Below are 113,820 nucleotides of genomic sequence, written 5' to 3'. Positions count from 1 at the left end.
CGAGGTGCTGAAGCACGTCCACCGCCTGTGGGGATTTGACGTTCTTCTGGAGCAGCAAAACGCCGATGGTAGCGTTGAGCTGCTGGAACGCACGCCACCGCGGCCCAATCCGCTGTAGCGCGTAAAAAAGCAAAACGCCCGGTGACAGCACCGGGCGTTGTTTATTCGTGGGCGGGGTCTAGCGCATATTAATCGCCAGGTCACCCGGCAAATTCTTCTGCATACGATGCCAAATCTCCCCGCTGTCATGCCCGTAGCGGCGAACGATTTCATAAACCTGTTCATGAAGCCCTTCTTCACATACTTTCGCCAGCTGATGATAGAAGCCGAGCGCCAGGCTACGCGCTTCCGGGTTGGCAAAATAGTGACGACCTATGCGGGTGTACAGACCTTTCATCCCGTTGAGGATCAGGCCGTAGATGGGGTTACCTGAAGCAAAGGCCAGACCGCGGAAGATATTATAATCCAGCTCGGCAAACGCATCGGCGTGGTCTTCAATTTCACGCGCGCTCGCCAGAACCTCCAGCGCCTTATCCGGGTGCTGACGGAAAGCGGTGCGGATAAAAATAGTCGAAATATTGGTACGCACGGACAGCAGATTATCAATCAGCTGCGGAACGCTGTCGTGATCGAGACGCGCGAGGGTTTCGAGAATATTCAGACCTGACGTTTCCCAGAAGTTGTTCACCCTGGTAGGCTTACCGTGCTGAATAGTTAACCAGCCATCGCGGGCCAGACGCTGCAACACTTCACGTAAGGTTGTACGGGTAACACCAATCAGTTCAGAAAGTTCACGTTCAGCGGGAAGAATTGAACCAGGAGGGAAGCGGTTATTCCAGATACTTTCAATGATGTACTCTTCAGCGAAACCCGCAGGGCTTTGCGCCTTAATGACCATAATAAGATTTCCATTACACAGCGTTGCTATTCGACTCATCATACCAGAGCGACCATAAGGCAGATAGCGCCAGAAAGTAATTAAAAAGGGATCGCCGTTTCATTTTCAACTTTTCATTTCACACTTTCTGTGGCTAAAGAACGTGATGCGAAGAAAGTTGCGTCTCGTTTTGCGCAACTGGTAATCTTGCGTATAGTTACGCATAAAATCATGTTTCAGAATTTGACGGAGAAAGGATGTCTGTCGTGGAAATGTCGTATGGCCGCGCCCTGTGGCGCAACTTTCTTGGTCAGTCCCCGGACTGGTACAAACTCACTCTCATCATTTTCTTGATCGTTAATCCGCTGGTCTTTTATCTTCATCCGTTTATTGCCGGATGGCTGCTGGTTATCGAATTTATCTTCACCCTGGCGATGGCGCTTAAATGTTATCCGCTGCTGCCGGGCGGCCTGCTGGCTATTGAAGCGGTATTTATCGGTATGACCACGCCCGGGCATATTCGCGAAGAAGTGGCCAGTAATCTTGAAGTCCTGCTGCTGCTGATGTTTATGGTGGCGGGTATCTACTTCATGAAGCAGCTGCTGCTGTTCATCTTCACCCGTTTGCTGCTCGGCATTCGCAGCAAGATGCTGCTGTCGCTGGCGTTTTGCATCGCGTCCGCTTTCCTCTCCGCCTTCCTCGACGCGTTGACCGTTGTCGCCGTCGTGATCAGCGTAGCCGTTGGCTTCTACGGTATTTATCACAAAGCCGCTTCGGCGCGGCCGGACGATGACAACATGCTCGACGACAGCCATATCGAGCAGCACTATCGCGATGTTCTGGAGCAGTTTCGCGGCTTCTTGCGCAGCCTGATGATGCACGCCGGGGTCGGCACCGCGCTCGGCGGCGTAATGACGATGGTCGGCGAGCCGCAGAACCTGATTATCGCCAAAGCCGCGGGCTGGCACTTCGGTGAATTCTTCATGCGCATGCTGCCGGTAAGCTTACCGGTGCTGGTATGCGGCCTGCTCACCTGCCTGCTGCTGGAGAAATTCCGCCTGTTTGGCTACGGCGAACCGCTGCCGCCAACGGTGCGCAAAGTGCTGCAGGAGTTTGACGATCGTAGCCGTCAGAGCCGCAGCCGCCAGGATCGCCTGCGCCTTATCGCCCAGGGGATTATCGGCGTCTGGCTGATCGTCGCGCTGGCGCTGCATCTGGCGGAAGTCGGCCTGATTGGCCTGTCGGTCATCGTTCTGGCAACGACTTTTTCCGGCGTCACCGACGAACACGCCATCGGCAAAGCGTTTACCGAAGCGCTGCCGTTTACCGCGCTGCTGACGGTCTTTTTTGCCGTCGTGGCGGTGATCATCGATCAGCACCTGTTTGCCCCGGTGATCGAATTTGTTCTCCAGGCCTCGCCGCACGCCCAGCTGTCGCTGTTCTATCTGTTTAACGGCCTGCTATCATCGATTTCGGATAACGTCTTCGTCGGCACCGTGTACATCAACGAAGTGAAGACGGCCCTGGAGCATGGGACGATCGGCCTGCCGCAGTTTGAGCTGCTGGCGGTGGCCATTAATACCGGTACTAACCTGCCATCCGTCGCCACGCCGAACGGTCAGGCCGCGTTTCTGTTCCTGCTCACCTCCGCGCTGGCCCCGCTGATTCGCCTCTCCTATGGCCGTATGGTGTGGATGGCGCTGCCGTATACTCTCGTCCTGACCCTGGTGGGCCTGGCGTGCGTCGAGTTTACCTTGATGCCAGCGACCCAGTGGATGCTGGAGCAGGGTTGGCTGGTGACGCCTCAGCTGCTGAAATAAAAAGCAATGCCCGGATCAAAAATCCGGGTATTCCATATTCGCTTACGTAATATTTTCAGACTAGCTGCTGGCGTCGCATCGGTTTTCGTTTACACTGCCATGATTTAGCATGTTCCAGGGAAATGATTATGTTGCGATATTTAAACCAGTGCTCAAGGGGACGCGGTGCCTGGCTCCTGATGGCGCTTACCGCGTTTGTTCTTGAATTGGTTGCTTTGTGGTTCCAGCACGTCATGCTGCTGCAACCCTGCGTACTCTGTATTTACGAACGCTGCGCGCTTTTTGGCATTATGGGTGCCGGTATTGTCGGCGCCATTGCGCCAAAATCGCCTCTGCGCTATGTGGCGATTATTATCTGGCTCTACAGCGCCCTGCGCGGACTGCAGCTGGCATGGGAACACACCATGATTCAGCTTCACCCATCCCCCTTCCAGACCTGCGATTTCGCCGCTCGTTTCCCCACGTGGCTGCCGCTGGATAAATGGCTGCCTCAGGTATTTGTCGCCACCGGTGACTGCTCCGTACGCCAGTGGGAATTCCTGACGCTGGAAATGCCGCAGTGGCTGGTCGGGATCTTCGCCGCCTATCTGGTTGTCGGCGCGCTGGTGCTTATCGCACAGCCGTTTAAACCTAAAAAGCGCGATCTGTTTGGCCGCTAAGAACGATTGCTGATAAAGCGCTCCTCCGGGAGCGTTTTTTTTGCCTGCACGTTGACGTCGGTCACATAAAGTTGCATATTAAATGCAACTTATCGATGTTAACTAAGGAGCACATGATGTCTCATTTGCGTATTCCCGCTAGCTGGAAGGTAAAACGCTCCACCCCATTCTTTACCAAACAGAACGTCCCTGCCGCTCTGCTGACGCACCACAACACCGCTGCGGGTGTTTTCGGCCAGCTTTGCGTGATGGAAGGTACGGTAACCTATTATGGTTTCGCCGACGAACAGGCGACAGAGCCTGAAGCAAAGGTCGTTATCAACGCCGGACAGTTCGCGACCAGCCCGCCGCAGTACTGGCACCGCATTGAGCTTAGCGACGACGCGCAGTTCAATATTAACTTTTGGGTTGCAGATGACGCCGACGGTGAAAGCGGGCTATTTCACGCGAAGAAAGGCTAACTGAGCGCCTACTGCGCCCAGTCTGGTTTGTTCAGGATATGATCCTGCCAGTCAACCACCGTGGATTCTTTCACAGCAATATGGCGAACCGAGATGCGTTCGCCATGCATCGCCGCCTTCGAACCGGTTAACAGCGGGTGCCAGTGCGGCAGCGGTTGACCTTCCGCCAGCAGACGATAGGCGCAGGTCGGCGGCAGCCATTCAAACGTAGGCAGGTTGTCGCGGGTGAGCTTAATGCAGTCCGGTTCATATTCGAAACGGCGCTCATAGTTACGGCACTGGCAGGTTTTGATATTAAGCTGACGGCAGGCGACGTTGGTGAAGTAGATTTCGTCGGTATCCTCATCCATCAGCTTATGCAGGCAGCACTGTCCGCAGCCGTCGCAAAGTGATTCCCACTCCGCATCGCTCATTTCATCCAGTGTTTTGTGTTGCCAGAAAGGTTGTTCGCTCATTGGGATGTCCGTCATTGCAGTTCAGGGTGCACCTTATAACCAGTCTGGCACGCCGATGCAAGTTTTGCCGCCCGGAGAAGGCGGCAAGCGGTCGTTACAGCACGCGGGTGATCAGCGAAAACCCGTTAAAACCGACTTCCAGCTCGTCGCCGCTGGAGAGCGGCCCCACGCCTTCCGGGGTGCCGGTCAGCACCACATCTCCAGCTTTCAGAGTGAAGAAGCGCGACATATAGGCGATCAGCGGCACAATTTTATGAATCATGTCGGCCGTCGTGCCCTGCTGGCGCACCTCGCCGTTTACCTTCAGGCTCAGCGGCGTATTCTGCGCGTCGCCGTGAAATTCGCCGGCGGGAATAAACCCCGAAATCGGGCAGGAGTTATCAAAGCCTTTCGCCTTTTCCCACGGCTGCCCGGCTTTTTTCATTTTGCCCTGCAGATCGCGCAGAGTGAGGTCCAGCGCCACGCCATAGCCGGCGATGGCTTTGTGCACATGATCGTCCGTCGCCTGACGCAGCGTGCCGCCAATCAGCACCGCCAGCTCAACCTCGTGGTGCACCGACCCCAGCCCCTCAGGAAGCACCAACGGCTGGCGGATGTCGCATAGCGCCGTCTCAGGTTTAATAAACAGCACCGGCTCTTCCGGCGTCGCACTGCCCATCTCCTTGATGTGTTTTGCGTAGTTGCTGCCCACGCACACCACTTTGCTTACCGGATAATCCAGTAGCGCACCCTGCCAGTTATGATGTTGGTACATTGTTTTCCCTCTGTGGGTTAATCAGATTTATTCCCCTGTTCCGCCAGGTGTTTCTTGAGTAAATTTTCAGACGGAGGAGGGAGCTGAAGGTAATAGCCCTGATCGGCCAGCGCCTGTTTCACTTTATCCAAATCGGCGTGGATGAGTTTTTTTCGCCCATCGAGCGGTAAAATCATTGCCAGTTTGGGCGTACCGAAGCTATACATTAATTCGTCAGGAACGCGGGAGAAATCGTCCTTTTTTTCGACATATAAATAGGTTTGCTCACGTTTAGTACTTCGATAGATCACACAAAACATAGTTTTACTCGGAATTAGACCTGTGGTCACTTGCCTCTATATATGAGTGACTATAACATGCCTTTTAGTCTTCGGAATATCACCGCACTTCAGCGAGTGATAAACAGCAAATTGAGTAAGGCCAGGATGTCAAATACGCCAATCGAACTTAAGGGCAGTAGCTTCACCTTATCTGTGATTCATTTGCACGATGCAAATCCCGAGGTTATTCGTCAGGCGTTAGAAGACAAAATCGCCCAGGCTCCCGCCTTTTTACGTCATGCCCCCGTGGTGGTGAATATCAGCAGCATTGAAGATGACGTCGACTGGCGCCCTCTTCATGAGGCTATCGCGGCCACCGGTCTGCGTATTATGGGCGTAAGCGGATGTAAACTTCCTCGGCTGAAAACCGAAATTGACCGCGCCGGGATCCCTTTATTAACCGAAGGGAAAGAAAAAATTACCCGTCAGGCCGCGCCAGAACCCGTTGCCCCGCCGCCAGCTGTTAATCAGATCACAAAAACGCGCTTGATCGATCAGCCGGTACGTTCCGGTCAGCGTATTTATGCGCCACACTGTGATCTAATTGTTACAAACCATGTGAGTGCCGGGGCTGAACTTATTGCCGATGGTAATATCCATGTATATGGCATGATGCGGGGACGTGCGCTTGCCGGCGCCGGCGGCGACAGAGACGCCCAAATATTTTGCAGCAACCTCTCGGCGGAACTGGTTTCCATCGCCGGGGAATACTGGCTGAGTGATAACATTCCGGCCGAATTTTATGGCAAAGCGGCCCGTCTACGTTTAGACGACAGCGCTTTGACGATTCAATCGTTGAATTAATCCCTTTTTAACAAGGAATTTCTATGGCACGCATTATTGTTGTGACTTCGGGTAAAGGAGGCGTTGGCAAGACCACCTCCAGCGCGGCCATCGCTACTGGTTTGGCCCAGAAGGGAAAGAAAACGGTCGTTATCGACTTCGACATCGGCCTGCGTAACCTCGATCTAATCATGGGCTGTGAACGCCGGGTCGTTTATGACTTCGTCAACGTCATCCAGGGCGATGCCACGTTGAACCAGGCGCTGATTAAAGACAAGCGCACGGAGAACCTCTACATCCTTCCGGCCTCCCAGACGCGTGACAAAGACGCCCTGACCCGCGAAGGCGTAGACAAAGTTCTCGAAGAACTGAAAAAAATGGATTTTGATTTTATCGTCTGTGACTCCCCTGCAGGCATCGAAACCGGTGCGCTGATGGCGCTGTACTTCGCTGATGAAGCCATCATCACCACCAACCCGGAAGTCTCCTCCGTTCGCGACTCCGACCGTATCCTTGGCATCCTGGCCTCCAAATCCCGCCGCGCGGAAAGGGGCGAAGATCCGATTAAAGAGCATCTGCTGCTGACGCGCTATAACCCAGGCCGCGTGAACAAAGGTGACATGCTGAGCATGGAAGACGTGCTGGAAATTCTGCGCATCAATCTGGTGGGCGTGATTCCGGAAGATCAGTCCGTGCTGCGCGCGTCTAACCAGGGCGAACCGGTTATTCTGGATGACGCCTCGGATGCGGGTAAAGCCTATGCCGATACCGTTGAACGTCTGCTCGGAGAAGAACGCCCTTTCCGCTTCGTAGAAGAAGAGAAGAAAGGTTTCCTCAAACGCCTGTTCGGAGGATAAATTATGGCATTACTCGACTTTTTTCTCTCGCGGAAAAAGAACACGGCCAACATTGCGAAAGAGCGCCTGCAAATTATCGTCGCGGAGCGCCGCCGCGGCGACGCTGAACCGCACTATCTTCCGCAGCTGCGCAAAGACATTCTCGAAGTGATTTGCAAGTATGTGCAAATCGACCCGGAAATGGTCAGCGTACAGCTGGAGCAGAGGGACGGTGATATTTCGATTCTGGAGCTGAACGTGACCCTGCCGGAAACTGAAGAGTCGAAGTCCTGAGCCTGAAGGTATAAAAAAACCGGCAACGCTGCGCGAAGCCGGTTTTTCACTATGCCGTTCGGCGCTAGCGCGGGTAGTCGCTCAATAGCGCATTCAGGCGATCGGCCATCAATTCTCCGCGCCAGCCGGAAACCAGTTCAGGCTGCCCGTTGCCGTTTTTAAGCCCCCAGTGCCAGTTCAGCAGCTGGTTAATCTGTCTTCTTGAGGCCAGCAGCTCCGCGCTGACGCCCTTCTCGGCGCTCACGGTCTGCACAAGCGCTTTGATATCCTTAAACAGCTTGCGATAGCCCGGCATGTCGATCAGGTTCTGCAGCGGCTCTGGCAGCGCCTCTTCCGGCAGCGCCTGCGCTTTCTCGACGAGGCCAATCAGCGTCTTGCCGTGGAAACGAATTTCGCTGCCCGAAAGTCCGAGGCTGTCAAGCTCCCCGAGGCTGGTGGGCATATAGCGCGCCACGTTCCACAAATGCTCTTCCCGAATCACAAAGTTGACGGCCAGGTCGCGCTCGCGCGCTTTGCGCAGACGCCACTCCGCCAGCAGCTGCAGGCAGCCCAGCTGACGAGTACGCAGCTGCCAGGCATTACCGATATCGCGCCACGCCTCTGCGGGATCCTGAATCTCCTGACGCCGCTGCTGCATCAGCTGACATTCATCCAGGGCGGCGGAGAGCCAGCCTGCGCTGTCTGTTTCAGCCATCAGCTTTCCGGCAATCGGCAGCAGGTACCAGACGTCGGCCGCGGCATAAATGCACTGGCGTTCGGTCAGCGGGCGCGCCAGCCAGTCGGTGCGGGACTCGCTCTTGTCCAGCGCCACGCCGGTAAACTCTTCCACCATCGACGCAAAGCCCCACGACATCGGGCGGCCGCAAAAAGCGGCGAGAATTTGCGTGTCGATCAGCGGCTGCGGCATCAAATGAAAAGCATTGAGGAATACTTCCAGATCTTCACTGCCGGCGTGCAGAAATTTGGTCACATCTTTATTCAGCAGCAGTTCACGCATCGGTTCCCAGTCGGTGATGACCAGCGGGTCAATCAGCGAAACCTGGCTGCCGTCGAACAGCTGGAGCAGACCGAGCTGCGGGTAGTAGGTACGAGTACGGACAAATTCCGTATCCAGCGCGATGGCGGAAACCGCGCTTGCCGCGTCGCAGACGGCGCGAAGGCCATCGTTGGTGGTGATCATCTGATAGTTCAAATCATACTCTCTTAACTTGCGCCCATAAAAAACGCCGGCTTAGCCGGCGTCTGGCGATTCACTCTTAGCTCAGGCTTTATTGTCTACTTTAGCACGGGCTTCGTCACGCAGTTCTCGACGTAAAATTTTCCCGACGTTGGATTTCGGCAGCTCATCGCGAAACTCCACCAGCTTCGGCACCTTGTAGCCGGTTAGCTGGCGACGGCAGAAAGCGATCAGCATCTCTTCCGTCAGCGCCGGATCTTTCTTGACCACGAAAATCTTCACCGCTTCACCGCTGCTGCCGGACGGCACGCCGACCGCGGCCACTTCCTGAACCCCGGCGTGCTGCATCACCACATCTTCGATTTCATTCGGATAGACGTTGAAGCCCGAGACAAGAATCATATCTTTTTTGCGATCGACGATACGCAGGAAGCCCTCTTCATCCATCACCGCGATATCGCCGGTATGCAGCCAGCCGTCCTTGATAATTTCAGCGGTCGCGTCCGGACGCTGCCAGTAGCCCAGCATCACCTGCGGCCCTTTCACGCACAGCTCCCCCGGTTCTCCCGGCGCGACTTCATTATCGTCATCATCCACCAGCTTCGCTTCGGTGGAGGGCACCGGCAGGCCGATACTGCCACTGTGATAGTCGATATCGTGCGGATTGACACTCACCAGCGGCGCGCACTCCGTCAGGCCATAGCCTTCCAGCAGATATTGCCCGGTCAGCTTAACCCAGCGCTCCGCCACCACCTGCTGTACCGGCATTCCGCCGCCGGCGGAGAGATGCAGTGAAGAGAAATCGAGCTGCTGAAACTCTTTGTTATTGAGCAGCGCGTTAAACAGGGTGTTGACCCCGGTCATCGCGGTGAAGGGATATTTCGCCAGCTCTTTGACCAGGCCTGGAATATCGCGCGGATTGGTGATCAGCAGGTTCTGCCCGCCCAGCTCTATAAACAGCAGACAGTTCATGGTCAGGGCAAAAATGTGGTACAGCGGTAGCGCGGTAACAACCAGCTCTTTACCGCGGTGCAGCAGCGGCCCGTAGGTGCCGTTGACCTGCTCAAGGTTCGCCAGCATATTACGATGGGTCAGCATCGCCCCCTTCGCCACGCCGGTGGTCCCGCCGGTGTACTGGAGAAAAGCGAGATCCTGAGAGACGATTTCCGGCTTAATGTACTGCATACGGTAGCCGTGCTGCAGCGCGCTGCGAAACGAGATGGCGTCCGGCAGATGATATTTTGGCACCAGCCGTTTGATGTACTTCACCACAAAGTTAACCAGCGTCCCTTTCGCCGTGGAAAGCTGATCGCCCATGCGGGTTAAGATCACGTGCTTGACCTGGGTTTTATCAACCACCTTTTCAAGGGTATGGGCGAAGTTGGAAACGATCACAATGGCGGCGGCGCCGCTGTCGTTGAGCTGGTGCTCCAGTTCGCGCGGGGTGTAAAGCGGATTAACGTTTACCACGATCATGCCGGCGCGCAGAATACCAAACAGCGCCACCGGATACTGCAGCAGGTTAGGCATCATCAGGGCGACGCGGTCGCCTTTTTGCAGGCCTAGCCCTTCCTGTAGATAAGCGGCGAACGCCCGACTGCGCTCCTCCAGCTTACGGTAGGTCATCACCTCGCCCATATTGATAAAGGCCGGCTGATCGGCATAGCGGCGGACGGCGTGTTCAAACAGTTCAACCAGGGATTGATAGCGGTCAGGGTTTATCTCCGCAGGAACGTCCGCGGGATAACGGTTTAGCCAAACCTTTTTCACTGCATCACCTCTGAAATAGTTATTCGTCGTCATCACAGCCCCTGATAAACAAACATTTTGTTAACATTATATTAACTCAGCGTACCAGTTTATTAATTAGCCGTTGTACAGGTTGCGAAGCGCGTCACTATTTATTTTTCTTATTTGACTGAAAACGAAGAAACAGCGGACCAGCCGCTGTTTCTTTTTGCTTACAAAGACTACAAAATCATTCGGTTACAACGTTTCTGACTTCGGCAGGACCGGGGTTGTACCAGCCCCAGCCGCCGTACCCGTAGCCCCACGGACGCGGGCCGAACATCCACGGGTCCATCATCGGCTGCGGCGGCATGACCACCTGCTGGACTACGTTCCAGCGTTTGTAGCCGGTGGCGTTCATCAGCATGAATTTATACGGCGTATTGCCCACTTTACCGTCGACGACGCCGACGATCGGGCCAACCACGGTAACCAGCTGTCCGCGAAAATCCACCGGGTCGATAAAGCCGTTCACGTCGGCAAAAATACGCCCGCGCGACGCTTCGCCCAGCTCCGGACGCGCGGCGTCGTCAAGCTGAACGGTGGCTATTTCCAGGCGGGTTTTACCCTGCTGATTCTGCACGCTGACGACCTTACCGCCAAAACGCGCCTCCTGGCCGACATACAGCTGCGGCGCGTTCATCACGCGGACTAAATCCTGCTGCGGCGTCGGGGTGGTGCCCTTAATGGCATCCGGCACCGAAGCGCACCCGCTCAGCGCAGCAACGACTGCTGCCGCGACTAACCTACGCACTACCCTTTTTTGACCCGCCATGACGCGACTCCTTCCTTCTTCTCAGACATATAGTTACTGAGATTCACTCGCGGCCAGGAAGTTTCTTCCACGCCACTTCATTACGTAAATAAACTGGCTCAGCGTGTTCGACGGCCACGGTTTTTCCCGCCGTAAACAGGTGGCAGGCCAGCGGCAGCATATCCTGCGCTTCAGGCAGCTGAATGTCGCCATCGACGAGCGTTAAACCGCAGTCGCGAGCCATATCCGGCCACGCCTGCCAGCCGGTGCCCACGGTGGCCCACTCGCCTTCCAGCCGCTGAAGCCGCTCGCGAACCGCTTCCGGCTTCAGCACCGCCTCGCTCTCTTCGCCGTGCCAGACGCCCTGCTCATCGCGCTGATATTCCGCCCAGTAGACTTCGCCCATCCTGGCGTCGATGGCCGCCAGCACGCGGGTGGCGCCGTTTTTCCGCCACGCGCCCTGCGCCATGGTTGCCAGCGTAGATACGCCGATCATCGGCAGCCCGGCCCCCAGCGCCAGCCCCTGCGCGATACCGATGCCGATACGCACGCCGGTGAAGCTCCCCGGCCCGCGGCCAAAGGCCAGCGCATCAAGCTCGGTCAATAGCGTTCCGCTTTCATTGAGGACATCCTGCACCAGGGGCAGGATACGTTGGGTATGTTCACGGGGGCAGATTTCAAAATGAGCACTGAGGGTGCCATCATTCCACAGCGCCGCGGAGCAGGCCTCCGTGGCGGTATCGATAGCTAAAATTCGCATGGGTTGTCGCGCTCTCGCTCTAGCAGATTGACAAAATGGCGCGCAGCTTACCACATTTTGCGCCGGATTACCTCGCCGGCGGCACCGCAAGAAAACGCACCGCCCGGCGGATATCGCGCGTGCGCGGCGCAGGCGGAAGGCTAGCGAGGAAGACCGCGCCGTAGGGACGCATCACCAGACGGTTGTCGCAGATAACCAGTACCCCGCGATCGTCGATGTCGCGAATCAGGCGCCCCACCCCCTGTTTAAGGGTAATCACCGCGTCCGGTAGCTGGACCTCGTCAAAAGGATCGCCGCCGCGCAGGCGACAATCTTCCATCCGCGCTTTGAGTAGCGGATCGTCCGGCGAGGTGAACGGCAGTTTGTCGATAATCACCAGCGAAAGCGCATCGCCGCGCACGTCCACCCCTTCCCAGAAGCTGCTGGTCGCCACCAGCAGCGCATTCCCGGCGCTGACGAACTGCTGCAAAAGCTGACCTTTGCTGGTTTCTCCCTGCAGGAGCACCGGCAGCGTCATGGTGGCGCGGAACTGTTCCGCCAGATCGCGCATCATGGCGTGCGAGGTGCAGAGCATAAAGCAGCGCCCGTCGTTGGCCTCAATCAGCGGTTTGAGCATCGCCGCCAGATGGCGCGCCGCGCCGGGCTGGTTCGGCAAAGGTAAATTGCGGGGTACGCACAGCAGCGCCTGATGGGCATAATCAAAGGGGCTGGGCAGCAGCAGCGTTTGCGCTTCGCCAATCCCCAGGCGATCGGTAAAGTGGTGCAAATCGTCATTGACCGAGAGCGTCGCCGAGGTAAAAATCCAGCTCCCCGATTTTTGCGCCATCACCTCTTTAAACTTATCCGCTACCGTCAGCGGAGTCAGCGCCAGAGTAAAATTACGCGAAGTGCACTCATACCAGTAGCTAAAGCCGGGCTGGTTGGTCTCTTTGAGCCGCTTCAGGCGGCCGCGGTAGACGGTGGCCCGCTCAAAGGCGGCGTCGAGCAGCGCCGAGCGCCCCAGCGACAGCTTTGCCACGTCGTAACAGAGTTCGAGCGCATCATCAAGCAGCAGCAGCGCGCGCTGAATGTTGTTATCCGCCAGCAGCTCGCGCAGGTTGCCGCGATAGCCGGGTTCCCCCAGCTGCAGGCGAAAATCCTGCGCGCTCTGGGCCAGTCGGTCGGCGCACTTCTGCAGCTGCTGGGTGTCTTTGAGTTCGGTGCGATAAGCAATGGTGATATCTTTCGCCAGGTCCAGCAGCTGGCGGCTGGAGAGCGACTGGCCGAAGTACTGGCTGGCGATATCCGGTAGCTGATGCGCTTCGTCGAAGATCATCACTTCCGCTTCGGGAATCAGTTCGGCAAAGCCGCTCTCTTTGACCACCATATCGGCGAGGAACAGATGGTGGTTGACGACGACCACGTCAGCATCCATCGCCTTTTTCCGCGCCTTCACCACAAAACAGTCTTTATATAACGGGCAGTCGCTGCCGAGGCAGTTATCGTTGGTACTGGTGACCAGCGGCCAGGCCTGGGAATCTTCGGCCACGCTAACGCAGGTGCTGATATCGCCATCGACGGTCTGGTTAGACCACGAACGCAGCAGAATGACATCGCTGAGGGTTTGCACCGGCAGGTCGCCGCCGGCGAGCGCCTGCTGTTCCAGCCGCTCCAGGCACAGGTAGTTCGAACGCCCTTTCAGCAGGGCCAGCTTACCGGTGTACTTCAGCGCTTTAGCGACAGTGGGTAAATCCCGACTGTAGAGCTGATCCTGTAGCGCTTTCGAGCCGGTGGAGATAATGACTTTCTTATTGGCGCGGAGCGCAGGCGCCAGGTAGGCGTAGGTTTTCCCGGTCCCGGTCCCCGCCTCAACCACCAGCGGACGGGTTTCTTCAATCGCGCTGGCGACGGCGAAAGCCATCTGACGCTGCGGCTCGCGTGGTTTAAATCCCGCAATCGCGCTGGCCAGCTGGCCGTCTGCTGCAAAATCGTCGATCACATTACCCCCTGGTTATTTGGACAGTGATTATGTCAGGGTGGAGTCGTTTTCGCCAGTGCGGGTAGTGACGCAGGTGAAACATTATGGCAGTCTTGCCGCAGCTTAATGAACCGGAACAAAGAGGAAATAAACATGACCATTACGCGTATTGATGCCGAAGCCCGCTGGTCTGATGTGGTGATTCACAACCAGACGCTGTACTACACCGGCGTGCCGTCCAACCTTGATGCCGATGCCTGCGCGCAAACCGCCGATACCCTGGCGCAGATTGACGCCGTGCTGGAGAAACAGGGCAGCAGCAAGTCGCGTATTCTTGATGCGACGATTTTTCTTGCCGACGGCGCAGACTTTGCGGCGATGAACCAGGCCTGGGATGCGTGGGTCGTCGCCGGTCATGCCCCGGTGCGCTGTACGGTGCAGGCGAAGCTGATGAATCCGAAGTACAAAGTCGAGATTAAAATCATCGCCGCCGTGTAAGACAGCCGTGGCCCCGTAGCCCGGGCACGCGCAGCGCCGCCCGGGAAGAAGCCGCGCCAAAGCCGTTATCCGGCGCATTCCCCGGATAGCGGCGTAAACGCCTTATCCGGCTACATAGCAGCCAGGCAGATCGGGCACAGCGCCGTCGGGAGGCAAGAAGCATTGTTCTATCAGCCCGGACACCACATCAGCTGTTCCTTCAGCTGCAGCGTCTCCTGCGGCACACATTTCAGCGCTTCACGATAGCTGGCAGATTGTTTTGCATAGCCCCGCACAGACTGCAGCAGCACGCGCAGCGCGCTATCCCACACGATTCCCTGCAGGTCGCTGTAGGGCCAGAGATCCGGTTCCCGGATAAACGGCACCAGGTAATCAATCCCCTGCTTCACGCCTCGCCCATCGCGGATGGCGTTCCAGCGATCGAACTCAACGTGTTCAGCGTAGCGGTTGAGCAGCAGATGCGCCTCCAGGTTAAACAGCGAGTAGTGGAACGGAATGGTACGTTCCAGCTCCATCGTCTGCCTGCCGTCCTGGTCAATCTGCGCCGCCATCCGCTGGGTGATCCCCTGCTCGATGATCCGCGCCGCCAGCCCTTTATCGCCATAAAATAGCGCGTTAACCGTCCGCTGAGCGTCGTACCAGGTGCCGTGGTTGTTGTGCCAGACGTACTCAGAGTGGCCGATGTCGCTGTAGTACATCCAGTGGTTAAAGTCGCGGAACCACTGGTGCAGGCCGATGATATCGTCGGTATCAAGCACGCTCGCCGCGTTAATCAAACCGATGGTGTCCACCACCATCCACATTAAGCGGGTATCGATAAGCCCGGTACCGCGACCGGAAACAATCCCCGGGATCGCCTGGCCATAGTTCAGATGCGGGTTCATCCGCGTTTCCGCATCAAGGAACCAGCAGCGGATCTGCGCAGCCGCCGCCTGCGCGTACTGGCGCTGACCGGTGAAGTACCACGCCAGCCCGAGGGTCAGGCACCGTTCGCACATGCGGATAATGCGCGAGGTATCCGTGTCGTTGTTCTCACACTGCGGATTAATATGCCCGTCGCGGCGAATATAGGGCAGCCCGTTGGGCCGCCGCGGGTTTGGCCACCAGTAGGTCCCCAGGCTGTAGTAATCGTGCGCGTCGCCGCTCGCCGGGCGCAGCTTTTTATGTACCACGCTTTCCGGCGCTTCCCGACGCAGGATATCCGCCTCCGATACCAGCTTGCTTAGCGCCAGCTGCAGCGGCGAGAAGGGCTGCTTCAGGCCCGCCCGGGCGTTTTCCAGGCAGGTTTCGTCAAGGGTGTACAGCTTCATCGCCACCTTAATTTCCCTCCCGGCAGGCTATGCGCTGGCCGCTTTGCGCATCGAACAGGTGCACGCCGGCGAGCTTAGGCTGCAGCCAGATCTTATCGCCCTCTTTTACGGCCAGACGCTGTTTGAACACCGATGTAAACGCCCCGCCGCCGGTATCGCAGAAGAGCTGCATATCCGAGCCGGTGTTCTCCACCGCCGTCACCTTCGCCGCCAGCGCATCGTCCCGCGCTTCATGAACCACGTTGACCTGTTCGGGGCGAATGGCGTACACCACCTGCTGGCCGTCGGTGACCCGTAAACCGGCGGGCAAAGCCAACAGGGAGCCATCTTTCAGACGCAGGCTGGTGGCGCTACCGTTCAAGACCACGACGCCCGGCAGCTGGTTAATCTCCGGCGAGCCGATAAACCCGGCGACAAACAGATTCGCCGGCCGGTCGTACAGTTCCAGCGGGGTCCCCGCCTGCTCTATTCGCCCGTCGCGCAGCACCACAATCATCTGCCCCATAGTCATAGCTTCAATCTGATCGTGGGTGACGTATACCGAGGTGGTTTTCAGCCGACGATGCAGTTCGCGGATCTCACCGCGTACCTGGGTTCGCAGCTTGGCGTCAAGGTTGGAGAGCGGTTCATCGAACAAGAACACCTGCGGCTTACGCACGATCGCCCGCCCCATCGCCACGCGCTGGCGCTGGCCGCCGGAGAGATCTTTGGGCAGGCGCTCCAGCAGCGGCTCCAGCCCCAGTAGCGCCGCCGCTTCATTCACCTTCTGGCTGATTTCCGCTTTCGGCAGCTTAGCCATCTTCAGGGCAAAGCCCATATTTTCACGCACCGTCATCTGGGGGTAGAGCGCATAGCTCTGGAATACCATCGCAATGTCGCGCAGCTTCGGCTCCACCTCGGTAACGTTACGCTCGTTGATATGCACTTCGCCGCCGGAGATCTCCTCCAGCCCGGCAATCATGCGCAGCAGCGTGGATTTGCCGCAGCCGCTGGGCCCGACGAGAACGCAGAACTCGCCGTCCGGAATCGTCAGCGACACATCTTTAATGACGTGGGCATCCCCGTATGATTTGCGCACGCTATTTAATACAACCGATCCCATCGTTAACCCCTTATCCTTTGACCGCGCCGGACATAATCCCGCGATTGAAATGTTTTTGCAGACCCAGATAGACGATGATGCTGGGCAGCATCGCCAGCAGCGTAATGGCGATAAAAATGTTCGGCGTGATGCTCTCATCGGTACGCAGCGTGCCGAGGATCACCGGAATGGTATTCAGGCTGTCCTGGTTGACCACAATCAGCGGCAGCAGGTACTGGTCCCAAATCATAATAAAGCCGAAGGTCACCACCGTGCCGAGCGCCGGTTTTACCAGCGGCAGAATGACGTGGAAGAAAATCTGCCATTCGTTGGCGCCGTCAATCCGCGCCGCCTCCTCCAGCTCTTTCGGTATCGCTGACATAAATTCGGTCAGGACAAAGATGGAGAACGCCCAGCCGACGACCGGTAAAATCATTCCGAGATAGCTGTTGTAGAGCGAGGCGTCGATCAGCGGCAGCCGCCAGTTGATAATCATGTACAGCGGAATGGCGATGACCTCTTCCGGCAGCATCATGGTGGACAAAATCACCAGGCTCACCAGCGCTACGCCGCGAAACTTCTTCCGCGCCAGGGCGTACGCCGCCAGCGCGCTGACCGACACCTGCAGAACGGTGCCGAAGAACACCACCAGAATGGAGTTCAGCAGATACTGCCAGACGCCGATATCCATCCACGCGAAGATGAAGTTTTCCAACGAGAACTGATGCGGCCAGGCCAGCAGCTCGCCCGGCTTCACAGGCGCGCCGCTGAATGCCGTGGCGACGATGCCCCAGAACGGCCCGACAAAGACAATCAGCAGCAGCGCGTAGATGCACCAGCGCCCTGCTGTATCCCAACGTTTGCTTAACATCGCGGCTCCTTAGTAACGGGCGATACGTTTTTTCAGCGTCAAATGACAGATGGTTAAGATTACGGTGAAGGTAAACAGCAGGAACGACACCGCCGAAGCGTAGCCATAGTCAAACTGCTCAAAGCCCAGCTTGTAGATGTGGGTCATGACCATTTCCGTGGCGTTAGAAGGTCCCCCGCCGGTGGTGGCGTACACCTCGGCAAACACGCGGAAACCGCGAATGAAGGAGAGCATCAATACCACCGAGAGCGCCGGGATCATGCCGGGCAGCGTGACGTAGCGCAGGCGGTTCCACCAACTGGCGCCGTCGACGTTCGCCGCATCGTATAAATCGCGGCTGATTCCCGCCAGGCCGGCAATAAAGATCACCATGTTGTAGGGCACCGCTTTCCAGATATGCAGCAGCATGATGACGCCCAGCGCCTGATCGGAGCTGGCAAGAAAGCCCTGGTCGGCGACGCCAAACCAGCTGAGGATGTGGTTAACCACGCCGTTGGGCGTCGGGTTAAACAAAATGCGCCACATTTCGGCGACAATCGCCGCGCTGGTAACCGCCGGTAAAAAGATGGCGGTTCGAATAAAGCGCAGATGGCGCGCCGGGCCTTCCAGCAGCATGGCGAGGAAAAACGCCAGGATAGCCGCGGCGAACATCGTTACCACCACGTAAAGCAGGGTATTCACCACCGCCGCGTGCAGCTCTGCGTCGGCAAAAGCGCGGGTGAAGTTATCGAGCCCCACCCACTCGTTGGGCTGATTAAAGTTAACCTTGTAAAAGCTCATCACCAGACCCTGAATCATCGGGATAAACTTAAACCAGCTAAAAATAATCAGCGCAGGCGCTAAAAACAGCCACGGGATCAGCGCCCGCTTACGCTTTGCGCTCAGCCATCCGGTCGAGTCAGGCGAAGCGGCCTGCTTTATCGGCGAGGACTTCGTCTCATGCAGCGTCATAACCTATGTCCTCAGTTAGCCAGCACATTTTGTTTTTTCAGCTCAGCGTTCACCTTGCCGTCGAGCGTCCTCAGCTCGCCGGGAATATCGCTGCCGCAGTCGGCAAAAATCCGGTTAAAACCGTCGGCGGCCACCTGACGCACCGGCGTCCAGTTGGGAATTTGCGGCACGTAGCGTCCCTGTTCATTGTAAAGTCTGGCGAAAGTTTCCCAGCGCGCGTCCTGATACACGGCTTTGACGTCGACGTTCTTATTCACCGGCAGACGCACTACCGGAATATGCTGGCTGCCTTTACCCATGCCGATCTCCTGGCCTTCCGCAGAGATCATAAATTCGATAAATTTTCGCGCGGCCTCTTTCTGTATGCTGCTCTTCATCATAAAGACCGTGGTGCCCTCGGCGAGGGTGGCTTCGCCTTTCGGCCCCGCCACCGGGATCACTTCGAAGTTGTCTTTACCGGGGTCTTTATCGAACAGCGCGATATGGTACGGCCCGCTGAAGAACATGCCGCTTTGCCCGGAGCGGAAGGAGGGAATAACGTCGGCGGTGGTGGCGTTAATCGCGCCCGGCTGGGTGACTTTGTCGCACATCATGGTGCGCATAAAGGTCATCGCCTGAGCCACTTCCGGCGTATTGAGCGAAGCGCTGAATTTTCCGTTCTCTTCTTTAACGAAATCACCACCCGCCTGCCAGATAAAGCTGCTCATAAACCAGCTGGCGTAGCCGCGCGTCGTGGAAGCGGGAACGATAAAGCCGTAGGTATCATTTTTGCCGTTACCATCGGGATCCTGAGTGGTGAAGGCTTTCGCCAGCGTCTGGATATCATCCCAGCTCTTAGGCTGCGGCAGCCCCAGTTTTTCACGCCAGTCTTTACGCACGAAGAGCGCGAAAGTTTGCGCCGAGGTCGGCACGCCGTAGTACTTACCGTCGATATAGCGGGTACTCTTCCATGCCGTCTGGAATAGCTGGTCGCCGCCCGCGATCGTCTGCGGGTCAATTTCTTCGGCAATACCCAGCTGGATGAACTGCCCCAGCGACGCCGCATCGTTAAAAATCAAATCGGGTAAGGCGTTGCCCGCCGTGGCGCGCGCCAGCCGCTGTTCAAAGTCGGTGGTGGCGTTGAAATACGCGATTTTGATACCGGTTTTTTCTTCAAATTTTTCCGCCTCCTGTTTGTAGATATTCTTCGAGTCATTGCTGGCGCGGATCCAGACGTTGAGAGTGGTGGTGGCGTAACTTTGACTAACGCCGAGCCCGAGTGCGGTGAGAAGTAACAGTGAACGTAATTTACAGGCAGACATGATGGCATATCCTTTATTGTAGGGCACAAAGGTAATTAAATTCTCAATTAATACACGAAAAAGAATTTGAATATCGCTCAGGCGTTAATACAGCTGGCGCAAGAATTATTTCCATTCATTAGATAGAAATGTATTTCCCAATACAACCGTATAAAAAAGAAATTGCGTTTCAAAAACAAGAAAATTGAGACAGATCACACACGGAAGTGACAAAAAAAGTGACAAAAAATAAATAATCATAAAAATCAATTGATTATAATTTTACTGATTTTGTTAAAAGATTCAAAAAACAGAGAAAAACGGCAAAAAACGTGATGTACGCTGCATTAAAAGCGTCATTATTTATCCAAAACGTTAAACTTGAAGGACATCACAAAAAAAATCACTTTGTCTTTTACACTGCTCGCCATCGAATATTTAAATATATTGTTTTTAATTACACCGCCTGTTTCACGCGTTCTTTAAATACGCGTCAGGTATAATTCTGTTGTTATCTTTTCTCATATTTGCAGAAGGGTTATCACGATGAACTCAATACCCCGCCGAGGTTTGTTAGGCATTGCGCTGTTTTGTTCCGGCTTGAGCGCCGCCTCGTATGCCGCCGAGCCATATACGCTAGACGGAAAGGATTTAGCCTTTAGCCGGCAGCAGATCGCCGCGAAAGATCCGCTATTTGTTCAGGCGCAAGCGGCGCTGCTAAAAAAAGCCGATCTGGCGCTCAATCATCCGCTGTTCTCGGTGATGGATAAAACGCTGGTCGCCGCCAGCGGCAATAAGCACGACTACTACAGCTTTCCGCCTTACTGGTGGCCGAATCCCGATACCAAAGACGGGCTTCCTTATATTCGCAAAGATGGGCAAACCAACCCTGACGCCAATAGCGACGCCACCGATAAGAACCGGCTGGTGAAGATGAGTAACGACGTGTCAACGCTGGCGCTGGCGTGGTACTTCTCTCACGACGAACGCTACGCGCAAAAGGCGGCGGCGCAGTTAAAGACCTGGTTCCTCGATCCCAAAACGCGCATGACCCCCAACCTGCAGCATGCCCAGGCCATTCCCGGCATCAATACCGGACGCGGTATCGGCATTATTGATAGCCGCGCGCTGGTTGACGTCGTTGACGCCATCGCCCTGCTGCAATCCTCCGATGCGCTGAGCGAAAACGACGTTAGCGCATTGAAGCAGTGGTTTGGTGACTATTATCACTGGATGACCACCAGCCAGAACGGCTTTGAAGAAGAGAACTGGCATAACAATCACGGCAGCTATTTCGATATGCAGGCCGCCGCCTTCGCCCTGTTCAGTGGGAAAACCGACGAGGCGAAAAAGCGCCTGTACATCACCCAGCTGCGGCGTATTGCGGGACAATTTGATATTGAAGGCCGCCAGATGGCCGAACTGGAGCGCACGCGCCCGTGGCACTACAGCAATTTTAACCTTGAAGCCTACAACCGCCTGGGAAGGCTCGGCGAGAAGGCGGGCGTCGATATCTGGAACTTCACCCTCGACGACCATAGCCTGCGCAAAGGCTATCAATACATCGCCGGGTTTATTAACAGCGATACGCCGTGGCCCTGGAAGGACCTGGATAAAATGGATGACAAGAAAGCGCTGCGCAATATCGCCACCGCCGCGCACGCCTGGCCGGAAGATCCGCTGTTCCGTGACAAAGCGCAGTGGCTGCGGGCGAAATACCCCGACGATATCACTACGCTCATCGCCCCGCTTTCCGCATCGTCAGAGGTCAGGGATAACCGCTAATGAAACAATTCTCCGGGCTCTGGCCCGACATTGTCGGACGTGCAGCCGCGAATAGCGGACTGCTTGAACGGCTGGTGAAGGATGCTCAGCCGGTATTAGATGCAGCGGTTCGCATTCCGCAGTCAGGGATCGCCAGCTGGAATCTCTACTACTTTTGTCCGCGCCACGGCGTGCGCCTGGCGTGGCGGGCGGATACGCCCCACCAGCATGCCTGCCCGGTCGATGGGGAAATATTTAGCGGTGAACCGTGGGATGGCGCATGGTGGCGCGAGATGAATGGCCGTAACGCCAGCGCCTGTCAGCAGCTTGGCCTGTTATGGCGGCTGACCGGCGAAACGGCGTATCGCGATAAAGTTCGCACGCTGCTGATGGGCTACGCGGATGTCTATCCCGGCTATGAGATCCACGGCGATATTCCCAACAACGGACCGGGCAAGATGAACGCCCAGACGCTGTGCGAAGCCAACTGCATTCTGGAAATGGCGCTGGGTTATGACTTCATTCGCGACAGCCTGGCGCCCGGCGAGCAGCGGCACATCAGTGAAAACCTGCTGCGCTGCGCTGCAGCGTTTTTGCGCGACCATCGTAGCCCGCAGATCCACAACCATGAGGTTAAAATCAGCGCGGCGCTTGGCGTACTGGGTTTCATCCTCGAAGAGGAGACGCTGCTGGAGTTTGCCGTGAACCAGCCGTACGGCCTGCGCTGGCAGCTGGAAAATGGCCTGCTGGCGGAGGGGCTATGGTTTGAAGGCTCCGTTCACTATCACTACTACGCGCTGCAGGGCTTTCTGGCGTTTGAGAAGCTGGCGCGCGGCACCCGCTGGAGCCTGCTGGACGGCCCGTGGTATCAGGCGATGCTGACGTTCCCGCTGTCGCTGCTGCTGCCGGACGGCACCTTCCCGCGGCTTAATGACTGCCTCGCCGGGCAGGAGAAGCTCAACCATCGGGATCTTTACGAGTTCGCCTGGTTTATCTGGCGTGACCCGCAGTACGCCGCGGTGCTGCAGTTTACCGAAACGACGCCCGACGAGCGTGAAACCTTACTGTGGCGCGAACCCCCCCTGCCGGAAACGCCCCTGCCGCTGATCCCGCAGCAGTCGCTGTTTGCGCCCGGCGCCGGCCTGACGTTATGGCGGCGACCGCAGCAGGCGCTGCTGATTAAGCACAGCCCCTGGGGCGGCGAGCACGACCATTACGACAGGCTGGGGCTGATGCTCTGGCATCGCGACGGCTGGCTGCTCACGGATATGGGCACCACCGGCTACGGTGCGAAAATGCACTATGACTATTACAAAAACAGCGCCACCCACAATACGCTTTCGGTCAATCAGACCAACCAGCCTCCGGCCAATCCGCAGGTGCTAGGCTGGCATATGGATAGCGACTCTCTGTGGCTGGATAGCGAGGTTGACTGGGGGAAGCCGCCGCCGGAGCTCAACAGCCATAGCCGGGTCGAGTGGGACGCGGCGGCCTGGCGAGGCGTACGCTTTCGCCGTCGCCTGCTGTGGCTTGAAGAGGTACTGATCGATCTCTCTACCGTGGAAAATCCGCATCGCCAGCAGCTTGACTGGACCCTGCACCTGGCGGCGCGGGCGCTGGACCAGAGCGGTACGCCGCAGCCTTTTTCGCTCAGCGGACCGCTGCGGCACATGGCCAATGCCACCATGACCCCGCTGAACGGCTGCCAGCCGCGCCACTTTGCGCGCGACAAAGACACCGTTGCGCTCTGGCTTTCCGGCGATGGTGAACTCTGGCAAGGGCTGGCGCCCGATAACCCGGCGATTCGCGATCTCAGCTATCTGGTGATGCGCAATCACCTGCCGCAGGCACGTTTCGTCTGCCTGTGGGATTTCGCTAACCGCGCGCCGCTGACGGAGGTGAATGTGCATCATACGCCAGCCGGTACGCACATTACCTTCTGGCGCGGCGATCGCGTAACGCACGTGACGCTGTACGACGATCCCGGGAAACGACCTGATGCGATCCTTCCGCTCCCGGAAAGCGGCATATGATCGCAACGGGGGATTTATTCGTCTTCATCCTCAAAGCGCGCCACAATCCGATCCCCGGTATGCGAGGCGCGCAGTTCATCCGCCACTAAAGCAATCGCCTGGCCGCTGCTCATGCCCTGCGACATCAGCTCCTGAATTCGTTCCACTGCTTTTTGCTGCTGCTCGTGGCTCAGCGAAGGTAAACCTGCAAACATGACTGACTCCTGCTACATTGTGGGGCGTAATTATTTCACGCCGTCCGCGCGTATACCAGCGGACGGTAACGATCAGGATTGAAGAAGACGATGTTGTCCCCCGCAATGATTTCCCTGCCCTGGCGCCCGGATGCCGCTGAATACTATTTTAGCCCGTTAAGTTCCCAGCCCTGGGCGATGCTGCTGCATTCCGGTTTTGCCGAACATGCGCATAACCGTTTTGACATCATTGTCGCCCAGCCGCGCGCCACGCTGGTGACTCACGGTCAACTAACCACCCTACGCGAAGGGGAAACCGTCTCAACCTCCGCCGCCGATCCGCTTACGCTGGTGCATCAGCAGCTGGCGCACTGTAACCTGCAGCCGCAGCCTCATCCGCATCTGCCGTTTCTCGGCGGCGCGCTGGGACTGTTCGGCTACGATTTGGGTCGTCGTTTTGAACATCTGCCGGCGCGGGCCGACGCGGATATCGAACTGCCGGATATGGCGGTAGGTATTTATGACTGGGCGTTAATCGTCGATCATCAGCGCCGGGAGGTATCGTTATTCAGCTATGACGATCCGCAGGCGCGCCTGGCGTGGCTGGAAGCACAGACTGCGCCTGTCGCTGCAACCTTTACCCTGACCTCAGCGTGGCGCGCTAATATGAGCCGCGAAGAGTATGGCGAGAAGTTCCGCCAGATTCAGGCTTATCTGCACAGCGGCGACTGCTATCAGGTCAACCTGGCGCAGCGGTTTACGGCGAGCTATCGCGGGGATGAGTGGCAGGCCTTCCGTCAGCTTAACCGCGCCAATCGCGCGCCGTTCAGCGCCTTTATTCGCCTGGATGAAGGGGCCGTATTAAGCCTGTCGCCCGAGCGTTTTATTCAGCTCCGGCAAGGCGAAATTCAGACCCGGCCCATTAAGGGGACATTACCCAGGCTGACCGACCCTGAGCAGGACGCGCTGCAGGCGCAAAAGCTGGCGAACTCGCCAAAAGACCGCGCCGAAAATCTGATGATCGTCGATTTAATGCGTAACGATATTGGCCGGGTTGCGGTACCCGGTAGCGTTCGCGTTCCTGAGCTGTTTGTGGTGGAACCCTTCCCCGCCGTGCATCATCTGGTGAGCACCGTCACCGCCAGGCTGCCCGCTCATCTGCACGCCGCCGACCTGCTGCGCGCGGCCTTTCCCGGCGGCTCAATCACCGGCGCGCCGAAGGTCAGAGCGATGGAGATCATCGATGAACTGGAACCGCAGCGGCGCAACGCGTGGTGCGGCAGCATCGGCTATCTCAGCTTCTGCGGCAACATGGATACCAGTATCACTATCCGTACGCTGACGGCCTGGCAGGGACACCTCTACTGCTCCGCCGGCGGCGGAATTGTGGCCGATAGCGAACAGGCAGCGGAATATCAGGAAACTTTTGATAAAGTTAATCGTATCCTGCATCAACTGGAGAGCTAGAACATGGCGGACAGCGCCCTCGAACTTGACGATTTCCTCTCGCGTTTTCAGCTTCTGCGTCCGCAGCCCACGCGCCACGCGCTCAACCAGCGCCAGGCCGCGGTGCTGGTACCGATAGTTCGCCGCCCGCAGCCGGGGCTGCTGCTGACCCAGCGTTCGCCGCTGATGCGCAAGCATGCGGGTCAGGTGGCCTTCCCCGGCGGCGCGGTAGATAACAGCGATGCAACGCTAATCGCCGCCGCGCTGCGTGAAGCGCAGGAAGAGGTGGCGATCCCGCCGGAGTCGGTTGAGGTGATTGGCGTTCTGCCGCCGGTCGATAGCGTGACCGGCTTTCAGGTTACTCCGGTGGTAGGGATTATCCCACCCAATTTGCACTATCACGCCAGCCAGGATGAAGTGGCCGCGGTCTTCGAAATGCCGCTGGCCGAAGCGCTGCGCCTGGGGCGCTACCATCCGCTGGATATCCATCGCCGCGGCAATTCGCATCGCGTCTGGCTCTCCTGGTACCAGCATTATTTTGTCTGGGGAATGACCGCCGGCATTATTCGCGAGCTGGCGCTACAGATAGGCGCCCGTCCTTAGCTATCCTCAAACTGAGACGGCGTTCTCAGCATTAGTAAATCCGCGGTTATCTATTAGTTTAATTCATGTGAATAGATAAGCCGATGACCCGGTTCCCTCTTACACTATGCGCAGTGATTACATCGTTGTCGCACCCGCGACAACCCTGTCAGGAGTGTTAGCGTGATTAGTATATTCGACATGTTCAAGGTGGGGATCGGCCCCTCATCTTCCCATACTGTAGGGCCGATGAAGGCCGGTAAACAGTTCGTCGATGACCTGGTCGAAAAGGGATTGCTTAATGAAGTGACGCGCGTGGCGGTTGACGTCTACGGCTCACTGTCATTAACCGGCAAAGGCCACCATACGGATATCGCCATTATTATGGGACTGGCGGGCAATCAGCCCGATACGGTCGATATTGACGCGATACCGGCATTTATCCGCGACGTTGAAACGCGCGGTCGCCTGCTGCTGGCCCAGGGGCAGCATGAGGTCGATTTCCCGCAGAATGACGGCATGCGTTTTCGCAGCGACAACCTGCCGCTGCATGAAAACGGCATGACCATTCATGCCTGGGCTGGCGAGAAAGAAATCTACAGCAAAACCTATTACTCCATCGGCGGCGGTTTTATCGTCGATGAAGAGCATTTCGGCAAAGAGAGCGCCAGCGAACTCGCCGTACCCTATCCGTTTAAATCCGCTCAGGAAATGCTGGGCTACTGTAAAGAGACCGGCATGTCGCTCTCCGGCATGGTGATGCAGAATGAGCTGGCGCTGCACAGCAAAAAAGAGATTGAAGACTATTTTGCCAATATCTGGCAGACCATGCGCGCCTGTATCGATCGCGGAATGAATACCGAAGGCGTTCTGCCCGGCCCGCTGCGCGTGCCTCGTCGCGCCTCGGCGCTGCGGCGGATGCTGGTTGCCAGCGATAAACTCTCCCACGATCCGATGAACGTGGTGGACTGGGTCAACATGTTCGCGCTGGCGGTCAACGAAGAAAACGCCGCCGGTGGCCGCGTGGTGACGGCACCGACGAACGGCGCCTGCGGCATCGTACCGGCGGTGCTGGCTTACTACGACCACTTTATCGAGTCCGTCAGCCCGGATATCTATATTCGTTACTTCCTGGCGTCAGGGGCTATCGGCACGCTGTATAAAATGAACGCGTCCATTTCCGGCGCGGAGGTGGGCTGTCAGGGCGAAGTGGGCGTGGCCTGCTCGATGGCCGCTGCGGGCCTGGCGGAAATCCTTGGCGCCAGCCCCGAGCAGGTCTGCGTGGCGGCGGAAATCGGCATGGAGCACAACCTCGGCCTCACCTGCGACCCGGTGGCCGGCCAGGTACAGGTGCCGTGCATCGAACGTAACGCCATTGCCTCCGTCAAAGCGATCAACGCCAGCCGGATGGCCATGCGCCGCACCAGCGAGCCGCGCGTCTCGCTCGATAAAGTCATTGAGACCATGTACGAGACCGGTAAAGACATGAACGCCAAATACCGGGAAACCTCGCGCGGCGGCCTGGCGATTAAAGTTCAGTGCGACTAATCCGTGTCCTACAGAATGCGCCCCCGGGCGCATTCTTCTTTTTCCACGCTATATTATTATCTGCGCCCACTACACTTGCTCTATAACGGCTGTTACTCTCATTAACACTTTTAGCCGACAGGGCGTCGCGCATGCAGACTGCACAAAAAGTTATCACAACCTACCGCAGGAAACGTATCCTGGTTTGCTTGCTGGTCGCGCTACTGACCCTGACGACAACATTAGTGATACGATTTATTTCGCAGCGTAGCTTAAATCAGCAGCGCGTCCAGCTCAGCACCAATAAAATGGTGGCCGCAATGGATAATATTCTGCGGCCCCTGGCGGCCCAGCACGCCACGCTGCTGCAACTTGTGAACCAGCCCTGTCAGGACGTCCACCTCACGTTACGTAAGCTGGCAGCATCGCTGCAAACGGTACGTTCCATCGCGCTGGTCCAGTCTGACCTGCTCTATTGCTCGAGTATTTTTGGCCAACGAAATATTCCGGTTCACCAGTTACAGCCGGCGCTCCCCGCCAACCACGCCCTGCTTACCTTCAGCTACGACGCATCGCTGCTTAAAGGGACGCCGGTACTTATCCAGTGGTATCCCGCTTCGCTTAGCGGCGCCGACGGCGTGCTGCTGGTGATCAATATCGAGCTGCTGGGCGAGTTAATTTTTAACGCAAAATCGCCATTAATTACCGGAATTGGCCTCAGCGTTGGCGATAAAAGCTTTATTAGCGGTTCCGGGCTGATTAAACAGGAATCCTTGCCTGGCGAGCAAATCATCTACCGCCAGTCGTCGACGCAGTTTCCCTTCACCATTAACGTCAGCGGGCCGGGCGCCTCAGCGGTCGCCCTCAATGAGCTACCGGGCGAACTGCCGCTGGCGCTGATAATCAGCCTGTTAATGACCGGCATCGCCTGGCTGGCGACCGCGGGAAGAATGAGCTTTTCCCGGGAAATTAATCTCGGTATTGCCGCCCACGAGTTCACGCTTTGGTGCCAGCCCCTGCAGGACCTGCGCACCCGTCAGTGCTGCGGCGTGGAAATACTGCTGCGGTGGAATAATCCACGCAGAGGCGCTATCTCGCCGGAGGTGTTTATCCCCATAGCCGAAGGCTATAATCTGATCGTTCCCCTCACCCGCTATGTCATCTCCCAGACGGCCCACAAATTAGCCCTTTTTCCGCAGGACAAACATTTTCACATCAGCATCAACGTCGCCGCCCGCCATTTCGCCAACGGCGAACTGCTGCGCGATCTGCATCACTACTGGTTCAGCGCCCATCCGGTACAGCAGCTGGTGGTTGAGCTCACCGAACGCGACGTACTCCAGGATGGCGATCACCATATGGCCGAACATCTCCATTTTAAGGGAGTAAAGCTGGCCATCGACGATTTCGGCACCGGCAACAGCTCCCTTTCCTGGCTGGAAAAGCTGCGTCCTGACGTATTGAAGATCGATAAATCCTTCACCAGCGCAATTGGAATTGATAGCGTCAACGCAACGGTGACCGACATGATCATTGCTCTCGCCCACCGGCTGAAGATTGTGACGGTCGCGGAAGGGGTAGAGACCCGGGATCAGGAAGAGTATCTGCGCGGCAACGGCGTCGATTTATTGCAGGGATTTTACTACGCCCGGCCGATGCCGGTAGAGGACTTTCCGCAGTGGCTGGCGGCGGAAAAGCATCGGGAGCTGAACGCTTAAAAATGCCCGGCGGCCCGAGGGCCGACGGGCATCAACCGTTACTCTTCTTCGTCGTTATACTGTCGCAGCTTGACGACCCGTACCAGATCGACGCGATAGTCGTTGGCTTCAACAATCGTGAACTGCAAAGGTGACAGTTCAAGCACGTCGCCCGGACGCGGAATATGGCCGTTGACGGCAATCACCAGGCCGGCAACCGTGGCAATATCTTCGTCCTCATCGACCAGATCGTCTACCCCCAACGCCTGCTGCAACGCATGCACGTCGGTTGAACCTTTCACCAGCCAGCCGTCGCCGTCGATGACAATTTCCGGCGTTTCGTCAGCGTCCGGGAACTCGCCGGCAATCGCCTCCAGTACGTCCAGCGGCGTAACCAGCCCCTGTACGACGCCAAACTCGTTAGTCACGATGACAAAGCTACCGCGGGCGCGGCGCAGCACGCCCAGCAGATTGATCGGGTCCAAAGTTTCCGGGACCACAATCGCCGGCGAGGCGGAAGCCAGAGCGGCAACGTTGTCACCCGCTTCCAGCGCCACCAGCATCTCTTTCGCCCGCACGATACCGATGATTTCATCCAGCTCGCCGCGGCAGACCGGGAACAGGCTGTGCGGTGAAGAGAGCAGCTGACGGCGAATTTCCTCTTCGCTTTGCTCGGCGTTTACCCAGCTAATTTCCCCGCGCGGGGTCATAATGCTGCGCAACGAACGCTGGGCCAGGGTCAGCACGCCGTTAATCATGTAGCGCTCTTCTTCCGCAAACGCGCCTTCGGGGATCGGCACGACCGACGCGCTATCGCTATCATGCGCCGCGGTGCTTTGCTTACGCCCGCCCATCAGACGGAGGATCGCATCGGCAGTGCGCGCGCGCAGAGGCAGGGTCGATTGATGACGAATAAAGTTACGGCGCGCAATCTGGTTAAAGAACTCGATGGTTATCGAGAAGCCAATCGCGGCGTACAGGTAACCTTTCGGTATATGGAAACCAAAACCTTCAGCCACCAGGCTCAGGCCGATCATCAGCAGGAAGCTCAGACAGAGCACTACCACCGTCGGATGCTGGTTGACAAAATTAGTCAACGGCTTCGAAGCCAGCAGCATCACCGCCATCGCGATCACCACCGCCGCCATCATCACCGGCAGGTGGTTAACCATCCCGACCGCGGTAATCACGGCGTCCAGCGAGAACACGGCATCCAGCACCACGATTTGTAGTACCACCACCCAGAAGCTGGCATAGCCTTTACCATGACCGGAGTCATGCTGGCGGTTCTCCAGCCGTTCATGCAGTTCGGTGGTCGCCTTAAACAGCAGGAATATCCCCCCGAGCAGCATGATCAGGTCGCGTCCTGAAAACGAGAAATCGGCAACGCTGAAAAGCGGTTTCGTCAGGGTCACCATCCACGAAATAACCGACAGCAGACCCAGGCGCATAAACAGCGCCAGCGAGAGGCCGATCAGGCGCGCCTTGTCCCGCTGCTTTGGCGGCAGCTTGTCGGCAAGGATGGCGATAAACACCAGGTTGTCGATACCCAGTACGATTTCAAGGACGACAAGCGTCAGCAAACCGGCCCAAATAGAGGGATCCATTAAGAATTCCATGAGCAGCTCCAGTTAACGGCAGGCGTAGTCATCGCTGTGTCATGCACAGACGAGACACTTGTTGCTGGTGAAAAGACGTAGCAGGTGGCGGCGGCAAACGCGTGCCGGAAGGTGAAAAGACGTCGGTGACGGTCCATATAGCGGGCTATGCCCTATACTCCTGAGTAATTAAACGGAACGTAAACATAGCAAAATATAGAGCATAATTGGAAAAAATTTACCTGTCTTTGCAATAGCTAAGAGTATTTTTTGCGCTGCAAAATAATTACCAACAGATGCATAATTAGCGGAGCTTCATCACATTAATTATTTTTTCACTGTCTAAAATAATTCGCTGTAGTAATTACTTTATATCTTACACCCTTACTGAATCGATTTTGTTCGCAAGAGTGATTCAGGATGTATCAGAACAGATGATGCATTCACGATTATAAAGGAGGTAGCAAGTGACGATTGCTATTGTAATAGGCACACATGGTTGGGCTGCAGAACAGCTGTTAAAAACGGCAGAAATGCTGCTGGGCGAACAGGAAAACGTTGGCTGGATTGATTTCGTCCCTGGCGAAAACGCGGAAACGTTAATCGAAAAGTACAACGCTCAGCTGGCAAAGCTGGATACAGCAAAAGGCGTGTTATTTCTCGTCGATACATGGGGAGGCAGCCCGTTTAACGCGGCCAGCCGCATTGTCGTCGATAAAGAACATTATGAAGTCATCGCGGGCGTTAATATTCCGATGCTGGTCGAAACGCTGATGGCGCGTGACGACAACCCGTCGTTCGATGAGCTGGTTGCCCTGGCGGTAGAAACCGGTCGCGAAGGCGTTAAGGCGCTGAAAGCGAAGCCGGTGGAAAAGGCCGCCCCTGCTCCGGTTCAGGCGGCTGCCCCGAAAGCGGCTGCGCCATTGAAGCCAATGGGTCCAAACGACTACATGGTTATCGGGCTTGCGCGTATCGATGACCGTTTAATCCACGGCCAGGTCGCCACTCGCTGGACTAAAGAAACCAACGTTTCCCGCATTATCGTCGTCAGCGACGAAGTTGCGGCGGATACCGTACGTAAAACGCTGCTGACTCAGGTTGCTCCTCCGGGCGTTACCGCCCACGTTGTAGACGTCGCGAAAATGATCCGCGTCTATAACAACCCTAAATACGCAGGCGAGCGCATTATGCTGCTGTTCACTAACCCAACGGACGTTGAACGCGTGGTTGAAGGCGGTGTGAAAATCACCAGCGTCAACATCGGCGGCATGGCTTTCCGCCAGGGTAAAACGCAGGTGAACAACGCCATTTCGGTCGATGAGAAAGATATCGAAGCGTTCAAAAAGCTGAATGCCCGCGGTATCGAACTGGAGGCCCGCAAAGTTTCCACCGACCAGAAACTGAAAATGATGGATCTGATCGCCAAGGTGAAATAAGTCACCCCGCGGATCGCAACGCAATTTTCAACTTAAGACTTAATCAACAGGAGAAGTACAATGGAGATTACCTTTCTTCAGATTGTGCTGGTGTTCATCGTCGCGTGTATTGCGGGTATGGAGTCGGTACTTGATGAATTTCAGTTCCACCGTCCTCTGGTGGCCTGTACGCTGATTGGCGCCGTTCTCGGGGATATGAAAACCGGTATTATTATCGGTGGTACCCTGGAAATGATCGCCCTGGGCTGGATGAACATCGGTGCGGCCGTTGCGCCGGATGCCGCCCTTGCTTCCATCATCTCTACCGTTCTGGTTATCGCCGGCCATCAAAGCATCGGTGCCGGTATCGCGCTGGCAATCCCGCTGGCCGCGGCAGGCCAGGTTCTGACCATTATCGTTCGTACCATCACCGTTGCCTTCCAGCACGCGGCGGATAAGGCCGCGGAGAATGGAAACCTGACGGCCATATCCTGGCTGCACGTTTCATCGCTGTTCCTGCAGGCCATGCGTATCGCTATCCCTGCCGTTATCGTGGCGATTTCCGTCGGTACCAGCGAAGTACAGGGTATGCTGAACGCCATTCCAGAAGTGGTTACCGGCGGTCTGAACATCGCGGGCGGCATGATCGTGGTCGTCGGTTACGCGATGGTCATCAATATGATGCGCGCAGGCTACCTGATGCCGTTCTTCTACCTGGGCTTTGTTACCGCCGCGTTCACCGATTTCAACCTGGTTGCTCTGGGTGTAATTGGTACCGTGATGGCGGTGCTCTACATCCAGCTGAGCCCGAAATACAACCGCGTAGCGGGTGCGCCTGTGCAGGCTGCTGGTAATAACGATCTCGACAACGAACTGGACTAACAGGTGAGCGAAATGGTTGATATGACTAAAAATACCACCGAGAAAAAACTGACTCAGAGTGATATTCGTGGCGTGTTCATTCGTTCTAACCTGTTCCAGGGTTCATGGAACTTCGAACGTATGCAGGCGCTGGGCTTCTGCTTCTCCATGGTGCCGGCTATTCGTCGCCTGTATCCGGAGAACAACGATGCGCGTAAACAGGCGATTAAGCGTCACCTTGAGTTCTTTAACACCCATCCCTACGTTGCGGCGCCGGTTCTCGGCGTAACGCTGGCGATGGAAGAGCAGCGTGCTAACGGCGCAGAGATCGACGATGGTGCTATCAACGGTATCAAAGTTGGTCTGATGGGCCCGCTGGCCGGCGTGGGCGACCCTATCTTCTGGGGTACCGTTCGTCCGGTGTTCGCCGCGCTGGGCGCAGGTATCGCCATGAGCGGCAGTCTGCTCGGGCCTCTGCTGTTCTTTATCCTGTTTAACGCGGTGCGTCTGCTGACCCGTTATTACGGCGTAGCGTACGGTTACCGTAAAGGTATCGATATCGTTAAAGATATGGGCGGCGGCTTCCTGCAGAAACTGACCGAGGGGGCGTCAATTCTCGGCCTGTTTGTCATGGGGGCATTGGTTAACAAGTGGACGCACGTGAACATCCCGCTGGTGGTTTCCACCATCACCGGTCAGGATGGCCAGACGCGCGTGACCACCGTGCAGACTATCCTTGACCAGCTGATGCCGGGCCTGGTGCCGCTGCTGCTGACCTTCGCCTGTATGTGGCTGCTGCGCAAGAAAGTTAACGCCCTGTGGATCATCGTTGGCTTCTTCGTCATCGGTATCGCGGGCTACGCTGTCGGCCTGCTGGGCCAGTAATCTACACGCTGTGCGCCGGGGGCTTGCCCCCGGCTTTTTTATTTGGAGGATGGATGACAATCACGGACCTGGTGTTAATCCTGTTTATTCTCGTTCTGCTCGCGTTTGCGATTTACGATCAGTTCATCATGCCGCGCCGCAATGGCCCCGTTTTGCTGGCTATCCCCCTGCTCCGCCGCAATCGCGTCGATGGCATTATCTTCGTCGGCCTCATTGCTATCCTGATTTATAACAATATTGCCAGCCAGGGCGAACTTATCACCACCTGGCTATTATCTGCCCTGGCCTTGATGGGGTTATATCTTTTCTGGATCCGTTCACCCAAAATCATCTTCAAAAAAGAAGGCTTTTTTTTCGCCAATATCTGGATCGAATATAAGCGTATTAAAGAGATGAATTTATCGGAAGATGGCGTGCTGGTCATGCAATTAGAGCAGCGTCGCCTGCTAATTCGCGTACAAAATATCGACGACCTGGAAAAAATATACAAACTTCTCATTTCAACTCAATGAGTTACAAATATAGCCTGCGCTATATTTTGTCATTCCCCGGCGAATGGAATATAGCCGCGGCTATATTCCATTCGTTTAATTCGCCGATATTTATTAACGAATTATTCACTTCTAAATTTAAATGAAAATCGTTATCATTTGGTTAGCAAAATAACCTGACTCCGTTATTGTTTTATATTCTAAAATTATGTTAAGGTTGCGCCCGTCGTTGGGGAGTAGCCAATTTTCTGCCTGCCAGAAAATGTACGTGTCAACATACTCGTTGCAAAACGTGGCACGTACGGGTTGAAGAAGAACGTCTTCAATCAGGCGAGACCATAGACGCATTGCTGCTGTACGCGGCGCCTCATCTTCAGGATGGGCCGCGTATTTTTACTGGGGGCGGCGATGTGTCATATGGATTATCCCCGGTCAGGACGCTCTCATGAATGTATCCGCTACAATTCTTCTTGCCTTCGGCATGTCCATGGACGCCTTCGCGGCCTCTATTGGCAAAGGCGCCACTCTCCATAAACCTAAATTTTCTGAAGCCCTGCGCACGGGTCTTATCTTTGGCGCTATCGAAACGCTCACGCCGCTGGTCGGTTGGGGAATGGGGATGCTTGCCAGCCAGTTCGTTCTCGAGTGGAACCACTGGATTGCCTTTGTGCTGCTGGTGTTTCTCGGCGGTCGAATGGTTATCGAAGGGTTTCGCGGCGGCAACGACGACTGCGAAACTCCGCGACGCCACGGTTTCTGGCTGCTGGTGACCACCGCATTCGCTACCAGCCTTGACGCCATGGCCGTCGGCGTTGGCCTGGCGTTTCTGCAGGTCAACATTATCGCCACCGCGCTGGCTATCGGCTGCGCCACGCTGATAATGTCGACGCTCGGTATGATGGTGGGACGTTTTATCGGCCCGCTGCTCGGCAAACGGGCGGAAATCCTCGGCGGTATCGTGCTGATTGGCATCGGCGCCCAGATCCTCTGGAGCCATTTCGCCGGCTGATCCTCAGGCGTCGCGCTGCCAGCAGTGAATGGCAAAATCGGTCTGGCAGTCAAATCCCACCTGTTGACGCAGCGCTTCCCGAACCGGCGGCTTAGCCCGCCACGCAAACGGCGTCATTTGCAGTAAAGCTTCCGCCTCGCTGCCGTTAAGCTGCATCGGATAGGCCAGCTGCTGCTGGTGACGTAGCGTAAACCCTGCCATCTCTTCCGCGTTTTGCTCGTGCAAACGCACTTCGTCGTATATCAACCCTTTCAGCTCCATCAGGTGACGAGGCCCCGGCGTCGCGGTGATGACCCAGCCGCCGGGGCGGACAACGCGCGCCAGCTCAACGGCATTGCAGGGGGCGTAAATACGTACTATCGCATCCAGGCTTGCATCCTCAAACGGTAAACGCTGGCTGGAGGCGACGCAAAAGTTGACCTGCGGGTACCGTTTTGCCGCCGCGCGGATAGCGGATTTCGACACGTCCAGACCCCAGCTGCGGCTGGCGATGGCGGCAAAAGCGTGCGTGTAGTAGCCTTCCCCGCAGCCGATGTCCAGTAAATCGGTCGGAGCGAAAGTGTGCAGATAAGCGCAGATCGCGTCGCGAAGCGGCTGATAATGACCCGCATCGAGAAACGCCCGCCGGGCCTGCATCATTTCAGCGCTGTCGCCCGGATCGCGGGAACGCTTAAACTGCACCGGCAGTAAATTGACGTACCCTTCCTTCGCCAGATCGAACTGATGCCGCTGCGGGCAGATAAAGCTATTATCGCGGCGCTCAAGCGGCGCGTGGCAAAGTGGGCAACTGTAAGACATGGCAACTCCGGTGTGCTGAAAGGGCGAAAGTGTAGCGCTATTCGCCCCTCCAGGCCACCGTTACAGCGCAGGCGGCAGCACGCCGTCATGATGCATGACGATCAGGTTTTCAGAACCCTGCGGCATCCCATCTGGCATCACGTTTTCCAGGCGCAGGACATCGCCCATGATCTGGCTGAATACCGGCGCCGACACTGCTCCACCGTAATACGAACCGTTGCTGGGGTCGTTCATCACCACTACCAGCGCAAATTTTGGGTTACTGGCGGGCGCCACCCCTGCGGTGTAGGCCACGTATTTGTCGATATATTTCCCGTCAGGGCCAATTTTCTTGGCGGTACCGGTTTTTACCGCCACCCGATAGTCGCGCACCGCCGCTTTGGTGCCCCCGCCGCCCGGCAAAGCAACGCTCTCCATCATATGTTCGACTTCATGCACAATCTGCTCCGGCATCACTCGGGTGCCCATGACCGGCGGATCGATACGCGTGATCGATAGCGGACGCTCAATACCGTAGCTGCCGATAGTTGCGTAAACGTGCGCCAGCTGAAGCGGCGTAACCATCAGGCCGTAACCGAAGGCGAATGTCGCCCGGTCCAGCTGTCCCCAGTAGCGACGCTGCGGCATCAGCCCGGCGCTTTCACCGGTTAATCCCAGACCGGTAGAGTCGCCGAAACCGAACGCTTTATAGGTATCGATAAGATGTTGAATCGGCATGGCCAGCGACAAATGTGAAACGCCGGTATCGCTGGATTTTTGCAGAATGCCGGTGAGGGACAGCTCAGGGTAGTAACCGACGTCGCGAATACGATGACCGTCGAGGGTAAACGGATGGGTATCCACCACGCTATCCGGCTGAACAATGCCCTGCTGGAGCGCGGTCATCAGCACCAGCGGCTTAACCGTCGACCCCGGCTCGAAAGTATCGCTAATCGCGCGATTGCGGAAATCATCCAGCTTCGCGTCATCGCGATTGTTAGGGTTGAAATCGGGGTAGCTGGCCATCGACAGGATTTCCCCGGTATCAATTTTAATTAATACCGCCGCCCCTGATTCCGCTTTGTTCCAGCGCACGGCGTTATCCAGCGCGTCCTCGGTCACCGTTTGCAGACGCTCATCGATACTGAGCTGCAAATTGTGGGCCGGGACCGCCGGGACTTCGGTGATATTTTCGATGACGTTGCCGTGCCGGTCTTTGCGCACCAGACGGCGCCCGGGCTGACCGGTTAGCTGGGCATTAAAGCTTTTCTCTACCCCCTCGATCCCCTGATTATCGATATTGGTAAAGCCCAGCAGATTAGCCGCAACGTGCCCCGCGGGATAAAAACGACGCGACTCATCGCGCAGATTAATCCCCGGCAGGTGCAGCTTGTCGATCCACTCCGCCTGCTCCGGGTTTATCTGGCGCGCCAGATAGAGAAAACGCGCATGAGGATGCGCCTGCACGCGATGGGCAAGCTCGCTAAGGTTGAGGTGTAAAGCTTGCGCCATCGCCTGCCAGCGCGGGCCATACCCGACGCCGCCTTTTGCGAGAGTTGTTTGCGGATCGATCCAGATGGCGCTCACCGGCACGCTAACCGCCAGCGGGCGGCCCTCGCGATCGCTAATCATGCCGCGCTGCACGTCGATAGGCTCTTCGCGCAAGGAGCGCATATCTTCTTGTTTAACCAAATTGTCGGGAGAGACAATTTGCAGCCAGCCTACCCGGGCCAGCAGCAGACCCATACAGCAAAGAATGGCCACGCATAACAACCCAAACCGTAAAGGGGTAAAGTTAGCGGCTGACTTAAGTTTGTTCTTTTGCACCTTAGCTCCATCATTATTTTGCAACCACCTGATTTAACAGATATATACAAAACAGGTTGCTAAACAGTGCTAATAAGGATGTTGTTTTGCAACAAAGCGCAACAGAGGGAGGAAAAATGACATGATTTGCAATAAAGACTAAAAAGCCCCGCGGCTGCGAGGCTTTCTTACAAGATTCAGTGGTCTAAATCAGATAGCAGTTACGTTAACTGCAGCTGGACCTTTCTGGCCGTCCTGAATTTCGAACTCAACGTTCTGGCCTTCAGCCAGAGTTTTGAAGCCGTTACCCTGGATAGCGGAGAAGTGTACGAACACATCTTTGCTGCCATCAGCCGGAGTAATGAAGCCAAAACCTTTAGACTCGTTGAACCACTTAACTTGACCTTTAATCTTTGCCATTTGCAAAATTCCTTAGACTGTTTTCTTCGCCCGTGGGGCACTTACATAGATAAAACTGACACATGACTGCATGAGGCACTAATATAAGGTTCGGCAGAGAAGCGGTATTCAACGACAACGTGTTTACTCAGGACTTCTTTACTGAAAATGCCACACATAAACAGAACTGTACCTCGTTTAACCCGAAAGGTGTTATCACATACTACGTAAATAATGGCAAGCCATTTTTAGACGGCTCTCGATCGCTCGCACAAATTATAAGGGAATCATTTGATCACCTGCACATTTATGCGACTTTGCTTCCTCTGGCTTATCCTTCTCCCTCCGCGCTGGCGCCGCTGAGACGGCCCCCTGCCTGGGAGTTTATCCGCCATTGCTCAATGACTTCAGCTTGCCGGGCCCCGCGTAGAGCCAAACTGCCAATTTTAGGGGGAGTCAGAAATCATTGCATAAAGATGCATTTAAAAGCTCATATCGATAGTTGAAAAATTGCTTTACCGGCCCATGGCATAATATCGAAGCGCGTTAATTGAAGTACTTAAAATATTGTCTATACTTCACCGCAATAATGAACGCCTGATGACAGTCGGGTCTTTCCTGTTCTTTTATTTGATGAATTAAACAAACTAATTAAAGAGAGCATAAACGCGCCGCCTCCGCTTGCCGGTGGGCAGGTTTACGGTCGGAAGAGAATTTATCGATAAGGATACGTTATACACCGGGGGAGATACAGGCGCACACCGTCACGATGTACACCTGACAATCAGATTAGCGCTCTGCGACCAGACGAATGAAGTCGTCGTCGCCTTTCCCCTTCTCGGCGATGGAAGGTTCTGCGGCACTCTCCTTCTCTGGCTCATTGGCCTCGCAGAGACGGCGCAGCAGCGCGTTTTGCCGCTTTTGCTGATCCAGCAGCGCCTGCAGCAGCGCTATCTGCTCATTAGCGCGCGAGCTGGCGCGATTAACAAAAAACCATAACAACAGGCCGACAAGCAACAGCACAACTGAAAGCGCCACGGATGCCAGGCTTACAATCCCAGGATTTAGTAACTCACTCATTTCACCACCTCAAAGAGAAGGCGTTTATTCTACCACCCGCGCGGCAGAAGAAAATCAGTCATATTAAAAATGTCTTACCAGGGAATAAATTTATTGATAGTGCAGATGCCGCTGAAGAACTGTACATCCTGATCGCACATTACGTTAAGCATCTGAGTCCATAGCAGTAAACAACCTGCGATGATGACTATCAGCAAAACCCAGCGTAATTTTTTCACTCCACACTCCGCATCAGTACCAGATGTCGCCAGGATAACATGACCTTCTTAAACCGCGGCTAACTGTAATACGAAAGGCAAGTTTAGGAATCATAGACTTGTTTCAAACGATGTTCATGCCAGAATGGACGCAAGGATAATACAAATAATGAGGCAACAATGCGATTGATCATTCGTACCATTGTGGTGCTGGCTATCTTGTGGATTGGCGTATTATTAAGCGGCTACGGCGTATTAATGGGCAGCAGTGAGAATGCCGGGGGGCTGGGATTGCAGTGTAAATATCTCACGGCTCGCGGCATCAGTACCGCACAATATGTTCATTCCAGCAGCGGTATTATCGGCATTACCGATTGCCCTATCCTGCGAAAAAGCGCCACGGTAGTCGATAACGGCTAGTCACGATCGGGCTACAGACGCTGTAGCCCGATTTACGCACAAGGTCAGAACGGATAATCGTTGTAGCCCATCTGTTCTGAAATTTTACGCGCCGCCGTGTGCAGCATCGCCACGTACTCGTTCAGGCGCTCCTCCGAGAAACGCAGCGTCGGGAAAGAGATACTCAGGCCCGCGATAACCACGCCGAAGCGGTCGAAAACCGGAACCCCGATGCAGCGCAGCCCCTCTTCCTGCTCTTCGTTATCTTCGCCATACCCCTGCTCGCGGACCTTATCGAGAACCGCCAGCAGCGCTTCGGTGCTGGTGATAGTTCTGTCGGTGCTGCGTTTGTACTCCACCCCTTCCAGAATCTGCTCAACCTCGGCACGATCGCGCCAGGCCAGCAGCACTTTACCGATCGCGGTGCTGTACAGCGGGTTACGACGCCCGATGCGCGAATACATGCGCAAATTGTACATTGAGTCGATTTTGTGGATGTAAACAATACTGTCTTCATCCAGGGCGCCCAGGTGGACGGTCTCTTTCGTCAGGCGTGAAAGCTCGCGCATCTGAATATCAGCGCTGCGCACCAAATCAACGTTCTGCAAAGCCCGCGCGCCAAGTTCGAAGAGTTTCAGGGTCAGAGAATATTTCTCGGATTCGCCTTCCTGAGCTACGTATCCCAGCGATTTCATGGTCTGCAAAAAGCGATAAACGGTGCTTTTTGACATCATGACGCGCTGGGACAGTTCGGTAATGCCAATTTCACGCTCTTCGCCAAGCGCCTGCAGAATGCCAAAAACCTTCAATACCGAAGAGACAGAATCTGGCTGTTTATCCAAATCTGCAACTGCCATTTATCACCTCATCGCAACTGTTTTATAAAAATTAGAACCGGTTTTTATTATAAATTCGCATCCCGCTACCCGCAATCGTTCTTCTGCCGATTCGTTACAAATCTGCGACATGCCGCTGAATAATCAATGCTAAAATTATTAACCAGTTAATAGTTCCCGATAAGATACAGACTTCACATGGATAAAAACATCTCCGATGGGCTGCCTTTACCGCAGCGTTACGGCGCCATTCTGACCATTGTATTAGGCCTGGCGATGGCGGTGCTGGACGGCGCTATCGCCAACGTCGCCCTGCCGACCATCGCCAGCGATTTAAACGCATCCCCGGCCTCTTCAATCTGGATAGTTAATGCCTACCAAATCGCTATCGTTATCGCGCTGCTGCCGCTCTCTTTCCTCGGTGATATGGTCGGCTACCGGCGTATTTATAAAATCGGCCTGGTGCTTTTTACCTTCACCTCACTGGCCTGCGCGCTCTCCAGAAGCCTCGAAATGCTGACCCTGGCGCGCGTGGCGCAGGGGCTCGGCGGCGCGGCGCTGATGAGCGTGAACACCGCGCTGATTCGCCTGATTTATCCTCAGCGCTTTCTCGGCCGCGGGATGGGGATCAACTCTTTCGTGGTGGCCGTCTCCTCCGCGGCGGGGCCGACCATCGCCGCCGCGATTCTCTCAATGGCTTCATGGCAATGGCTGTTTCTGATTAACGTTCCGCTGGGGATTATTTCACTGCTTCTCGCGATGCGCTATCTGCCAGCTAACACCGGCCGCAGCAAGGTTACCCGCTTCGACCTGCCGAGCGCCATCATGAATGCCCTCACTTTTGGCTTACTGATTACCGCCCTCGGCGGGTTCGCTCAGGGCCAGTCAGGCGCGCTGGTTGCGGCGGAGGTTATGGCCATGCTGGTTGTCGGGTTCTTTTTTGTCCGCCGCCAGCTCAAAATGCCGGTCCCCCTGCTGCCGGTTGACCTGCTGCGCATTCCGCTATTCTCTCTGTCAATTTGTACGTCGATATGCTCTTTTTGCGCCCAGATGCTGGCGATGGTTTCGCTGCCGTTCTTCCTGCAGTCAATGATGGGGCGTAGCGAAGTGGAAACCGGTCTGCTCCTGACGCCGTGGCCGCTGGCCACTATGGTGATGGCGCCGCTGGCGGGATATTTGATTGAGAAAGTTCACGCCGGGCTGCTGGGCGCGATGGGTCTAATCATCATGGCCTGCGGCCTGTTCGGCCTGGCTTTACTGCCCTCCGCGCCGTCGGACCTGGATATTATCTGGCGAATGGCGCTCTGCGGCGCGGGCTTTGGTCTGTTCCAGTCCCCCAACAATCACACCATCGTCTCGTCAGCGCCGGCTCATCGCAGCGGCGGCGCAAGCGGCATGCTGGGGACCGCGCGCCTGCTTGGACAGAGCACTGGCGCCGCGCTGGTGGCGCTGCTGTTTAACCTGCTGGGCGATAGCGGAACCCACACCGCCCTTTTGCTGGCCGGAACGTTTGCCGTCGTCGCGGCCGCCGTCAGCGGGCTACGCGTCACGCAGCCGCGCGTCAGGCTGTAACGCAAAACCGGCATAAAAAAATCCGCAGCCCGAAGGTTGCGGATTTTTGTTTTCAGGGCCAGACGCGACGGTTATTTCAGGTATTCGCCGCTGCGCAGGGCTTCAATACGTTTATCCAGCGGCGGGTGAGTCATAAACAACTCGCTCATGGATTTCGCTTTGCCGTTAATGCAGAACGCCATCATGCTGCTGGCCTCCTGCGGCTCATAGCTGGTTTTCAGACGCTGCAGCGCGGCGATCATTTTCTCACGCCCTACCAGCTTCGCTGAACCGGCGTCCGCATGGAACTCGCGGTAGCGGGAGAACCACATGGTGATGATGCTGGCCAGAATACCAAATACCAGCTCCAGCACCGTGGCTACCGCAAAGTAGATCAGCGGGTTGCCGTTGCTGCTTTCACCTTCATCGCGGTTGCCGCCGAGGAAGCCCGCCGCAATCTGCGCGATAACGCGCGAGATAAAGATAACGAAGGTGTTCACTACCCCCTGGATCAGCGTCATGGTGACCATATCACCGTTGGCGATGTGGCTAATCTCATGGGCGATAACCGCTTCCGCTTCATCACGGCTCATGTTCTGCAGCAGCCCGGTACTGACCGCCACCAGCGACGCATCGCGGCGCGCGCCGGTCGCGAAGGCGTTAATATCCGGCGCATGGTAGATAGCGACCTGCGGCATAGCGATGCCCGCCTGGCGCGCCTGCTGCGCGACGGTATTCATCAGCCAGCGCTCGGTTTCGTTACGCGGCTGCTCAATGACTTCCCCACCCACCGATTTCAGCGCCATCCATTTCGACATCAGCAGCGAAACGATTGAGCCGCCGAAACCAAACAACAGGGCCATGATCAGCAGCCCGGTCATGCTGCTTGACTGAATTCCCGTCAGGCTCAGCACCAGCCCGAACACCACCATCACTGCCAGGTTGGTCAGCAGGAAAAGCGCGATTCGCATCATAATTTTCTTTTAACCTCGATTTAACAAAACGCACTATGCGATTACCCACATGGTATGGGTAGAACGCCAATTTTCAACCATCAGGCCCCGCTAAGTCACGAGAAAGACACAACTTTACATTTTGTAGCATATTGCTGACGCTGGGCAAAAGCGTTGACATTTTGTTGAAATCAGGCAATGAACGTTGGGAAAGGCGAGAAAGAAAACGGGCACAACTTAGTGTGCCCGTTGGGGGATTATTTACTGGCCGGAGGCTCGACCGCTGGCCGATCCTTTTCCTCATGGGCCAGGTCGAGCGCAATATGAACCGTTTCATCAAGATACGGGTCAGGCTCCTGGTAATCCTTCGGCAGATCTTCCAGTTTTTTCAGTAGCGGCTTGCCTTCGCGTTTCAGGCGATCGTTAACGCGGGCCAGACGAATTGCATCATCTTCTTCATTCTCCTTTTCACGCTGCGCGTAATTCAGGGAGACGATGTTGCGTTTGTCTTTCATCGCGTTATAGCGAGCAATGTCCTTCATGATGTACTGGAACTCAGGATCCTTGGCGATACGGGCATCGTGGCGCTTCAGCAGCTCGGGTCCGAACGGCGTCAGGTCACCATACTTCACGAAAGTTGCCGCATTGACGCTATCCCACGGCAGCGCGTTATCTTCATACTGCTCGCCGGTTTCACGCTCTTCGGTTCCGGTCGGCATCATGATGTCCGGCGTCACACCCTTGCGCTGAGTACTCCCGCCGTTAATACGGTAGAATTTCTGGATGGTGTACTGTACGGACCCCAGCGCCGGCCAGTCAGGGCGCAGCATCTGATCGTAAATGCGGTTCAGCGAACGATACTGCTGGACGGTCCCCTTGCCAAAGGTCGGCTCACCGACGATCAGCGCTCGGCCATAGTCCTGCATCGCGGCGGCGAAAATTTCAGAAGCCGAGGCGCTGAAACGGTCGACCAGCACCACCAGCGGGCCTTTGTAGTACACCACGCCGTCGGTATCGCTGTCTTCACGCACCTTACCGTTATTATCGCGAACCTGGACAACCGGGCCGGATGGAATAAACAGGCCAGAAAGCGAAACCGCTTCGGTCAGCGCCCCGCCGCCGTTGCTGCGCAGATCGATAACGATGCTGCTAACGTTCTGTTTCTCCAGTTTCTGCAGCTGAACCTTGACGTCGTCCGTCAGGCCAACATAGAAACCCGGAATATCCAGCACGCCAACCTTCTCTTTGCCGACGGTTTTGACTGACATCTTAACCGCGCGGTCTTCAAGACGAATGCGTTCGCGCGTGAGGGTCACAATCCGCGTTTTCGCGCCTTTACCCGCCGGGAGAATTTCCAGACGAACCTTGCTGCCCTTGGGACCTTTAATCAGCGCCACGACATCATCAAGACGCCAGCCGATGACATCAACCATGCCTTTACCCGGCTGCCCAACGCCAACGATACGGTCGCCCACGCTGATGGATTTACTCTTCGCCGCAGGACCACCGGCCACCAGTGAGTTGATCACCGTGTAGTCGTCATCCATCTGCAGTACCGCGCCGATACCTTCGAGAGACAGGCTCATTTCGGTGTTGAACTGTTCGGTATTGCGCGGAGAGAGATAGTTCGTATGCGGGTCGATTTCACGCGCAAAGGCGGTCATCGCCAGCGAGAAAACGTCTTCACTATTGGTTTGCGCCAGACGGCGAATGGCAAACTTGTAGCGACGGGTTAGGGTCTCGCGAATCTCTTTATCATCTTTGCCAGCCAGCTTGAGGCTGAGCTGATCAAACTTCACCTTGGCGTCCCACAGCGCATTCAGCTCGGCCTCATCTTTCGGCCAGGGAGACTTGCTGCGGTCAAGGTTGAAGTTGTCATTGCCGGTAAAGTCCATCGGACGTTCCAGCACTTTCAATGCATATTGATAACGCTCAAATCGACGCTTCTGCGCCAGGTTATACAGGTCGTAAAAAACGTCCAGCTTCCCGCTGCGCAGCTCATCGCCGATTTGATTCTTTTTCGCGGCAAACTGGGCCACGTCGCTGGCTAACAGCACGTTATGGCTGTAGTCGAGCAGGTTCAGGTAGCGATCGAAAATTTTTGCCGAAAAGGCATTATCAAGATCGAACTGCCGGTAGTGAGAGCGGGTAAAGCGCGATGTGACGCGCTCGCTCACCGTCGCGTGCTGCGGCTCTTCTTTCAGCACGGGGATTTGATCGACCCGGGTGATATCGTCCACGGCGAACGACTGGCCTGCGATTACCAGCAGGCCCGCCAACGCGGTGAGCTTAAAGAATTTGTTCATGCCTGGCCCGGCCTCCGTTTCAGAACACCAGGTGTTCTGCGCGTACAATCATTGACATACCAGAAGTCAGCTGTACACGAACGCCATCTTTGGTGATTTCCAGGACGGTGGCGTCCATTGCATTATTGCCTGCTTTCACCTTCAGTGCCTGGCCAACGGTCAATACAGACACATCTGATACAGGGGTATGACGCTCTTCGCGCGGCGCTTTGGCTGCTGCTGCCGGGCGAGGTTTACGCTGCTCAGCGCCGTCTTTACGACGCGCCTGAGGCTGAGGACGCGGTTTACGCTCGCGACGTGCCCCCTCTTCCGGCTGGCCTGCTGCGGCAGCGGCTTCGCGTTTTTTGGCCTGCTGCGCTTCGCGCTGCGCCTGGACGCGGGCTTTTGCTTCTTCAAGCTGCTGACGGGCATGAGCAACGTGCTGCTCTTCCAGTTCGCCGCACGGGTTGCCGTCAAGGTCAACGCGGACTGCGCCAGGCTTAACGCCGTACAGGTAGCGCCAGCTCGAAGTATAAAGACGCAAAGCAGCGCGAAGTTGGGTTTTGCTGAGATTCATCTCTCCGCCAACGCGCTCAACGAGATCCTGAAAAATACCGACTTTCAGGGGGCGAGCTTCGCCTTCAGCGCTAAAACACTGAGGGAAACGTTCGGCCAGAAACGCAATGACTTCTTTACTGCTATTCAACTTAGGTTGATTTTCCATGAAATTTCCTGATTACAACGGACGTAGCCAACAAGCCGCAGGCATGAACAGGCGTCATTATAATGACGTCATCGGTAAATGCTACGTTATCCGTTGATTATCCTGCGACGCGGGTGAATATTTTTTGATAATCAGTCGCAGAAATGAGTTTTTCCAGATGCGCGACCAGTTCTGCCAGTCCCTGCTCATCTTCAGCGGTGAAGCGGGAATGCGCCGTGCTATCGATATCCAGGACGCCGATAGTTTGATTGTTCACCCGTAACGGGAAGACAATTTCCGAATTACTGGCGGCGTCACAGGCGATGTGCCCATCAAACGCGTGAACATCCTCTACCCGCTGCACGCGATTCTGCGCGACGGCAGTCCCGCATACGCCGCGTCCGACCGGAATCCGCACGCAGGCCAGCTTGCCCTGGAACGGGCCAAGAACCAGCGTGTCACCTTCCAGAAGATAGAAGCCGGCCCAGTTCACGTCGGTCAGCCGCTCGAACAGCAGCGCGCTGGTATTTGAAATCATCGCCAGAAAACTGGTTTCGCCTGCCATTAACGCCTGAAAATCGCGGTTCAAATCCGCGTAGAATTCTGATTTGTTCATTATTTGGTCGCTTAGTTGTCTTACTACCTTACACTTACAGCCTAATAAAATAAGCTTTAAATGCATTCATGCTCAAGATGAATTCATTCCTGAGTTAAGATAGAGAGATACACTCATTTCTGTAAGCTATAAATGCCACTAAAAACACCCAGGATTACGCCAGCAAAAAAAATGATCGTCTACTCGGTCAGCGCCCCCGTTGAGCACGCTCACTATCAGCGCTGTCCGCAGTGCGACCTGCTGTTTCGTTTACCGGTCCTTAAAAAGAATCAAAGCGCCTGGTGTCCCCGCTGCAACGCCAAAGTGCGCGATGGCCGCGACTGGTCGCTTACCCGGCTGGGCAGCATGGCAATCGCGATGCTGCTGCTGATGCCTTTTGCCTGGAGCGAACCGCTGCTGCGTTTGCATCTGCTGGGCGTGCGTATCGACGCTAACGTCCTTCAGGGCATCTGGCAAATGACCGGCCAGGGCGATCCGCTCACGGCGGCGATGGTGCTATTTTGCGCGGTCGTGGCGCCGGTGCTGCTGGTGGTCTCAATCGCCTATCTGTGGCTGGGCAACGTGCTGGGCATGAATCTGCGCCCGATACTGCTGATGCTGGAGCGGCTCAAAGAGTGGGTGATGCTGGATATTTACCTGGTCGGCATCGGCGTCGCCTCCATTAAGGTGCAGGATTACGCCTTCCTGCAGCCGGGCATCGGGCTTATCGCCTATATCTCCCTCACCCTGCTCAGTATCCTGACGCTTATCCATATGAACGTGGAGGAGCTCTGGGAGCGTTTTTACCCCCAGCGCCCGGCGCTGCGGCCGGATGAAAACCTGCAGGTTTGCCTCGGCTGCCATTATACCGGCCATCGCGATTCGCGCGGCCGCTGCCGTCGCTGCCACACTCCCCTGCGCCACAGACGCCGCCAGAGCCTGCAAAAGAGCTGGGCTGCGCTGATTGCGTCAATGGTTTTCCTGCTGCCTGCCAACCTGCTGCCGATCTCGATTATCTACGTCAACGGCGCACGTCAGGATGACACCATCCTTTCCGGCATTATGTCGCTGGCCAGCAGCAACGTCGCTATCGCCGGCGTCGTGTTCATCGCCAGTATTCTGGTCCCATTCACCAAAGTAATTGTATTGTTTACGCTGCTGGTCAGCATACAATTCAAGTGTGAACAGGGGTTACGTACCCGCATCCTGCTACTGCGGCTGATTACCTGGATCGGCCGCTGGTCTATGTTGGATCTTTTTGTCATCGCATTAACCATGTCGCTGATCAACCGCGATCAGCTCCTCGCGTTTACGATGGGGCCCGCCGCGGTCTATTTTGGCGCCGCGGTAATATTAACTATCCTTGCTGTTGAATGGCTGGACAGCCGCTTACTTTGGGACGCACATGAGTCAGGAAACGCCCGCTTCGCCGACTGAAGCCAAAATTAAAACTAAACGCCGTATCTCGCCATTTTGGCTGCTGCCGGTCATCGCGCTGCTGATTGCCGGCTGGCTGATATGGACCAGCTACCAGGATCGCGGTACGACGATCGTTATCGACTTCCAGTCCGCTAACGGTATCGTCCCTGGCCGCACGCCTATCCGCTATCAGGGGGTAGAAGTCGGTACGGTGGAGAACATCTCGCTGAGTAAAGATCTGAGCAAAATTGAGGTTTCCGCCAGCGTCAAGGGCGATATGAAAGATGCGCTGCGCAAGGAGACGCAGTTCTGGCTGGTAACGCCGAAGGCTTCTCTCGCCGGCGTGTCCGGCCTGGATGCGCTGGTGGGCGGTAACTATATCGGCATGATGCCCGGCCAGGGCGAGCCCGAGGATCACTTTGTCGCCCTCGATACCCAGCCGAAGTACCACATCAACAACGGCGAGCTGATGATTCATCTCAAGTCAGCGGACTTGGGTTCGTTAACCAGCGGCTCGCTGGTCTATTTCCGCAAAATTCCGGTCGGCCGGGTATATGACTACGCCATTAATCCGAACAATCAGGGCGTCACCATTGATGTGCTGATCGAGCGGCGTTTCACCAACCTGGTGAAAAAAGAGAGCCGTTTCTGGAACGTATCCGGCGTGAAGGCGGACGTCAGCCTGAGCGGAGCGAAAGTCCAGCTGGACAGCCTCTCGGCGCTGGTGAACGGCGCTATCGCCTTTGATTCCCCGGATGATTCTCCACAGGCTCAGCAAAACACGGACTATCACTTATACGAAGACCTGGCGCACAGCCAGCGCGGCGTGGTGGTTAAACTGGATCTCCCGGATGGCGCAGGCTTAAAAGCGGGCTCTACGCCGCTGATGTACCAGGGCCTGGAGGTCGGCCAGCTCAGTAAGCTGAATCTCAATGGCGACGGGAAAGTGACCGGCGAAATGACCGTCGACCCGAGCGTCGTCAGCCTGCTGCGCGAGAAGACGCTGATTCAGATGAAGAAGCCAAAAATCTCGCTGGATAACCCCAGCGTCAGCGCCCTGCTAACCGGCACCACCTTCGAGCTGGTCCCCGGCGAGGGTGAACCCCGTAACCAGTTTGCGGTGCTGCCTGCCGATAAATCCATTCTGGAAGAGCCGGATGTCGCGACCGTCACGCTCACCGCGCCGGAAAGCTACGGCATCGACGCCGGGCAGCCGCTGATTCTGCACGGCGTGCAGATTGGCCAGGTTCTGGAGCGCAAGCTGAACGCCGATGGCGTCACGTTCCAGGTGGCGGTGATGCCGGAGTACCGTTCTCTGGTACGCGGCGATAGCAAATTCGTGGTCAACAGCCGCATCGACGTTAAAGTCGGCATCGATGGCGTGGAGTTCCTCGGGGCCAGCGCCAGCGAATGGGTCAGCGGCGGGATCCGCATTATCCCGGGCGACAAAGGGGCGATGCAAAGCCGCTATCCGCTGTACGCGAACCAGGAAAAGGCGCTGGAAAACAGCATGAGCGATCTGCCGACCACCACGCTTACGCTCTCAGCCGAGACGCTGCCGGACGTGCAGGCAGGCTCCGTGGTGCTGTACCGTAAATTTGCGGTCGGGGAAATCATCACCGTGCAGCCGCGCAAGAACGCCTTTGAGATCAATATCCATATCAAGCCGGAATATCGCCATCTGCTGACCAGCAACAGCGTGTTCTGGGCCGAGGGCGGCGCGAAAGTGCAGCTTAACGGTAGCGGCCTGACGGTGCAGGCATCCCCGCTCTCCCGCGCGCTGAAGGGCGCGATTAGCTTTGATAACCTCAGCGGCGCCAGCGCCAGCGCGCGGATCGATAACAAACGCGTACTGTATGCGTCAGAAACCGCCGCCCGCGCGGTGGGTGGGCAGATAACCCTGCACGCCTTCGACGCCGGTAAAATCGCCGAAGGGATGCCAATTCGCTACCTGGGGATTGATATTGGCCAGATCCAGTCGCTGAATTTAATTACCGCGAAAAACGAAGTGCAGGCGAAAGCGGTTCTCTACCCGGAATACGTCAATACCTTTGCCCGCGCCGGGACGCGTTTCTCGGTAATTACGCCGCAGATATCCGCGGCGGGCGTTGAACATCTGGATACCCTTTTCCAGGCCTATATCAACGTCGAGCCGGGACGCGGTGCGCCGCGCCGTGATTTCGAAATACAGGAAACCACGATCAGCGATTCACGTTATATCGACGGCCTGAGCATTATCGTCGAAGTACCGGAAGCGGGTTCGCTGGGTATCGGCACGCCGGTGCTGTTCCGCGGGCTCGAAGTCGGCACGGTGACCGGTCTGATGCTCGGTTCGATGTCGGATCGCGTGATGGTACAGCTGCGTATCAGCAAGCGTTATCAGTATCTGGTGCGCAACAACTCGGTGTTCTGGCTGGCTTCCGGCTATAGCCTCGACTTTGGCCTGATTGGCGGGGTGGTGAAAACCGGTACCTTTAATCAGTTCATTCGCGGCGGCATCGCGTTTGCGACGCCTCCGGGTACGCCGCTGGCGCCGAAAGCGCAGGATGGCAAACACTTCCTGCTGCTGGAGAGCGAACCGAAAGAGTGGCGCGAATGGGGCACCGCCCTGCCGCGCTAAGCATAACAGGCTCCGGTGTCCGCCGCCGGAGCCTTTATGGTAAACTACGCCCCCTTTTTTTCGTTGTGGTGCGCTCCCCGTGGCTCAAAACGCTGTCTATCTTCCTGAAGAATTCCTCGCTCAAATGCGTGCGGCAATGCCGACGCATCTCTCTTTTGACGACTTTATCGCCGCCTGCCAGCGCCCGCTGCGGCGAAGCATTCGCGTCAATACGCTGAAAATCACGGTGGCTGATTTTTTGCAGCTGGTCGCCCCCTACCGCTGGCAGCTCACGCCGGTTCCGTGGTGCGAAGAGGGTTTCTGGATCGAGCGTGAAGATGAAGACGACCTGCCGCTGGGCAGCACGGCCGAGCACCTTAGCGGGCTGTTTTACATCCAGGAAGCCAGCTCCATGCTGCCGGTTGCCGCGCTGTTTGCCGACGGCCAGATGCCGAAGCGGGTGATGGACGTCGCCGCCGCGCCGGGTTCTAAAACCACGCAAATCGCCGCCCGCATGGGTAATGAAGGCGGCATTCTGGCCAATGAATATTCCGCCAGCCGGGTTAAAGTCCTGCACGCCAACATCAGCCGCTGTGGAATCAGCAACGTGGCGCTGACCCATTTCGATGGTCGGGTATTCGGCGCCGCGCTGCCGGAATGCTTTGACGCGATCCTGCTCGACGCCCCCTGCTCCGGCGAAGGGGTAGTACGTAAAGATCCCGATGCGCTGAAAAACTGGTCGCCGGAAAGCAACGCGGAAATTGCGGTGACCCAGCGCGAGCTGATTGACAGCGCGTTTCACGCCCTTCGCCCCGGCGGGACGCTGGTTTACTCCACCTGTACCCTGAATCGGCAAGAAAACGAAGAGGTGGTCAACGGGCTGCTGGCGCGCTATCCGCAGGCGGTAGAAGTCGTGCCGCTCGGCTCACTGTTCCCGCAGGCCAGCGAAGCCCTCACCGAGGAGGGCTTCCTGCACGTCTTCCCGCAGATTTTTGACTGCGAAGGGTTCTTCGTCGCCCGTTTACGTAAAACCGCGGCCATCGACCCGCTCCCGGCGCCGGGTTATAAAGTGGGGAAATTCCCCTTCACGCCGCTTAAAACCCGCGAATCCGCCGCCGTAATTGCTGCCGCCGCCGCCGTCGGTTTGCAGTGGACCGCCGACCATACGCTCTGGCAGCGCGATAAAGAAATCTGGTTATTCCCACAGGCGCTCGAAGCGTTATTCGGCAAAGTGCGCTTTTCCCGCATCGGCATCCGGCTCGCCGAAACCCATAACAAAGGCTACCGCTGGCAGCACGAAGCGGTGATTGCGCTTGCCGCGCCGGCCGCTCCCCTGGCGCTGACGGAGGCCGAAGCGGAAGAGTGGTATCGCGGTCGCGATATCTATCCTGAAACGCTCCCGCAGAAGGATGATGCGATTGTCACCTATCAGGGCGCGCCGATCGGGCTGGCGAAAAAAGTCGGGTCGCGTTTAAAAAATAGCTATCCCCGCGAACTGGTGCGTGACGGTAAGCTTTTTAGCAAAAAAGCGTGATGGCGCGTCGAAAAACAGCATTTTTTCACTGGCGCTTTACGCCCGTTTGTCTACGCTGAAAAATGGCGGCCTTAACTGGTCGTACCACAACTCAGCAGACAAACGGGGTGAATTTATGGCCAAAACTAACGTACGTATCGGCGCGTTTGAGATAGACGACGCCGAACTGCACGGCGAACAGCAGGGAGAGCGAACGTTAAGCATCCCCTGCAAATCCGATCCGGATTTATGCATGCAGCTTGATGCATGGGACGCGGACACCAGCGTACCCGCCATACTTGATGGTGAACATTCCGTCCTCTACCGTAAGCACTACGATCGCCAGTCCGATGCCTGGGTCATGCGCCTCGCCTGACTCAATTGAACCCGTCGCCTGAGACGGGTTATTTATTTCCCCGCTTCTCCGTCATCTCCTACACTTAACGCTATGTTTTTCAGGATATGAGGCTCGGATGTTTGCCTTAGTGCTGTTTATTTGTTACCTGGACGGCGGCTGTGAAGATATCGTTGTCGATGTTTACGATAACGAGCGGCAGTGCACAACGGCCATGGACGATCAGCGGATACGCCACGGCGGCTGCTTTCCGGTAGAAGATTTTATCGATAGTTTCTGGCTTCCCGCCCGAGAATACAGCGATTTTTAGCCTGCCAGCTGTAGCGCCACCAGGGTTAGCTCTCCACCAAACACGGCCCCCGTATCGATATAGTGCTGGTTATCGCTGTCGTAGCGTCGTTTCAGCGGCGTATGGCCGAACCAGAAATGGTCTGCGCCGGCAATCGCGCCGTGACGCCCGGCGAGGTGGTCAGTAAGACGCTGCCGACGCCACAGCACCTGGTGCTCATCGACAGCGCGCTGCCAGCGATAAACCGCGGCGGGGTAATCAGCGTGGGCAATCACGTGCACCTGCTCACCGCTGTGGAGTTCAATAATCAACGGCAGTCGGCGGCAGCGGGCAATAAGCGCCGTAAGGCGTTGCTTTTGGCTCGCCGCACGCTGCGTATACCAGTCGCCTCCGTTCATCTCCCAGAGCCTCATATCGCCGTCGGCAAGCGCCTCCAGCGCCATCTGTTCATGGTTTCCACGCACCGCGTAAACCCAGCGATAGCGCAGTAAATCCAGACACTCCGCGCTTTGTGGCCCTCGATCGATCAGATCGCCCACCGAAAGAAGCAGATCCTGGTAAGGGTCAAACTTGCGCTCACGAAGGGCCGCCATCAGGCGTGCGAAACAGCCGTGCAGGTCGCCCACCAGCCAGATATTACGCCAGTCGCAACCGTAAATACGCTGATACATATTTCGTCCTCCTCGCATAATTATAGGAAAACCCGCGGCTTCACCGCCCGTAAATTGGCACCTCAATCGATTTTAAACGAAAGCCAAATATAGTCCGGCCGGGCATTAAGCTCCCCACGATATATCCATAGAATAGAGGCTAAATAACACCGAGGTATTCATCGTGACGGATAACAGCCTGCATTCAGCCAGCGTAGTTGAGCGACGCCCAAATCTCATTGCCGATCTGGTGATGGGCCGGATCACCCCCGCCCCCATCTGGCAACAACGTCATTACCGGCTTAAGTTTTTACTGCGCACGGCATTATTTTATGCGCCAACGCGCAGCATGCTGGAGAGCCTGTCGGCGCGTGCGGATTTCAATCAGCTGCTCGCCGCTCAGGTGACGCTGCCGGGCAAAGTCCATCGCCAGTATTTAATCCGCGGGTTAAACGCCAGCCAGCGCGCCCAGGCCATTATCAGCCACTATCAGTTCGTTGATTCCCTGGGCGCCTCGCGCCTCGCCGGGGCCATGACCGCAGCTAAAGATGTGCCGCTGCTTGAGCTGACAGGCAAAGACGACAGCCGGTTTACGCTCTCCGCTTCCTCGGCGGGCAAAGCCGAACGCGAGGGCGAAACGACGCTGTGGCTGCGCGATAGCGATGAGATTGTGCTTGCCAGCGCGACCTTTAGCGTCACCCGCCAGCAGGAGCAATGGCAGTTGACTATCGGCGGCCTGCAGGGGCCGCGCAGCACCGTTCCGCACGAAGTGATTAAACGGGCGACCCGCGCCTGTTACGGCCTGTTCCCGAAACGCCTGCTGATGGAATTTATCTGGTTAATGGCGGCGCGTTGCAACATTCATCACATTTACGGGGTCAGCGACAGCGGCCACGTCTTCCGCGCGCTGCGCTATCGGCTGAGTAAAGGGCGCCATTTTCACGCCAGCTATAATGAGTTCTGGCACTCTATCGATGGGGTCGCCGACGGCGCCTGGCGCTGGCGTCTGCCGCTGCAGCTGGAAAGAAAGACGCTTGAGAGCATCGCCAGTAAGAAACGCGCCGAATATCGTCGCCGCTTCCAGCTGCTGGATGATATGGCCGCTCAGATGGCGATACTCATGGATTAGCTCTCCCGCCGCTTCGCCAACGCCGTTTAGCACAACGGCGTTTGCATCTTCAACGGCGCTTTAGTTACTATCATAACTTCGTTGTACTCCTTGCGGACGGCTAGTGAAGTTATGAGCAAAACAGAATTACTCCTGCTGGCTATCCTGTTGATTATTTTGACCGCTGCTCTGTGGTTTATTTTTAGCGGACAAATATGGTTTCTGGTGAGCTTTCTGGAAACATGGCTGTACCCCTCTTTTGTGGCGCCAGAATAAATCGTTGTCCATTATTTTCACGCCGCCGTTCGCCCCCTTTGCCTCCCTGACAATAACCCATAGCGCGGTCAGAAGAATAACCGCCAAAAAAGTGAAAAACCGTCTCTTATCTATTATTTCATTTGTCATACAAATGTGTATACTGGGTCACTTCCGATGTTGGCCCGTAAAGTTCACCTGCACTATGGGCCTGATTTTGTGCAGGTGTTTTCTCCTCGCCCTTGCTCAACGGCGCCTCCAGTGTCTATACCCGCCTTTTTGTCCAGATTTTTTGTTGCAAACTTTGCGCCAGATTGTGATTTAAGAAAAAATCGCCCTATTTTCACGCCCCTTCAAAACACAATTAAAAAACATAACACCAACAATTAATTAACAAAAAGAGTTTGCATCCACATAAAAGGCATAAACACAGAACAATAATCCAATAAAAAACACATAACCAGCCATAAATACAAAATTACACATATCTTGCAGGAGTAGTTATACGTTAACCAACAAAACCGCGGCACTTAATCGGTGACCAACGTCTATCGCTACATTGTTGTTTTTCTTCAGCGGCTTTCCACTAAGAGGTTCTCTATGAACGTCACAACGATCTCGCGCAGTCTCCTGGGCGGCTTACTGAGCGCCATAGTCATTCTTCAACCGGCTTCTGCAGCGGGAACCTTAAGCGGCCAGATTGGCGTCCAGGTGACGCTCGGCAGCGGATGCAGCGTATCGAATGTCCGCAATGGCGAAAACAACCGCTGGGGCAACATTAATTTCGGCTCCTATGGCGATTTAGCCAACTCCATTGATGCGGAGATCACCGGCAGCGGCGGCGGAAACGCCCTAACCGTGACCTGCACCGAGGATCTTGCCTCGACCCTGACGCTTGACGGCGGCCAGTCTGGCGATGCTGCGCTGCGCTATATGAAAAACGCCGGTGGCACCCAGCAGATTGCCTATCGGCTCTATTCGGATGCCGCCCGCAATAACGAAATCCTGCCTGGCGGCACGATACCTATCATTGGCACAGGGAATCCACAGGCGATTCCTGTTTTTGCCCGCATTCGCCCCGAAGACCAGAGCGTCAACGCGCCGACAGCCGATGTGTATGACGACATTGTCACCGCGACCTTAGCCTGGTAACCGCATAAGGAAAATGGGCTTCATGCTTCGACCAGAGTGGCTTACATTACTTCTGCTTTTTACCTCGGGCGCCCATGCCGCCGTTGCCCAAAAGACGTTCAAAGTCTCCGCGCAGATAACCGCAGGCTGCGCGCTGGGCGCCGGGGACGGCTCCCAAACGACGGACTTCGGCACGCTGAATTTTGGCACCCTGTCATCGCTTTACAGCAACGTGGATGTCGCGAGTACCGCCGGCGCAGGTTCCATCATCGTGACCTGCACGCCCGGCACCGCTATTTCAATCGCCCTCGACTATGGCGTCAACGGCGGCTCAGCCACTCAGCGCTACATGTCGAACGGCAACAGCAGCACGCTGGCGTACCAGCTTTATCAGGACGCCAACCGCGCTAACGTTTGGGGCAGCAGTACGCTGGCCCTGAGCGTCGCATCCTTTCCGAGCACCACGCAAACCTACACGGTTTATGGCCGCCTTTTTGCCACGAATGGCTTCCCGGCGGTGGGCTCCTATACCGACACGGTCACCGTCACGCTGACCTATTAGATAATTCACAGGTTAACTATGATTCGCTGTAGATTTGCGCCGTTTATATTCGCTTTATTGCTTCCCTCATCCGTGCTGGCCGCCAGCTCCGTTCTGGTATGGCCGATATTTCAAACGATCGAAAGCCACGAAACAGGGTCTGAACTGTGGCTGGAGAATCGCGGCAGCGCGCCGGTTAATTTGCAGCTGCGCGTGTTTGCCTGGGATCAAAAAGCGTCAGCGGACGTCTACGCCGATCAGCGGGATGTTGTCGCCAGCCCGCCTTTTACCACGGTAGCGCCGGGGCAGCGCCAGCTGGTGCGGCTCATGCGCGTCGCCCCCATCGCAAACGGCAAAGAGCACTCCTATCGCATTGTTATCGATGAGATCCCTGCCGCGCAACCCGCGGCGCAGACGGAACAGAACGCCGCCGGGCTGAAAATGCGCATGCGCTATGTCCTGCCGCTGTTTACCTATGGGCAGGGCGTTACGCCGCTAAAGAACGCGGGTTCAGTCGAACCGGTAAGGGCCACGCTGCGCTGGTCGCTCTCGCAGCAAAATAACCGCCAGACGCTGTGCATCGAAAACAGAGGCAATCAGCACGCGCGCCTCAGCGCGGTTTACTGGGCGAACGCGAACGGTAAGGGGCGCATTCCCCAGGCTAATGGTCTTCTCGGCTACGTTCTGGCGCAGAAAAAGAGCTGTTTCCCGAGCGCCGGAAACGCTTCCGTGCCGTCAGGAATGCATCTGTTCGCGAAATTAACGGATAACGGTCAGGCGGTGGAAATTCCGGCGAATCGTTAAAAATGAGAGATCTGAAAAGGACGGCGTCCGGGGGGCTGCTGGCGATGGCGTCGGTAACGGCCTGCGCCGCGACCTATGATTCCCTGCCTGCGCCTGCGGCATCCTACGGCGAAAAGCAGGAGTACGAGCTGTACCTCAGCGTATCGGTCAACGGCAATATTCTTGCCGGCGCCGTTCCGGTAAAGGTCAACGCTGGCCACTACTGGATCGCGGCCAGCGTGTTGCAGCAAGCGCATATTCCCCTGCAAACCGGCGACGCGCTGGTTGATGTGACGACGCTCCCCTCGGTGAAAGTGGAATATGACCAGCCGGGTCAGATCCTCAAGCTCCAGGTTCCGGACAAATGGCTCCCCGAGCAGCACATCGGGGGGACCACGGAACAACCTGGCCAGACCGCGATAAGCAGCCCAGGAATTTTATTTAACTACGACGCTTACAGCCTCTTTTCATCCGGCGGTTCGCAAACCACCAGCACCTTCACCGAAACGCGCCTTTTCGGCCCGCCGGGCGTCCTTTCCAATAACGCCGTGATTCGGCAAAACTGGTCTTCGACGGGCTACGAGCAGCAGGGCTATATGCGCTACGACACCCTGTGGAAGTACAGCGATAGCGACCAAATGATTAGCTACCAGGCCGGGGACGTGGTCAGTAACGCCCTGACGTGGAGCAGTTCCGTGCGCATGGGGGGGCTACGCCTGAGCCGCAACTTCAGCGTTCGCCCGGATCTGGTGACATATCCGCTGCTTAACTTATCCGGCAGCGCGGCGGTTCCTTCGAGCGTCGATCTGTTTATCAACGGCTATAAGAGCAGCTCTGCGCAAATCAATGGCGGCCCCTATACGCTGACCAACGTTCCCTGGATCAGCGGCGCCGGCGAAGCCACCGTAGTGACCACCGACGCTCTGGGTCGCCAGGTCTCCACCAGCATCCCTTTTTATGTCTCCAATACCCTGCTGCGGGAAGGACTGAGCGATTTTGATTTCACCCTCGGCGCCCTGCGCAACAACTACGGTATCAGGAGTGCCGATTATGGCGCCGGCGCGGTAAGCGCTATTTATCGCTACGGATTCAACAACTGGCTCACGCTTTCTACGCATACCGAAGACCGCGAAGGGTTAACCAATGCCGGCATTGGCAGCGATATCGGCGTGGGGAATCTGGGCACCCTCAGCCTGTCGGGCAGCGCCAGCCGTGGCGAGGGAGACGGAAACCAGTTCACCTCGGGTTACTCTTACTATGGCAGTAGCTGGGGAGTGAGCTATCAACATATCCGCCGCAGCGCCAGCTACGACAACCTCAGCACCTATGGGTCTACCGCCACGCTCAGCCGTCAGTCAGACCAGGCCACGCTGAGCCTGAGTCCGTGGGGACGAACCCTCGGTTCTTTTAGCATTGGCTACTTTGATATCAAAGCCGAGGATAATTCGCGCACCCGGCTGCTGAACCTCTCCTGGAGCCGCGGCCTGTGGCTCAGCAGCAGCCTCAGCCTGAGCGTCAACCGCGATCTGCAGGAAGGTAGCTACGCCAGCATGCTGCAGGTCATCATCCCTTTCGATTCGCAAACCTCCGTCCAGCTAAGCGGCCAGCGCGCCAGCGCCGGACAATGGGGAGAAAATATCAGCGTCAGCCGCTCTGCTCCGGCAGAAGGCGGGCTGGGCTGGAACCTCGCCCATTCGATCGGCGGCGATAACTATAGTCAGGCGGATCTGACCTGGATCAACCGCGTGTCAACGCTGAGCGGAGGCTACTACGGGTCGCGCGACGATCGTCACAGCTGGTTTGAGGCCGCGGGCTCGGTGGTGCTGATGGATAACAGTCTGTTTTTCGCCCGGCAAATTAACGACGCCTTTATCGTCGTCTCCACCGGCAACTACCCGAATATTGCGGTGAATTATGAAAATCGCAAAGTCGGCGTGACCGATAAAAATGGTCATCTGCTGATCCCGTGGGCGACGGCGTGGTATCCGGGGAAAGTCACCCTCGATACGCTACCGCTGCCAACGGACACCGAAGCTCTGACGGTGGAGAAACGCATCGCCGTGCGCGAAGGCAGCGGAGCGCTGGTCGATTTCCCGGTGAACCGCGTGCGCTCGGCAACCCTCGTCTTCGTCGATGCCAGGGGGCAACCGCTGCCGGTCGGTACGCCGGTCGAGGAGGTTAACAGCAAGCAGCGCGGCCTGGTGGGCTATGACGGCGTGGTCTGGTTCTCGCACCTTGGACGCCACAACGAAGTCAAAATAAACGCCGGAGAGCTTCGTTGCAGCATTCAGTTCGAACTTCCGTCCTCAACGCCGGTTCCGCAGCGGATAGGTCCGGTCAGCTGCCCCTCTTAACAGCGGAGATAACGTTGAAAAGTATTATCCTCGTATTCGCGATGCTCTTAGCGCTCGGGCAAGCCAGCACCGCGCTGGCCGCCTGCAGCATCAAAACCAGTGCGCCAGCGATCGGCCCGGTGGATTCCTTTGCGCTCAACAGCGCGCCTCAGGGCGTGATGGCCGGCGCGGGGTTTTACTGCACCCCGGAACTGGTGGCGCTCAACTCAACCAATACGTTAAGCGCCACTCTGGCGTCGGCCAACAAGAGCAACGGCGTTCCGCGGCTGCTTAATGGCGCGGGCGATGCCATCCCTTATAGCGTCTGTTCTGACGCCTCGTGCTCGCCGGCCTATCAGGACGGCGGCGTGATTAGCTGGTCCAGAACAACGCTGCTCGAACTGCTGGGTTTATTTAACTCAGGCGATGGCACCATGCCGCTCTACTTCAGAACCACGCCGGGAGCCAACGTCCCCGCCGGTACCTATACCGATGTGTTAACCATCACCTGGGTGTACCGATTCTGCTACGTCGGGCTCGATCTGCTGGGCATTAAGATATGTATTCCGAATAACGGAACCCTGACCTCTACGGTCAACGTGTCGGTGAAGGTGACCAATGTTTGCTATATCGACAGCGCGCCGGACGTCGAATTTGCCTCTGCCGCTCTTCCGTCCGGTTTTAGCCACTACAGCGGCCAGCTTGCCATCCGCTGCACTAAAAACGCGGCCTACACCGTCAACCTCGCCAGCACTAACGCCAGCGTCGGCGACTGGCGGCAGATGAGCCAGCCCATTGCGAACCAACCAACCGCCTGGCTGCAGTATCAGTTTTACCAGCCCAACGGCAGCGCCTGGACGGAAAGCAACAATCTCAGCGTAACCGGCTCCGGCGCCGCGCAGTCCGCGAACTACACCCTCAAGATTAACCCGACCCAGAGCAACCAGCCTGCGGGAACCTACAGCGATACCGTACTGGTGACCGTGAGCTACTAAAACGTTAGCAGACGATTTTTTGTAAAAGAAATGTTTAGGAAATTATTGTTGTGGTATAAGAAAAAAGCCCCGAAAAAAGCGACTGGGGTTTTGCAATGGAATCTGCGGTTTGTGAAAAACAGATAAAAAGAGACCGAACACGATTCCTGTATTCGGTCCAGGGAAATGGCTCTTGGGAGAGAGCCGTGCGCTAAAAGTTGGCATTAATGCAGGCTAAGTCGCCTTGCCTTATAAGAATAGTTTACCGTGTCAGGTTTTCCAGTCCGCGACAAAAGTGGACGAATAATTCGTATCAAAATTGCTGATGCCAACAAAAAACCGCCACGCCCGGTATCGGGGGATGGCGGTTTTTTTCATGTAAATACAGCGGGATGCAGGCGGCGCTCAGCAGAGCTTCTGCGCGCGCTCAATAAAGGGCGCCAGGCTCATTTTTTGTCCCGGCTGCTGCGGATCGTCAATCTGGATCACAGAAATCGGCTGCGCGTTGGTTTTACCGTCTTTCATCTGCTGTTCGGCGATGTCGTTTAGCGGGTACTGCACCAGGGTACTGGGATTAATGGCGAACAGCGCGTTGCCCGGACGGCAGGTCAGCATCACCTCTTCACGGTTAAACGCCCAGCTCTCCTTACCCACCTCAAAGCGGCTTACGGTAATCACCTGCGGTGCCGCCAGCGCAGCGCCAGAACTTGCCAGTAACAACATTGTCAGAACGATTTTTTTCATGATTTAACCAGTTTATTCAGAAAGGTTCCCAGGTGGCAAACAGGCTGACGGCAAACAGCGCCAGCGCCCCCAGCGCAATTTCTATCTGCGTGGTGCGCACGATGAGCTGCTCCGCTCGCGTTCCGCCTGCCGACATGCGTGGCACCAGAACATACCGGTTCACCAGCGCAATTGCCACCATTGCCGCCACCAGCGCACATTTGAACAACAGCATACGCCCCCAGGGTGAGGCGCTGATAAGTCCGCCCTGGATCAGCAGCGCATTTACCACGCCGCTGGCGATGGCGCCGGCAACCGCCAGATGCCCGTAGCGCGAAAAACGCATCATGGTGCAGATAGCCGCCTGCCGCCAGCGACCGTGCGCCAGGCGAAGACAGTAGATAAACGGCAGCAGACCGCCAAACCAGCTGGCCACGCAAAACAGATGAAGCGCATGGTTGGTTCGCTGCACTATCCCCAGCCAGCCATCGTTCATTGCGGCATGCCCGACGCCGGCCAGCAGCAGCAGCTGAGCGCAAAACAGCACCAGCAGCAAACGTCCCGGTCGCCGGGGCTTCAGCCAGACCACCGCCAGCGCCACAAAGGCGAGTAAAATTTGCCATACCCACACGCCGCCAAACTGCGTCCCGGCCACCGCCTGCCAGATAGCCAGCTGCCAGACGTCCGGCCAGCCGTTGCCCATCAAGCCGCCCTGCGCCATCAGCATCAGCAGCGCCGACAGCGCGCTTGCTGATAATAAATAGCGCATCAGCGGATAGAAGCGCTGCATCATCAAACGACGTAGGGCCACCGGCGCCCACCATGCGCCGTAGAGGACGCAGCCGAAAGCGACAATCAGCGAAATGAAATGGATAAAGCGTAAGCTGACATAGACTCCACTCAGCATTGGCTTACTTCACGGTAAAGGTGTATTGCCCTTTCGTCTTGTGGCCATCTACGGAGACCACGTGCCAGTTAACGGTATATTCGCCCGGCGTCAACGCCTGCTCAACCGGTACCGTCAGCTGAGCCTTATTGCTGTCGCTGCGGACGGGTTTACCGAGGGTGATGGTCTTCTGCTGCGGCCCGGTGAGGGTTACGCCGCTAAACTGCGTTTCGATGCCTTCGGAGAAGTTCAGCGTCAGCGCCTGCGGTGAAGCGTTCACCACGGTATTGGCCGCCGGAAGCTGTTGTTGGAGATGGGCGTGGGCCGATGCGCCTGCTGCGGTCAGGCAACCGGCGAGAAACAGAGACAGACGCAGCGCGCGTCCGGCGATGATTGGCATAGTTGTCATTCCTTTTTGTTATGTATGTAGCACAGAGAATAACCCTGTATAATGGCGCAGTCGAGCTAAGCGTCTGAGACTTGCCTTTTTGCCGCGTGCTTAGTACTTTTTGCGGCGTTATCAGAGGAGAAACCGATGGAAAAGAACCTGGCTAAACTATCCCAGGAGGAGATGGACAAAGTGAATGTCGATCTCGCCGCGGCGGGCGTCGCGTTTAAAGAACGCTACAATATGCCGGTGGTGGCTGATTTAGTCGAAAGAGAACAGCCCGAGCATCTGCGCGGCTGGTTTCGCGAACGTCTGATCGCCCATCGACTGGCCTCCGTTTCGCTCTCTCGCCTGCCCTATGAACCGAAACAGAAATAATTCCCGTCCCCTGCGGACATCCACGTTGGCAAGACCCGCGCATTCTATTACGCTGGTTTCTTTGGCCTGGAGCGAGCCATGCTGCGCGTAATCGATACAGAAACCTGCGGATTGCAGGGAGGCATTGTTGAAATCGCCTCGGTAGATATTGTCGACGGACACATCACCAATCCCATGAGCCACCTGGTTCGCCCCGACCGGCCTATCAGCCCGCAGGCGATGGCGATTCACCATATCACCGAAGAGATGGTCGCCGATAAGCCGTGGATCGAGGAGATTGTGCCGCTGTATATGGGCAGTCCGTGGTATGTCGCCCATAACGCCAGCTTTGACCGCCGGGTGTTGCCGGAAATGCAGGGCGAGTGGATCTGCACGATGAAGCTGGCGCGCCGCCTGTGGCCAGGCATCAAGTACAGCAATATGGGGCTGTATAAATCGCGCAAGCTCAGCGTCGCGACGCCACCGGGACTGCATCATCACCGGGCGCTGTACGATTGCTATATCACCGCGGCCCTGCTGCTCGATATCATCAACACCTCCGGCTGGACGCCTGAGGAGATGGCGACCATTACCGGCCGCCCGGCGCTGCTCTCCACCTTTACCTTCGGCAAATACCGCGGCAAGCCGGTCTCGGAAGTGGCGGAAAACGATCCTGGCTATTTACGCTGGCTGTTTAATAACCTGGATCGCATGAGCCCCGAGCTGCGCCTGACGCTGAAGCACTATCTCGGGGAGTAATCGGCGCTATACCTCCGCCTGGCCCGGCAGCGTCCCCTGCGCCAGGCCAATCAGAAACGCATACTCCAGCGCCACGCCTTCATAGCTTTTGAAGCGGCCGGATTTACCGCCGTGGCCGGAATCCATATCGGTACACAGCAGCAGCAGGTTATCGTCGGTTTTCAGCTCGCGCAGTTTTGCCACCCATTTTGCCGGCTCCCAGTATTGTACCTGCGAATCATGCAGGCCCGTGGTGACCAGCAAATGCGGATACGCCTGAGCCTGCACGCCGTCGTACGGGCTGTAGCTTTTCATATAGCGGTAATAGGCTTCATCCTGCGGATTCCCCCACTCTTCAAACTCGCCGGTGGTCAGCGGAATCGACTCATCGAGCATGGTGGTGAGGACATCGACAAAGGGAACCTGGGCCACCACGCCGTGGAAGAGCTCCGGCCGCTGGTTCACCGCGACGCCCATCAGCATACCGCCGGCGCTGCCGCCCATGCCGTAGCAAAAACGCGGATCGCCGTAGCCCTGCGCCAGCAGCGCATCGCAGACGTCGAGATAATCGTTGAAGGTATTTTTCTTGCACAAAAACTTACCGTCTTCGTACCACTGCTGTCCCAGCTCGCCGCCGCCGCGAATATGGGCGATAGCGAACACAAAGCCGCGGTCGAGCAGGCTCAGGCGGCTGGCGCTGAAATCCGCATCCATGCTTGCGCCATAGGAGCCGTAGCCGTACACCAGCAGAGGGCTGGCACCTTTGCGGAAATGTTCGTGACGGTAGACCAGCGAGACCGGGACTTCGACGCCGTCGCGGGCGTTGATCCACAGATGCTCGCTGCGGTAGTGGCTGGCATCGAACCCTTTGACTTCCTGCTGTTTCAGCACCCGCCGCTCGCCGGTATTCATATCCAGCTCAAACAGCGTATCCGGCGTCGTCATAGAGGAGTAGCCGTAGCGCAGGCGGGCGGTTTCCGGCTCCGGATTATAGGCAAGCCAGGTCACATAGGCCGGATCGTCAAAGGCAATGCCCTGGGACTCTCTTGTCTTACGATTGATCTGACGCAGGCTGGTCAGCCCGCGCTGGCGCTCTTCCACAACCAGCCAGTCGGTAAACAGGGTAAATCCTTCCAGCATGACTTCGTGACGCGGCGCGATCAGGGTCTCCCACTGCTGCTCATCGCGCAGGGTAGTGCGATAAAGGCCGAAGTTCTTACCCTCACGGTTAGAGCGCAGATAGAAAGCGTGCTGATAGTGATCGAGGCTATATTCATGATCTTTACGCCGCGGTAGAAAACAGACCGGCTCGGCGTCGGTCATTTCCGCATTGAGCAGCAGCACTTCGCTGGTGGTCGCGCTGGCCAGATAGATCACCACAAACTGCTGGGAAGTCGTTTTGTGCACGCTGACGTAAAAAGTATCGTCCTGCTCTTCATACACCAGAACATCCGCACTGGCCGGCGTCCCCAGACGGTGGCGCCAGACCTGATACGGCAGCAGCGTGGTGGGATGTTTGCGCACGTACCACAGGGTCTGCGAATCGTTACTCCAGGCAAAAGCAGGCGAGACGTTCTCCAGCACTTCCGCAAATTGCCGGTCGTCGTTTAAGGGAAAGAAGCGCAGGCTATACTGGCGTCGGGAGAGATAGTCTTCCGCCACCGCCATCAGGCTGTTGTCGGGCGAAACGCCTAATCCGCCGAGGGTATAGAATTCGCTGCCGGCCGCACGCTGGTTGCCGTCAAGCAGGACGTCCCATTCATCCCACTCCTCTTTGACTACGGGCTGGCGTTGATAAATCGCGTACTCGCAGCCCGGCTCGTAGACCTGACGGTAGCGATAGCCATTTTTGCTGTAGGGGGCTGACACTTCGCGCTGCGGAATACGGTCGATAATCTCCTTGAGTACCCTGTCCTGCAGGCTACTTTGCGAAGACATCACTTTTTTGCCGTACTCATTTTCCTGGCGCAGATAATCCAGCACTTCCGCCTGCGAGCGATCGTCATCGCGCAGCCAGTAGTAATTATCGATTCGCGTGTCGCCATGTAATGTCATGGCATGGGGGATCCGTTTCGCTTTTGGTGGCATCTGCTTATTCTTCTGCGGCTTGTATTGAGTACTAAAATTTTCAGGCTGCTTCAAAGCAGCCTGAAGGGTGACGTGACTACACAATATATAAGGGTGGCAAAAGTCGCCAGCGATGCAAGCGAAACGTGCGGATTTAGAGCGTTACGGCCTGTTTTTGCGCCTGAATATCCCGTTCGATATCTTCACGCACTTCCTGCGGGAGCTTCAGCGCTTCGCCGAGGGCGTTCAGATAGCTGCGTTCCATAAAGTGGTCAATATCAATGACCGCGCAGCTGATATAGTAAACTTCAAGCGCCTCTTGCTCGCTGCTGATACCCTGCGCCAGGCTCTGCGGGTCGAGGGGCTGCGCCAGCGCCCGGTCAATTAACACCCGGGCCTGGACGTCGACGTTTGCCGCACGCAGCTGCTCTTCGATATTTGCCCGCTCGCGTTCGTCAATATGTCCATCGCTTTTGGCGGCGAAGACCAGCGCCATAATCAGCCGTTCGCTGCGGGCGTCGAGTTCGGCCGGTGCGGGAGATGGCGCCTGTGCGGGCGCGACATCAGCCGATGCCTGCTGCGCGCTGGCGCGCATCTTCTGCTGATATTTATTCCATAAAACGCTGCCCGCAACCGCGCCGCCGCCGACCAGCAGCGCGCCGGTGCCGTATTTGGCCAACAGCTTGCGCGATGATTTGCTGGCGACCAGCAGCCCGGCCAGCCCGCCAAGCGCGCCCGGCAGGAGTAAATTTTTGCCGCTTGATTGATCGTCAGATGAAGAAGACCGCCCCTGCTGACCCAGCAGAGACTGCAGTTGATTAAGCCAGTTAGCCATACATTTCCTCGTTGCGCGATAAGCGATACCACCAGCCTAAACGACGCGACGTCAGGAAACGTTATCGGCAGCTAAAGATGAGCAAATGTCGCGCCGGGAAGCGCGGGAGCCTGCCGCCAGAACCGCTGGCGGCGGCAGCGTAGCTCAGGCCGCTTTCGCTTTGCGCGGCTTCGCCGGCGCCGGGGCTTCAGATTCGACGACGTCGTCGGTCTTGTCGCCCTCTTCTGCTTCTGCGCGATCGGCTGGCGCCTCGGCGGCCACCTCGGCTTCCGGCAGCTTACCGGAGCGCAAAATATGGTTGAGGGTGTCTTTACGTTCGGCCAGCCACATCGCCATGCTATCGCGCTGCTCTTCATCGAGCGTTAGCGGGCATTCAACCAGCCAGTCGTTCAGTACTTCCGCCAGATCGAGCATTTTGTCATAAGCATCGGCCTCTTTTTTGCTGGCAAAAGACATTTTTTCCTCACCTTCGCGAATCACTACATATTTAATTTCAACCGCCATGATGCAGCCTCTCAGTACTGTATTTTTATACAGTATATCAAATTTCTTCCCCGAACTCAAATGACGCGCATAAAGACATGCGCAAACGTTTTCGTTTATAATGCGGCGCATGTTTTTTTACTGCGGAAGAGAGTTATGACTGTATTAGGTACGGCGCTGCGCCCTGCGGCAACAAAGGTAATGTTGTTAGGTTCCGGCGAACTGGGTAAAGAAGTGGCCATTGAATGCCAGCGCCTGGGAATTGAGACCATCGCCGTCGATCGTTACCCTGACGCTCCGGCCATGCAGGTCGCACACCGTTCGCACGTCATCAATATGCTGCACGGCGAAACGCTGCAGGCGCTGATTGAGCAGGAAAAGCCTGACTTTATCGTGCCGGAAATCGAGGCCATCGCCACCGATACACTGGTCGCGCTGGAGCAGGCCGGGCAGAAAGTCGTCCCCACCGCGCGCGCGGCAAAGCTCACCATGAATCGCGAAGGGATCCGCCGCCTGGCCGCTGAAGAGCTGAAGCTGCCGACCTCCGCCTACCGTTTTGCCGACAGCGAACCCGCCTTCCGCGAAGCCGTCGCCGGGATAGGCCTGCCGTGCATCGTCAAGCCGGTAATGAGCTCATCGGGTAAAGGCCAGAGCTTTATTCGTTCCAGCGAACAGCTGGCTGACGCCTGGCAGTATGCGCAGCAGGGCGGCCGCGCCGGAGCCGGACGCGTTATCGTTGAAGGCGTGGTGAATTTTGATTTCGAGATTACCCTTCTCACCGTCAGCGCCGCGGATGGCGTACACTTCTGCGCGCCGGTCGGTCATCGCCAGGAAGATGGCGACTATCGTGAATCCTGGCAGCCGCAGCAGATGAGCGCGCTGGCGCTGGAACGCGCGCAGGAAATCGCCCGTCAAGTGGTGCTGGCGCTGGGCGGCTACGGCCTGTTCGGCGTCGAACTGTTCGTCTGCGGTGATGAGGTGATTTTTAGCGAAGTCTCGCCGCGCCCGCACGACACCGGTATGGTCACGCTGATTTCACAGGACTTATCCGAGTTCGCCCTGCACGTTCGCGCCTTCCTCGGCCTGCCGATTGGCGCGATTCGCCAGTACGGCCCGGCGGCCTCGGCGGTGATCCTGCCGCAGCTAACCAGCCAGAACGTCACTTTCAGCAATATTCAGGCCGCGGTCGGCGCGGGGCTGCAGCTGCGTCTGTTCGGCAAGCCGGAAATTGACGGTTCGCGTCGTCTGGGCGTGACGCTGGCGATAGCCGATAACGTTGAGGAAGCGGTTGCGCGCGCCAAAGCGGCGGCGTCAGCGGTCGTGGTCGCAGGATAAAAAAAAGCCCGGTCGCAGACCGGGCCTCTGGTGAGTGCGCGAAGATTACTTCGCGCCTTCTACCGCCTCACGAGCCAGTTTGGTGATACGGTCGTAATCACCGGCTTCCAGCGCATCCGCCGGCACCAGCCAGGAGCCGCCGATGCACAGTACGCTGTTCAGCGCCAGATAGTCGCGATAGTTCGCCGGAGAGATGCCGCCAGTCGGGCAGAAGCGAATGTGCGCGAACGGGCCGCCAATCGCCTGCAGCGCTTTCACGCCGCCGTTTGCTTCTGCCGGGAAGAATTTGAACTCTTTCAGGCCATACTGCATACCCAGCATCAGCTCGGATACGGTGCTGATCCCCGGGATCAGCGGAATGGTGCCTTCGCCGGTCGCCGCTTTCAGCAGGGATTCGGTCAGGCCAGGGCTGATAGCAAACTGCGCGCCCGCTTCGGTCACTTCTTTCAGCTGCTCAACGTTAGTGACGGTACCGGCACCGACAATCGCTTCCGGGACTTCTTTGGCGATCGCGCGGATAGCATCCATCGCGCACTCGGTACGCAGGGTCACTTCCAGTACGCGTACGCCGCCTGCAACCAGCGCTTTCGCCATTGGCACAGCGTGTTCCAGCTTTTTCACCACGATTACCGGTACTACCGGACCGGAGGTGAGGATTGCTTCTGCAGTTGTTTTCCAGTTTTTCATCAGATTTTCTCTCGCCAGATCTATAAATCGAATCGTCTTAAAAATTGATGCAGGTTGCGCCCTGTTCTGCTCCGGAGAGTTTCTCACGCAGCGCACCGAACATTTCCCGGCCGGTTCCCACGCGCGAACCGCTCAGGTCAGGAATATGCGCCTGACGCGCGGCCAGCTCTGCGTCATCGACCAGCAGCGTTAGCTCGCCCGTCTGGCCGTTGACGCGGATGATATCGCCATCGCGTACCTTCGCCAGCAGGCCCCCATCGTACGCTTCGGGCGTCACGTGGATCGCCGATGGCACTTTGCCTGATGCGCCGGAGAGACGACCATCGGTTACCAGCGCAATTTTGAAACGGCGGTCCAATAATACACCAAGTGGCGGCATAAGTTTATGTAATTCTGGCATGCCGTTCGCTTTTGGCCCCTGATGACGGACGACAACCACGCAATCTTTGTCGAGCAGCCCCGCTTCAAAGGCGGGCAGTACGTCATGCTGGCTCTCGAAAACCACCGCAGGAGCTTCAATAATCTGGTTTTCAACCGGCACGGCGGAGGTTTTCATGACCGCGCGTCCGAGGTTACCGCTCAGCACTTTGGTGCCGCCGTGGCGAGAGAACGGTTTGTCAAACGTGGCGATAACCTGTTCGTCCAGCGGCGCGGTCGCCCCTTCGCGCCAGTCAAGTTCGCCGTTATTAAGCCAGGGCTCCATGGTGTAGCGAGAGAGGCCGAAGCCGGCCACGGTGTGAACATCTTCATGCAGCAGGCCGCCTTTCATCAGCTCGCGCACCAGCACCGGCACGCCGCCAGCCGCCTGGAAGTGGTTAATATCCGCCGGGCCGTTCGGGTAGAGGCGCGCCAGCAGCGGCACCACGTCAGAGAGATCGGAGAAATCATCCCAGTTAATGATAATCCCTGCCGCCCGCGCCATAGCCACCAGGTGCATGGTGTGGTTGGTAGAGCCGCCGGTTGCCAGCAGCGCGACAATCCCGTTGACCACCACTTTTTCATCAAACATTTTGCCCAGCGGCATCCACTCGTTACCGTTGCCGGTCAGGCGGGTCACCTGGCGGGCGGCGGCGGCGGTCAGCGCTTCGCGCAGCGGCGCATCCGGATGCACGAATGACGATCCGGGCAGCTGCATCCCCATAAACTCAACCACCATCTGGTTGGTATTGGCGGTACCGTAGAAGGTACAGGTGCCAGGCGCATGGTAAGACGCGGCTTCGGACTCCAGCAGCGCCATACGATCCACTTTGCCTTCCGCATAGAGCTGACGAATGCGTACTTTTTCTTTATTCGCCAGGCCGCTGGCCATCGGCCCGGAAGGGATAAAGATGGACGGCAGGTGGCCGAACGACAGCGCAGCCATCGCCAGGCCGGGGACAATTTTATCGCAGACGCCGAGGTAGAGCGCGCCGTCAAACATGTTGTGCGACAGGCCAATCGCGGCGGACATGGCAATCACTTCGCGGCTGAGCAGCGACAGCTCCATCCCGTCCTGCCCCTGCGTCACGCCATCGCACATCGCCGGAACGCCGCCGGCGACCTGGCCTACCGCGTTCGCAGAGTGCAGCGCTTTGCGGATAATGTCCGGATAGCGCTCATAGGGCTGGTGGGCGGACAGCATATCGTTGTAGGAGGTAATGATGGCGATGTTATTGCGCAGCATGCTTTTCAGCGAGGCTTTGTCATCCGCCTGGCAGGCGGCAAAGCCGTGGGCCAGGTTACCGCATGCCAGCTGGGCGCGATGAACGGTGTCGGTTTTGGCCTGGTTAATCCGGGCGAGGTAGGCTTCGCGGGTATCGCGCGAGCGTTCGATGATGCGATTTGTTACCCGTAACATTTCAGAATTCATAAAGGCTCCTCAAATTTCATCTGTCCGGCCGCAGCGCTTTAGCGGTACTTTTAGGGGCTTAGGGCACCAGTACTGGGGCTCAGGGGCAAAATATCTGCAGGCAGTGTAATAAAAAAAGCCCCGGGGGTGAATCCTCCGGGGCTTAAAAGATTAAAAATTACGCGACTTGCTGCGTCAGATCATGTTACCGGTAAAATAACCCTGACGGAGGAGCTGGCGATTACTCAAACTCGTTCCACGAACGACCATCGCGGGTGATCATCGCCACGGAGGCAACCGGCCCCCAGGTACCCGCCTGATACGGTTTCGGCGAATCGCGATCGGCAGCCCAGGCTTCAGTGATGGAGTCGACCCACTTCCACGCCTCTTCCACTTCATCACGACGGACGAACAGCGCCTGGATACCGCGCATCGTTTCCAGCAGCAGGCGCTCGTAGGCATCCGCCAGGTGGGTTTGATTAAAGGTTTCCGAGTAGCTCAGATCCAGCTTGGTGATCTGCAGGTTATGCTTGTGGTCAAGTCCGGGAACTTTGTTCAGCACCTGGATATCCACCCCTTCATCCGGCTGCAGACGAATGGTCAGCTTATTCTGCGGCAGCTCTTGCCAGGTCTCTTTGAACAGGTTCAGTTCCGGCGTTTTGAAGTAAACCACGACTTCGGAACACTTGGTCGGCAGACGTTTACCGGTACGCAGGTAGAACGGTACGCCCGCCCAGCGCCAGTTGTCGATATCCACGCGGATCGCCACGAAGGTTTCTGTATGGCTGGACTTGTTGGCCCCCTCTTCCTCGAGGTAGCCCGGCACTTTTTTGCCCTGGGCAAAACCGGCGGTGTACTGGCCGCGCACCGTTTTTTCACGCACGTTGGTGCGGTCAATGCGGCGCAGCGATTTCAGCACCTTCACTTTTTCATCGCGGATGCTATCGGCAGTCAAGTCTGACGGCGGGGACATGGCAATCATGCACAGAATTTGCAGCAGGTGGTTCTGGATCATGTCGCGCATCTGCCCGGCCTGATCGAAGTAGCCCCAGCGGCCCTCAATACCCACCTCTTCCGCCACGGTGATCTCGACGTGATCGATGGTGCGGCTGTCCCAGTTATTGACGAACAGCGAGTTGGCAAAGCGCAGCGCCAGCAGGTTCAGCACCGTCTCTTTACCCAGATAGTGGTCGATACGGTAGACCTGGCACTCTTCAAAGAACTCACCCACCCGATCGTTGATCTCGCGGGAGGTTTCCAGGGAGGTACCCAGCGGTTTCTCCATCACCACGCGGGCCGGCTTGGCGTTCAGCTTCGCTTCACCCAGACCTTTGCAAATCGCGCCAAAGGTGCTCGGCGGCATGGCGAAATAGTTAATGGTCACCCGCTCTTTTTGATCGAGCATTTTGCCCAGACGAGTAAACGCTTTGGTATCGTTGACATCAAGGTTACAAAAATCCAGACGCCCGCTCAGGGTCTCCCACAAACCTTCATCGATTTTCTCCTTCATGAAGGTTTCCATCGCTTCACGCACTACCTTGGTGTAAGCGTCTTTGTCCCAGTCGGCGCGACCGACGCCGATGATGCGGGTGTCAGGGTGGATCTGGCCCGCTTTTTCAAGCTGATACAGGGAAGGCAGCAATTTACGTCGCGCCAGGTCACCCTTCGCGCCGAAAATGACCAGATCGCATGCCTGGGCCGTTTGCGTTACCGCCATGTCATTCTCCTTAGTTGATAGCCCGGTGCTTATGCCAGACTATAGTTGTATTTGTAATTTTCTTTCACTGCATCGTACTGTGTTTACGAATTTCCCGAAACCCTCAGCGGCCGTTCCCGCTGCTAAATCGCACAGGGTGGAAAACAGAGGCTGAGATTTTGGGCATGCGGCTAATATTGTTCGTTGTTTCGACCGATTATCAGTTAGTAAAATACGACTCTGATCATGTAATGAAAAAAAACAACATATTTTCAGGTCATTCCTCACCGTTTCCGACTACGGAGGGGTATATTCTTGCTAAAACGCCTGATGATTTCACCCATTAATGAAATCGCTTCCATTGATGAGCGCCCGATTACCCATGAATATGCTGGAAAAAATCCAGTCCCGGCTGGAACACCTTAGCAAATCTGAACGCAAAGTGGCGGAAGTCATCCTTGCTACCCCCGCGCAGGCCATTCATTCAAGTATTGCCGCCCTGGCGCTGGAAGCCGGCGTCAGCGAGCCCACGGTTAACCGTTTCTGCCGCAGCCTGGAAACGCGCGGTTTCCCGGATTTCAAACTGCATCTTGCACAAAGCCTGGCGCACGGTACGCTCTATGTTAACCGCAACGTCGATGAAGACGACAGCGTTGAGTCCTATACGGGAAAGATATTTGAGTCAGCCATGGCCAGTTTAGATCAGGTCCATCATTCTCTCGACATGTCGGCGATCAATCGCGCGGTTGACCTGCTCACGCAGGCGAAGAAAATCGCCTTTTTTGGCCTGGGCTCTTCGGCCGCTGTAGCCCACGACGCGATGAACAAGTTTTTCCGTTTTAACGTGCCGGTGATCTATTCCGACGACATCGTCCTGCAACGCATGAGCTGTATGAACTGTAATGACGATGATGTGGTGGTGATCATCTCGCATACCGGCAGGACTAAAAGCCTGGTGGAGCTGGCCCAGCTGGCCCGCGAAAACGATGCGATGGTGATCGCGATTACCTCCCCCGGCACGCCGCTTTCCCGGGAATCAACGCTGGCGATTACCCTGGACGTACCGGAAGATACCGATATCTATATGCCGATGGTCTCCCGCTTAGCGCAGCTGACGGTAATTGATGTCCTGGCGACCGGCTTCACCCTACGGCGGGGAGCAAAATTCAGAGATAACTTGAAGAGGGTCAAGGAAGCGCTCAAGGAATCGCGCTTTGATAAAGAGCTCAGCGTACACAGCAATGACCAATAAAAGTAGAAACAAAGCACTATCCTATTACACCGTCGGTAACGTTCCGGTATAGCGACTTTGCTCGTCGGCGCTACCGAATCCATGTTCACGCAACACCAAAGTTGTTTCAGTCAACGGAGTATTACATGTCCAGAAGGCTTCGCAGAACCAAAATCGTGACTACCTTAGGCCCGGCTACCGACCGCGATAACAACCTTGAGAAGGTTATTGCCGCAGGCGCTAACGTGGTACGTATGAACTTCTCTCACGGCACCGCGGAGGATCATCAGATCCGCGCGGATAAAGTCCGTGAGATTGCGGCGAAACTGGGCCGTCATGTCGCGATTCTCGGTGACCTACAGGGGCCGAAAATCCGCGTTTCCACCTTCAAAGAAGGCAAAATTTTCCTCAATATCGGCGATAAATTCCTCCTCGACGCAAACCTGGGTAAAGGCGAAGGCGACAAAGAGAAAGTCGGCATCGACTATAAAGGGCTGCCGGCTGACGTGGTTCCGGGCGACATTCTGCTGCTGGACGACGGCCGCGTACAGCTGAAGGTCCTGGAAGTTCAGGGCATGAAGGTGTTCACCGAAGTCACCGTCGGCGGACCGTTGTCCAACAATAAGGGTATTAACAAGCTGGGCGGCGGCCTCTCTGCCGAAGCGCTGACGGAGAAAGACAAAGCGGACATCATCACCGCCGCCAAAATTGGCGTCGATTACCTGGCCGTCTCCTTCCCGCGCTGCGGCGAAGACCTCAACTACGCTCGTCGCCTGGCGCGCGATGCCGGCTGCGATGCCAAAATCGTCGCCAAAGTCGAGCGCGCGGAAGCGGTATGCGATCAGGACGCGATGGATGACGTGATCCTCGCCTCCGACGTTGTCATGGTGGCCCGCGGCGACCTCGGCGTGGAAATCGGCGATCCGGAGCTGGTCGGCATCCAGAAGGCGCTGATCCGCCGCGCCCGTCAGCTGAACCGCTCGGTCATTACCGCGACGCAGATGATGGAGTCGATGATCACCAACCCGATGCCAACCCGCGCCGAAGTCATGGACGTGGCGAACGCCGTGCTGGACGGCACCGACGCCGTGATGCTGTCGGCAGAAACCGCCGCGGGCCAGTATCCGTCTGAGACCGTTGCCGCGATGGCGCGCGTCTGCCTCGGCGCGGAAAAAATCCCCAGCCTCAACGTCTCCAAGCACCGCCTGGACATTCAGTTCGATAACGTGGAAGAAGCCATTGCGATGTCCGCCATGTACGCGGCGAACCACCTCAAGGGCGTCACCGCTATCATTACTATGACGGAATCCGGTCGGACCGCGCTGATGACTTCCCGCATCAGCTCCGGCCTGCCGATTTTCGCGCTGTCTCGCCACGAGCGCACGCTGAACCTGACCGCGCTGTATCGCGGCGTGACCCCGGTGCATTTCGATAGCGTCAATGACGGCGTAGCCGCTGCGCACGACGCGGTAACGCTGCTGCGTGATAAAGGCTATCTGGTGACCGGCGACCTGGTTATCGTCACTCAGGGTGACGTGATGAGCACCATCGGTAGCACCAACACCACCCGCATTCTGACCGTCGAGTAAGCCTCTCCACCTACCTGCCAGCGCCGCAGCTGGCAGGTATTTTTTTGCCTCCTCGCCCGCTAAACTACGCAAGCCAGCTCAACAATAGCGTGGCGGTAATCACCGTCGACGCGCCGCCGATACGGGTGGCTATCTGGGCAAAAGGCATTAATCCCATTCGGTTTGATGCCGAGAGAATGGCAACGTCTCCCGTCCCCCCGAGCCCGCTGTGGCAGCTGGTGACGATGGCCGCTTCGACCGGGTACATATTCAGCCGAGAAGCGATAAGAAAGCCGCTTAGCGCCATCGCAATGACGATTGAGCCGCAAACCACCACGTAGCCAACCGAGAAGACCGCGACCACGCTTTCCAGAGGAACATACAGCATTCCCAGGCCTATCATCAGCGGCCAAACCAGCGCGGCGGAGACGAACTTGTAGCAGCTGTGCGCCCCCAGTTCCATCGCCGCCGGGATAACCTTCGCGTATTTGCAAAATACCGCGGCCAGAATCATCAGCACCGGCCCCGGAATATGCACCACCTTTTCCAGCAGACCGCCGACGATAAAAAACGCGCAAATCATTAATAATCCGGCCCCCATCAGCTGGAAATCCGTGGGCTGCGCGCGCTGATTTTGCGCAAAGACGCTGTTATCTTCATGGCTGCGGATCAGCATTCCGCTGCCGGAGAGCGAAGGACGTCGCGTCCCCATGCGCGCCAGAAAACCGGCGCAGATGATGGCGAAAATGTTGCCCACCACGGCAGCCGGCGCCAGCTGCGCCACGTAAACGTCGGGCGTTTGCCCGAGAATAGCTGAATAGGCCAGCGAGAGGGGCAGGATCCCTTCACCGATACCGCCGCCGATGATCGGCACGATAATAAAGAAAAAGGTGTGGTAGAAACTGTAGCCAACCAGGCTGCCCACCAGCAGGCCGGTTAAGATCGCCGCCCCGGTCCCCACCACCAGCGGGACAAACATACGTACCATTCCCTGAATCAGGATGGTTCTGTTCATGCCCAGAATGCTGCCGACGACCAGGCAGGCGATGACGAAATAGAGGAGGTTGGCCTCTTTCATCAGCAAGTGCACGGTATCGAGGGTATGCGCTTCGAACATGCCGAAATAGACCAGCACCGACGGCGTCATCAGGCACAAAATGGCCGGGCCGCCAACCTCCTTGAGGATCGGCACCATTCGGCCAATTTTAGCCAGCGCGAACCCCAGGGTCATGATTACCGCCAGACCGCCAATCATGTTCTTCGGCAGCAGGCCTGCGGTCGCGGAGATGGCAACAATTGCGGCTATCCCGATAAATAGCGCCAACGGCACGGCGCCGACCTCAATATTGGATAAAAGTCGTGGCGCCTGCCCGCTCGGCAGCGTTTTATCTATCGGGTGGTTGAGTGAGTTATTTTCCATATTTTTACCTGAATAATGATGTCACGTAGGGTATCGACGCAATATAAAAAGCGCGCAATCAAATAAATAAAAAAGTGCCAGGCAAAATACCAATGAAACAAAAAAACGTTAACACAGGACGTTAACATTAAAAATAAAATCCAGGTTTTACTGTCGTGCTTTGTGACTAAAGCATAATATTTATTTTAAGTAATTTAATTTATTATCCGGAAACTAAAGTTACCGGCATCGGTATAGTTGAATAACAGAGAGATAAAGTGATGATTCTGTCCTTTTTTCTCTATTTGTAAGTAAAGTATTTAAGGCGAAATTATTTAAACCCCAGCGACTGTGATGACTATCACCTTTTAAATATTATGGGATCGCTAGATTAAAAAAACACAACGTAGCCGATAATATATTTTCAGGACATCTTATGCCTTCACTGCTCTTAGAATCCCTTTTTCCCCTGGTGTTTATCATGCTGCTCGGATGGCTAAGCGGTAAGCTGGGCTATACCCGCCGCGAGGATGCGTCCGTACTGGCCACGGTGGTCATTCGTTTCGCGCTTCCCTTCCATCTTTTTATCGGCGCACTGAATACTCATCCCGATAAGATAAAAAACTTCACCTTTATGGCGGTGTTAGTCATCGGTCTGATGGGGTCATATATCCTCACGCTCCTGATCTCACGCTATGTTTTTCGTCATGATATTAAAACCAGCGCGATTCAGTCCCTGGTGTGCGCGTTCCCCGACATGGCCTACTTTGGCGCTCCCGTGCTTGCGGTGCTGATTGGTCCGGAGGGTTTTCTCGGCGTGCTTATCGGTAACCTGGTGACCAGCGTATTGATGATCCCCCTGACCATCATCCTGATTCGCATGGGTGACAAGCGCGGCCGCGCTGACGCGGAACAGCCTAATCCGCTGCGGCTTATCCTGCAAAACCTGTTTAAAGCCGTCCGAAACCCGATTGTCTGGATACCGATTTCCGGGGTACTGCTCAGCCTTGCCGGAGTACAGCTGCCGCACATGCTGAGCATGCCCATTGAGATGGTGGGAAAAGTGGCGGGCGGCCTCTCCCTGTTCGCCCTTGGGCTGCTATTTTACGGCGAACGTCCTACGGTCAATATTCAAACCTGTACCAATATCAGCATCAAGAATCTGCTCCAGCCGGCCATGATGGCCGTAGCCGGCCTCGCCTTCGGGCTCAGCCATAGCCTGATGCAGCAGGTCATTATCATCGGCGCGACGCCTTCCGCCATTGCGGCAGGGATGTTTGCCCTGCGCAGCGATACCTATATCGAGCCCGCCTCTTCCTCTATTTTGCTCGGTACCGCAGTGGGCGTCGTCACTGAAGGATTCATGATTTATTTAATCTCTTAATCACTGAAATAAAGCCCGAAGAATTCCGGCAATTATTTATTATGATATTCAGGAGTCATCAAATGTTAGCCACAGAAACCTTATATACGCCCTATAACGGCGCCGTGCTGCTGGAAAACCCGTTATTAAATAAAGGTCTCGCGTTTACTGAAGGTGAACGGACCGCGTTTAATCTTCAGGGTCTGCTGCCGCATAATGTCGAAACGATTGAAGAGCAAACCGCACGCGCGTGGGGGCAGTTTTGCCAGTTTAAACGGGATATTTCGCGCCATATCTACCTGCGAAATATTCAGGATACTAACGAGACCCTATTCTATAATCTGCTGCGCAGCCATATGAAAGAAACGCTGCCAATCATCTATACCCCAACGGTAGGTGAGGCATGTGAACACTTCTCTGAAATTTATCGCCGGGGACGCGGTCTGTTTATTTCATGGCCTAACCGTCACAACATTGATGAGATGCTGCAGGGCTTTTCCCGCAATGATATCAACGTTATTGTGGTGACCGACGGCGAGCGCATTCTTGGCCTCGGCGACCAGGGGATTGGCGGCATGGGGATCCCGATTGGTAAACTCTCGTTATATACCGCCTGCGGGGGTATACACCCGGCATCAACGCTCCCCATTATGCTGGACGTGGGCACCAACAACGCCCAGCATCTTGAGGACCCGCTGTATATGGGCTGGCGTCATCCGCGTATAAGCGACGAGCAGTACATGGAATTTATGGACATGTTTGTCCATGCCATCACGCAGCGCTGGCCCAATGTGCTACTACAGTTCGAAGATTTTGCGCAAAAAAACGCCACCCGGCTTCTTAACCGCTATCGTCACCAGCTGTGCTGTTTCAACGATGATATTCAGGGCACGGCAGCCGTGACCTCAGGCACGCTGATCGCTGCCGCCGCTGCCGCCGGTACGCGGATCCGCGATCAGCGCGTGGTGTTTCTCGGCAGCGGATCGGCCGGATGCGGGATAGCGGAAAAAATCATTGCGCTGATGGTTGATGACGGGCTCTCAGAGCAGGAAGCGCGCAATCGCATCTTTATGGTCGACCGCCCTGGCCTGTTGACCGATGAGATGCCGGATTTGCTGGATTTCCAGCAGGGCCACGTCACGCCGCGGAAAAATCTTACCCGCTGGGATACCGATGCGGCCCACCTGTCACTGATGGATGTTGTACGCAACGTCCATCCCACCGTACTGATTGGCGTATCCGGCCAGCCGGGACTGTTCAGCGAAGAGATTATCAAAGAGATGCACCGGCACTGCCCGCGTCCGATTATTATGCCGCTGTCCAACCCGACCTCCCGCGCCGAAGCCCAGCCGAAGGATCTGCTGGAATGGACCCGGGGGAATGCGCTAATTGCCACCGGCAGCCCGTTCGCGCCCGTATTCTATGACGGTAAGACCTACGATATCGCACAGTGCAACAATGCCTATGTTTTCCCCGGTCTGGGGCTAGGGATTCTGGCCAGCAAAGCGGCGCGCGTGACCGAAGGGATGCTTATCGCCTGCAGTAAAACCCTGGCCGCCCACTCGCCTTTGGCCACCCGCGACGCCGGCGGATTACTGCCGCCGGTCGACGAGATTGAGATGATTTCCCGGGCAATTGCCGCAGAGGTCGCACGCGCGGCTCAGCAGGATGGCGTCGCGCCGCAGATTGACGAGGCTCAGCTGGCCGCGAATATCGATAAAATGTTCTGGCGAGCGCGCTACACCGCGTATAAACGATCGCCATTTTGATCGCCATCCCAGACACATATTACGGGAAGCGCGCCGGCTTCCCGCCGCACCGGGAAACCCCGCATGATTAATGTGCTGATTGTCGATGATGATTCCATGGTGGCCGAGCTGAACCGGCTGTTTCTCAGCCGGGTGGCGGATTTCCACTGCTGCGGCGTGGCCCCCACGGTCCGCGAAGCCAGGGAGATGCTTAGCCATTTGGCGCAGGTCGATCTGGTGCTGCTGGATGTCTACATGCAGCAAGAGAACGGGCTGGATCTGCTGCCCGCGCTACGCGCCGATGCGCGAAATATTGATGTCATTATGATTACCTCCGCTGCCGATAGGTGCACGGTTCAGACGGCGCTGCATTATGGCGTGGTCGATTACCTGATTAAACCGTTTCAGTTTCCGCGCTTTGAGGAGGCGCTGTTGTCATGGCGTAAAAAGCGCGATCTGAAGAATGCGAAATCCAGCTACGCCCAGGCCGATGTGGACAGCCTGCTGCGCAGCGGGGTTCAGCAGCAGGAAAGCGCACGCCGCTTGCCGAAAGGACTTACGCCGCAGACGCTTCGTCTGGTGTGCCAGTGGATTGACGCCTGGCAGGAGCGTGACTTTTCGACCAATGAACTGGCCGCGGCGCTGCAGATATCCCGGGTCTCATGCCGCAAATATCTGATTTGGCTGGAGCAGATAAATATCCTCTACACCACCAACCATTACGGCATCACCGGTCGTCCGGAATATCGTTACCGGCTCGTTGCCGAACATTTGACGCTACTCAAACAATACGGCCAATGAACCCGGTGAGGCCATTGGCTGCGATGTTCACCCCTGATGCGGCTTTTTCTTGGGGTACAGCTCTTTACGCTTGTAGGGCTCGATTTCACCCGGCTTGCGCGTTTTCAGCAGCTTGAGGATCCAGGTGTACTGCTCGGTATGCGGCTTCACGAACACTTCCACCTCTTCGTTCATCCGCCGGGCGATAGTGTTATCGTCCGCTTCCAGCAGATCGTCCATCGGCGGGCGCACCAGCACCGTCAGACGATGCGTTTTACCATCATAGACCGGGAACAGCGGGACGACCCGGGCGCGGCAGACTTTCATTAAACGGCCGATCGCCGGGAGCGTCGCTTTATAGGTGGCAAAGAAATCAACAAACTCGCTGTGCTCGGCGCCGTGATCCTGATCCGGCAGATAGTAGCCCCAGTATCCCTGACGCACCGACTGAATAAACGGTTTGATCCCGTCGTTGCGCGCGTGCATACGACCGCCGAAACGACGGCGCACGGTATTCCAGACGTAATCAAATACCGGATTGCCCTGATTATGGAACATCGCCGCCATTTTTTGCCCGCCGGAAGCCATCAGCATCGCCGGAATATCCACGCCCCAGGCATGGGGAACCAGAAAGATCACTTTCTCGTTGTTTCTCTGCATCTCCTCGATGATCTCTTTGCCCTGCCAGTCGACGCGAGAAAGAATCCGCTGCGGGTCGCGCAGGCCTAACTCCGCCATCATCACCATCGCCTGCGGCGCGGAGGCATACATTGCATCAATAATGGCTTCTCGTTCCTGCTCACTCTTTTCCGGGAAACAGTACAGCAGGTTAATTTGCGCCCGGCGGCGCGAACTCTTTGCCAGACGACCAACAAAACGCCCCAGTTTACCCAGGATCGGATCGCGGAAAGACGCGGGCGTCAGGGCAATTGCGCCGAAGGCAAAAACGCCGAACCACGCGCCCCAGTAGCGCGGCAGTAAAAAGGATTTTTCAAATTTTGGAATAAATTCAATATTATTTTTTTTCGTTTCCATGCCCAATCCGCAGAATTTCCGCTTAATAAAGATAATGGGTTAGTTTAGCGATACGTTGAGTAACGTACAAAAGAAAAAGCCGGCGCACAGCGTGCACCGGCTTTAACTGACGGAAGGTTAGTCAAACCGCAGCTGCGGAATCACCTGTTTTGCCTGCGCCAGATAATCGGTACGGTCGGAACCGCTGAGCCCTTCCGTACGCGGCAGTTTCGCCGTTAGCGGGTTGACCGCCTGCTGGTTGATCCACACTTCATAATGCAGATGCGGACCGGTAGAACGCCCGGTGTTGCCCGACAGCGCAATACGATCGCCGCGTTTCACCTTCTGCCCGGGTTTGACCAGCAGCTTACGCAGGTGCATATAGCGGGTGGTATAGGTGCGACCATGACGGACGGCGACGTAATAACCTGCCGCACCGCTACGTTTAGCCACCACCACTTCGCCATCCCCTACCGACAGCACCGGCGTGCCCTGCGGCATCGCAAAATCGACGCCACGATGCGGCGCGACGCGGCCGGTCACCGGGTTCAGACGACGCGGGTTAAAGTTCGAAGAGACGCGGAACTGACGTGCGGTCGGGAAGCGCAGGAACCCCTTCGCCAGGCCGGTACCGTTGCGATCGTAGAATTTGCCATCCTCAGCGCGGATCGCGTAATAGTCTTTGCCATCCGAACGCAGGCGTACGCCAAGCAGCTGGCTTTGCTCGCGCTTACCGTCGAGCATTTCACGCGACATCAGTACGGAAAACTCATCGCCTTTTTTCAGCTTACGGAAGTCCATCTGCCACTGCATGGCTTTGATCACCGCGCTAATTTCGGTGCTGGTCAGGCCGGCATCGCGAGCGCTGGCGACAAAGCTGCCGCCCACGGTACCTTTCAGTACGTTATTGACCCAGTCGCCTTTTTGCAGCTCGCTGCTCATTTTGAAACCGTTTGCAACCCGGTCATAGGTGCGGGTTTCGCGGCGCGACATCTCCCAGGTCAGGCTTTGCAGGTCACCGTCCGCCGTCAGGGTCCAGGAGAGCTGTTGGCCGATTTTCAAATTACGCAGCTCTTTATCCGCCGAGGAGAGCCGGGCGATATCGCCCATATCAATACCGTACTGATTAAGAATGCTGCTGAGCGTATCGCCGGTCGACACCACATATTCATGGCCGCCGGAATCGCTGTCCGCTTTATCATCCAGCTCGTCCTGAGGGATAGCTTCTTCTTCCTGAGGCGCCTGATCGATGGGTTCCGAAGCCTCTGGCAGCAGCGAACGAATTTCGCTTTGTTCCAGCTCGATGGTTCTGGAGATGGGAGCCGTTTCGGGATGGTGGTAGATGTAGGGTCGCCAGACGGCGACCGCTAAGGTAAGAACGCTAAGCGACCCCAGCATAACGCGGTGAGGTCGTGGCAGATTGTTAAATGCCTGAGTGACAGCGCGGGCTATCTGTTGCACGTATTCACTTCCTCGTTATTCTCCTTTCAGGCAGCTGGAATACTGATTCGCCATCTGGCTCAGGAATTGCGGGTAACTCTCTTTACCCAGCTTAATTCCGATTCCAAGTGGATCCAGGGTTCCCATGCGCACGGACGTTCCCCTGGCAACAGCTTCGATGACCGCTGGCCTGAACTGTGGCTCAGCAAAAACGCAAGTTGCTTTTTGCTCAACCAGCTGTGTTCTGATTTCGTGTAAACGCTGCGCACCAGGCTGGATTTCAGGGTTGACAGTAAAATGGCCCAGAGGGGTCAAACCGTAATGTTTTTCAAAGTAGCCGTAAGCGTCATGAAAAACGAAATATCCCTTCCCTTTCAGCGGTGCCAGCTCGGTCCCAACCTGCTTGTCGGTTGCGGCTAATTTTGCCTCAAAATCCTTCAGGTTGGCGTCAAGTTTGGCTCGACTCTGCGGCATAAGTTCCAATAATTTATCGTGGATTGCAACCGCCGAAAGGCGCGCTATCTCTGGGGAAAGCCACAGATGCATGTTATAGATGCCGTGATGGTGATCGTCGTCACTATTTTCCCCGGCGCCATGGTCGTGACCGTGATGGTCGTCGTCGTCGTCGGTGCCTTTCATGAGTAACGGTTTCACGCCGTCAAGCTCGGCAATCGTCACCTTTTTGTTCGGCGCAATGCTTTGCGTTGACTTATCCATAAACGCCTCCATCTCTGGACCAATCCAGACCACTAAGTCTGCGTTCTGTAAGCGTTTTGCATCCGATGGCCGCAGCGAATAGTCATGCTCAGAGGCCCCGTCCGGCAGCAGTACCTGCGTCTGTGTCACCCCATCCGCGATAGCGGAAGCGATAAAGCCCAGTGGCTTAAGGGAAGTGACAACCGCGGCGCTGGCCAACGGCGCATGGGCGAACAAAAAAGCGGCGCTAAGTCCAGCGCAAAGAAGCGTATTTTTATGTAACATAATGCGTCTAATCATCGTATAGAATGAGAGAGATGTGATATTATAACATTCACTGGCTTGTGCAACCTCTAATTTGATATGACAAATCTTGTAACTCTGGAAAACGTCGCGGTCGTTTATGGCCTAAGGCGCGTGCTGTCTGACATTTCGCTAACGCTAAAGCCGGGCAAAATTTTAACCTTACTGGGGCCGAACGGCGCCGGTAAATCGACCCTCGTGAGAGTGGTTCTGGGGCTGGTAGCACCCTCGGAAGGGATTATCAAACGCGACGGGCATCTGCGGATCGGCTATGTGCCGCAAAAGCTGCACCTTGATGCTACCCTGCCGCTGACCGTCAGCCGCTTTATGCTTTTACGTCCGGGAACGCACAAACGCGACATTCTGCCAGCGCTTAAGCGCGTGCAGGCCGGGCATCTGATCGACGCCCCTATGCAGAAGCTTTCCGGCGGAGAGACCCAGCGGGTACTGCTGGCACGGGCGCTGCTCAATCAGCCGCAGCTGCTGGTGCTCGACGAGCCGACGCAGGGCGTTGACGTCAACGGCCAGGTGGCGCTTTACGATCTGATTAACCAGCTGCGCCAGGAGCTTGATTGCGCCGTACTGATGGTTTCTCATGACCTGCATCTGGTGATGGCCAAAACCGACGAAGTGCTGTGCCTGAATCAGCATATTTGCTGCTCCGGCGCGCCGGAAGTGGTCTCTATGCACCCGGAATTTATCTCGATGTTCGGCCAGCGCGGCGCGGAACAGCTAGGGATCTATCGCCATCATCATAACCACCGCCACGACCTGCAGGGGCGGATTGTACTGCGTCGGGGAAATGACCGTTAATGATTGAACTACTGCTCCCCGGCTGGCTGGCCGGAATGATGCTCGCCTGTGCGGCGGGTCCGCTGGGATCGTTCGTCGTCTGGCGCCGGATGTCTTACTTCGGTGATACCCTGGCCCACGCCTCTCTGCTCGGCGTGGCTTTTGGTTTACTGCTCAACGTCAATCCGTTCTATGCGGTCATCGCGGTGACGCTGCTGCTGGCGGGCGGCCTGGTGTGGCTGGAGAAACGCCCCCACCTGGCGGTAGACACGCTACTCGGCATCATGGCGCACAGCGCGCTGTCTCTGGGCCTGGTGGTGGTCAGCCTGATGTCGAACGTGCGCGTCGATCTGATGGCCTATCTGTTCGGCGATCTGCTGGCGGTGACGCCGGAAGATTTGATCTCCATTGCGATTGGCGTGGTTATCGTGCTGGCGATCCTGCTCTGGCAATGGCGCAACCTGCTGTCGATGACCATTAGCCCGGATCTGGCGTTTGTTGATGGCGTTAAGCTTCAGCGGGTCAAGCTGCTATTGATGCTGGTGACCGCGCTGACCATCGGCGTGGCGATGAAGTTTGTCGGGGCGCTGATTATCACGTCGCTGCTGATTATTCCCGCCGCCACGGCCCGCCGCTTTGCCCGTACGCCGGAGCAAATGGCAGGAGTGGCGGTTGGCGTGGGAATGATTGCGGTGACCGGAGGATTGACCTTCTCGGCGTTCTACGACACGCCGGCGGGGCCTTCCGTGGTGCTGTGCGCCGCGCTGCTGTTTATCTTCAGCATGAGCAAGAAACCGGCGGCCTGACGCTTATGCGCCCGCGTCAGCCGCCATCAAAACTCGGCTGACGGCTATGGGCTCACGGCCGTCTGCAGACGTTGTAGCCCGGCTAAGGCCTTCACGCCGCAAGCCGGGACATCAAACCGCAATACCGCTTCAGCTATTTCCCCGGCTTGCGCTCCGCTTAGCCGGGCTACTGGCCCCTGCGGTCTGCCGTTTTATAGCCGGACAACGATTACGGCATTTCCGGCGGCGTAATGCCGAAGTGGGTCCAGGCCCGTACCGTCGCCATTCGCCCGCGCGGCGTACGCTGTAAAAAGCCCTGCTGGATCAGATACGGCTCCAGCACATCTTCAATGGTTTCCCGCTCTTCACCGATGGCCGCCGCCAGGTTATCCAGGCCGACCGGCCCGCCAAAGAATTTATCGATGACCGCCAGCAGCAGCTTACGGTCCATATAGTCAAATCCTTCGGCATCCACGTTGAGCATATCCAGCGCCTGAGCGGCAATCTCCTCAGAAATACGCCCGTCGTAGCGAACCTCGGCAAAGTCACGCACCCTGCGCAGCAGGCGGTTGGCGATTCGCGGCGTACCGCGCGCGCGGCGCGCGACCTCCAGAGCCCCCTCTTCGCTCATCTCCAGTCCCATATAGCGGGCGCTGCGGCTGACAATATGCTGCAGGTCCGGGATCTGGTAGAACTCCAGGCGCTGAACGATGCCAAAACGGTCGCGCAGCGGTGATGTCAGCGAGCCGGCGCGAGTCGTCGCGCCAATCAGGGTAAACGGCGGCAGATCGATTTTGATTGAACGCGCCGCAGGCCCTTCGCCAATCATGATATCCAGCTGATAATCTTCCATTGCCGGATACAGGACTTCTTCGACCACCGGCGACAGGCGGTGGATCTCGTCGATAAACAGAACGTCGTGGGGCTCAAGATTGGTCAGCATCGCCGCCAGATCGCCCGCCTTCTCCAGCACCGGGCCGGAGGTGGTGCGCAGGTTAACGCCCATCTCGTTAGCGACGATGTTTGCCAGGGTGGTTTTCCCGAGCCCCGGCGGGCCAAAAATCAGCAGGTGATCGAGCGCGTCGCGGCGCAGCTTCGCCGCCTGGATAAAGATCTCCATTTGCGAACGGACGTGCGGCTGGCCCACGTACTCTTGCAGTAATTTAGGGCGAATGGCGCGATCGGCCGCCTCTTCAAAACCGCTGCTGTCCGCCGATACCAGCCTGTCTGCTTCAATCATCCCTTACCTCACAACGCGGCGCGGAGCGCTTCGCGAATTAGCGTTTCACTGTTGGCATCCGGGCGTACGATTTTGCTGACCATCCGGCTGGCCTCCTGAGGTTTATAGCCCAGCGCCACCAGCGCGGCAACCGCTTCCTGTTCAGCGTCATCGTCAGACGGGCCAGCCGGCGACGTCAGGACCAGATCCGCTGCCGGAGTGAACAGATCGCCGTGTAGCCCTTTGAAGCGGTCTTTCATCTCGACAATCAGGCGTTCCGCGGTTTTCTTGCCGATACCCGGCAGCTTCACCAGCGCCGCCAGCTCCTCGCGCTCAACGGCATTGACAAACTGCTGCGCCGACATGCCGGAAAGGATCGCCAGCGCCAGCTTCGGACCGACGCCGTTGGTTTTAATCAGCTCTTTAAACAGCGTGCGCTCCTGCTTGTTATTAAAGCCATACAGCAGCTGTGCATCTTCACGGACGATAAAGTGGGTGAAAATGATCGCCTCTTTACCCACGTCCGGCAGCTCATAGAAGCAGGTCATCGGCAGATGAACCTCATAGCCTACGCCTCCCGTTTCAAGTAAAACCAGCGGGGGTTGTTTTTCGAGAATGATGCCTCTGAGTCTGCCTATCACATGGAGCTCCTGGATTAAGGGCCGAAAGTCTAATGCGGTATCATAAAAAAAGGCTGGATAGATATCCAGCCTGATTTCAGGTTATCGTAAGCGTCCGCGCGCCAGGTTCAGGCGGCTTTCGCCGATCTGAGCTGCGTTCTGGCTGACGTGGCAATGGGTGATGGCGATGGCTAAAGCATCTGCCGCATCCGCCTGCGGGTTAGCCGGCAGCTTAAGCAACGTGCGCACCATGTGCTGCACCTGGCTCTTTTCCGCGCTGCCGATGCCGACAACGGTCTGCTTTACCTGCCTGGCGGCGTACTCAAAGACCGGTAGGTCCTGATTCGTCGCCGCGACAATCGCCACGCCGCGCGCCTGGCCGAGCTTCAGCGCCGAGTCGGCGTTCTTTGCCATAAACACTTGTTCGATGGCGAAGTAGTCCGGCTGGAACTGGGTGATAATTTCCGTCACGCCCGCATAGATAAGCTTCAGGCGAGACGGTAAATCATCCACTTTCGTGCGAATACAGCCGCTGCCCAGGTAGCTCAGCTGGCGTCCAACCTGGCGGATGACGCCATAACCAGTGACGCGCGACCCCGGGTCAATGCCGAGAATAATGGCCATCACGCGCCTCCGGTTAGTGGTTTAACGGTCGGCAACATTAGAGCGTTGCGGCGACCTCATCAGAGATCTCGCCGTTATGATAAACTTCCTGCACGTCGTCGCAATCTTCCAGCATATCGATCAGACGCAGCAGTTTCGGCGCAGTTTCCGCGTCCATGTCCGCTTTGGTTGACGGGATCATCGAGACTTCAGCGGCGTCCGCTTTCAGGCCGGCGGCTTCCAGCGCATCGCGTACCGCGCCCATCTCTTCCCAGGCGGTATAAACGTCAATCGCGCCGTCGTCATAGGTCACAACGTCTTCCGCGCCCGCTTCCAGCGCCGCTTCCATGATCGCATCTTCGTCGCCTTTCTCGAAGGAGATAACGCCTTTTTTGCTGAACAGGTAGGAAACGGAACCGTCGGTCCCCAGGTTACCGCCGGTTTTGGTGAAGGCATGACGTACTTCCGCCACGGTACGGTTGCGGTTGTCGGACAGACATTCAACCATTACCGCCGTGCCGCCAGGACCGTAACCTTCATAGATGATGGTTTCCATGTTCGCATCATCATCGCCGCCGACGCCGCGCGCGATAGCGCGGTTCAGGGTGTCACGGGTCATGTTGTTGCTCAGCGCTTTGTCGATTGCCGCGCGCAGACGCGGGTTAGAGCCCGCATCGCCGCCGCCCAGACGCGCGGCGGTGACCAGCTCGCGAATAATTTTCGTAAAGATCTTACCGCGCTTGGCATCCTGTGCCGCTTTGCGGTGTTTGGTGTTGGCCCATTTACTATGACCTGCCATAAAAAACTCTCCAAAAAAAAGCGCGCCCTTTCAGGCGGCGTTAATTACAAATTCTTCAATCGCCTGCCGGTTGCTCCAGGACTTGGTCAACGTGGCGGCTTCCGCCGCGTCAACCCAGCGATAGTCCAGATGTTCCGTAAAGACAATCTGGCGTTCATGGGGGAGCGCGAGACGGAACCAAAACTCCGTATTGCGCTCAACGCCCGGCGCATAGCGATGACGTAAATGAGAAAATATCTCGAATTCTACCGTACGCTGACAATCAACCAAAGCCAGCTGCTCGCAGGCAACATCGATAGCGACCTCTTCCATAACTTCACGCGCGGCAGCCTGCGGCGCGGTTTCTCCCTCTTCCAGGCTGCCGGTAACCGACTGCCAGAACGCGGGATCGTCGCGCCGCTGCAACATCAGCACCCGCTTCGTATCTTCGGCGTAAATCACCACCAGTACGGAAACGGGGAGCTTGAATGACATCTTACTTATTCTCCAGAGACTCTTTTGCCTCTTTCGCCACCACCTGAATACCGAGTTCGCTCAGCGATGCCGGGTTAGCGAAGCTTGGCGCTTCGGTCATCAGGCAAGCGGCTGCGGTCGTTTTCGGGAAGGCGATAACGTCACGGATATTATCGGTACCGGTCAGCAGCATGGTCAAACGGTCGAGGCCAAAAGCCAGGCCCGCGTGCGGCGGGGTACCGTATTTCAGCGCGTCCAGCAGGAAGCCAAACTTCTCGCGCTGCTCCTGCTCGTTAATGCCCAGGATGCCGAACACGGTCTGCTGCATCTCACCGCTGTGAATACGCACGGAACCGCCGCCCACTTCATAGCCGTTGATGACCATATCGTAGGCGTTGGCCACCGCGTCTTCCGGCGCGGCTTTCAGCTCGGCGGCGGACATGTCTTTCGGCGAGGTGAACGGATGGTGCATCGCGGTCAGGCCGCCTTCGCCGTCGTCTTCAAACATCGGGAAGTCGATCACCCACAGCGGCGCCCATTTGTCTTCGTCGGTCAGATTCAGGTCTTTGCCCAGCTTCAGACGCAGCGCGCCCAGCGCGTCGGCGACCACTTTTTTGTTATCCGCGCCGAAGAAGATCATATCGCCATCCTGCGCGCCGGTGCGCTCAAGGATCGCTTCAACGATGTCGGCGTTGAGGAATTTAGCCACCGGGCTGTTGATGCCTTCAAGGCCTTTCGCCCGCTCGGTTACTTTAATATAGGCCAGCCCTTTCGCGCCGTAGATCTGGACAAACTTACCGTATTCGTCGATTTGCTTACGGGTCAGCGCAGCGCCGCCCGGTACGCGCAGCGCGGCAACGCGCCCTTTGGCGTCGTTAGCCGGGCCGGCGAAGACGGCGAATTCCACCGCTTTCACCAGATCGGCGACGTCCACCAGCTCCATCGGGTTACGCAGGTCTGGTTTGTCAGAACCGTAGCGGCGCTCGGCTTCGGCGAAGGTCATGATCGGGAAATCGCCCAGATCCACGCCCTTCACTTCCTGCCACAGGTTACGCACCAGCGCTTCCATGACTTCGCGCACCTGCCCGGCGGTCATGAAGGAGGTTTCCACATCGATCTGGGTAAATTCCGGCTGACGGTCGGCACGCAGGTCTTCGTCGCGGAAGCATTTAACGATCTGATAGTAGCGGTCAAAACCGGACATCATCAGCAGCTGCTTGAACAGCTGTGGAGACTGCGGCAGCGCGTAGAATTTCCCTTTATGCACGCGGGATGGGACCAGGTAGTCGCGCGCGCCTTCCGGCGTGGCTTTGGTCAGCATCGGCGTTTCGATGTCGAGGAAACCGTGGTCATCCATAAAGTGGCGCACCAGGCTGGTGATTTTCGCACGGGTCTTCAGGCGCTGCGCCATTTCCGGACGACGCAGGTCCAGATAGCGATATTTCAGACGCGCTTCTTCGGTATTGACGTGGTTGGAGTCCAGCGGCAGCGCTTCAGCGCGGTTGATAATCGTCAGATCCGATGCCAGCACTTCGATGGCGCCGGTGGCCATATCACTATTGATGTTTTTTTCGTCACGCGCGCGCACGGTACCGGTGACCTGGATGCAGAACTCATTACGCAGTTCAGAGGCCAGCTTTAATGCGTCGGCACGATCCGGATCGAAAAACACCTGTACGATGCCTTCGCGGTCACGCATATCGATAAAGATAAGGCTACCGAGATCACGACGACGGTTGACCCAACCACACAGAGTCACTTGCTGCCCTACGTGGGACAGACGAAGCTGCCCGCAATATTCTGTACGCATGAGATATCCCTTAACTTAGCCGCAGGCGGATTGTTGCCTGTCTTGCAGGCGACGAGGTCGCAGCTTTAGCTGATGTCACAACTGAATGAAAAAAGGCGGCTATTATACTGGAAATTATGGCGCACGATAAGCCCGGCGCAGCGCGCAGCGTTGCTTTGCTGCGCGCTTATTGCTTGTACTCACAAAAATTAACAAAATTTGTTACCCTCGGGCGAGATCGGCAACGGTATTGTAGCGACCTGACAACAGAAGAAGATACGGGGATATCATGTTAGAACTCAATGCAAAAAAAACCGCGCTGGTGGTTATAGACCTGCAGGAAGGCATTTTACCGTTTGCCGGCGGCCCGCATCGGGCTGACGACGTGGTTGAGCGCGCCGCGAGTCTGGCCAAAAAGTGCCGCCAGCAGGGTTCCCCGGTGGTCATGGTTCGCGTTGGCTGGTCGGCGGATTTTGCCGAAGCGCTGAAGCAGCCGATCGATGCCCAGGCAGGCGCCCATACGCTACCGGAAAACTGGTGGACCTATCCGCTGGCGCTGGAAAAACAGGAGAGCGACATCGAAGTCACCAAACGCCAGTGGGGAGCCTTTTACGGCACCGACCTGGAGCTGCAGCTTCGCCGTCGCGGTATCGATACGATTATCCTGTGCGGTATCTCAACCAATATCGGCGTCGAATCGACGGCGCGCAACGCCTGGGAGCTGGGCTTCAATCTGATTCTCGTTGAAGACGCCTGCAGCGCAGCAACGGCTGAACAGCATCAGGGCAGCATGACGCACATCTTCCCGCGTATTGCCCGCGTGCGCAGTACCGAGGAGGTACTTGCCGCGTTATGATCTATATTGGGCTTCCCCAATGGGCGCACCCGAAGTGGGTGCGCCTGGGTATCACCAGCCTTGAAGAGTATGCCCGCCATTTTAACTGCGTGGAGGGCAACACGACCCTGTACGCTTTACCAAAAGCTGAGATTGTCAGCCGCTGGTATGAACAAACCCACGATGATTTTCGCTTCTGCTTCAAGTTTCCGGCCACCATTTCGCATCAGGCATCGCTGCGCAACTGCGACGACTTAAGCCACGAGTTTTTCACCCGCCTGGCGCCGCTGTCATCGCGCATTGGCCAATACTGGCTGCAGCTGCCGGCCACGTTCGGCCCTCGGGATCTTCCCGCGCTCTGGCAGTTCCTCGACAGCCTGCCGCGCGAATTCAGCTACGGCGTTGAGGTAAGGCATCCGGAGTTTTTCGCCAAAGAGGAAGCGGAACAACAGCTCAATCGCGGGCTGCATCAGCGAAACGTCAACCGCGTGATCCTGGATAGCCGTCCGGTTCATAGCGCCGTCGCCCGCAGCCCGGCGATGCTCGATGCACAAAGAAAGAAGCCAAAAGTCCCCGTCCATGCGCTGGTGACGGCCCACCATCCGATGGTGCGTTTTATCGGCAGCGATGACATGGCGCAAAATCGTGAGCTGTTTAGCGTGTGGTTACGCACGCTGCCAAAATGGGCGCAGACAACCACGCCGTACCTGTTCCTCCATACCCCGGATATCGCCCAGGCGCCGGAACTGGTCGACACCCTGTGGAGCGATCTGCGCGCCGCCCTACCGGAAATAGGGGCGGCACCTTCAATTCCGCAGCAAACCTCTCTTTTCTGATATCCTGCTATCCTCAATTGAGCCACCGGAAGCGATAAAAGGGAGTTTTGAGTATGGTCAGCGCGCTGTATGCGGTTTTAGGTGCGTTATTGCTTATTAAGTTTTCCTGGGACGTTGTACGACTGAGGACGCAATATCGCGTTGGCTACGGCGACGGCGGTTTTAGCGAACTGCAGGTTGCTATACGCGTGCACGGGAACGCGGTGGAATATGTTCCCATTGGCCTGATTCTGCTGCTGTTTATGGAAATGAACGGCGCGCAGACCTGGATGGTCCACGTCTGCGGTATTTTACTGATCGCCGGGCGCCTGATGCACTCCTATGGCTTTCATCATCGTCTCTACCGCTGGCGTCGTTCCGGCATGAGCGCGACGTGGTGTTCGTTGTTGCTGATGGTGCTGGCGAACTTCTGGTATATGCCCTGGGAGTTGGTTTTCTCCGTCCGTTAGCGCACAATACGCCGTTTTCGATTTTTCGGGTTTAACGTTATGTCTCACCGCGATACGCTTTTTTCCGCGCCGATTGCCAGTCTCGGCGACTGGACCTTTGATGAACGGGTTGCTGAAGTCTTCCCGGATATGATCCAGCGCTCTGTTCCCGGCTATTCCAATATCATTTCCATGATCGGCATGCTGGCGGAACGTTTCGTTCAGCCGGATACCCAGGTTTACGATCTCGGCTGCTCGCTTGGCGCAGCCACGCTGTCCGTGCGCCGCAATATTGCGCATGCCGGCTGCAAAATCATCGCCGTTGATAATTCGCCGGCCATGGTCGAACGCTGCCGTCGCCATATTGACGCCTATAAGGCGCCGACGCCGGTCGAAGTGATTGAAGGCGATATTCGCCACGTCACGATAGAAAACGCCTCGATGGTGGTGCTGAACTTCACCATCCAGTTTCTCGAACCGGGCGAACGCCAGGCCATTCTTGATAAGGTCTATCAGGGGCTCAATCCGGGCGGCGCGCTGGTGCTGTCGGAAAAATTCAGCTTCGAAGATGACAACGTCGGCGAACTGCTGTTCAACATGCATCATGATTTCAAACGCGCCAACGGCTATAGCGAGCTGGAAATCAGCCAAAAGCGCAGCATGCTGGAAAACGTGATGCTCACCGATTCCGTCGAAACCCACAAAGCGCGCCTGCGCAAGGCCGGTTTCGAACATGCCGAACTGTGGTTCCAGTGCTTTAACTTCGGATCGTTAATCGCCGTAAAATCCGGGGACCAGGCATGATTGATTTCAGCAACTTTTATCAGTTGATTGCCAAAAGCCCGCTGTCGCACTGGCTGGAGACGCTGCCCGCCCAGGTGGCGGCCTGGCAGCGTGACGCGCTGCACGGGAAATACCGGGAATGGGAGCGGGCCGTCGAGTTTCTGCCCGAGTTTTCGCCCTACCGACTGGATCTGCTGCATAGCGTTACCGCGGAGAGCGAAACGCCGCTGGGCGACGGTCAGCGTCTGCGGATTGAAAACCTGCTGAAGAATCTGATGCCGTGGCGTAAAGGGCCCTGGTCGCTTTACGGCGTGAATATCGACACCGAATGGCGTTCCGACTGGAAGTGGGAACGCGTACTGCCGCACCTTTCCGACCTCACCGGACGTACCATCCTTGATGTCGGCTGCGGCAGCGGATACCACATGTGGCGGATGATTGGCGCCGGGGCTCGTCTGGCGGTGGGCATCGATCCCACCCAGCTGTTCCTTTGCCAGTTTGAAGCGGTGCGAAAACTGTTGGGCAACGATCAGCGCGCGCATCTGCTGCCGCTGGGCATTGAGCAGCTTCCGGCGCTGAACGCCTTTGATACCGTCTTTTCGATGGGCGTGCTGTACCACCGCCGCTCCCCGCTCGATCACCTGTGGCAGCTCAAAGATCAGCTGGTTCCCGGCGGCGAACTGGTGCTGGAGACGCTGGTCGTCGAGGGCGACGAAAATACCGTGCTGGTGCCGGGCGATCGCTATGCGCAGATGCGCAACGTCTACTTTATCCCTTCTGCCGCCGCGCTAAAGCAGTGGCTGGAGAAATGCGGATTTATCGATGTACGCATCGTCGACGCCTGCGTGACGTCCACCGAAGAGCAGCGCCGCACCGAGTGGATGACCACCGAGTCTCTGGCCGACTTCCTCGATCCGCAGGACAGCAGCAAAACCCGCGAAGGCTACCCTGCCCCGCTGCGCGCGGTGCTTATTGCCACCAAACCGGAAACAGAACAGTCGCTGGCGGCGAAAAAGCGGGCCGACAAGCAGCCTGGTTAACGCGTTTTCAGGATAAAAAAAGGCCCCTGTTTAATGGGCAGGGGCCTGGTACGGGCAATCATCATATTGGGCGACATGATGTGCAGCAAAAAACGGTTTATCCCCGTCATACTTCAAGTTGCATGTGCGTTGGCTTTGTTACTCGGCTCATCCATGAGCCTCGCCCTTACGGGCCGCCGGGATACGGCGTTCAAATCTGTTCCAGACAGATTTGTCGCTCACCCCAGTCACTTACTTGAGTAAGCTCCTGTGGATCCCCTGCGTCGCCGCCTTCTCGCAACTCGAATTATTTAGGGTTTTAATCTCTCTGTGCGGAAATAATCTTCTTCATTTCCGCTACCGCTTCGCCATTGACGGCGTAGCGTAAGTATTCATCTGCTTCGGCATCCGGAGACATCGACAGCCCGGGATTGCGAAAGCGCATCGGGGATGGTAACCACTGGCCTGCCGAGGAATGCACCTCTTTTACCCCTGCCTGCAAAAATAGCGGCAGGTTGGCGGCGCGGACGCCTGCACCGGCCATAATAATAGGAGTATCGCTTTGGGAAATAAGTTCCCTGATTAATGAAATTCCTTTTTCGGCTGAAGACTGCTGGCCCGAAGTCAGGATACGCTGAACGCCGAGTTCAGCCAGCTCAGCGCTGGCCTGGCGCGGGTCGGCGCACATATCAAAGGCCCGATGAAAGGTGACGGCCAGGGTTCCAGCCGCCGCCATTATTTTTTTCATTCGCGCCCTATCCACCCGACCGTCGGCGTCCAGAACGCCGATCACCATGCCGGGAAAACCGAGATCCTTCACCGCGGCCACATCATCAAGCATCGCGGCAAATTCGCCGGCGGTATAGCAAAAATCACCGCCGCGCGGGCGAATAATCGGATGAACGGGAATGGTCACCGCTTCACGCACCGATTTCAGTACCCCCAGCGAAGGCGTCAGCCCTCCCTCCTGCGGCGCGGCGCATAGCTCGATGCGATCGGCGCCCCGGCGCTGGGCCTCCAGCGCGCACTCCATGCTGTAACAACAGACTTCCAGTAAGGTCATTCTTCTCTCCGTCGATAGGGCAGGCACTACAGAATGTCACGATTTCTTCCGGCAGACGCCGCGTCGCTTCACACTGTTATCGTTCAGCGTGTTCGCTGGCGACAATTTGCTCAATCGACCACGGGTGAAATTTGATCGTCACTTTGCCATCCGTTACCGCCAGGGTCGGATTCGGTAAACGCTCACGCTCTCCTTTCGGCGCGCTGGTCTTCACAAAAATGCCCGGCTGGCCCAGCCCTTCATCGGAAAGCAGCGCCAGCGCGCGGGTATTGAGCGTTTCAGGATCGCCCGGCAGAACGATTTCAATATGCTCCCAGCCTTCATGCGGATAGCGTTTTTCGCCCGGCCACGGCAGTTCAACGATGCTAAAACGCCAGTGCGCCACGACCACCGGCTCATCCAGCCTGAACAGGCAGATGGGTCGACCGTTAATAACATTTTCCGACAGCAGAGTAGCGCATTGTTCAAAGCCGCGACGCCAGCGCTCCGCCGTAGCGTTCTGGTGACAGCGCAGGGAAATATGGTCGGCGTCATGGGGCGTAATATCGAGACCGAGCCGGTGAGCAAGCGCGTTCAGCGCCTCGGTAAAACGCGGCAGGTCCGCGGAAATATCGTTCAGTTCATCTATCTGCTGCCAGTTCGCCATCGTAAGCCTCGGTACTCGCTAAAAAGCGCTAATCTATCGCGTTTTCCGCGACCGACCAACCGGCAATCGCCGGCAGCGTCCCGCGAACGGTTATTCGTTGAGCGCGAGGCTCAGCAACCTCCGCGCGGTGCTGACGCGTGGGTGCAAATGCAGTATACTCCTGCCCTAATTTGTCCACATTCCCGCGCCGCCCCATCAGGGTGACGGCGTGTTAACGTAAGGTGTTTCGGTGAATATTCAGGCTCTTCTCTCAGAAAAAGTCAGTCAGGCCCTGATCGCGGCAGGCGCGTCTGCCGATTGCGAACCTCAGGTCCGCCAGTCAGCAAAAGTCCAGTTCGGCGACTATCAGGCCAACGGCGTGATGGCCGTTGCCAAAAAACTGGGCATGGCGCCGCGACAACTTGCAGAGCAGGTACTGTCTCATCTCGATCTGAGCGGAATTGCCAATAAGGTAGAGATCGCCGGCCCTGGCTTTATTAATATTTTCCTCGATCCGGCCTTCCTCGCGGAAAACGTCAGCAGCGCGCTGAAATCGGAACGTCTGGGCGTGGCTCAGCCGCAGGCGCAGACGGTGGTCGTCGATTACTCCGCGCCGAACGTGGCGAAAGAGATGCACGTAGGCCATCTGCGTTCCACCATTATTGGCGACGCCGCGGTGCGTACGCTGGAGTTTCTCGGCCATAAAGTGATCCGCGCTAACCACGTGGGCGACTGGGGCACCCAGTTCGGCATGCTCATCGCGTACCTGGAAAAACAGCAGCAGGAAAACGCCGGTGAAATGGCGCTGGCCGACCTCGAAGGTTTCTATCGCGAAGCGAAAAAACACTACGATGAAGACGAAGCCTTCGCCGAGCGCGCGCGCAGCTATGTCGTTAAGCTGCAGGGCGGCGACGAGTACTTCCGCGAAATGTGGCGCAAGCTGGTCGACATCACCATGTCGCAAAACCAGTTAACCTATAACCGCCTCAACGTTACCCTGACCCGCGACGACGTGATGGGTGAAAGCCTCTATAACCCGATGCTGCCGGGTATCGTTGCCGATCTGAAAGCCAAAGGTCTGGCGGTAGAAAGCGAAGGCGCGACCGTGGTGTTCCTTGATGAGTACAAAAACAAGGAAGGCGAACCGATGGGCGTTATCATCCAGAAGAAGGATGGCGGCTATCTCTACACCACCACCGATATCGCCTGCGCAAAATACCGCTACGAAAATTTGCATGCTGACCGCGTGCTTTACTACATCGACTCTCGCCAGCACCAGCACCTGATGCAGGCGTGGACCATCGTGCGTAAAGCCGGCTACGTGCCGGATTCCGTCCCGCTGGAGCACCACATGTTCGGCATGATGCTCGGCAAAGATGGCAAACCGTTTAAAACCCGCGCCGGCGGTACCGTGAAGCTCGCCGACCTGCTGGACGAAGCGCTGGAGCGCGCGCGCCGTCTGGTGGCGGAGAAAAACCCGGATATGCCCGCCGATGAGCTGGAAAAACTGGCGAACGCGGTCGGGATCGGCGCGGTGAAATATGCCGACTTGTCTAAAAACCGCACCACCGACTACATCTTTGACTGGGACAATATGCTGGCCTTTGAGGGCAATACCGCGCCTTATATGCAGTATGCCTATACCCGCGTGCTCTCCGTGTTCCGCAAGGCGGATATCGATGAAAGCGCGCTGGCGGCGGCGCCGGTGGTCATCACCGAAGAGCGCGAAGCCCAGCTGGCGGCCCGTCTGCTGCAGTTTGAAGAAACCCTGACGGTCGTCGCGCGTGAAGGCACGCCGCACGTGATGTGTTCTTACCTGTACGATCTGGCGGGTCTGTTCTCCGGCTTCTACGAGCACTGCCCGATCCTGAGCGCCGAAAGCGAAGAGACGCGCAACAGCCGCCTGAAGCTGGCGCTGCTGACGGCGAAAACGCTGAAGCTGGGTCTGGATACCCTGGGTATCGAAACCGTAGAACGGATGTAAAAACAAACCCGGCGAAAGCCGGGTTTGTTTTATAGCGCCTGATGGCGCCACGCTCATCAGACCTGCAGCATCATTGTAGCCCCGGTAAGCGTAAGCGCCACCGGGGAAATTCCGCCCTTCTCAGAAATACTTCCGCAGATACTCCGTCAGGCACAGGATCGCCATCGCCTGGCCATACGGCATCGACGTCAGCGGAATGTCGCGATAAAAATCCAGATTCGAACCCATGCCGGTACCGAACGACGTTTGCAGCAGCTCCCCTTGCGCTGAGATATTCTGCACGATGCCGCGAATCGCTTTTTCCGCAACCTCCGCATACGCCTGGCTCACGTAGCGCTTGCGCACCGCTTTGAGGATCCCATAAGCAAAACCGGCGGTCGCCGACGCTTCCAGATAGGAGCCAGGATCGTCAAGCAGCGTATGCCACAGGCCGCTATCGTCCTGACAGCGGGCCAGCGCCGCAATCTGCGCATTCAGCACCTGCACCAGATAACGCCGTACCGCGCTGTTCTCGGGTAAATCCACCAGCTCCAGGAAATCCGGAATAACGATAGTCAGCCAGCTATTGCCGCGGGCCCAGCGAGCGTGGGCGAAATTATGCCGCCCCTCGTAGCTCCAGCCGTGAAACCACAGGCCGGTCTCACGGTCCATCAGATTCTGCACGTGCAGCAGAAACTGATATACCGCCTCCTCTACGTATTGCGGACGATTAAGCAGCTTGCCGATTTTCGCCAGCGGCAGAACCGTCATCATCAGCGTGTCGTCCCACATCTGCTGATGATTCTCTTCCGCCAGGGTGATGTGCTGCATGCCGCCAGACTCAGTGCGCGGCATTTCGTTCATCGCCCACTCCGCCCAGCTATCGAGCCAGGGCAGATACGCGGGGTTGCCCGTCTCTTCGTAGCGGTAAGCCAGGGTGAGAAACGGCGCCATGGTGTTGACGTTTTTGGTGGTCGCGCCTTCGGCAAAGCGGTCGGCAAACCAGCCATCAATAATGTCGCGCATCGCCGTATCGCCGGTCTGCTGGTAATACTGATAAATACCGTACAGGCCGACGCCGTGAGTCCACTCCCAGCCGTTCCATCCTTTAGTGTCGATAACGCGTCCGTCGTCCAGCCGCAGTAAAAATTGCCCGCTTTCGTCCTTAATGTTGACCAGATTGTGCGTCACCTTCTGAATCAGCGCCTGCAGTTCATTGCGGGCGATAAAACGCTCCGGCTGGCGCAGTAGTGGGCTATGTTTGACAGGCCAAACTTTCATATCCTTAACCTCTGTTATATGTCGAATTCATGGCTGAACGCGGCTTCAGCGCTGGCGCGGCGGGTTTATTCCGATTCAGATAACCAATATTGTTGTTTCCCCACAGGGCGTCGTACGGCATCCCGGCCAGCATCTCCACCACCTCACGATCCCCGGCGCTGGCCAGTTCTGGCTGAGCGCGACCGGATTCACGCATTTTCAGCGTTTCCGCGCGCAGGACGCTGTGGGTTTGCAGATTAAGCTTAAAGCGCAGGGAAACGAGGAAACCGCAGGCCAGCACCAGTAAGGTGCCCACGCTGAGGATCAGCAGAATGGTATGGCTCACTTCATAGGGCTGCGTTTTCTGTCCGGAGACAAAGCCCGACATCTGCATGATGATCCCCACCAGCATCACCGCTCCGGCCTGGGAAGCTTTACGCGTCAGAGTCATGATCCCGGCAAAGATGCCTTCGCGGCGCTGGCCGGTGATCACTTCGTCCACGTCGGCAATATAGGTGTAGGTGTTCCACGGAACGTAGTTGATGCCGCCGCGGCCCAGGCCCGCCACCGCGGATATCAGCAGCAGCAGCGAATAGACATCGCTGAGGCCAGCGTAGTACAGCACCGCGTAAGAGAGCGAACTCAGGCCGAACAGCACCACCACCATGCGATACGATGGCGCCGGCCCGAAGCGAATACACAGCGGGATCATGGCGATAACCGCAATAAACTGGAAGATCGCCATGGTTCCGAGCAGGTTAGAAGCCATTGAGGCTTCCTGCATCAGGACAAACACCACATAGTAGGTAAAGACCGCATTGAAGACGTCCTGGGCGATATAGCCCCCCAGATACATACCCAGATGCTGACGGAAAATTTTAATGCGCAGGGTCGAACTTAACTCAATGAACAGGCGGTTAAGACTCTGCGACAGGCTCAGGTTCTGTTTCTCCTCTTCGGCGCGCAGCGCGGCCTCCGTCCACTCTTCACGCGGGCGTTCCCAGGTAAAGAACCAGACGAAGGTCAGCATCATGGCGCACAGCACCGAGAACACCAGGCTGGCATAGAAGAAAGAAACGGCGTTGTCCTTACCAAAGATAGTCAGCAGAACGCCCGGCAGGAAGGAAGCCAGAATCGCCGACATCTGCGCCATAGAAATACGCGCGCCGGAGAATTTGGTTTTCTGTTTAAAATCATCGGTCATTTCCGGTACCAGCGTTTCATACGGCACCAGAATCATGGTGTAGACAATATCAAAAAGAAGATAGGTCAGCAGGTAGTACCAGAACCCCATATCCCCTACCCACATGATGGAGTAGCTAAACACGCAGGGGATGCCGAGCAGGATGAAGAACTTACGCCTGCCAAAACGTTTCCCCAGCCAGGTTGAGCCAAAGTTATCCGTCAGAAAGCCCATCAGCGGACTGATTACCGCATCCAGAACCCTGGCGGTGGCAAAAATAAGCGTCGCCTCGATAGGGGAAAGGCCGCAAAAGGTGGTGTAGAAGTAGAGCAGCCATGCTGCTGTGAGTGCGGTCGTTCCCGCACCAAGGAAATCGCCCGATCCATAGGCAAGGTAGTTAACCAAACCGATTTTACGTGTTTTCATCGCCGTAAATCCTGTGTCTTTTTATAGAGAACTCCGAACCGCGTTTTGGCCCATTCAGCCAAAAGGGGGTTGATACATGGCTACATTAAGAACATGGGAACGGCGTTACCTTTTCATTTTTGCCAGCCAAAAGCGTTCAATGGCAAAAACACAAAGAGTCGATGAACGCGCCTCACCGATTTATAAAACAGCGTTTCTTTTAATACAAAAGATCGGACCAAAATTTGCGAGGCGACCACCAAAATGGCGCACGGCGGAGTGAAATCTGGGCGCGTTATTTCGCTGCGGATAAACCTTGCGAAAGCTAAGGAATGGGAGTAAAGACAATAGAAAAGGGTTGTTTCGCGTATCTCAAGGAGGCTTGATGCCCTACTCACATCTGCTGGTCGCCGTGGCGCCAACCCCGGAAAGCCGGGTCCTCATTCAGAAAGCCGTCTCCATCGCCCGTCCGGTCAATGCGAAGGTCAGCCTGATTACCCTGGCAACGGACCCGGAGCTGTATAACCAGTTTGCGGCGCCAATGATGGAAAATTTACGCGAAGTGATGCAGGAGGAGACGCGCGGCTTTCTGGCCGAGCTCGCCCGCCACGCCGACTACCCGATAGAGAAAATGACTATCGCCAGCGGCGGGATTGCCCACCATGTGAAGGATTTTTGCCAGCGGCACCGCGTTGACCTGGTGATTTGCGGCAACCACAACCAGAGCCTGTTTTCTCGCGCCACCTGTTCGGCGAAAGATATCGTGGGCAGCAGCGGCGTTGACGTGCTGCTGGTGTGCCTGGAAAAAGGTTAGCGCCGAAAGCGCTAACCGCGATCATCTCAGGCGAGCTTGGGGAAGGTCGCGACCTTGCGCGCTAAGTGGCTCTCCTCACTTCCTGGCTCAATCTCCTTTAGATCGGCAATAAACCGCTCCTGCCAGCGATGAATATCGTTATCTTTAATCACCGCCAGCATGGCCGAATGGCGGGCAATACGCTCGGCCAGCGGCATGGTTAACGCCTGGTCCAGCGCAGCCGCGACCTCGTCGCGATCGTAAGGATTGACGATTAAGGCCGTCGGCAGCTCGTTCGCCGCGCCGGCAAACTGCGACAGCACCAGCACGCCCGGATTTTGCGGGTCCTGCGCGGCCACATACTCTTTCGCCACCAGATTCATCCCATCGCGCAGCGGCGTAACCAGACCGACGTCCGAGTAGCGGAAGATTTTCATCAGCAGCTTGCGTTCAAAGTGCTGATTCAGGTAATAAAGCGGCGTCCAGCCCAGCTGGCCATATCGGCCATTAATGCGGCCGGCCGCGGTTTCAAGCTGATGACGAATATCCTGGTAGGCCTGAACATCGCCGCGCGACGTCGGCGCAATCTGGGTATAGCGAATCTTGCCGTGATGCTGCGGATAGTTCTCCAGCAGCGCCTCGTAGGCCAGAAAACGCTCCGGCAGCCCCTTGGAATAGTCCAGCCGCTCAACGGAAAAGATATTCTGCACGCTTTTCAGTTCGCTCTTCAGCTGCGCCAGCTTCGGCGGCAGCGGCCCTTTTGCGCTCCGCGCAATCTCTTCCGGATCGATACCGATCGGATAGACTTCGGTGTGGAAAGGTTTCCCCCAGGCCACATGCTTTTTGCCGTCGCGCGTCGTCAGGCGAGTCTGCATCGATACGCAATCGAGAAACGCCAGGCGATCGCTCTCGGTCTGGAAACCCAGTAAATCGTAATCGCACAGCTGTTCAAGCAGCTCCGCGTGCGGCGGGAGCGCGTTAAAGACTTCCGGCGTCGGGAACGGAATATGTAAAAAGAAGCCGATGCGATTATTGACCCCGCGCTGGCGCAGTTCGCTGGCCAGCGGCAGCAGGTGGTAATCGTGGATCCAGACGATATCGTCAGGTTCGATCAGCGGCAGCAGTTTATCCGCCAGCGTTGCGTTGACGCGCTGATAGCCTTCCCAGGCTTCACGCTGAAAATCGACCAGATCGAGACGATAGTGGAATGCGGGCCATAAAACGGCATTGGAAAAGCGGTTGTAATATTCGTCGTGATCCTGCTCGCTAAGGTTAAAGGAAGCCCAGGTGATATTCCCCTGCTTCACTTTTTTTAACGGCTGCTGGTCGTCACCGATTTCCCCACTCCAGCCGAACCACAGTCCTCCGGCTGCTTTTAATGCCCCCATAATCCCCACGGCAAGGCCACCGGCGCTGGCCTTTTTGTCATCCGGCGGGGCAATACGATTAGATACTACGACTAAGCGACTCATAGCCATCTCTCCTGTCGGTTAGCGCATCTGGTTGTTGCCCATGATTCGCGATGTTACTAATCCAAAGATGAACAGCGGCGACATCCGGCAGGCGCCAGTGCGCCTGGGTCTCACCGCCGCCCACTTTGACCGATACGCCACTCAGTTGATTGACGACGCTAAAACCCGCTTCATCGGTTAAGTCATCACCGACAAACACCGGCCTGCGCCCGCTGAATGGAGCTTCCTGCATAAAAGCGGCTATCGCTTCACCTTTATTCACTCCGCGCGGTTTGATCTCCACCACGCACTTACCCGGCTGTAATGCCAGAATGGGATGGCGCTGCACGACGGCCTGCGCTAGCGCCAGCACTGCGTGCTGATGCTCCGGCGCCTGTCGGTAGTGCAGAGCAAAGGCCATCCCCTTACTTTCCAGTTCGCATCCCGGCAAGTCATCCAGCGCCGCGGTCAGTTCCGCAGAGAGCGCCTTCTGGAGAGAATCCGGTAAAGAGACAATATGCGTTTTACCATTGATATCACGGCGTTCAGCCCCGTGGACACCGGCAAGCGGCAGCCGGTAAGGACGGGTAAGCTCATCCAGCTCAACCATTGAGCGCCCTGAAATCAATGCCACCGCGCCGTTGTGCTGCTGCACGAGCTGGCGCAGCGACTGCAAAACATCGGCAGGAATGACCACCTGATCGGGATGGGGTTTGATACCGGCAAGGGTACCGTCGAGGTCAAAGAAAAAAGCGCAGTTTCCGGTTAACGCAGGCGGTACATAAATCTGGTCAGCCACCCTGTTTCCTCCTTATCATGGCCAGCAACATGCTGGGTGTTAAATAATTGTAGCCATGTAAGTATAGACAGTGTGACCAGCCTCGCCATTTTTGATAGTCATTGCCAGCGCAACGAGCGCTGGCAACGGATTAGGATTAAACTGAAAAGTTGGACGAATCAAACGGCTCGTTTCGCTTTCTGTTTGTAGCGGTCGAAGATCACCGCCGCCAGTAAAATCACGCCGCGTACGACATACTGCGAGAATGGCGAGATATTGAGCAGGTTCATCGCATTCTCTACCGTTCCCAGGATCAGGATCCCGGCCACCACGTAGGAGATCTTACCGATCCCGCCTTTCAACGATACGCCCCCCAGCACGCAGGCCGAGATGACAATCAGCTCATAGCCAATTGAGGTCATCGGCTGTCCGCTGGTCATTCGTGAAGCCAGGATAATGCCTGCCGCCGCGGAAACCAGGCCGGAAAGGACGAAAATGATGATCTTGGTCCGCACTACCGGCACGCCCGCCAGACGCGCCGCTTCTTCGTTACCGCCAATCGCCAGGGTATTGCGGCCAAAGGTGGTTTTATTCAACAACAGGCCGAAGACAATCAGGCAGGCAATGGTCAGCCAGATAGGCGCTGGCAGGCCAAACCAGTTGGCGTAGCCGAGGGTAAAGAAACGCTCGTCTTCAATCCCAACCGCTTTACCGTCAGAGATGATATAGGCCAGACCGCGGACGATCTGCATGGTGGCCAGGGTGGTGATCAGGGCGTTAATCTTCAGGCGGGCAATCACAAAACCATTGACCAGGCCGCTCAGCGCGCCGAGCAGCAGACCGGCGCCGATCCCCACCCACATGCTCTCCGTCAGGTTAATCACCACCGCCGTGGTCACACCGGCACAGGCGATAACCGAGGCGACCGACAGATCGAAATCCCCCGATGCCAGGCAAAACAGCATTCCGCAGGCCACCATTCCGGACATAGAAATAGCCAGCCCCAGGCCTTTCATATTAATAAACGAGGCAAAATTAGGCACAAAAATCACGCAGCCAATAAACAGCACCGCGAAAACAACCAGCATGCCGAACTGATCCCAAATGCGGGAGAAGCTAAAAGCCGACCGGGTAGTACCTGAAGTGGTAACTGATGACATCATAGACTCCTTACTCAGGCGACCGCCTGGCTCACTTTTGGCATGGCAAGGCTCAATGCCTGCTGTTCATTCGCATGTTCATGCAGCAGCTCTCCGGCGATCTCCCCCTCGCGCATCACAACAATGCGATCGGCGACGCCGAGAACTTCCGGTAAATCGCTGGAGGCAAAGACCACCGCGACGCCCGATGCCGCTAATGCGTAGATAACGTTGTAGATTTCATGTTTAGCGCCCACGTCAATACCACGCGTTGGCTCGTCAAGCAGGATGACTTTCATCTCTTCCGACAGCCAGCGGCCGAGGATCGCCTTCTGCTGATTGCCGCCGGAGAGGTTCATAATCAGCTGCTCGGCGCCGGGCGTTTTGATATTCAGCGATTTGATATGCTGGTCGGCGTTCTGCGCTTCCCAGGCATTGTTGATAACGCAGCCGGCGAGAATATGCTTGCGGCGAGCGCTGATATTGATGTTGTCGCGCACCGAGTGGACCGGAATAATCCCCTCCGCTTTGCGGTCTTCCGGGCAGAGCATCATCCCGGCCTGAATCGCCTGAGCCGGCTTGCGAATATCAATGGCCTCCCCGTCGATATAAACCTGGCCGCCGGTTATTCTGCTGCCGCCGAATAAGCCTTTCATGAGCTCGCTGCGCCCGGCGCCAACCAGCCCAAACAGGCCGACGATTTCTCCGCTGCGCACCGAAAGGCTGACGGGCTGCCGCACGCCTGGCGCCTTCACCTGTTCAAGACGCAAACGCTCTTTGCCATATTCACGCGGCTGCCAGCCGTAGATATCGCCCAGCTCGCGCCCCACCATCGCCTGTACCAGCGCGTCGTGGTTAACCTCTTGCATATTGTCGAAGGTGCGCACGTAGCGACCATCTTTGAACACCGTAATCGCGTCGCTTAACGCGAAGATCTCTTCCATGCGGTGGGAAACGTAAATAATGACCCGTCCTTCCTGGCGCAGTTCGCGGATAACCCGAAACAAGTTTTCGATTTCCCGCGCAGACAGGGAGCTGGTCGGCTCATCAAAGGCGATAATTTTTGCGTTACGCGCCAGCGCCTTGGCGATCTCCACCATCTGCCACTGGCCGATAGAGAGATACTTGAGCGGCGTTTCCGGATCGATATCCAGCCCCAGATGCTTCAGCTGCAGGCCGGCTTCATAATTCAGCAGCGACCGGTTCACAATCCCGCCTTTATGCGGCAGCTGCCCGAGGTAGATATTTTCCGCCACGGTCATTTCCGGGATCAGATGCAGCTCCTGATAGATAATGGCCACCCCGGCGTTCAGCGCCTCGGTGGTGTGGGTAAACGTCATCTGCTGGCCGCGGATTTGCAGGCTGCCGGCGGTCGGTATGTAGTTGCCGCTGAGAATTTTCAGCAGCGTAGATTTCCCGGCGCCGTTTTCTCCCATCAGGGCGTGCACCTGTCCGGCATAGCAGCCAAAGCTAATATCGGACAGCGCTTTAACGCCCGGGAATGTCATGGTGATGCCGTGGAATGAGAGATAAGGGGTAGACTGTTGCATAACGACTCCGCTTTTCTGTACAGAGCCTCTCGCGCAAGGCAAGAGGCCCGGTCAACTGGCCTTACAGCCCTTTTTTCGCCAGCTCTTCTTTAAAGTTGTCGCGGGTAATCAGCACCACGTCGGTTACCGCAGTGAATTTCGGCGGTTCAACGTCTTTTGTCACCCAGTTGTAAAGCATTTCGCTGGTTTTATAGCCGTGAATATCCGGGCTTGGCAGTAAAGAGCCATAGAAACCGGTGGCCTGCGCTTTAGAAAGTTCGTTCACCGCATCGACGCCGTTGATACCGATCCCGATAACGTCAGGCGCTTTAAAGCCCTGGCCTTCGGTGGCGCGCACGCCGCCCAACACTGTGTTGTCGTTCATGCCGACGATCAGCCAGTGCTTAACATTAGGATGTTGAACCAGCATGGAGTTACCGGCGTCAAACGCGCCGGGGATGTCGTTAGATTTGGTTGGCACGCGATAGATTTGTTGCTCCGGGAAACCGGCGGCTTTCAGAGCGTCCATTGAGCCGGTAGTGCGGCGGCGGGCGGTATCCAGCTCGTCGGAAGTAATGGCCATAACCGCGGTATCCTTCACGTCCCAACCGCGTTTCTGCATCTCTTTATAGAGCTCCTGCCCCTGGCGCGCGCCGATTTCGCTGGCCGCCATCATCACCAGCGGTACGCTGTCCATCGGTTTGCCTTTGGCGTTGACGAACTGGTCATCAACGGTAATCACTTTCATATCATAGCCGCGCGCTTTGGCGACAATGGCCGCCCCGAGCTTCGGATCCGGGGTGCAAATGACGAAGCCTTTGGCTCCGCTGGCCGCCAGACTATCTATCGCGTTCAGGGTTTTCTCGCCGTCGGGCACAGCAATTTTAATGACATCGAAACCTAAATCTTTACCGGCCTTATCGGCAAATTTCCACTCGGTTTGAAACCAAGGCTCTTCAGGCTGTTTCACCAGAAAACCCAGCTTAAGCGTCTCAGCCATAGCTGATTGTGACATAACCGCGGCAAGACCGATTGCCGCCAGCGCTTTAGTAAATTTGTGCATGGTAAACTCCAGCTTTAATTCGCTTTTATGTAGGGAATAATAAGTCTTAAATTTTTAATCGGACGAAAAACAAGGCATTAGAAAAATCTCAACGCTGAGTGCCGTTGTTTAAATAGTATTAACCGGAAATTATTTCTCCATACGAGAGCCCAATCACATCGCGGAATTACAGTAATTGCGTGCATATAAACAGCGAAAAATGACATAAAAAAAGCGCTAATTGTCAGACAATTAGCGCATGCCGTAGCAATATTCTCTATATCATCAGCAGAGTTATCCCTGTAGAGATTACCAGCGACAATAAATGTGCTCCGCATGATTGCGAACGGGCGCCTCATCCCCCAATAAACGGGCGGCTACGGTAAACGAAAAGTCAAAAACGTGTCCCAGGCCTTTACCGCTAATCAAATTACCGTCCTCCACTACCGCCTGGTCCACGTACTCTCCGTCCGTAACGTGCTGCCATAACTCTCCCGAACAGACGTAGCGTCGCCCCTTGAGCAGCCCGTTGCCACCGAGCACTCTCGCTGCCGCCGAACAGATCGGACAGATCAGCTTTCCCGCGGTATCGTGGGCCGAAATAAACGCCACGACGTCCCGGCTGGCGGCAAGATTGACGCTTCCCTGCGGGCCGCCGGGCAGAACCACCGCGTCGTACAGTATCCCGACGCGCTCTGTTAGCGTGCTGTCCGCCACCATGGGGATATCGTGATAGCTCACCACCGCGCGCGAATCGGCGCAGGAGAGCAGTTCGACATCGAGGTGTAAGCGACGAAGAATATCAATCACCACAATCGCTTCACCTTCCTCAAAACCCGGTGCCAGCAGCACCGCAACTTTTTTCATTTCCGACTCCTTCAGATAGCCTGTTAGCAATAATGTGTTTACAAAAGCAGCATCTTTTTAAATTAACCTCATCATTTTCTCACTCGCAGGCTACCACAAAATAGAATTATTAATCATTATTTTTAAAACACAATTTCAACAAAATCATTAGAACTACTATCAATTAATGAAGCGCGGAAATAAAAACATTTAAAATCAGCAAAATAAGCTTATATGCGATCGTTAAACATCAGACTTTATTCTTACAAAAGCCCCTCTTTTCAAGATAAATACGGATGTTGTAACGAAATGTAAATATCACTCATTGAGAGTTTTCTTAATTCAAATATGGCGCTATTCTATATTTGTTGAGATAAGAAATTTAATTCAAACGGCTGTGCAGAAATCCTGAATACTATTACTCAGGACTCTCTCTGTGCACCGTAATTTCTAAGGCGACCCTGATGTAGATGCGTCAAGATATGACGCCCGCCCCCTCCAAAGTGAATAAGGATATTTGTATGGTCGTACCAGGAATGGTTCAAAAGCTGAATAACCAGATGAATCTTGAGTTCTATACCTCAAATTTGTATCTGCATTTGAGCGAATGGTGTACTCAGCAACGGTTGAACGGTACCGCCACTTTTCTCCGTAACCGAGCGCAAGCCAGTATCACGCAGATGATGCGGGTCTTTGATTTTATGAAAAAATCAGGCGCCTGGCCCGTTGTGAAAGCGGAAGGAACCTACGGCACTGAATGTTCGTCCCTGGAAGATCTCTTTAGCAAAACCGTCGAAGATTATCAGCAGCGCAGCACGATACTTTCCAGCCTGGCGGAAGAGGCGAAGGCGCAAAGCGATGAATCAACCCTGCGTTTTCTGACGCTGCTTGCTGAAGAGCAGGATCAGGATGGCATGCTGCTGGAGACCATTCTTGAAGAAATCCGTCATGCGAAAAATGCCGGAACCAGCGTACAACAAACCGATAGCCACCTGCTGGATCTGGTCAGTCAACAGCGCGTATAACGCCATGCCGGCGGATGCTTGCCGGCGATAAATCATCAGAACTCGCCTGTTCGGGCCAGCGCTCTCTTTAATCGCAGGTTCCCTGTCCCCCTTCTTTTTCGGCGCTTCGGCGCCGTTTTTATTCCAGAAAAGCATTAAAAACTTTTAACCAGATCTCATTCCTGCTCCGCCGGAGGAATTAGCAGGGTATTGGTGATCTGGATCACGTTTAAAACTACGGATTGAGAATATAAAAACAGTGTTTCAAAAATTTAAAACACGGAGTTTACTTTAATGGCAAGATATACGGCTTCAGCCCCACAGGGGCTGCAGGGAAGACCGATTTTGTTACGCCATCAGTTAGCCTACGGCGGCGGGAATTTACTGGGAAGCGGCGCACTGGCGATCAGCGGCGCATGGCTGCTCTATTTTTATACAACCTTCTGTGGGCTAACGCTGATCGAAGCCTCCTTTATTTTTTCCGTCGCCAGCATTATCGACGCAATTAGTAACCCGCTGATGGGCTATCTCACCGATAACTTTGGCAAAACGCGGCTGGGTAAACGCTTTGGTCGTCGCCGTTTCTTTTTGTTGATTGGCATTCCGCTGATGATGTTCTACCCGCTGCTGTGGGTAGAAGGCCTCGGCTTTTGGTACTACCTGTGCACCTACGTCGTCTTTGAAATCATTTATACCTCGATTATGGTCCCCTATGAAACATTGGCGACCGAAATGACCGACGATTTCTCACTGCGTTCGAAGCTTACCGGTTATAAAGCGATTTTCGGCAAACTGGCCAACTTTCTCGCGGCATTTATCCCCGGGCAGTTCATCCTGCTTTATGGTAAAGAATCCGCCACCCCGTTTTTTCTCACCGGGCTGACCTACGGCGTTATTCTTATCGTGGCCATCTCCTGCCTGTGGTACTGCAGCTGGGAGCGTCCCCGCGAAGAGGAGATAAGCAAGGGAGAGAAAAAGGGTCTGTTCAATACTCTGCTCATGCTGGCAAAAGATATGCGCTCAACGTTTTACCTGCGCGTATTCCGCAAACACCTGGGTATGTATCTCTGCGGCTTCGGCGCCGAGTGGCTTTTTGCCTCGATCTTCACCTACTTTGTTATATTCGTGCTGCAGCACGATCCGGCGATGGTGGCCGGGCTTAACAGTCTGAACTCCATCCTCCAGCTGGTATCAACGGCCCTGTTTATTGGCCTGTGCGTGAAGAAAGGCTTCAGTAAGCCGTATATTCTGGCGCTGAGCGTGGTTATCTTTGCCGTGCTGCTCTACACCTCGCTGTGGTTCTTCCACCTGCCTTCAAGCCTGGCCACCGTCCTGATGTTTGGCATCACTGTGCTGTTCGGTCTCGGCACCGGCGGCGTGTACTATATTCCCTGGACCGTTTACACCTTTTTGGCGGATGTCGATGAAATCTATACCGGCCGTCGCCGCGAAGGGATCTATGCGGGAGCCATGACTTTCTCCGGTAAAATTTTGCGCTCGATTATCGTCTTTTCCATGGGGGCGATCCTCAGCTTCTACGGCTTTCAGTCGAAAGCGCATACGCAGCCAGAGAGCGCGGTCACCGCGATTGCGGTGGTGTTTTGTGCGGGCGTGATTCTGCTGGCGCTGGCAGCCATTGTGTTCAGTAAGCAGATGAAACTCGATCGCAAGGCGCATCTGGTAGTGCTGCAGGAAGTCGCGCGTATTAAAGCTGGCGGTAAGATCGCCGATATCGCACCGGACGTTCGCCTTGTCGTTGAAGATTTAGTCGGCCACCGGTACGAAGAGTGCTGGGGCAACAGCAGGCTGTTTAAAGATACGCAGGAAGGCGCCGTTCAAACCGCCGTCTCCCACTAACAGGTGATAACGCCCCGCTATCACAATGATGGCGGGGCTGACGCCGCTAGTGCGCTTCTTCCTGCGGGGTGAATTTCAGTTCAATCAGCGCGATGGCCTTTTGTACCGCCCGCAGGGTCACCGGGTCAGCCGATGCCGGGTGGCTGGCAAAATCGATGGCTTTCAGCTGGGTGGTCATTTTTTCGCGCACCTCGACGGGGGCGATGACGTCGATGACGTCAAGGATCTGTTTGATAACTAACTGGCAGGCAACCACGTCAGAGACCAGCTCGTCGTGCTCGGTAAGATGTTGAGACATTTTTCACTCCTTTTTTCAGGAGCGTAATAGTACCCTAAATCCCGGGATATAAAAAAACCTGCCGCAGCAGGTTTTTTTATCAGAACATAGCGCCAGGCGGTACGTCTTTGAAGGTTTTGCAGTAGTTTTCGAACATGCTCTTCAGGATTTTGCGCAGTTTCATGGTTGACTCCATTTTTGTTATGCAGGTGTTAATGCCCTGATGGTTATAATATGACTTGCATCACAAAAATCAACCTAAATGTGCGCTAAATCACCTATTTTTTACCAAAATAATTTAATTTTTAAACAAAATGAGCAGAGCCGGATAGTGAAGAGCCGAACGCTCCGGACCAATCTGCGCTCTCTTTGCTATGGCAGCGACACAATAATGAGTACACACACCTCTTCCAGGGACGACCGTTCTTTTTCAGCACCTGCGCTGCTGGTGGCTGGCGCCTTTTTTATGGAGTTTCTCGACGGCACGGTGATAGCCACCGCCCTGCCCGACATGGCGAAAGATTTTGGCGTGACGGCGGTCGACCTCAATATCGGGATTAGCGCTTATCTTATTACCCTTGCGGTTCTGATACCGGCCAGCGGCTGGATCGCCGATCGTTTTGGCGCGCGGAAAATCTTTACTCTCGCGCTGGCGATTTTTACCCTGGCGTCGGTATTTTGCGGGCTGTCGACCAACGTCGATGTGTTCGTCGCGATGCGTATTCTTCAGGGGATAGGCGGCGCGCTGATGGTGCCCGTTGGCCGGCTGGCGGTACTACGTACCACACCGAAGCACCAGTTGATTAAGGCGATTGCCACCCTGACCTGGCCGGCGCTGGTCGCGCCCATTATTGGCCCACCGCTGGGCGGATTTATCACCCGCTACGCCAGCTGGCACTGGATCTTCTTTATTAACGTGCCGCTCGGGCTTATCGCTATCGCCCTGTCGCTGCGTATCATTCCGAATATTCGCGAAGATGAGCAGCGCCCCTTCGACCTTTCCGGCTTTGTTGCCACCTCGGTGGCGATGGTTAGCCTGGTCGCCGCCATGGAGCTGCTCGGCGATCGCCAGCCTCTGGGCTGGCAGACGCTGGCGCTGCTGGCGTTGGGCCTGGGCTGTATGCTCTTCGCGCTGCGGCACTTCCGCCGCACCAGGTGGCCGATGGTGCGCCTTGATGCGCTCAAGATCCCCACCTTCCGGGTCACCATGTACGGCGGTTCCCTGTTCCGCGCCTCTATTAGCGCCGTGCCGTTTCTGCTGCCGCTGCTTTTCCAGGTCGGATTTGGTATGGACCCCTTCCACTCGGGGCTGCTGGTGCTGGCCGTGTTCGTCGGCAACTTAACCATCAAGCCCCTCACAACGCCGCTGATCCGCTGGCTG

Annotated in this window: 112 protein-coding genes, 1 pseudogene and 1 riboswitch (2 of these 114 cut by a window edge); of the genes and pseudogenes, 54 read left to right on the top strand and 59 right to left on the bottom strand. The window is 56.4% G+C overall.

From position 1 onward, the window contains the following. On the top strand, window positions 1-118 hold the end of the coding sequence (locus F8562_RS17995) for a SpoVR family protein (RefSeq protein WP_004138526.1). The gene continues 1,415 nt to the left of window position 1, outside the view; the window shows 118 of its 1,533 coding nt (coding positions 1,416-1,533); the start codon falls outside the window, past its left edge; its stop codon occupies window positions 116-118. Between the two features lie 60 nt (window positions 119-178). On the opposite strand, the gene fadR is transcribed toward F8562_RS17995, so the two are convergent. Continuing rightward, window positions 179-898, bottom strand: coding sequence for a fatty acid metabolism transcriptional regulator FadR (gene fadR, locus F8562_RS17990; RefSeq protein WP_014229802.1), 720 nt, complete (start codon window positions 896-898; stop codon window positions 179-181). Between the two features lie 245 nt (window positions 899-1,143). Here fadR and nhaB point away from each other — a divergent pair, with 245 nt between their 5' ends. From nhaB to F8562_RS17975, 3 genes are all read left to right on the top strand, one after another. Further along, window positions 1,144-2,697: a sodium/proton antiporter NhaB gene (nhaB, locus tag F8562_RS17985; protein WP_014838798.1), complete on the top strand. Its 1,554-nt coding sequence runs from the start codon at window positions 1,144-1,146 to the stop codon at window positions 2,695-2,697. A 128-nt stretch (window positions 2,698-2,825) separates the two neighbouring features. Then, complete coding sequence (gene dsbB / locus F8562_RS17980) at window positions 2,826-3,356, top strand: disulfide bond formation protein DsbB (protein ID WP_014229804.1); 531 nt, start codon at window positions 2,826-2,828, stop codon at window positions 3,354-3,356. 116 nt (window positions 3,357-3,472) lie between these two features. Continuing rightward, the gene (locus F8562_RS17975) at window positions 3,473-3,817 is read left to right on the top strand and encodes a DUF1971 domain-containing protein (RefSeq protein WP_004103255.1); all 345 of its coding nucleotides are present in this window, start codon (window positions 3,473-3,475) and stop codon (window positions 3,815-3,817) included. Between the two features lie 8 nt (window positions 3,818-3,825). On the opposite strand, the gene F8562_RS17970 is transcribed toward F8562_RS17975, so the two are convergent. The 3 genes from F8562_RS17970 to F8562_RS17960 all read right to left on the bottom strand — a co-directional run bounded on the left by F8562_RS17970 (window position 3,826) and on the right by F8562_RS17960 (window position 5,325). After that, window positions 3,826-4,272, bottom strand: a complete 447-nt coding sequence (locus F8562_RS17970; RefSeq protein WP_004851995.1) for a YcgN family cysteine cluster protein — start codon at window positions 4,270-4,272, stop codon at window positions 3,826-3,828. A 94-nt stretch (window positions 4,273-4,366) separates the two neighbouring features. Then, complete coding sequence (locus F8562_RS17965) at window positions 4,367-5,026, bottom strand: fumarylacetoacetate hydrolase family protein (RefSeq protein WP_014838800.1); 660 nt, start codon at window positions 5,024-5,026, stop codon at window positions 4,367-4,369. Window positions 5,027-5,043: 17 nt separating this feature from the next. Beyond that, window positions 5,044-5,325: a YcgL domain-containing protein gene (locus tag F8562_RS17960; protein WP_004138522.1), complete on the bottom strand. Its 282-nt coding sequence runs from the start codon at window positions 5,323-5,325 to the stop codon at window positions 5,044-5,046. A 126-nt stretch (window positions 5,326-5,451) separates the two neighbouring features. On the opposite strand from F8562_RS17960, the gene minC reads away from it, so the two are divergent. From minC to minE, 3 genes are read left to right on the top strand one after another with little or no spacing between them, the layout of a single operon-like run. Further along, a complete protein-coding gene (gene minC / locus F8562_RS17955; protein ID WP_004852000.1) occupies window positions 5,452-6,150 on the top strand; it encodes a septum site-determining protein MinC in 699 nt (232 codons plus the stop codon). Between the two features lie 23 nt (window positions 6,151-6,173). Continuing rightward, window positions 6,174-6,986, top strand: coding sequence for a septum site-determining protein MinD (gene minD / locus F8562_RS17950; RefSeq protein ID WP_004103267.1), 813 nt, complete (start codon window positions 6,174-6,176; stop codon window positions 6,984-6,986). A 3-nt stretch (window positions 6,987-6,989) separates the two neighbouring features. Continuing rightward, window positions 6,990-7,259, top strand: a complete 270-nt coding sequence (gene minE, locus F8562_RS17945) for a cell division topological specificity factor MinE (RefSeq protein ID WP_002910902.1) — start codon at window positions 6,990-6,992, stop codon at window positions 7,257-7,259. Window positions 7,260-7,323: 64 nt separating this feature from the next. Here minE and rnd read toward each other — a convergent pair whose 3' ends face one another. The 5 genes from rnd to F8562_RS17920 all read right to left on the bottom strand — a co-directional run bounded on the left by rnd (window position 7,324) and on the right by F8562_RS17920 (window position 13,716). Further along, complete coding sequence (gene rnd, locus F8562_RS17940; RefSeq protein WP_004852003.1) at window positions 7,324-8,439, bottom strand: ribonuclease D; 1,116 nt, start codon at window positions 8,437-8,439, stop codon at window positions 7,324-7,326. A gap of 81 nt (window positions 8,440-8,520) precedes the next feature. After that, window positions 8,521-10,206: a long-chain-fatty-acid--CoA ligase FadD gene (gene fadD / locus F8562_RS17935; RefSeq protein ID WP_014229806.1), complete on the bottom strand. Its 1,686-nt coding sequence runs from the start codon at window positions 10,204-10,206 to the stop codon at window positions 8,521-8,523. Between the two features lie 208 nt (window positions 10,207-10,414). Further along, window positions 10,415-10,999 (bottom strand): Slp family lipoprotein, encoded by a 585-nt coding sequence (locus F8562_RS17930; protein ID WP_042934114.1) that lies wholly within the window; start codon window positions 10,997-10,999, stop codon window positions 10,415-10,417. Window positions 11,000-11,042: 43 nt separating this feature from the next. Beyond that, window positions 11,043-11,738 (bottom strand): tRNA (adenosine(37)-N6)-threonylcarbamoyltransferase complex dimerization subunit type 1 TsaB, encoded by a 696-nt coding sequence (tsaB, locus tag F8562_RS17925; RefSeq protein WP_004852009.1) that lies wholly within the window; start codon window positions 11,736-11,738, stop codon window positions 11,043-11,045. Between the two features lie 67 nt (window positions 11,739-11,805). Beyond that, window positions 11,806-13,716: an ATP-dependent DNA helicase gene (locus F8562_RS17920; RefSeq protein ID WP_014229807.1), complete on the bottom strand. Its 1,911-nt coding sequence runs from the start codon at window positions 13,714-13,716 to the stop codon at window positions 11,806-11,808. A gap of 132 nt (window positions 13,717-13,848) precedes the next feature. On the opposite strand from F8562_RS17920, the gene F8562_RS17915 reads away from it, so the two are divergent. Beyond that, window positions 13,849-14,193 (top strand): RidA family protein, encoded by a 345-nt coding sequence (locus F8562_RS17915; RefSeq protein ID WP_004113724.1) that lies wholly within the window; start codon window positions 13,849-13,851, stop codon window positions 14,191-14,193. Between the two features lie 170 nt (window positions 14,194-14,363). Here the strand turns inward: F8562_RS17915 and F8562_RS17910 are convergent, their stop codons facing one another. The 5 genes from F8562_RS17910 to F8562_RS17890 are packed head-to-tail and all read right to left on the bottom strand — an operon-like array spanning window position 14,364 to window position 19,707. Next, window positions 14,364-15,503: an alginate lyase family protein gene (locus F8562_RS17910; protein WP_014229808.1), complete on the bottom strand. Its 1,140-nt coding sequence runs from the start codon at window positions 15,501-15,503 to the stop codon at window positions 14,364-14,366. A 7-nt stretch (window positions 15,504-15,510) separates the two neighbouring features. After that, window positions 15,511-16,605, bottom strand: coding sequence for an ABC transporter ATP-binding protein (locus F8562_RS17905; protein WP_014229809.1), 1,095 nt, complete (start codon window positions 16,603-16,605; stop codon window positions 15,511-15,513). Between the two features lie 10 nt (window positions 16,606-16,615). Further along, window positions 16,616-17,455, bottom strand: a complete 840-nt coding sequence (locus F8562_RS17900; protein ID WP_009651976.1) for a carbohydrate ABC transporter permease — start codon at window positions 17,453-17,455, stop codon at window positions 16,616-16,618. A 9-nt stretch (window positions 17,456-17,464) separates the two neighbouring features. Beyond that, window positions 17,465-18,406, bottom strand: a complete 942-nt coding sequence (locus F8562_RS17895) for a carbohydrate ABC transporter permease (RefSeq protein WP_004852022.1) — start codon at window positions 18,404-18,406, stop codon at window positions 17,465-17,467. Window positions 18,407-18,417: 11 nt separating this feature from the next. Then, window positions 18,418-19,707: an ABC transporter substrate-binding protein gene (locus F8562_RS17890; protein ID WP_014838804.1), complete on the bottom strand. Its 1,290-nt coding sequence runs from the start codon at window positions 19,705-19,707 to the stop codon at window positions 18,418-18,420. Between the two features lie 525 nt (window positions 19,708-20,232). Between F8562_RS17890 and F8562_RS17885 the strand changes: the two genes are divergently transcribed. Further along, entirely contained in the window at window positions 20,233-21,471 is a 1,239-nt protein-coding gene (locus tag F8562_RS17885) for an alginate lyase family protein (protein ID WP_032721098.1), read from the top strand. Continuing rightward, window positions 21,471-23,483, top strand: a complete 2,013-nt coding sequence (locus F8562_RS17880; RefSeq protein ID WP_014838806.1) for a heparinase II/III family protein — start codon at window positions 21,471-21,473, stop codon at window positions 23,481-23,483. Before F8562_RS17885 ends, F8562_RS17880 begins: the two co-directional genes overlap by 1 nt. Before the next feature lie 14 nt (window positions 23,484-23,497). On the opposite strand, the gene F8562_RS17875 is transcribed toward F8562_RS17880, so the two are convergent. Next, window positions 23,498-23,677, bottom strand: coding sequence for a YoaH family protein (locus F8562_RS17875; RefSeq protein ID WP_004103292.1), 180 nt, complete (start codon window positions 23,675-23,677; stop codon window positions 23,498-23,500). Window positions 23,678-23,767: 90 nt separating this feature from the next. Here F8562_RS17875 and pabB point away from each other — a divergent pair, with 90 nt between their 5' ends. The 4 genes from pabB (at window position 23,768) to F8562_RS17855 (ending at window position 28,929) form a co-directional block, all read left to right on the top strand. Next, window positions 23,768-25,123, top strand: a complete 1,356-nt coding sequence (gene pabB / locus F8562_RS17870; RefSeq protein ID WP_014838807.1) for an aminodeoxychorismate synthase component 1 — start codon at window positions 23,768-23,770, stop codon at window positions 25,121-25,123. A 3-nt stretch (window positions 25,124-25,126) separates the two neighbouring features. Continuing rightward, window positions 25,127-25,705 carry a CoA pyrophosphatase gene (locus F8562_RS17865; protein ID WP_004852034.1) on the top strand — a complete coding sequence of 193 codons (579 nt, stop codon included), beginning with the start codon at window positions 25,127-25,129 and terminating at the stop codon, window positions 25,703-25,705. Between the two features lie 162 nt (window positions 25,706-25,867). Beyond that, on the top strand, window positions 25,868-27,232 hold the full coding sequence (sdaA, locus tag F8562_RS17860; protein ID WP_014229814.1) for an L-serine ammonia-lyase: 1,365 nt from the start codon (window positions 25,868-25,870) through the stop codon (window positions 27,230-27,232). 131 nt (window positions 27,233-27,363) lie between these two features. Then, on the top strand, window positions 27,364-28,929 hold the full coding sequence (locus tag F8562_RS17855; protein WP_014838808.1) for an EAL domain-containing protein: 1,566 nt from the start codon (window positions 27,364-27,366) through the stop codon (window positions 28,927-28,929). A 38-nt stretch (window positions 28,930-28,967) separates the two neighbouring features. Here the strand turns inward: F8562_RS17855 and yoaE are convergent, their stop codons facing one another. Beyond that, window positions 28,968-30,527: a CNNM family cation transport protein YoaE gene (yoaE, locus tag F8562_RS17850; protein ID WP_014838809.1), complete on the bottom strand. Its 1,560-nt coding sequence runs from the start codon at window positions 30,525-30,527 to the stop codon at window positions 28,968-28,970. Between the two features lie 446 nt (window positions 30,528-30,973). Between yoaE and manX the strand changes: the two genes are divergently transcribed. From manX to mntP, 5 genes are all read left to right on the top strand, one after another. After that, the gene (gene manX / locus F8562_RS17845; RefSeq protein ID WP_004103303.1) at window positions 30,974-31,942 is read left to right on the top strand and encodes a PTS mannose transporter subunit IIAB; all 969 of its coding nucleotides are present in this window, start codon (window positions 30,974-30,976) and stop codon (window positions 31,940-31,942) included. Between the two features lie 60 nt (window positions 31,943-32,002). Continuing rightward, on the top strand, window positions 32,003-32,803 hold the full coding sequence (gene manY / locus F8562_RS17840; protein WP_004103305.1) for a PTS mannose transporter subunit IIC: 801 nt from the start codon (window positions 32,003-32,005) through the stop codon (window positions 32,801-32,803). Between the two features lie 12 nt (window positions 32,804-32,815). After that, window positions 32,816-33,667, top strand: coding sequence for a PTS mannose transporter subunit IID (locus F8562_RS17835; protein WP_004103307.1), 852 nt, complete (start codon window positions 32,816-32,818; stop codon window positions 33,665-33,667). A 53-nt stretch (window positions 33,668-33,720) separates the two neighbouring features. Next, window positions 33,721-34,179 (top strand): DUF986 family protein, encoded by a 459-nt coding sequence (locus tag F8562_RS17830; RefSeq protein WP_004852044.1) that lies wholly within the window; start codon window positions 33,721-33,723, stop codon window positions 34,177-34,179. Window positions 34,180-34,377: 198 nt separating this feature from the next. Beyond that, a riboswitch (yybP-ykoY riboswitch) is annotated at window positions 34,378-34,532 on the top strand. A gap of 71 nt (window positions 34,533-34,603) precedes the next feature. Next, entirely contained in the window at window positions 34,604-35,167 is a 564-nt protein-coding gene (gene mntP, locus F8562_RS17825) for a manganese efflux pump MntP (RefSeq protein WP_014838812.1), read from the top strand. A 3-nt stretch (window positions 35,168-35,170) separates the two neighbouring features. On the opposite strand, the gene rlmA is transcribed toward mntP, so the two are convergent. The 6 genes and pseudogenes from rlmA to mgrB form a co-directional block, all read right to left on the bottom strand. Next, window positions 35,171-35,965 (bottom strand): 23S rRNA (guanine(745)-N(1))-methyltransferase, encoded by a 795-nt coding sequence (rlmA, locus tag F8562_RS17820; RefSeq protein WP_014838813.1) that lies wholly within the window; start codon window positions 35,963-35,965, stop codon window positions 35,171-35,173. Between the two features lie 60 nt (window positions 35,966-36,025). Beyond that, the gene (gene ftsI, locus F8562_RS17815; RefSeq protein WP_014229820.1) at window positions 36,026-37,771 is read right to left on the bottom strand and encodes a peptidoglycan glycosyltransferase FtsI; all 1,746 of its coding nucleotides are present in this window, start codon (window positions 37,769-37,771) and stop codon (window positions 36,026-36,028) included. A 189-nt stretch (window positions 37,772-37,960) separates the two neighbouring features. Beyond that, on the bottom strand, window positions 37,961-38,170 hold the full coding sequence (gene cspE, locus F8562_RS17810) for a transcription antiterminator/RNA stability regulator CspE (RefSeq protein ID WP_001062678.1): 210 nt from the start codon (window positions 38,168-38,170) through the stop codon (window positions 37,961-37,963). A gap of 12 nt (window positions 38,171-38,182) precedes the next feature. Continuing rightward, a pseudogene (locus tag F8562_RS17805) lies at window positions 38,183-38,328 on the bottom strand (DUF2627 domain-containing protein). A 610-nt stretch (window positions 38,329-38,938) separates the two neighbouring features. Further along, window positions 38,939-39,229 (bottom strand): YebO family protein, encoded by a 291-nt coding sequence (locus F8562_RS17800; RefSeq protein WP_004103312.1) that lies wholly within the window; start codon window positions 39,227-39,229, stop codon window positions 38,939-38,941. A gap of 74 nt (window positions 39,230-39,303) precedes the next feature. Then, a complete protein-coding gene (gene mgrB / locus F8562_RS17795; RefSeq protein WP_002911375.1) occupies window positions 39,304-39,447 on the bottom strand; it encodes a PhoP/PhoQ regulator MgrB in 144 nt (47 codons plus the stop codon). A gap of 159 nt (window positions 39,448-39,606) precedes the next feature. Between mgrB and F8562_RS17790 the strand changes: the two genes are divergently transcribed. Then, a complete protein-coding gene (locus tag F8562_RS17790; RefSeq protein ID WP_004122000.1) occupies window positions 39,607-39,846 on the top strand; it encodes a YobH family protein in 240 nt (79 codons plus the stop codon). Window positions 39,847-39,890: 44 nt separating this feature from the next. Here F8562_RS17790 and kdgR read toward each other — a convergent pair whose 3' ends face one another. Beyond that, complete coding sequence (kdgR, locus tag F8562_RS17785) at window positions 39,891-40,682, bottom strand: DNA-binding transcriptional regulator KdgR (RefSeq protein ID WP_014229821.1); 792 nt, start codon at window positions 40,680-40,682, stop codon at window positions 39,891-39,893. Between the two features lie 177 nt (window positions 40,683-40,859). Here kdgR and F8562_RS17780 point away from each other — a divergent pair, with 177 nt between their 5' ends. Next, window positions 40,860-42,233, top strand: coding sequence for an MFS transporter (locus F8562_RS17780; protein ID WP_014229822.1), 1,374 nt, complete (start codon window positions 40,860-40,862; stop codon window positions 42,231-42,233). A 71-nt stretch (window positions 42,234-42,304) separates the two neighbouring features. Here the strand turns inward: F8562_RS17780 and htpX are convergent, their stop codons facing one another. The 4 genes from htpX to F8562_RS17760 all read right to left on the bottom strand — a co-directional run bounded on the left by htpX (window position 42,305) and on the right by F8562_RS17760 (window position 46,769). Beyond that, window positions 42,305-43,186 carry a protease HtpX gene (gene htpX / locus F8562_RS17775; RefSeq protein ID WP_014229823.1) on the bottom strand — a complete coding sequence of 294 codons (882 nt, stop codon included), beginning with the start codon at window positions 43,184-43,186 and terminating at the stop codon, window positions 42,305-42,307. Between the two features lie 236 nt (window positions 43,187-43,422). Next, window positions 43,423-45,471 carry a carboxy terminal-processing peptidase gene (prc, locus tag F8562_RS17770; protein WP_014838815.1) on the bottom strand — a complete coding sequence of 683 codons (2,049 nt, stop codon included), beginning with the start codon at window positions 45,469-45,471 and terminating at the stop codon, window positions 43,423-43,425. Between the two features lie 19 nt (window positions 45,472-45,490). Next, window positions 45,491-46,174 carry an RNA chaperone ProQ gene (proQ, locus tag F8562_RS17765; protein ID WP_004852059.1) on the bottom strand — a complete coding sequence of 228 codons (684 nt, stop codon included), beginning with the start codon at window positions 46,172-46,174 and terminating at the stop codon, window positions 45,491-45,493. Between the two features lie 97 nt (window positions 46,175-46,271). Continuing rightward, window positions 46,272-46,769 carry a GAF domain-containing protein gene (locus F8562_RS17760; RefSeq protein ID WP_014229825.1) on the bottom strand — a complete coding sequence of 166 codons (498 nt, stop codon included), beginning with the start codon at window positions 46,767-46,769 and terminating at the stop codon, window positions 46,272-46,274. A gap of 132 nt (window positions 46,770-46,901) precedes the next feature. On the opposite strand from F8562_RS17760, the gene yebS reads away from it, so the two are divergent. The 5 genes from yebS (at window position 46,902) to F8562_RS17735 (ending at window position 52,944) form a co-directional block, all read left to right on the top strand. Beyond that, on the top strand, window positions 46,902-48,185 hold the full coding sequence (gene yebS, locus F8562_RS17755; protein ID WP_014229826.1) for a membrane integrity lipid transport subunit YebS: 1,284 nt from the start codon (window positions 46,902-46,904) through the stop codon (window positions 48,183-48,185). Next, entirely contained in the window at window positions 48,154-50,787 is a 2,634-nt protein-coding gene (locus F8562_RS17750; RefSeq protein ID WP_014838817.1) for a PqiB family protein, read from the top strand. The genes yebS and F8562_RS17750 overlap by 32 nt, the downstream gene beginning before the upstream one ends. 79 nt (window positions 50,788-50,866) lie before the next feature. Beyond that, window positions 50,867-52,300, top strand: coding sequence for a 16S rRNA (cytosine(1407)-C(5))-methyltransferase RsmF (gene rsmF / locus F8562_RS17745; RefSeq protein ID WP_042934115.1), 1,434 nt, complete (start codon window positions 50,867-50,869; stop codon window positions 52,298-52,300). A gap of 115 nt (window positions 52,301-52,415) precedes the next feature. After that, window positions 52,416-52,655 (top strand): YebV family protein, encoded by a 240-nt coding sequence (locus tag F8562_RS17740; RefSeq protein WP_004852069.1) that lies wholly within the window; start codon window positions 52,416-52,418, stop codon window positions 52,653-52,655. A 97-nt stretch (window positions 52,656-52,752) separates the two neighbouring features. Then, the gene (locus tag F8562_RS17735) at window positions 52,753-52,944 is read left to right on the top strand and encodes a YebW family protein (RefSeq protein ID WP_004122014.1); all 192 of its coding nucleotides are present in this window, start codon (window positions 52,753-52,755) and stop codon (window positions 52,942-52,944) included. Here the strand turns inward: F8562_RS17735 and pphA are convergent. Continuing rightward, window positions 52,941-53,594 (bottom strand): protein-serine/threonine phosphatase, encoded by a 654-nt coding sequence (pphA, locus tag F8562_RS17730; RefSeq protein ID WP_014229829.1) that lies wholly within the window; start codon window positions 53,592-53,594, stop codon window positions 52,941-52,943. The genes F8562_RS17735 and pphA overlap by 4 nt on opposite strands. Before the next feature lie 163 nt (window positions 53,595-53,757). On the opposite strand from pphA, the gene F8562_RS17725 reads away from it, so the two are divergent. The 7 genes from F8562_RS17725 to F8562_RS17695 all read left to right on the top strand — a co-directional run bounded on the left by F8562_RS17725 (window position 53,758) and on the right by F8562_RS17695 (window position 60,719). Then, window positions 53,758-54,702: a VirK/YbjX family protein gene (locus F8562_RS17725; protein WP_014838819.1), complete on the top strand. Its 945-nt coding sequence runs from the start codon at window positions 53,758-53,760 to the stop codon at window positions 54,700-54,702. A gap of 111 nt (window positions 54,703-54,813) precedes the next feature. Beyond that, on the top strand, window positions 54,814-54,957 hold the full coding sequence (locus F8562_RS17720; RefSeq protein WP_009651986.1) for an Ecr family regulatory small membrane protein: 144 nt from the start codon (window positions 54,814-54,816) through the stop codon (window positions 54,955-54,957). A 579-nt stretch (window positions 54,958-55,536) separates the two neighbouring features. Beyond that, the gene (locus tag F8562_RS17715; protein ID WP_014229832.1) at window positions 55,537-56,088 is read left to right on the top strand and encodes a spore coat U domain-containing protein; all 552 of its coding nucleotides are present in this window, start codon (window positions 55,537-55,539) and stop codon (window positions 56,086-56,088) included. Between the two features lie 22 nt (window positions 56,089-56,110). After that, window positions 56,111-56,629, top strand: coding sequence for a spore coat U domain-containing protein (locus tag F8562_RS17710; protein WP_004852079.1), 519 nt, complete (start codon window positions 56,111-56,113; stop codon window positions 56,627-56,629). A gap of 18 nt (window positions 56,630-56,647) precedes the next feature. Next, window positions 56,648-57,412: a molecular chaperone gene (locus F8562_RS17705; protein ID WP_014229834.1), complete on the top strand. Its 765-nt coding sequence runs from the start codon at window positions 56,648-56,650 to the stop codon at window positions 57,410-57,412. Window positions 57,413-57,414: 2 nt separating this feature from the next. After that, entirely contained in the window at window positions 57,415-59,745 is a 2,331-nt protein-coding gene (locus tag F8562_RS17700; RefSeq protein WP_014229835.1) for a fimbria/pilus outer membrane usher protein, read from the top strand. Between the two features lie 14 nt (window positions 59,746-59,759). Next, on the top strand, window positions 59,760-60,719 hold the full coding sequence (locus tag F8562_RS17695; RefSeq protein WP_014229836.1) for a spore coat protein U domain-containing protein: 960 nt from the start codon (window positions 59,760-59,762) through the stop codon (window positions 60,717-60,719). 384 nt (window positions 60,720-61,103) lie between these two features. On the opposite strand, the gene F8562_RS17690 is transcribed toward F8562_RS17695, so the two are convergent. Genes F8562_RS17690 through yobA form a run of 3 tightly spaced genes read right to left on the bottom strand, consistent with a single transcriptional unit; the run spans window position 61,104 to window position 62,707 of the window. After that, window positions 61,104-61,442: a YebY family protein gene (locus F8562_RS17690; RefSeq protein WP_004103344.1), complete on the bottom strand. Its 339-nt coding sequence runs from the start codon at window positions 61,440-61,442 to the stop codon at window positions 61,104-61,106. Between the two features lie 16 nt (window positions 61,443-61,458). Continuing rightward, window positions 61,459-62,328, bottom strand: a complete 870-nt coding sequence (gene copD / locus F8562_RS17685; protein ID WP_151891929.1) for a copper homeostasis membrane protein CopD — start codon at window positions 62,326-62,328, stop codon at window positions 61,459-61,461. 4 nt (window positions 62,329-62,332) lie between these two features. Then, the gene (gene yobA / locus F8562_RS17680; protein WP_014229838.1) at window positions 62,333-62,707 is read right to left on the bottom strand and encodes a CopC domain-containing protein YobA; all 375 of its coding nucleotides are present in this window, start codon (window positions 62,705-62,707) and stop codon (window positions 62,333-62,335) included. Between the two features lie 135 nt (window positions 62,708-62,842). Here yobA and F8562_RS17675 point away from each other — a divergent pair, with 135 nt between their 5' ends. After that, on the top strand, window positions 62,843-63,073 hold the full coding sequence (locus F8562_RS17675; protein WP_004103351.1) for a DNA polymerase III subunit theta: 231 nt from the start codon (window positions 62,843-62,845) through the stop codon (window positions 63,071-63,073). A gap of 78 nt (window positions 63,074-63,151) precedes the next feature. After that, window positions 63,152-63,811 (top strand): exodeoxyribonuclease X, encoded by a 660-nt coding sequence (gene exoX, locus F8562_RS17670; RefSeq protein WP_014229839.1) that lies wholly within the window; start codon window positions 63,152-63,154, stop codon window positions 63,809-63,811. A 6-nt stretch (window positions 63,812-63,817) separates the two neighbouring features. Here exoX and ptrB read toward each other — a convergent pair whose 3' ends face one another. The 3 genes from ptrB to F8562_RS17655 all read right to left on the bottom strand — a co-directional run bounded on the left by ptrB (window position 63,818) and on the right by F8562_RS17655 (window position 67,196). Next, complete coding sequence (ptrB, locus tag F8562_RS17665) at window positions 63,818-65,878, bottom strand: oligopeptidase B (protein WP_014229840.1); 2,061 nt, start codon at window positions 65,876-65,878, stop codon at window positions 63,818-63,820. 133 nt (window positions 65,879-66,011) lie between these two features. Continuing rightward, entirely contained in the window at window positions 66,012-66,692 is a 681-nt protein-coding gene (locus F8562_RS17660) for a tellurite resistance TerB family protein (protein WP_014229841.1), read from the bottom strand. A 144-nt stretch (window positions 66,693-66,836) separates the two neighbouring features. Next, window positions 66,837-67,196 carry a YebG family protein gene (locus F8562_RS17655; RefSeq protein ID WP_014229842.1) on the bottom strand — a complete coding sequence of 120 codons (360 nt, stop codon included), beginning with the start codon at window positions 67,194-67,196 and terminating at the stop codon, window positions 66,837-66,839. A 135-nt stretch (window positions 67,197-67,331) separates the two neighbouring features. On the opposite strand from F8562_RS17655, the gene purT reads away from it, so the two are divergent. After that, a complete protein-coding gene (gene purT, locus F8562_RS17650) occupies window positions 67,332-68,510 on the top strand; it encodes a formate-dependent phosphoribosylglycinamide formyltransferase (protein WP_004852102.1) in 1,179 nt (392 codons plus the stop codon). 45 nt (window positions 68,511-68,555) lie between these two features. Here the strand turns inward: purT and F8562_RS17645 are convergent, their stop codons facing one another. The 3 genes from F8562_RS17645 to zwf all read right to left on the bottom strand — a co-directional run bounded on the left by F8562_RS17645 (window position 68,556) and on the right by zwf (window position 72,742). Further along, on the bottom strand, window positions 68,556-69,197 hold the full coding sequence (locus tag F8562_RS17645; RefSeq protein WP_004103368.1) for a bifunctional 4-hydroxy-2-oxoglutarate aldolase/2-dehydro-3-deoxy-phosphogluconate aldolase: 642 nt from the start codon (window positions 69,195-69,197) through the stop codon (window positions 68,556-68,558). A gap of 37 nt (window positions 69,198-69,234) precedes the next feature. Further along, on the bottom strand, window positions 69,235-71,046 hold the full coding sequence (gene edd / locus F8562_RS17640; protein ID WP_014838823.1) for a phosphogluconate dehydratase: 1,812 nt from the start codon (window positions 71,044-71,046) through the stop codon (window positions 69,235-69,237). A gap of 220 nt (window positions 71,047-71,266) precedes the next feature. Further along, window positions 71,267-72,742: a glucose-6-phosphate dehydrogenase gene (zwf, locus tag F8562_RS17635; RefSeq protein WP_004122041.1), complete on the bottom strand. Its 1,476-nt coding sequence runs from the start codon at window positions 72,740-72,742 to the stop codon at window positions 71,267-71,269. A gap of 325 nt (window positions 72,743-73,067) precedes the next feature. Between zwf and F8562_RS17630 the strand changes: the two genes are divergently transcribed. Beyond that, window positions 73,068-73,973 (top strand): MurR/RpiR family transcriptional regulator, encoded by a 906-nt coding sequence (locus F8562_RS17630; RefSeq protein ID WP_161505349.1) that lies wholly within the window; start codon window positions 73,068-73,070, stop codon window positions 73,971-73,973. 125 nt (window positions 73,974-74,098) lie between these two features. Continuing rightward, window positions 74,099-75,541 carry a pyruvate kinase gene (gene pyk, locus F8562_RS17625; RefSeq protein WP_014229845.1) on the top strand — a complete coding sequence of 481 codons (1,443 nt, stop codon included), beginning with the start codon at window positions 74,099-74,101 and terminating at the stop codon, window positions 75,539-75,541. A 64-nt stretch (window positions 75,542-75,605) separates the two neighbouring features. Here pyk and F8562_RS17620 read toward each other — a convergent pair whose 3' ends face one another. After that, window positions 75,606-76,940 (bottom strand): 2-hydroxycarboxylate transporter family protein, encoded by a 1,335-nt coding sequence (locus tag F8562_RS17620; protein WP_014229846.1) that lies wholly within the window; start codon window positions 76,938-76,940, stop codon window positions 75,606-75,608. 415 nt (window positions 76,941-77,355) lie between these two features. Between F8562_RS17620 and F8562_RS17615 the strand changes: the two genes are divergently transcribed. The 3 genes from F8562_RS17615 to dcuR all read left to right on the top strand — a co-directional run bounded on the left by F8562_RS17615 (window position 77,356) and on the right by dcuR (window position 80,831). After that, complete coding sequence (locus F8562_RS17615; protein ID WP_032694924.1) at window positions 77,356-78,303, top strand: AEC family transporter; 948 nt, start codon at window positions 77,356-77,358, stop codon at window positions 78,301-78,303. Window positions 78,304-78,365: 62 nt separating this feature from the next. After that, a complete protein-coding gene (locus F8562_RS17610) occupies window positions 78,366-80,051 on the top strand; it encodes an NAD-dependent malic enzyme (protein WP_014838826.1) in 1,686 nt (561 codons plus the stop codon). 63 nt (window positions 80,052-80,114) lie between these two features. After that, the gene (dcuR, locus tag F8562_RS17605) at window positions 80,115-80,831 is read left to right on the top strand and encodes a two-component system response regulator DcuR (protein ID WP_014838827.1); all 717 of its coding nucleotides are present in this window, start codon (window positions 80,115-80,117) and stop codon (window positions 80,829-80,831) included. Between the two features lie 27 nt (window positions 80,832-80,858). Here dcuR and lpxM read toward each other — a convergent pair whose 3' ends face one another. The 3 genes from lpxM to znuA form a co-directional block, all read right to left on the bottom strand. After that, on the bottom strand, window positions 80,859-81,845 hold the full coding sequence (gene lpxM, locus F8562_RS17600) for a lauroyl-Kdo(2)-lipid IV(A) myristoyltransferase (protein ID WP_014838828.1): 987 nt from the start codon (window positions 81,843-81,845) through the stop codon (window positions 80,859-80,861). Between the two features lie 117 nt (window positions 81,846-81,962). Continuing rightward, window positions 81,963-83,285, bottom strand: coding sequence for a murein DD-endopeptidase MepM (mepM, locus tag F8562_RS17595; RefSeq protein WP_014229851.1), 1,323 nt, complete (start codon window positions 83,283-83,285; stop codon window positions 81,963-81,965). Window positions 83,286-83,300: 15 nt separating this feature from the next. Next, complete coding sequence (znuA, locus tag F8562_RS17590; RefSeq protein WP_004852123.1) at window positions 83,301-84,245, bottom strand: zinc ABC transporter substrate-binding protein ZnuA; 945 nt, start codon at window positions 84,243-84,245, stop codon at window positions 83,301-83,303. A 78-nt stretch (window positions 84,246-84,323) separates the two neighbouring features. Here znuA and znuC point away from each other — a divergent pair, with 78 nt between their 5' ends. Together znuC and znuB are read left to right on the top strand one after the other, a co-directional pair. After that, complete coding sequence (gene znuC, locus F8562_RS17585; RefSeq protein ID WP_014838829.1) at window positions 84,324-85,076, top strand: zinc ABC transporter ATP-binding protein ZnuC; 753 nt, start codon at window positions 84,324-84,326, stop codon at window positions 85,074-85,076. Then, entirely contained in the window at window positions 85,076-85,861 is a 786-nt protein-coding gene (gene znuB / locus F8562_RS17580) for a zinc ABC transporter permease subunit ZnuB (protein ID WP_014229854.1), read from the top strand. Before znuC ends, znuB begins: the two co-directional genes overlap by 1 nt. Before the next feature lie 208 nt (window positions 85,862-86,069). On the opposite strand, the gene ruvB is transcribed toward znuB, so the two are convergent. The 6 genes from ruvB to aspS form a co-directional block, all read right to left on the bottom strand. Further along, window positions 86,070-87,080, bottom strand: coding sequence for a Holliday junction branch migration DNA helicase RuvB (gene ruvB / locus F8562_RS17575; protein ID WP_014838831.1), 1,011 nt, complete (start codon window positions 87,078-87,080; stop codon window positions 86,070-86,072). Between the two features lie 8 nt (window positions 87,081-87,088). Then, window positions 87,089-87,700, bottom strand: a complete 612-nt coding sequence (gene ruvA / locus F8562_RS17570) for a Holliday junction branch migration protein RuvA (RefSeq protein ID WP_004103390.1) — start codon at window positions 87,698-87,700, stop codon at window positions 87,089-87,091. 81 nt (window positions 87,701-87,781) lie between these two features. Next, window positions 87,782-88,303, bottom strand: a complete 522-nt coding sequence (gene ruvC, locus F8562_RS17565) for a crossover junction endodeoxyribonuclease RuvC (protein WP_014229855.1) — start codon at window positions 88,301-88,303, stop codon at window positions 87,782-87,784. A gap of 37 nt (window positions 88,304-88,340) precedes the next feature. Then, window positions 88,341-89,081, bottom strand: coding sequence for a YebC/PmpR family DNA-binding transcriptional regulator (locus F8562_RS17560; protein WP_004122063.1), 741 nt, complete (start codon window positions 89,079-89,081; stop codon window positions 88,341-88,343). A 30-nt stretch (window positions 89,082-89,111) separates the two neighbouring features. Beyond that, entirely contained in the window at window positions 89,112-89,555 is a 444-nt protein-coding gene (gene nudB / locus F8562_RS17555) for a dihydroneopterin triphosphate diphosphatase (RefSeq protein WP_004852138.1), read from the bottom strand. A gap of 1 nt (window position 89,556) precedes the next feature. Next, window positions 89,557-91,344 carry an aspartate--tRNA ligase gene (gene aspS, locus F8562_RS17550; RefSeq protein WP_094909338.1) on the bottom strand — a complete coding sequence of 596 codons (1,788 nt, stop codon included), beginning with the start codon at window positions 91,342-91,344 and terminating at the stop codon, window positions 89,557-89,559. 268 nt (window positions 91,345-91,612) lie between these two features. Between aspS and F8562_RS17545 the strand changes: the two genes are divergently transcribed. Genes F8562_RS17545 through cmoB form a run of 5 tightly spaced genes read left to right on the top strand, consistent with a single transcriptional unit; the run spans window position 91,613 to window position 95,245 of the window. Further along, window positions 91,613-92,179 carry a hydrolase gene (locus tag F8562_RS17545; protein ID WP_014838834.1) on the top strand — a complete coding sequence of 189 codons (567 nt, stop codon included), beginning with the start codon at window positions 91,613-91,615 and terminating at the stop codon, window positions 92,177-92,179. Beyond that, window positions 92,176-92,994: a DUF72 domain-containing protein gene (locus F8562_RS17540; RefSeq protein ID WP_014229856.1), complete on the top strand. Its 819-nt coding sequence runs from the start codon at window positions 92,176-92,178 to the stop codon at window positions 92,992-92,994. Before F8562_RS17545 ends, F8562_RS17540 begins: the two co-directional genes overlap by 4 nt. Window positions 92,995-93,047: 53 nt before the next feature. Continuing rightward, a complete protein-coding gene (locus F8562_RS17535; protein WP_004122068.1) occupies window positions 93,048-93,443 on the top strand; it encodes an MAPEG family protein in 396 nt (131 codons plus the stop codon). Between the two features lie 39 nt (window positions 93,444-93,482). Next, complete coding sequence (gene cmoA, locus F8562_RS17530; protein WP_009652021.1) at window positions 93,483-94,226, top strand: carboxy-S-adenosyl-L-methionine synthase CmoA; 744 nt, start codon at window positions 93,483-93,485, stop codon at window positions 94,224-94,226. Next, a complete protein-coding gene (gene cmoB, locus F8562_RS17525) occupies window positions 94,223-95,245 on the top strand; it encodes a tRNA 5-methoxyuridine(34)/uridine 5-oxyacetic acid(34) synthase CmoB (protein WP_004852151.1) in 1,023 nt (340 codons plus the stop codon). The genes cmoA and cmoB overlap by 4 nt, the downstream gene beginning before the upstream one ends. A 298-nt stretch (window positions 95,246-95,543) precedes the next feature. Here cmoB and cutC read toward each other — a convergent pair whose 3' ends face one another. Together cutC and F8562_RS17515 are read right to left on the bottom strand one after the other, a co-directional pair. Continuing rightward, the gene (gene cutC / locus F8562_RS17520) at window positions 95,544-96,287 is read right to left on the bottom strand and encodes a copper homeostasis protein CutC (RefSeq protein WP_014838836.1); all 744 of its coding nucleotides are present in this window, start codon (window positions 96,285-96,287) and stop codon (window positions 95,544-95,546) included. 76 nt (window positions 96,288-96,363) lie between these two features. Beyond that, window positions 96,364-96,933 (bottom strand): VOC family protein, encoded by a 570-nt coding sequence (locus tag F8562_RS17515; RefSeq protein WP_014838837.1) that lies wholly within the window; start codon window positions 96,931-96,933, stop codon window positions 96,364-96,366. Window positions 96,934-97,162: 229 nt separating this feature from the next. On the opposite strand from F8562_RS17515, the gene argS reads away from it, so the two are divergent. Continuing rightward, window positions 97,163-98,896, top strand: coding sequence for an arginine--tRNA ligase (gene argS / locus F8562_RS17510; protein WP_009652018.1), 1,734 nt, complete (start codon window positions 97,163-97,165; stop codon window positions 98,894-98,896). Between the two features lie 120 nt (window positions 98,897-99,016). On the opposite strand, the gene F8562_RS17505 is transcribed toward argS, so the two are convergent. Together F8562_RS17505 and F8562_RS17500 are read right to left on the bottom strand one after the other, a co-directional pair. Further along, window positions 99,017-100,156, bottom strand: a complete 1,140-nt coding sequence (locus F8562_RS17505; protein WP_014838839.1) for a glycoside hydrolase family 105 protein — start codon at window positions 100,154-100,156, stop codon at window positions 99,017-99,019. Between the two features lie 4 nt (window positions 100,157-100,160). Further along, on the bottom strand, window positions 100,161-101,744 hold the full coding sequence (locus F8562_RS17500) for an MFS transporter (RefSeq protein WP_009652039.1): 1,584 nt from the start codon (window positions 101,742-101,744) through the stop codon (window positions 100,161-100,163). Window positions 101,745-101,820: 76 nt separating this feature from the next. Here F8562_RS17500 and F8562_RS29305 point away from each other — a divergent pair, with 76 nt between their 5' ends. Beyond that, window positions 101,821-102,006 (top strand): hypothetical protein, encoded by a 186-nt coding sequence (locus tag F8562_RS29305; RefSeq protein ID WP_179294848.1) that lies wholly within the window; start codon window positions 101,821-101,823, stop codon window positions 102,004-102,006. A 102-nt stretch (window positions 102,007-102,108) separates the two neighbouring features. Next, a complete protein-coding gene (gene uspC / locus F8562_RS17490; protein ID WP_004852164.1) occupies window positions 102,109-102,537 on the top strand; it encodes a universal stress protein UspC in 429 nt (142 codons plus the stop codon). Between the two features lie 26 nt (window positions 102,538-102,563). Here uspC and otsA read toward each other — a convergent pair whose 3' ends face one another. The 6 genes from otsA to F8562_RS17460 form a co-directional block, all read right to left on the bottom strand. Beyond that, window positions 102,564-103,988 carry an alpha,alpha-trehalose-phosphate synthase gene (gene otsA, locus F8562_RS17485; RefSeq protein WP_014229861.1) on the bottom strand — a complete coding sequence of 475 codons (1,425 nt, stop codon included), beginning with the start codon at window positions 103,986-103,988 and terminating at the stop codon, window positions 102,564-102,566. Beyond that, complete coding sequence (gene otsB / locus F8562_RS17480; protein WP_014229862.1) at window positions 103,963-104,766, bottom strand: trehalose-phosphatase; 804 nt, start codon at window positions 104,764-104,766, stop codon at window positions 103,963-103,965. The genes otsA and otsB overlap by 26 nt, the downstream gene beginning before the upstream one ends. A 158-nt stretch (window positions 104,767-104,924) precedes the next feature. Beyond that, window positions 104,925-105,905, bottom strand: coding sequence for an L-arabinose ABC transporter permease AraH (gene araH / locus F8562_RS17475; RefSeq protein ID WP_004852169.1), 981 nt, complete (start codon window positions 105,903-105,905; stop codon window positions 104,925-104,927). 14 nt (window positions 105,906-105,919) lie between these two features. Continuing rightward, window positions 105,920-107,434, bottom strand: coding sequence for an L-arabinose ABC transporter ATP-binding protein AraG (araG, locus tag F8562_RS17470; RefSeq protein ID WP_014229863.1), 1,515 nt, complete (start codon window positions 107,432-107,434; stop codon window positions 105,920-105,922). A 61-nt stretch (window positions 107,435-107,495) separates the two neighbouring features. Beyond that, window positions 107,496-108,476 carry an arabinose ABC transporter substrate-binding protein gene (locus F8562_RS17465; protein ID WP_004852174.1) on the bottom strand — a complete coding sequence of 327 codons (981 nt, stop codon included), beginning with the start codon at window positions 108,474-108,476 and terminating at the stop codon, window positions 107,496-107,498. A 288-nt stretch (window positions 108,477-108,764) separates the two neighbouring features. Further along, complete coding sequence (locus F8562_RS17460; RefSeq protein WP_014229865.1) at window positions 108,765-109,322, bottom strand: DJ-1/PfpI family protein; 558 nt, start codon at window positions 109,320-109,322, stop codon at window positions 108,765-108,767. A 500-nt stretch (window positions 109,323-109,822) separates the two neighbouring features. On the opposite strand from F8562_RS17460, the gene F8562_RS17455 reads away from it, so the two are divergent. Beyond that, complete coding sequence (locus tag F8562_RS17455; protein ID WP_004852178.1) at window positions 109,823-110,326, top strand: non-heme ferritin-like protein; 504 nt, start codon at window positions 109,823-109,825, stop codon at window positions 110,324-110,326. Window positions 110,327-110,650: 324 nt separating this feature from the next. Beyond that, window positions 110,651-112,162, top strand: coding sequence for an MFS transporter (locus F8562_RS17450; RefSeq protein ID WP_014229867.1), 1,512 nt, complete (start codon window positions 110,651-110,653; stop codon window positions 112,160-112,162). Window positions 112,163-112,208: 46 nt separating this feature from the next. Here the strand turns inward: F8562_RS17450 and F8562_RS17445 are convergent, their stop codons facing one another. Beyond that, complete coding sequence (locus tag F8562_RS17445) at window positions 112,209-112,460, bottom strand: DUF2766 family protein (RefSeq protein WP_014229868.1); 252 nt, start codon at window positions 112,458-112,460, stop codon at window positions 112,209-112,211. 79 nt (window positions 112,461-112,539) lie between these two features. After that, window positions 112,540-112,623, bottom strand: coding sequence for a stress response protein AzuC (gene azuC / locus F8562_RS17440; protein WP_014229869.1), 84 nt, complete (start codon window positions 112,621-112,623; stop codon window positions 112,540-112,542). Between the two features lie 207 nt (window positions 112,624-112,830). Here azuC and F8562_RS17435 point away from each other — a divergent pair, with 207 nt between their 5' ends. Continuing rightward, a protein-coding gene (locus tag F8562_RS17435; RefSeq protein ID WP_014229870.1) for an MFS transporter crosses the window boundary here: on the top strand, window positions 112,831-113,820 show its 5' portion. Its footprint extends 432 nt past the window's final position; only the first 990 of its 1,422 coding nucleotides appear in the window; the start codon lies at window positions 112,831-112,833; the stop codon falls past the right edge of the window.

Source organism: Klebsiella sp. RCJ4 (assembly GCF_009025755.1).
GTDB lineage: Bacteria > Pseudomonadota > Gammaproteobacteria > Enterobacterales > Enterobacteriaceae > Klebsiella > Klebsiella michiganensis.
The sequence above is the reverse complement of the archived record's forward strand: the minus strand, read 5'-3'. Positions and strand labels throughout refer to the sequence as shown.

Excerpts from the sequence above, each read along its gene's own strand:
- fadR (WP_014229802.1), bottom strand. The coding sequence starts at position 898 with ATGGTCATTAAGGCGCAAAGCCCTGCGGGTTTCGCTGAAGAGTACATC.
- dsbB (WP_014229804.1), top strand. The coding sequence starts at position 2,826 with ATGTTGCGATATTTAAACCAGTGCTCAAGGGGACGCGGTGCCTGGCTC.
- F8562_RS17975 (WP_004103255.1), top strand. The coding sequence starts at position 3,473 with ATGTCTCATTTGCGTATTCCCGCTAGCTGGAAGGTAAAACGCTCCACC.
- F8562_RS17970 (WP_004851995.1), bottom strand. The coding sequence starts at position 4,272 with ATGAGCGAACAACCTTTCTGGCAACACAAAACACTGGATGAAATGAGC.
- F8562_RS17965 (WP_014838800.1), bottom strand. The coding sequence starts at position 5,026 with ATGTACCAACATCATAACTGGCAGGGTGCGCTACTGGATTATCCGGTA.
- F8562_RS17960 (WP_004138522.1), bottom strand. The coding sequence starts at position 5,325 with ATGTTTTGTGTGATCTATCGAAGTACTAAACGTGAGCAAACCTATTTA.
- minC (WP_004852000.1), top strand. The coding sequence starts at position 5,452 with ATGTCAAATACGCCAATCGAACTTAAGGGCAGTAGCTTCACCTTATCT.
- minD (WP_004103267.1), top strand. The coding sequence starts at position 6,174 with ATGGCACGCATTATTGTTGTGACTTCGGGTAAAGGAGGCGTTGGCAAG.
- minE (WP_002910902.1), top strand. The coding sequence starts at position 6,990 with ATGGCATTACTCGACTTTTTTCTCTCGCGGAAAAAGAACACGGCCAAC.
- rnd (WP_004852003.1), bottom strand. The coding sequence starts at position 8,439 with ATGATCACCACCAACGATGGCCTTCGCGCCGTCTGCGACGCGGCAAGC.
- F8562_RS17930 (WP_042934114.1), bottom strand. The coding sequence starts at position 10,999 with ATGGCGGGTCAAAAAAGGGTAGTGCGTAGGTTAGTCGCGGCAGCAGTC.
- tsaB (WP_004852009.1), bottom strand. The coding sequence starts at position 11,738 with ATGCGAATTTTAGCTATCGATACCGCCACGGAGGCCTGCTCCGCGGCG.
- F8562_RS17915 (WP_004113724.1), top strand. The coding sequence starts at position 13,849 with ATGACCATTACGCGTATTGATGCCGAAGCCCGCTGGTCTGATGTGGTG.
- F8562_RS17910 (WP_014229808.1), bottom strand. The coding sequence starts at position 15,503 with ATGAAGCTGTACACCCTTGACGAAACCTGCCTGGAAAACGCCCGGGCG.
- F8562_RS17905 (WP_014229809.1), bottom strand. The coding sequence starts at position 16,605 with ATGGGATCGGTTGTATTAAATAGCGTGCGCAAATCATACGGGGATGCC.
- F8562_RS17900 (WP_009651976.1), bottom strand. The coding sequence starts at position 17,455 with ATGTTAAGCAAACGTTGGGATACAGCAGGGCGCTGGTGCATCTACGCG.
- F8562_RS17895 (WP_004852022.1), bottom strand. The coding sequence starts at position 18,406 with ATGACGCTGCATGAGACGAAGTCCTCGCCGATAAAGCAGGCCGCTTCG.
- F8562_RS17890 (WP_014838804.1), bottom strand. The coding sequence starts at position 19,707 with ATGTCTGCCTGTAAATTACGTTCACTGTTACTTCTCACCGCACTCGGG.
- F8562_RS17885 (WP_032721098.1), top strand. The coding sequence starts at position 20,233 with ATGAACTCAATACCCCGCCGAGGTTTGTTAGGCATTGCGCTGTTTTGT.
- F8562_RS17880 (WP_014838806.1), top strand. The coding sequence starts at position 21,471 with ATGAAACAATTCTCCGGGCTCTGGCCCGACATTGTCGGACGTGCAGCC.
- F8562_RS17875 (WP_004103292.1), bottom strand. The coding sequence starts at position 23,677 with ATGTTTGCAGGTTTACCTTCGCTGAGCCACGAGCAGCAGCAAAAAGCA.
- pabB (WP_014838807.1), top strand. The coding sequence starts at position 23,768 with ATGTTGTCCCCCGCAATGATTTCCCTGCCCTGGCGCCCGGATGCCGCT.
- F8562_RS17865 (WP_004852034.1), top strand. The coding sequence starts at position 25,127 with ATGGCGGACAGCGCCCTCGAACTTGACGATTTCCTCTCGCGTTTTCAG.
- F8562_RS17855 (WP_014838808.1), top strand. The coding sequence starts at position 27,364 with ATGCAGACTGCACAAAAAGTTATCACAACCTACCGCAGGAAACGTATC.
- yoaE (WP_014838809.1), bottom strand. The coding sequence starts at position 30,527 with ATGGAATTCTTAATGGATCCCTCTATTTGGGCCGGTTTGCTGACGCTT.
- manY (WP_004103305.1), top strand. The coding sequence starts at position 32,003 with ATGGAGATTACCTTTCTTCAGATTGTGCTGGTGTTCATCGTCGCGTGT.
- F8562_RS17835 (WP_004103307.1), top strand. The coding sequence starts at position 32,816 with ATGGTTGATATGACTAAAAATACCACCGAGAAAAAACTGACTCAGAGT.
- F8562_RS17830 (WP_004852044.1), top strand. The coding sequence starts at position 33,721 with ATGACAATCACGGACCTGGTGTTAATCCTGTTTATTCTCGTTCTGCTC.
- mntP (WP_014838812.1), top strand. The coding sequence starts at position 34,604 with ATGAATGTATCCGCTACAATTCTTCTTGCCTTCGGCATGTCCATGGAC.
- rlmA (WP_014838813.1), bottom strand. The coding sequence starts at position 35,965 with ATGTCTTACAGTTGCCCACTTTGCCACGCGCCGCTTGAGCGCCGCGAT.
- cspE (WP_001062678.1), bottom strand. The coding sequence starts at position 38,170 with ATGGCAAAGATTAAAGGTCAAGTTAAGTGGTTCAACGAGTCTAAAGGT.
- F8562_RS17800 (WP_004103312.1), bottom strand. The coding sequence starts at position 39,229 with ATGAGTGAGTTACTAAATCCTGGGATTGTAAGCCTGGCATCCGTGGCG.
- F8562_RS17790 (WP_004122000.1), top strand. The coding sequence starts at position 39,607 with ATGCGATTGATCATTCGTACCATTGTGGTGCTGGCTATCTTGTGGATT.
- kdgR (WP_014229821.1), bottom strand. The coding sequence starts at position 40,682 with ATGGCAGTTGCAGATTTGGATAAACAGCCAGATTCTGTCTCTTCGGTA.
- F8562_RS17780 (WP_014229822.1), top strand. The coding sequence starts at position 40,860 with ATGGATAAAAACATCTCCGATGGGCTGCCTTTACCGCAGCGTTACGGC.
- htpX (WP_014229823.1), bottom strand. The coding sequence starts at position 43,186 with ATGATGCGAATCGCGCTTTTCCTGCTGACCAACCTGGCAGTGATGGTG.
- prc (WP_014838815.1), bottom strand. The coding sequence starts at position 45,471 with ATGAACAAATTCTTTAAGCTCACCGCGTTGGCGGGCCTGCTGGTAATC.
- proQ (WP_004852059.1), bottom strand. The coding sequence starts at position 46,174 with ATGGAAAATCAACCTAAGTTGAATAGCAGTAAAGAAGTCATTGCGTTT.
- F8562_RS17760 (WP_014229825.1), bottom strand. The coding sequence starts at position 46,769 with ATGAACAAATCAGAATTCTACGCGGATTTGAACCGCGATTTTCAGGCG.
- yebS (WP_014229826.1), top strand. The coding sequence starts at position 46,902 with ATGCCACTAAAAACACCCAGGATTACGCCAGCAAAAAAAATGATCGTC.
- F8562_RS17750 (WP_014838817.1), top strand. The coding sequence starts at position 48,154 with ATGAGTCAGGAAACGCCCGCTTCGCCGACTGAAGCCAAAATTAAAACT.
- F8562_RS17740 (WP_004852069.1), top strand. The coding sequence starts at position 52,416 with ATGGCCAAAACTAACGTACGTATCGGCGCGTTTGAGATAGACGACGCC.
- F8562_RS17735 (WP_004122014.1), top strand. The coding sequence starts at position 52,753 with ATGTTTGCCTTAGTGCTGTTTATTTGTTACCTGGACGGCGGCTGTGAA.
- pphA (WP_014229829.1), bottom strand. The coding sequence starts at position 53,594 with ATGTATCAGCGTATTTACGGTTGCGACTGGCGTAATATCTGGCTGGTG.
- F8562_RS17720 (WP_009651986.1), top strand. The coding sequence starts at position 54,814 with ATGAGCAAAACAGAATTACTCCTGCTGGCTATCCTGTTGATTATTTTG.
- F8562_RS17715 (WP_014229832.1), top strand. The coding sequence starts at position 55,537 with ATGAACGTCACAACGATCTCGCGCAGTCTCCTGGGCGGCTTACTGAGC.
- F8562_RS17710 (WP_004852079.1), top strand. The coding sequence starts at position 56,111 with ATGCTTCGACCAGAGTGGCTTACATTACTTCTGCTTTTTACCTCGGGC.
- F8562_RS17705 (WP_014229834.1), top strand. The coding sequence starts at position 56,648 with ATGATTCGCTGTAGATTTGCGCCGTTTATATTCGCTTTATTGCTTCCC.
- F8562_RS17700 (WP_014229835.1), top strand. The coding sequence starts at position 57,415 with ATGAGAGATCTGAAAAGGACGGCGTCCGGGGGGCTGCTGGCGATGGCG.
- F8562_RS17690 (WP_004103344.1), bottom strand. The coding sequence starts at position 61,442 with ATGAAAAAAATCGTTCTGACAATGTTGTTACTGGCAAGTTCTGGCGCT.
- copD (WP_151891929.1), bottom strand. The coding sequence starts at position 62,328 with ATGCTGAGTGGAGTCTATGTCAGCTTACGCTTTATCCATTTCATTTCG.
- yobA (WP_014229838.1), bottom strand. The coding sequence starts at position 62,707 with ATGCCAATCATCGCCGGACGCGCGCTGCGTCTGTCTCTGTTTCTCGCC.
- F8562_RS17675 (WP_004103351.1), top strand. The coding sequence starts at position 62,843 with ATGGAAAAGAACCTGGCTAAACTATCCCAGGAGGAGATGGACAAAGTG.
- exoX (WP_014229839.1), top strand. The coding sequence starts at position 63,152 with ATGCTGCGCGTAATCGATACAGAAACCTGCGGATTGCAGGGAGGCATT.
- ptrB (WP_014229840.1), bottom strand. The coding sequence starts at position 65,878 with ATGCCACCAAAAGCGAAACGGATCCCCCATGCCATGACATTACATGGC.
- F8562_RS17660 (WP_014229841.1), bottom strand. The coding sequence starts at position 66,692 with ATGGCTAACTGGCTTAATCAACTGCAGTCTCTGCTGGGTCAGCAGGGG.
- F8562_RS17655 (WP_014229842.1), bottom strand. The coding sequence starts at position 67,196 with ATGGCGGTTGAAATTAAATATGTAGTGATTCGCGAAGGTGAGGAAAAA.
- purT (WP_004852102.1), top strand. The coding sequence starts at position 67,332 with ATGACTGTATTAGGTACGGCGCTGCGCCCTGCGGCAACAAAGGTAATG.
- F8562_RS17645 (WP_004103368.1), bottom strand. The coding sequence starts at position 69,197 with ATGAAAAACTGGAAAACAACTGCAGAAGCAATCCTCACCTCCGGTCCG.
- edd (WP_014838823.1), bottom strand. The coding sequence starts at position 71,046 with ATGAATTCTGAAATGTTACGGGTAACAAATCGCATCATCGAACGCTCG.
- zwf (WP_004122041.1), bottom strand. The coding sequence starts at position 72,742 with ATGGCGGTAACGCAAACGGCCCAGGCATGCGATCTGGTCATTTTCGGC.
- F8562_RS17630 (WP_161505349.1), top strand. The coding sequence starts at position 73,068 with ATGAAATCGCTTCCATTGATGAGCGCCCGATTACCCATGAATATGCTG.
- pyk (WP_014229845.1), top strand. The coding sequence starts at position 74,099 with ATGTCCAGAAGGCTTCGCAGAACCAAAATCGTGACTACCTTAGGCCCG.
- F8562_RS17620 (WP_014229846.1), bottom strand. The coding sequence starts at position 76,940 with ATGGAAAATAACTCACTCAACCACCCGATAGATAAAACGCTGCCGAGC.
- F8562_RS17615 (WP_032694924.1), top strand. The coding sequence starts at position 77,356 with ATGCCTTCACTGCTCTTAGAATCCCTTTTTCCCCTGGTGTTTATCATG.
- F8562_RS17610 (WP_014838826.1), top strand. The coding sequence starts at position 78,366 with ATGTTAGCCACAGAAACCTTATATACGCCCTATAACGGCGCCGTGCTG.
- dcuR (WP_014838827.1), top strand. The coding sequence starts at position 80,115 with ATGATTAATGTGCTGATTGTCGATGATGATTCCATGGTGGCCGAGCTG.
- lpxM (WP_014838828.1), bottom strand. The coding sequence starts at position 81,845 with ATGGAAACGAAAAAAAATAATATTGAATTTATTCCAAAATTTGAAAAA.
- znuA (WP_004852123.1), bottom strand. The coding sequence starts at position 84,245 with ATGTTACATAAAAATACGCTTCTTTGCGCTGGACTTAGCGCCGCTTTT.
- znuC (WP_014838829.1), top strand. The coding sequence starts at position 84,324 with ATGACAAATCTTGTAACTCTGGAAAACGTCGCGGTCGTTTATGGCCTA.
- znuB (WP_014229854.1), top strand. The coding sequence starts at position 85,076 with ATGATTGAACTACTGCTCCCCGGCTGGCTGGCCGGAATGATGCTCGCC.
- ruvB (WP_014838831.1), bottom strand. The coding sequence starts at position 87,080 with ATGATTGAAGCAGACAGGCTGGTATCGGCGGACAGCAGCGGTTTTGAA.
- ruvC (WP_014229855.1), bottom strand. The coding sequence starts at position 88,303 with ATGGCCATTATTCTCGGCATTGACCCGGGGTCGCGCGTCACTGGTTAT.
- F8562_RS17560 (WP_004122063.1), bottom strand. The coding sequence starts at position 89,081 with ATGGCAGGTCATAGTAAATGGGCCAACACCAAACACCGCAAAGCGGCA.
- nudB (WP_004852138.1), bottom strand. The coding sequence starts at position 89,555 with ATGTCATTCAAGCTCCCCGTTTCCGTACTGGTGGTGATTTACGCCGAA.
- aspS (WP_094909338.1), bottom strand. The coding sequence starts at position 91,344 with ATGCGTACAGAATATTGCGGGCAGCTTCGTCTGTCCCACGTAGGGCAG.
- F8562_RS17545 (WP_014838834.1), top strand. The coding sequence starts at position 91,613 with ATGTTAGAACTCAATGCAAAAAAAACCGCGCTGGTGGTTATAGACCTG.
- F8562_RS17540 (WP_014229856.1), top strand. The coding sequence starts at position 92,176 with ATGATCTATATTGGGCTTCCCCAATGGGCGCACCCGAAGTGGGTGCGC.
- F8562_RS17535 (WP_004122068.1), top strand. The coding sequence starts at position 93,048 with ATGGTCAGCGCGCTGTATGCGGTTTTAGGTGCGTTATTGCTTATTAAG.
- cmoA (WP_009652021.1), top strand. The coding sequence starts at position 93,483 with ATGTCTCACCGCGATACGCTTTTTTCCGCGCCGATTGCCAGTCTCGGC.
- cmoB (WP_004852151.1), top strand. The coding sequence starts at position 94,223 with ATGATTGATTTCAGCAACTTTTATCAGTTGATTGCCAAAAGCCCGCTG.
- cutC (WP_014838836.1), bottom strand. The coding sequence starts at position 96,287 with ATGACCTTACTGGAAGTCTGTTGTTACAGCATGGAGTGCGCGCTGGAG.
- F8562_RS17515 (WP_014838837.1), bottom strand. The coding sequence starts at position 96,933 with ATGGCGAACTGGCAGCAGATAGATGAACTGAACGATATTTCCGCGGAC.
- F8562_RS17505 (WP_014838839.1), bottom strand. The coding sequence starts at position 100,156 with ATGAAAGTTTGGCCTGTCAAACATAGCCCACTACTGCGCCAGCCGGAG.
- F8562_RS17500 (WP_009652039.1), bottom strand. The coding sequence starts at position 101,744 with ATGAAAACACGTAAAATCGGTTTGGTTAACTACCTTGCCTATGGATCG.
- F8562_RS29305 (WP_179294848.1), top strand. The coding sequence starts at position 101,821 with ATGGCTACATTAAGAACATGGGAACGGCGTTACCTTTTCATTTTTGCC.
- uspC (WP_004852164.1), top strand. The coding sequence starts at position 102,109 with ATGCCCTACTCACATCTGCTGGTCGCCGTGGCGCCAACCCCGGAAAGC.
- otsA (WP_014229861.1), bottom strand. The coding sequence starts at position 103,988 with ATGAGTCGCTTAGTCGTAGTATCTAATCGTATTGCCCCGCCGGATGAC.
- araH (WP_004852169.1), bottom strand. The coding sequence starts at position 105,905 with ATGTCATCAGTTACCACTTCAGGTACTACCCGGTCGGCTTTTAGCTTC.
- araG (WP_014229863.1), bottom strand. The coding sequence starts at position 107,434 with ATGCAACAGTCTACCCCTTATCTCTCATTCCACGGCATCACCATGACA.
- F8562_RS17465 (WP_004852174.1), bottom strand. The coding sequence starts at position 108,476 with ATGCACAAATTTACTAAAGCGCTGGCGGCAATCGGTCTTGCCGCGGTT.
- F8562_RS17460 (WP_014229865.1), bottom strand. The coding sequence starts at position 109,322 with ATGAAAAAAGTTGCGGTGCTGCTGGCACCGGGTTTTGAGGAAGGTGAA.
- F8562_RS17455 (WP_004852178.1), top strand. The coding sequence starts at position 109,823 with ATGGTCGTACCAGGAATGGTTCAAAAGCTGAATAACCAGATGAATCTT.
- F8562_RS17445 (WP_014229868.1), bottom strand. The coding sequence starts at position 112,460 with ATGTCTCAACATCTTACCGAGCACGACGAGCTGGTCTCTGACGTGGTT.
- azuC (WP_014229869.1), bottom strand. The coding sequence starts at position 112,623 with ATGAAACTGCGCAAAATCCTGAAGAGCATGTTCGAAAACTACTGCAAA.